118 protein-coding genes and 2 pseudogenes (2 of these 120 running past the window's edge) are annotated in these 115,343 nt (G+C 39.3%); 39 read left to right on the top strand and 81 right to left on the bottom strand.

The features are described 5' to 3' along the window. The 7 genes from priA to J2S11_RS07795 form a co-directional block, all read right to left on the bottom strand. Positions 1-1,246 carry the 5' end (the start) of a primosomal protein N' gene (gene priA, locus J2S11_RS07825; RefSeq protein ID WP_307393088.1) on the bottom strand. 1,247 nt of this gene lie to the left of the window's left edge, so only the first 1,246 of its 2,493 coding nucleotides appear in the window; the start codon lies at positions 1,244-1,246; its stop codon lies beyond the left edge, outside the window. Beyond that, complete coding sequence (gene coaBC, locus J2S11_RS07820) at positions 1,239-2,588, bottom strand: bifunctional phosphopantothenoylcysteine decarboxylase/phosphopantothenate--cysteine ligase CoaBC (RefSeq protein ID WP_307393085.1); 1,350 nt, start codon at positions 2,586-2,588, stop codon at positions 1,239-1,241. The genes priA and coaBC overlap by 8 nt, the downstream gene beginning before the upstream one ends. 386 nt (positions 2,589-2,974) lie before the next feature. Next, positions 2,975-3,196, bottom strand: a complete 222-nt coding sequence (rpoZ, locus tag J2S11_RS07815; protein ID WP_307393083.1) for a DNA-directed RNA polymerase subunit omega — start codon at positions 3,194-3,196, stop codon at positions 2,975-2,977. Between the two features lie 127 nt (positions 3,197-3,323). Then, positions 3,324-3,578, bottom strand: a complete 255-nt coding sequence (gene remA / locus J2S11_RS07810) for an extracellular matrix/biofilm regulator RemA (RefSeq protein WP_307393081.1) — start codon at positions 3,576-3,578, stop codon at positions 3,324-3,326. Between the two features lie 38 nt (positions 3,579-3,616). Beyond that, positions 3,617-4,510, bottom strand: coding sequence for a YicC/YloC family endoribonuclease (locus tag J2S11_RS07805; RefSeq protein WP_307393079.1), 894 nt, complete (start codon positions 4,508-4,510; stop codon positions 3,617-3,619). A 42-nt stretch (positions 4,511-4,552) separates the two neighbouring features. Next, positions 4,553-5,800: a GNAT family N-acetyltransferase gene (locus tag J2S11_RS07800; protein WP_307393077.1), complete on the bottom strand. Its 1,248-nt coding sequence runs from the start codon at positions 5,798-5,800 to the stop codon at positions 4,553-4,555. Between the two features lie 617 nt (positions 5,801-6,417). Beyond that, a complete protein-coding gene (locus J2S11_RS07795) occupies positions 6,418-9,135 on the bottom strand; it encodes a calcium-transporting P-type ATPase, PMR1-type (protein WP_307393074.1) in 2,718 nt (905 codons plus the stop codon). A 159-nt stretch (positions 9,136-9,294) separates the two neighbouring features. Between J2S11_RS07795 and J2S11_RS07790 the strand changes: the two genes are divergently transcribed. Next, positions 9,295-11,001: an Rqc2 family fibronectin-binding protein gene (locus J2S11_RS07790; protein ID WP_307393071.1), complete on the top strand. Its 1,707-nt coding sequence runs from the start codon at positions 9,295-9,297 to the stop codon at positions 10,999-11,001. Positions 11,002-11,036: 35 nt separating this feature from the next. Then, positions 11,037-12,287, top strand: a complete 1,251-nt coding sequence (locus J2S11_RS07785) for an MFS transporter (protein ID WP_307393069.1) — start codon at positions 11,037-11,039, stop codon at positions 12,285-12,287. Between the two features lie 38 nt (positions 12,288-12,325). Here the strand turns inward: J2S11_RS07785 and J2S11_RS07780 are convergent. The 5 genes and pseudogenes from J2S11_RS07780 to J2S11_RS07760 all read right to left on the bottom strand — a co-directional run. Then, positions 12,326-12,523, bottom strand: a pseudogene (locus tag J2S11_RS07780) (VOC family protein); the annotation flags it as partial. Further along, positions 12,523-13,911, bottom strand: a complete 1,389-nt coding sequence (locus J2S11_RS07775; protein ID WP_307393067.1) for an MFS transporter — start codon at positions 13,909-13,911, stop codon at positions 12,523-12,525. The gene J2S11_RS07775 and the pseudogene J2S11_RS07780, both read right to left, overlap by 1 nt. A 1-nt stretch (position 13,912) precedes the next feature. Next, positions 13,913-14,356: a MarR family winged helix-turn-helix transcriptional regulator gene (locus J2S11_RS07770; RefSeq protein ID WP_307393064.1), complete on the bottom strand. Its 444-nt coding sequence runs from the start codon at positions 14,354-14,356 to the stop codon at positions 13,913-13,915. Positions 14,357-14,659: 303 nt separating this feature from the next. Next, positions 14,660-15,379 carry an SDR family NAD(P)-dependent oxidoreductase gene (locus J2S11_RS07765; RefSeq protein ID WP_307393062.1) on the bottom strand — a complete coding sequence of 240 codons (720 nt, stop codon included), beginning with the start codon at positions 15,377-15,379 and terminating at the stop codon, positions 14,660-14,662. 59 nt (positions 15,380-15,438) lie between these two features. Then, positions 15,439-16,755, bottom strand: a complete 1,317-nt coding sequence (locus tag J2S11_RS07760) for an MFS transporter (protein WP_307393059.1) — start codon at positions 16,753-16,755, stop codon at positions 15,439-15,441. Between the two features lie 249 nt (positions 16,756-17,004). On the opposite strand from J2S11_RS07760, the gene ku reads away from it, so the two are divergent. Beyond that, a complete protein-coding gene (gene ku / locus J2S11_RS07755; protein WP_307393056.1) occupies positions 17,005-17,817 on the top strand; it encodes a non-homologous end joining protein Ku in 813 nt (270 codons plus the stop codon). A 122-nt stretch (positions 17,818-17,939) separates the two neighbouring features. Further along, a complete protein-coding gene (locus J2S11_RS07750; RefSeq protein WP_307393054.1) occupies positions 17,940-18,782 on the top strand; it encodes a class I SAM-dependent methyltransferase in 843 nt (280 codons plus the stop codon). 76 nt (positions 18,783-18,858) lie between these two features. Here the strand turns inward: J2S11_RS07750 and J2S11_RS07745 are convergent, their stop codons facing one another. The 7 genes from J2S11_RS07745 to J2S11_RS07715 all read right to left on the bottom strand — a co-directional run bounded on the left by J2S11_RS07745 (position 18,859) and on the right by J2S11_RS07715 (position 26,055). Further along, complete coding sequence (locus J2S11_RS07745) at positions 18,859-19,290, bottom strand: GNAT family N-acetyltransferase (protein WP_307393051.1); 432 nt, start codon at positions 19,288-19,290, stop codon at positions 18,859-18,861. A gap of 128 nt (positions 19,291-19,418) precedes the next feature. After that, the gene (gene paiA, locus J2S11_RS07740; protein ID WP_307393048.1) at positions 19,419-19,937 is read right to left on the bottom strand and encodes a spermidine/spermine N(1)-acetyltransferase; all 519 of its coding nucleotides are present in this window, start codon (positions 19,935-19,937) and stop codon (positions 19,419-19,421) included. A gap of 26 nt (positions 19,938-19,963) precedes the next feature. After that, positions 19,964-20,416 (bottom strand): MarR family winged helix-turn-helix transcriptional regulator, encoded by a 453-nt coding sequence (locus tag J2S11_RS07735; RefSeq protein WP_307393046.1) that lies wholly within the window; start codon positions 20,414-20,416, stop codon positions 19,964-19,966. A gap of 270 nt (positions 20,417-20,686) precedes the next feature. Next, positions 20,687-22,969 carry an ATP-binding cassette domain-containing protein gene (locus J2S11_RS07730; RefSeq protein ID WP_307393043.1) on the bottom strand — a complete coding sequence of 761 codons (2,283 nt, stop codon included), beginning with the start codon at positions 22,967-22,969 and terminating at the stop codon, positions 20,687-20,689. Positions 22,970-23,140: 171 nt separating this feature from the next. Beyond that, positions 23,141-23,698, bottom strand: coding sequence for a dihydrofolate reductase family protein (locus tag J2S11_RS07725; protein WP_472924661.1), 558 nt, complete (start codon positions 23,696-23,698; stop codon positions 23,141-23,143). A 264-nt stretch (positions 23,699-23,962) separates the two neighbouring features. Continuing rightward, positions 23,963-24,916: an ATP-dependent DNA ligase gene (locus J2S11_RS07720; RefSeq protein WP_307393038.1), complete on the bottom strand. Its 954-nt coding sequence runs from the start codon at positions 24,914-24,916 to the stop codon at positions 23,963-23,965. A 173-nt stretch (positions 24,917-25,089) separates the two neighbouring features. Next, positions 25,090-26,055 carry an arsenic resistance protein gene (locus J2S11_RS07715; protein ID WP_307393037.1) on the bottom strand — a complete coding sequence of 322 codons (966 nt, stop codon included), beginning with the start codon at positions 26,053-26,055 and terminating at the stop codon, positions 25,090-25,092. A gap of 234 nt (positions 26,056-26,289) precedes the next feature. On the opposite strand from J2S11_RS07715, the gene J2S11_RS07710 reads away from it, so the two are divergent. The 5 genes from J2S11_RS07710 (at position 26,290) to J2S11_RS07690 (ending at position 30,300) form a co-directional block, all read left to right on the top strand. Continuing rightward, positions 26,290-26,619, top strand: coding sequence for an ArsR/SmtB family transcription factor (locus J2S11_RS07710; protein ID WP_307393280.1), 330 nt, complete (start codon positions 26,290-26,292; stop codon positions 26,617-26,619). A 17-nt stretch (positions 26,620-26,636) separates the two neighbouring features. Next, positions 26,637-27,935: an arsenic transporter gene (locus tag J2S11_RS07705; protein WP_307393035.1), complete on the top strand. Its 1,299-nt coding sequence runs from the start codon at positions 26,637-26,639 to the stop codon at positions 27,933-27,935. 33 nt (positions 27,936-27,968) lie between these two features. Continuing rightward, positions 27,969-28,388 carry an arsenate reductase (thioredoxin) gene (arsC, locus tag J2S11_RS07700; protein WP_307393032.1) on the top strand — a complete coding sequence of 140 codons (420 nt, stop codon included), beginning with the start codon at positions 27,969-27,971 and terminating at the stop codon, positions 28,386-28,388. 152 nt (positions 28,389-28,540) lie between these two features. After that, on the top strand, positions 28,541-28,858 hold the full coding sequence (locus tag J2S11_RS07695; protein WP_370875480.1) for an ArsR/SmtB family transcription factor: 318 nt from the start codon (positions 28,541-28,543) through the stop codon (positions 28,856-28,858). Positions 28,859-28,917: 59 nt separating this feature from the next. After that, entirely contained in the window at positions 28,918-30,300 is a 1,383-nt protein-coding gene (locus J2S11_RS07690) for an NAD(P)-binding domain-containing protein (RefSeq protein WP_307393029.1), read from the top strand. 123 nt (positions 30,301-30,423) lie between these two features. Here the strand turns inward: J2S11_RS07690 and J2S11_RS07685 are convergent, their stop codons facing one another. After that, positions 30,424-31,272 (bottom strand): patatin-like phospholipase family protein, encoded by an 849-nt coding sequence (locus J2S11_RS07685; protein ID WP_307393026.1) that lies wholly within the window; start codon positions 31,270-31,272, stop codon positions 30,424-30,426. A gap of 267 nt (positions 31,273-31,539) precedes the next feature. Between J2S11_RS07685 and ligD the strand changes: the two are divergent. Further along, a pseudogene (ligD, locus tag J2S11_RS07680) lies at positions 31,540-32,409 on the top strand (non-homologous end-joining DNA ligase); the annotation flags it as partial. Here the strand turns inward: ligD and J2S11_RS07675 are convergent. After that, complete coding sequence (locus J2S11_RS07675; protein ID WP_307393022.1) at positions 32,406-33,425, bottom strand: methyltransferase domain-containing protein; 1,020 nt, start codon at positions 33,423-33,425, stop codon at positions 32,406-32,408. The pseudogene ligD and the gene J2S11_RS07675 sit on opposite strands and share 4 nt — an antisense overlap. Positions 33,426-33,427: 2 nt before the next feature. Beyond that, positions 33,428-33,901 carry an NUDIX hydrolase gene (locus J2S11_RS07670; protein ID WP_307393020.1) on the bottom strand — a complete coding sequence of 158 codons (474 nt, stop codon included), beginning with the start codon at positions 33,899-33,901 and terminating at the stop codon, positions 33,428-33,430. 167 nt (positions 33,902-34,068) lie between these two features. On the opposite strand from J2S11_RS07670, the gene J2S11_RS07665 reads away from it, so the two are divergent. Further along, positions 34,069-34,626, top strand: a complete 558-nt coding sequence (locus tag J2S11_RS07665) for an HD domain-containing protein (RefSeq protein ID WP_307393017.1) — start codon at positions 34,069-34,071, stop codon at positions 34,624-34,626. 522 nt (positions 34,627-35,148) lie between these two features. On the opposite strand, the gene J2S11_RS07660 is transcribed toward J2S11_RS07665, so the two are convergent. Continuing rightward, a complete protein-coding gene (locus J2S11_RS07660; protein WP_307393014.1) occupies positions 35,149-36,603 on the bottom strand; it encodes a nicotinate phosphoribosyltransferase in 1,455 nt (484 codons plus the stop codon). A gap of 165 nt (positions 36,604-36,768) precedes the next feature. Between J2S11_RS07660 and J2S11_RS07655 the strand changes: the two genes are divergently transcribed. Continuing rightward, a complete protein-coding gene (locus tag J2S11_RS07655; RefSeq protein WP_307393012.1) occupies positions 36,769-38,307 on the top strand; it encodes a carboxypeptidase M32 in 1,539 nt (512 codons plus the stop codon). Positions 38,308-38,483: 176 nt separating this feature from the next. On the opposite strand, the gene J2S11_RS07650 is transcribed toward J2S11_RS07655, so the two are convergent. From J2S11_RS07650 to J2S11_RS07635, 4 genes are all read right to left on the bottom strand, one after another. Next, the gene (locus tag J2S11_RS07650; RefSeq protein ID WP_307393008.1) at positions 38,484-39,665 is read right to left on the bottom strand and encodes a putative bifunctional diguanylate cyclase/phosphodiesterase; all 1,182 of its coding nucleotides are present in this window, start codon (positions 39,663-39,665) and stop codon (positions 38,484-38,486) included. Positions 39,666-39,872: 207 nt separating this feature from the next. Then, the gene (locus tag J2S11_RS07645; protein WP_307393005.1) at positions 39,873-40,136 is read right to left on the bottom strand and encodes an alpha/beta fold hydrolase; all 264 of its coding nucleotides are present in this window, start codon (positions 40,134-40,136) and stop codon (positions 39,873-39,875) included. 5 nt (positions 40,137-40,141) lie between these two features. Then, positions 40,142-40,615: an alpha/beta fold hydrolase gene (locus J2S11_RS07640; RefSeq protein WP_307393002.1), complete on the bottom strand. Its 474-nt coding sequence runs from the start codon at positions 40,613-40,615 to the stop codon at positions 40,142-40,144. Positions 40,616-40,649: 34 nt separating this feature from the next. Further along, positions 40,650-41,369: a DUF1361 domain-containing protein gene (locus J2S11_RS07635; RefSeq protein ID WP_307392999.1), complete on the bottom strand. Its 720-nt coding sequence runs from the start codon at positions 41,367-41,369 to the stop codon at positions 40,650-40,652. A 229-nt stretch (positions 41,370-41,598) separates the two neighbouring features. On the opposite strand from J2S11_RS07635, the gene J2S11_RS07630 reads away from it, so the two are divergent. From J2S11_RS07630 to J2S11_RS07605, 6 genes are all read left to right on the top strand, one after another. Further along, the gene (locus J2S11_RS07630) at positions 41,599-42,273 is read left to right on the top strand and encodes an N-acetylmuramoyl-L-alanine amidase family protein (RefSeq protein ID WP_307392996.1); all 675 of its coding nucleotides are present in this window, start codon (positions 41,599-41,601) and stop codon (positions 42,271-42,273) included. A 78-nt stretch (positions 42,274-42,351) separates the two neighbouring features. After that, on the top strand, positions 42,352-42,474 hold the full coding sequence (locus J2S11_RS07625) for a hypothetical protein (protein WP_307392992.1): 123 nt from the start codon (positions 42,352-42,354) through the stop codon (positions 42,472-42,474). Between the two features lie 369 nt (positions 42,475-42,843). Next, positions 42,844-43,518, top strand: coding sequence for an N-acetylmuramoyl-L-alanine amidase family protein (locus J2S11_RS07620; protein ID WP_307392991.1), 675 nt, complete (start codon positions 42,844-42,846; stop codon positions 43,516-43,518). 42 nt (positions 43,519-43,560) lie between these two features. Next, entirely contained in the window at positions 43,561-43,683 is a 123-nt protein-coding gene (locus J2S11_RS07615; protein ID WP_307392988.1) for a hypothetical protein, read from the top strand. A gap of 106 nt (positions 43,684-43,789) precedes the next feature. Next, a complete protein-coding gene (locus J2S11_RS07610) occupies positions 43,790-44,401 on the top strand; it encodes a sigma-70 family RNA polymerase sigma factor (RefSeq protein ID WP_307392986.1) in 612 nt (203 codons plus the stop codon). Positions 44,402-44,426: 25 nt separating this feature from the next. Then, positions 44,427-44,666, top strand: a complete 240-nt coding sequence (locus J2S11_RS07605; protein ID WP_307392983.1) for a helix-turn-helix domain-containing protein — start codon at positions 44,427-44,429, stop codon at positions 44,664-44,666. 155 nt (positions 44,667-44,821) lie between these two features. On the opposite strand, the gene J2S11_RS07600 is transcribed toward J2S11_RS07605, so the two are convergent. From J2S11_RS07600 to J2S11_RS07565, 8 genes are all read right to left on the bottom strand, one after another. Beyond that, positions 44,822-46,912 (bottom strand): endonuclease MutS2, encoded by a 2,091-nt coding sequence (locus J2S11_RS07600; RefSeq protein WP_307392980.1) that lies wholly within the window; start codon positions 46,910-46,912, stop codon positions 44,822-44,824. A gap of 646 nt (positions 46,913-47,558) precedes the next feature. Then, complete coding sequence (mnhG, locus tag J2S11_RS07595; protein ID WP_307392977.1) at positions 47,559-47,948, bottom strand: monovalent cation/H(+) antiporter subunit G; 390 nt, start codon at positions 47,946-47,948, stop codon at positions 47,559-47,561. Next, the gene (locus J2S11_RS07590; protein ID WP_307392974.1) at positions 47,920-48,201 is read right to left on the bottom strand and encodes a Na(+)/H(+) antiporter subunit F1; all 282 of its coding nucleotides are present in this window, start codon (positions 48,199-48,201) and stop codon (positions 47,920-47,922) included. The genes mnhG and J2S11_RS07590 overlap by 29 nt, the downstream gene beginning before the upstream one ends. Further along, positions 48,201-48,677, bottom strand: a complete 477-nt coding sequence (locus J2S11_RS07585; RefSeq protein WP_307392971.1) for a Na+/H+ antiporter subunit E — start codon at positions 48,675-48,677, stop codon at positions 48,201-48,203. The genes J2S11_RS07590 and J2S11_RS07585 overlap by 1 nt, the downstream gene beginning before the upstream one ends. Further along, positions 48,674-50,176 (bottom strand): Na+/H+ antiporter subunit D, encoded by a 1,503-nt coding sequence (locus J2S11_RS07580; RefSeq protein ID WP_307392968.1) that lies wholly within the window; start codon positions 50,174-50,176, stop codon positions 48,674-48,676. Before J2S11_RS07580 ends, J2S11_RS07585 begins: the two co-directional genes overlap by 4 nt. Then, positions 50,169-50,507: a Na(+)/H(+) antiporter subunit C gene (locus J2S11_RS07575; protein ID WP_307392965.1), complete on the bottom strand. Its 339-nt coding sequence runs from the start codon at positions 50,505-50,507 to the stop codon at positions 50,169-50,171. Before J2S11_RS07575 ends, J2S11_RS07580 begins: the two co-directional genes overlap by 8 nt. Position 50,508: 1 nt before the next feature. Then, positions 50,509-50,928 (bottom strand): Na(+)/H(+) antiporter subunit B, encoded by a 420-nt coding sequence (locus J2S11_RS07570; RefSeq protein ID WP_307392964.1) that lies wholly within the window; start codon positions 50,926-50,928, stop codon positions 50,509-50,511. Next, positions 50,928-53,342, bottom strand: coding sequence for a Na+/H+ antiporter subunit A (locus J2S11_RS07565; RefSeq protein ID WP_307392961.1), 2,415 nt, complete (start codon positions 53,340-53,342; stop codon positions 50,928-50,930). The genes J2S11_RS07570 and J2S11_RS07565 overlap by 1 nt, the downstream gene beginning before the upstream one ends. A 438-nt stretch (positions 53,343-53,780) precedes the next feature. Between J2S11_RS07565 and J2S11_RS07560 the strand changes: the two genes are divergently transcribed. Together J2S11_RS07560 and J2S11_RS07555 are read left to right on the top strand one after the other, a co-directional pair. Further along, a complete protein-coding gene (locus J2S11_RS07560; protein ID WP_307392958.1) occupies positions 53,781-54,446 on the top strand; it encodes a potassium channel family protein in 666 nt (221 codons plus the stop codon). 46 nt (positions 54,447-54,492) lie between these two features. After that, the gene (locus J2S11_RS07555; protein WP_307393275.1) at positions 54,493-55,830 is read left to right on the top strand and encodes a TrkH family potassium uptake protein; all 1,338 of its coding nucleotides are present in this window, start codon (positions 54,493-54,495) and stop codon (positions 55,828-55,830) included. A 165-nt stretch (positions 55,831-55,995) separates the two neighbouring features. Here the strand turns inward: J2S11_RS07555 and J2S11_RS07550 are convergent, their stop codons facing one another. From J2S11_RS07550 to J2S11_RS07510, 9 genes are all read right to left on the bottom strand, one after another. Then, positions 55,996-58,137: a serine hydrolase domain-containing protein gene (locus J2S11_RS07550; RefSeq protein WP_307392955.1), complete on the bottom strand. Its 2,142-nt coding sequence runs from the start codon at positions 58,135-58,137 to the stop codon at positions 55,996-55,998. A gap of 121 nt (positions 58,138-58,258) precedes the next feature. Continuing rightward, positions 58,259-58,867 carry a DUF3169 family protein gene (locus tag J2S11_RS07545; protein WP_307392952.1) on the bottom strand — a complete coding sequence of 203 codons (609 nt, stop codon included), beginning with the start codon at positions 58,865-58,867 and terminating at the stop codon, positions 58,259-58,261. A gap of 163 nt (positions 58,868-59,030) precedes the next feature. After that, a complete protein-coding gene (locus J2S11_RS07540) occupies positions 59,031-59,237 on the bottom strand; it encodes a helix-turn-helix transcriptional regulator (protein ID WP_307392949.1) in 207 nt (68 codons plus the stop codon). Between the two features lie 246 nt (positions 59,238-59,483). Then, the gene (locus tag J2S11_RS07535) at positions 59,484-60,071 is read right to left on the bottom strand and encodes a TetR/AcrR family transcriptional regulator (protein WP_307392945.1); all 588 of its coding nucleotides are present in this window, start codon (positions 60,069-60,071) and stop codon (positions 59,484-59,486) included. Between the two features lie 80 nt (positions 60,072-60,151). Continuing rightward, positions 60,152-60,943: a DNA alkylation repair protein gene (locus J2S11_RS07530; RefSeq protein WP_307392942.1), complete on the bottom strand. Its 792-nt coding sequence runs from the start codon at positions 60,941-60,943 to the stop codon at positions 60,152-60,154. A gap of 1 nt (position 60,944) precedes the next feature. After that, positions 60,945-61,379 carry a VOC family protein gene (locus J2S11_RS07525; RefSeq protein ID WP_307393274.1) on the bottom strand — a complete coding sequence of 145 codons (435 nt, stop codon included), beginning with the start codon at positions 61,377-61,379 and terminating at the stop codon, positions 60,945-60,947. Positions 61,380-61,529: 150 nt separating this feature from the next. Next, positions 61,530-61,988, bottom strand: a complete 459-nt coding sequence (locus J2S11_RS07520) for an NUDIX domain-containing protein (RefSeq protein ID WP_307392939.1) — start codon at positions 61,986-61,988, stop codon at positions 61,530-61,532. A 53-nt stretch (positions 61,989-62,041) separates the two neighbouring features. Further along, complete coding sequence (locus J2S11_RS07515) at positions 62,042-62,503, bottom strand: hypothetical protein (RefSeq protein ID WP_307392936.1); 462 nt, start codon at positions 62,501-62,503, stop codon at positions 62,042-62,044. Between the two features lie 48 nt (positions 62,504-62,551). Continuing rightward, positions 62,552-63,088, bottom strand: coding sequence for a helix-turn-helix domain-containing protein (locus tag J2S11_RS07510; RefSeq protein ID WP_307392935.1), 537 nt, complete (start codon positions 63,086-63,088; stop codon positions 62,552-62,554). Between the two features lie 332 nt (positions 63,089-63,420). Between J2S11_RS07510 and J2S11_RS07505 the strand changes: the two genes are divergently transcribed. Further along, positions 63,421-65,991: a TPM domain-containing protein gene (locus tag J2S11_RS07505; protein WP_307392932.1), complete on the top strand. Its 2,571-nt coding sequence runs from the start codon at positions 63,421-63,423 to the stop codon at positions 65,989-65,991. A 116-nt stretch (positions 65,992-66,107) separates the two neighbouring features. Here the strand turns inward: J2S11_RS07505 and J2S11_RS07500 are convergent, their stop codons facing one another. The 3 genes from J2S11_RS07500 to J2S11_RS07490 all read right to left on the bottom strand — a co-directional run bounded on the left by J2S11_RS07500 (position 66,108) and on the right by J2S11_RS07490 (position 67,845). After that, positions 66,108-66,785 carry a PspA/IM30 family protein gene (locus J2S11_RS07500; RefSeq protein WP_307392929.1) on the bottom strand — a complete coding sequence of 226 codons (678 nt, stop codon included), beginning with the start codon at positions 66,783-66,785 and terminating at the stop codon, positions 66,108-66,110. A 191-nt stretch (positions 66,786-66,976) separates the two neighbouring features. Beyond that, a complete protein-coding gene (locus J2S11_RS07495) occupies positions 66,977-67,174 on the bottom strand; it encodes a hypothetical protein (protein ID WP_307392927.1) in 198 nt (65 codons plus the stop codon). Between the two features lie 14 nt (positions 67,175-67,188). Next, positions 67,189-67,845: an alpha/beta family hydrolase gene (locus J2S11_RS07490; RefSeq protein ID WP_307392925.1), complete on the bottom strand. Its 657-nt coding sequence runs from the start codon at positions 67,843-67,845 to the stop codon at positions 67,189-67,191. 226 nt (positions 67,846-68,071) lie between these two features. Here J2S11_RS07490 and J2S11_RS07485 point away from each other — a divergent pair, with 226 nt between their 5' ends. The 4 genes from J2S11_RS07485 to J2S11_RS07470 all read left to right on the top strand — a co-directional run bounded on the left by J2S11_RS07485 (position 68,072) and on the right by J2S11_RS07470 (position 71,869). Then, positions 68,072-68,446, top strand: a complete 375-nt coding sequence (locus tag J2S11_RS07485) for a hypothetical protein (RefSeq protein WP_307392923.1) — start codon at positions 68,072-68,074, stop codon at positions 68,444-68,446. A 282-nt stretch (positions 68,447-68,728) separates the two neighbouring features. Beyond that, entirely contained in the window at positions 68,729-69,757 is a 1,029-nt protein-coding gene (locus tag J2S11_RS07480) for a Gfo/Idh/MocA family protein (protein WP_307392920.1), read from the top strand. A gap of 10 nt (positions 69,758-69,767) precedes the next feature. Beyond that, entirely contained in the window at positions 69,768-70,841 is a 1,074-nt protein-coding gene (locus J2S11_RS07475; protein WP_307392917.1) for a Gfo/Idh/MocA family protein, read from the top strand. Positions 70,842-70,900: 59 nt separating this feature from the next. After that, the gene (locus J2S11_RS07470) at positions 70,901-71,869 is read left to right on the top strand and encodes a sugar phosphate isomerase/epimerase family protein (RefSeq protein ID WP_307392914.1); all 969 of its coding nucleotides are present in this window, start codon (positions 70,901-70,903) and stop codon (positions 71,867-71,869) included. A gap of 128 nt (positions 71,870-71,997) precedes the next feature. Here the strand turns inward: J2S11_RS07470 and J2S11_RS07465 are convergent, their stop codons facing one another. From J2S11_RS07465 to J2S11_RS07400, 14 genes are all read right to left on the bottom strand, one after another. Continuing rightward, positions 71,998-72,474, bottom strand: coding sequence for a GNAT family N-acetyltransferase (locus J2S11_RS07465; protein ID WP_307392912.1), 477 nt, complete (start codon positions 72,472-72,474; stop codon positions 71,998-72,000). Between the two features lie 125 nt (positions 72,475-72,599). Then, complete coding sequence (locus J2S11_RS07460; RefSeq protein ID WP_307392911.1) at positions 72,600-73,607, bottom strand: sucrase ferredoxin; 1,008 nt, start codon at positions 73,605-73,607, stop codon at positions 72,600-72,602. 32 nt (positions 73,608-73,639) lie between these two features. Beyond that, on the bottom strand, positions 73,640-74,572 hold the full coding sequence (locus J2S11_RS07455; protein WP_307392909.1) for an ABC transporter substrate-binding protein: 933 nt from the start codon (positions 74,570-74,572) through the stop codon (positions 73,640-73,642). Continuing rightward, positions 74,508-76,103 carry an AraC family transcriptional regulator gene (locus J2S11_RS07450; protein WP_307392905.1) on the bottom strand — a complete coding sequence of 532 codons (1,596 nt, stop codon included), beginning with the start codon at positions 76,101-76,103 and terminating at the stop codon, positions 74,508-74,510. The genes J2S11_RS07455 and J2S11_RS07450 overlap by 65 nt, the downstream gene beginning before the upstream one ends. A 34-nt stretch (positions 76,104-76,137) precedes the next feature. After that, positions 76,138-76,641 carry a YcxB family protein gene (locus tag J2S11_RS07445; protein WP_307392903.1) on the bottom strand — a complete coding sequence of 168 codons (504 nt, stop codon included), beginning with the start codon at positions 76,639-76,641 and terminating at the stop codon, positions 76,138-76,140. Between the two features lie 181 nt (positions 76,642-76,822). Next, positions 76,823-77,311, bottom strand: coding sequence for a DinB family protein (locus J2S11_RS07440; protein WP_307392899.1), 489 nt, complete (start codon positions 77,309-77,311; stop codon positions 76,823-76,825). A 119-nt stretch (positions 77,312-77,430) separates the two neighbouring features. Beyond that, entirely contained in the window at positions 77,431-78,288 is an 858-nt protein-coding gene (locus J2S11_RS07435; RefSeq protein ID WP_307392896.1) for an aminoglycoside phosphotransferase family protein, read from the bottom strand. A gap of 35 nt (positions 78,289-78,323) precedes the next feature. Continuing rightward, positions 78,324-79,109 (bottom strand): hypothetical protein, encoded by a 786-nt coding sequence (locus J2S11_RS07430; RefSeq protein ID WP_307392894.1) that lies wholly within the window; start codon positions 79,107-79,109, stop codon positions 78,324-78,326. Further along, the gene (locus J2S11_RS07425; RefSeq protein ID WP_307392892.1) at positions 79,106-80,011 is read right to left on the bottom strand and encodes an ABC transporter ATP-binding protein; all 906 of its coding nucleotides are present in this window, start codon (positions 80,009-80,011) and stop codon (positions 79,106-79,108) included. The genes J2S11_RS07430 and J2S11_RS07425 overlap by 4 nt, the downstream gene beginning before the upstream one ends. Then, positions 80,008-80,232 (bottom strand): PLD nuclease N-terminal domain-containing protein, encoded by a 225-nt coding sequence (locus tag J2S11_RS07420; protein ID WP_307392890.1) that lies wholly within the window; start codon positions 80,230-80,232, stop codon positions 80,008-80,010. The genes J2S11_RS07425 and J2S11_RS07420 overlap by 4 nt, the downstream gene beginning before the upstream one ends. A gap of 121 nt (positions 80,233-80,353) precedes the next feature. After that, positions 80,354-81,574 carry a toxic anion resistance protein gene (locus J2S11_RS07415; RefSeq protein WP_307392888.1) on the bottom strand — a complete coding sequence of 407 codons (1,221 nt, stop codon included), beginning with the start codon at positions 81,572-81,574 and terminating at the stop codon, positions 80,354-80,356. Continuing rightward, positions 81,558-82,217, bottom strand: a complete 660-nt coding sequence (locus J2S11_RS07410; protein WP_307392886.1) for a 5-bromo-4-chloroindolyl phosphate hydrolysis family protein — start codon at positions 82,215-82,217, stop codon at positions 81,558-81,560. Before J2S11_RS07410 ends, J2S11_RS07415 begins: the two co-directional genes overlap by 17 nt. 286 nt (positions 82,218-82,503) lie before the next feature. Continuing rightward, positions 82,504-83,436, bottom strand: coding sequence for a manganese-dependent inorganic pyrophosphatase (locus J2S11_RS07405; RefSeq protein WP_307392885.1), 933 nt, complete (start codon positions 83,434-83,436; stop codon positions 82,504-82,506). A 160-nt stretch (positions 83,437-83,596) separates the two neighbouring features. After that, on the bottom strand, positions 83,597-84,211 hold the full coding sequence (locus J2S11_RS07400; RefSeq protein ID WP_307392883.1) for an NUDIX hydrolase: 615 nt from the start codon (positions 84,209-84,211) through the stop codon (positions 83,597-83,599). Between the two features lie 223 nt (positions 84,212-84,434). Here J2S11_RS07400 and J2S11_RS07395 point away from each other — a divergent pair, with 223 nt between their 5' ends. After that, positions 84,435-85,685 (top strand): sensor histidine kinase, encoded by a 1,251-nt coding sequence (locus J2S11_RS07395; protein WP_307392880.1) that lies wholly within the window; start codon positions 84,435-84,437, stop codon positions 85,683-85,685. Between the two features lie 14 nt (positions 85,686-85,699). Here the strand turns inward: J2S11_RS07395 and J2S11_RS07390 are convergent, their stop codons facing one another. From J2S11_RS07390 to J2S11_RS07370, 5 genes are all read right to left on the bottom strand, one after another. Further along, positions 85,700-86,308: an FMN-binding negative transcriptional regulator gene (locus tag J2S11_RS07390; RefSeq protein ID WP_307392879.1), complete on the bottom strand. Its 609-nt coding sequence runs from the start codon at positions 86,306-86,308 to the stop codon at positions 85,700-85,702. A gap of 255 nt (positions 86,309-86,563) precedes the next feature. Then, positions 86,564-87,589 carry an NAD(P)/FAD-dependent oxidoreductase gene (locus J2S11_RS07385; RefSeq protein ID WP_307392877.1) on the bottom strand — a complete coding sequence of 342 codons (1,026 nt, stop codon included), beginning with the start codon at positions 87,587-87,589 and terminating at the stop codon, positions 86,564-86,566. A gap of 174 nt (positions 87,590-87,763) precedes the next feature. Continuing rightward, on the bottom strand, positions 87,764-88,339 hold the full coding sequence (locus tag J2S11_RS07380) for a hypothetical protein (protein ID WP_307392875.1): 576 nt from the start codon (positions 88,337-88,339) through the stop codon (positions 87,764-87,766). Between the two features lie 138 nt (positions 88,340-88,477). After that, positions 88,478-89,077, bottom strand: coding sequence for a TetR/AcrR family transcriptional regulator (locus tag J2S11_RS07375; protein WP_307392873.1), 600 nt, complete (start codon positions 89,075-89,077; stop codon positions 88,478-88,480). A 205-nt stretch (positions 89,078-89,282) separates the two neighbouring features. Continuing rightward, positions 89,283-89,654, bottom strand: coding sequence for an ArsR/SmtB family transcription factor (locus J2S11_RS07370; RefSeq protein WP_307392871.1), 372 nt, complete (start codon positions 89,652-89,654; stop codon positions 89,283-89,285). A 212-nt stretch (positions 89,655-89,866) separates the two neighbouring features. Between J2S11_RS07370 and J2S11_RS07365 the strand changes: the two genes are divergently transcribed. Beyond that, on the top strand, positions 89,867-92,041 hold the full coding sequence (locus J2S11_RS07365; protein ID WP_307392869.1) for a heavy metal translocating P-type ATPase: 2,175 nt from the start codon (positions 89,867-89,869) through the stop codon (positions 92,039-92,041). 749 nt (positions 92,042-92,790) lie between these two features. On the opposite strand, the gene J2S11_RS07360 is transcribed toward J2S11_RS07365, so the two are convergent. From J2S11_RS07360 to J2S11_RS07335, 6 genes are all read right to left on the bottom strand, one after another. Continuing rightward, positions 92,791-93,192 carry a hypothetical protein gene (locus tag J2S11_RS07360; RefSeq protein ID WP_307392867.1) on the bottom strand — a complete coding sequence of 134 codons (402 nt, stop codon included), beginning with the start codon at positions 93,190-93,192 and terminating at the stop codon, positions 92,791-92,793. 125 nt (positions 93,193-93,317) lie between these two features. Continuing rightward, the gene (locus J2S11_RS07355; RefSeq protein ID WP_307392865.1) at positions 93,318-94,040 is read right to left on the bottom strand and encodes an AAA family ATPase; all 723 of its coding nucleotides are present in this window, start codon (positions 94,038-94,040) and stop codon (positions 93,318-93,320) included. Between the two features lie 67 nt (positions 94,041-94,107). Continuing rightward, positions 94,108-95,283, bottom strand: coding sequence for a PstS family phosphate ABC transporter substrate-binding protein (locus tag J2S11_RS07350; protein WP_307392863.1), 1,176 nt, complete (start codon positions 95,281-95,283; stop codon positions 94,108-94,110). A gap of 300 nt (positions 95,284-95,583) precedes the next feature. Continuing rightward, the gene (locus J2S11_RS07345) at positions 95,584-97,176 is read right to left on the bottom strand and encodes an FAD-dependent oxidoreductase (RefSeq protein ID WP_307392861.1); all 1,593 of its coding nucleotides are present in this window, start codon (positions 97,174-97,176) and stop codon (positions 95,584-95,586) included. A 306-nt stretch (positions 97,177-97,482) separates the two neighbouring features. Beyond that, on the bottom strand, positions 97,483-97,953 hold the full coding sequence (locus J2S11_RS07340; protein ID WP_307392860.1) for a hypothetical protein: 471 nt from the start codon (positions 97,951-97,953) through the stop codon (positions 97,483-97,485). Positions 97,954-98,007: 54 nt separating this feature from the next. After that, entirely contained in the window at positions 98,008-98,517 is a 510-nt protein-coding gene (locus J2S11_RS07335) for a GNAT family N-acetyltransferase (RefSeq protein ID WP_307392858.1), read from the bottom strand. Between the two features lie 200 nt (positions 98,518-98,717). Between J2S11_RS07335 and J2S11_RS07330 the strand changes: the two genes are divergently transcribed. Further along, positions 98,718-99,392 carry an oxidoreductase gene (locus tag J2S11_RS07330; protein WP_307392856.1) on the top strand — a complete coding sequence of 225 codons (675 nt, stop codon included), beginning with the start codon at positions 98,718-98,720 and terminating at the stop codon, positions 99,390-99,392. A 112-nt stretch (positions 99,393-99,504) separates the two neighbouring features. Continuing rightward, a complete protein-coding gene (locus J2S11_RS07325) occupies positions 99,505-100,047 on the top strand; it encodes a GNAT family N-acetyltransferase (RefSeq protein ID WP_307392854.1) in 543 nt (180 codons plus the stop codon). A gap of 130 nt (positions 100,048-100,177) precedes the next feature. Here the strand turns inward: J2S11_RS07325 and J2S11_RS07320 are convergent, their stop codons facing one another. The 3 genes from J2S11_RS07320 to htpG all read right to left on the bottom strand — a co-directional run bounded on the left by J2S11_RS07320 (position 100,178) and on the right by htpG (position 103,846). Beyond that, positions 100,178-100,990 (bottom strand): SDR family NAD(P)-dependent oxidoreductase, encoded by an 813-nt coding sequence (locus J2S11_RS07320; protein WP_307392852.1) that lies wholly within the window; start codon positions 100,988-100,990, stop codon positions 100,178-100,180. A gap of 103 nt (positions 100,991-101,093) precedes the next feature. Then, on the bottom strand, positions 101,094-101,468 hold the full coding sequence (locus J2S11_RS07315; RefSeq protein ID WP_307392850.1) for an ArsR/SmtB family transcription factor: 375 nt from the start codon (positions 101,466-101,468) through the stop codon (positions 101,094-101,096). Positions 101,469-101,962: 494 nt separating this feature from the next. After that, on the bottom strand, positions 101,963-103,846 hold the full coding sequence (gene htpG / locus J2S11_RS07310) for a molecular chaperone HtpG (RefSeq protein WP_307392848.1): 1,884 nt from the start codon (positions 103,844-103,846) through the stop codon (positions 101,963-101,965). Positions 103,847-104,121: 275 nt separating this feature from the next. Here htpG and J2S11_RS07305 point away from each other — a divergent pair, with 275 nt between their 5' ends. Beyond that, positions 104,122-104,874 (top strand): alpha/beta hydrolase, encoded by a 753-nt coding sequence (locus J2S11_RS07305; protein ID WP_307392846.1) that lies wholly within the window; start codon positions 104,122-104,124, stop codon positions 104,872-104,874. Positions 104,875-104,877: 3 nt separating this feature from the next. Here J2S11_RS07305 and J2S11_RS07300 read toward each other — a convergent pair whose 3' ends face one another. Further along, entirely contained in the window at positions 104,878-105,468 is a 591-nt protein-coding gene (locus J2S11_RS07300) for an NAD(P)H oxidoreductase (protein WP_307392844.1), read from the bottom strand. Between the two features lie 158 nt (positions 105,469-105,626). Here J2S11_RS07300 and J2S11_RS07295 point away from each other — a divergent pair, with 158 nt between their 5' ends. Both J2S11_RS07295 and J2S11_RS07290 read left to right on the top strand, forming a co-directional pair. Next, positions 105,627-106,658, top strand: a complete 1,032-nt coding sequence (locus J2S11_RS07295) for a zinc-binding alcohol dehydrogenase family protein (RefSeq protein WP_307392842.1) — start codon at positions 105,627-105,629, stop codon at positions 106,656-106,658. Between the two features lie 184 nt (positions 106,659-106,842). Further along, positions 106,843-107,682, top strand: coding sequence for an MBL fold metallo-hydrolase (locus tag J2S11_RS07290; RefSeq protein ID WP_307392840.1), 840 nt, complete (start codon positions 106,843-106,845; stop codon positions 107,680-107,682). Positions 107,683-107,746: 64 nt separating this feature from the next. Here the strand turns inward: J2S11_RS07290 and J2S11_RS07285 are convergent, their stop codons facing one another. The 4 genes from J2S11_RS07285 to J2S11_RS07270 form a co-directional block, all read right to left on the bottom strand. Continuing rightward, positions 107,747-108,121 (bottom strand): VOC family protein, encoded by a 375-nt coding sequence (locus J2S11_RS07285; protein ID WP_307392838.1) that lies wholly within the window; start codon positions 108,119-108,121, stop codon positions 107,747-107,749. 137 nt (positions 108,122-108,258) lie between these two features. After that, the gene (locus tag J2S11_RS07280; protein ID WP_307392836.1) at positions 108,259-108,909 is read right to left on the bottom strand and encodes a DJ-1/PfpI family protein; all 651 of its coding nucleotides are present in this window, start codon (positions 108,907-108,909) and stop codon (positions 108,259-108,261) included. Between the two features lie 47 nt (positions 108,910-108,956). Next, the gene (locus tag J2S11_RS07275) at positions 108,957-109,550 is read right to left on the bottom strand and encodes a TetR/AcrR family transcriptional regulator (protein WP_307392835.1); all 594 of its coding nucleotides are present in this window, start codon (positions 109,548-109,550) and stop codon (positions 108,957-108,959) included. 81 nt (positions 109,551-109,631) lie between these two features. Beyond that, on the bottom strand, positions 109,632-110,006 hold the full coding sequence (locus J2S11_RS07270; protein WP_307392832.1) for a MerR family transcriptional regulator: 375 nt from the start codon (positions 110,004-110,006) through the stop codon (positions 109,632-109,634). 228 nt (positions 110,007-110,234) lie between these two features. On the opposite strand from J2S11_RS07270, the gene J2S11_RS07265 reads away from it, so the two are divergent. Beyond that, positions 110,235-110,501, top strand: a complete 267-nt coding sequence (locus tag J2S11_RS07265; RefSeq protein ID WP_307392830.1) for an NAD(P)-binding domain-containing protein — start codon at positions 110,235-110,237, stop codon at positions 110,499-110,501. Next, entirely contained in the window at positions 110,498-111,178 is a 681-nt protein-coding gene (locus tag J2S11_RS07260; protein WP_307392827.1) for an imine reductase family protein, read from the top strand. The genes J2S11_RS07265 and J2S11_RS07260 overlap by 4 nt, the downstream gene beginning before the upstream one ends. A gap of 59 nt (positions 111,179-111,237) precedes the next feature. Here the strand turns inward: J2S11_RS07260 and J2S11_RS07255 are convergent, their stop codons facing one another. Next, on the bottom strand, positions 111,238-111,801 hold the full coding sequence (locus tag J2S11_RS07255; RefSeq protein ID WP_307392826.1) for a cupin domain-containing protein: 564 nt from the start codon (positions 111,799-111,801) through the stop codon (positions 111,238-111,240). Between the two features lie 329 nt (positions 111,802-112,130). Between J2S11_RS07255 and J2S11_RS07250 the strand changes: the two genes are divergently transcribed. From J2S11_RS07250 to J2S11_RS07230, 5 genes are all read left to right on the top strand, one after another. Beyond that, entirely contained in the window at positions 112,131-112,955 is an 825-nt protein-coding gene (locus J2S11_RS07250; RefSeq protein ID WP_307392823.1) for an aldo/keto reductase, read from the top strand. Positions 112,956-113,201: 246 nt separating this feature from the next. Beyond that, positions 113,202-113,696, top strand: coding sequence for an immunoglobulin-like domain-containing protein (locus J2S11_RS07245; RefSeq protein ID WP_307392821.1), 495 nt, complete (start codon positions 113,202-113,204; stop codon positions 113,694-113,696). Positions 113,697-113,872: 176 nt separating this feature from the next. Further along, complete coding sequence (locus J2S11_RS07240) at positions 113,873-114,199, top strand: ArsR/SmtB family transcription factor (protein WP_307392819.1); 327 nt, start codon at positions 113,873-113,875, stop codon at positions 114,197-114,199. A gap of 19 nt (positions 114,200-114,218) precedes the next feature. Then, positions 114,219-114,941, top strand: a complete 723-nt coding sequence (locus J2S11_RS07235) for an SRPBCC domain-containing protein (RefSeq protein ID WP_307392818.1) — start codon at positions 114,219-114,221, stop codon at positions 114,939-114,941. 148 nt (positions 114,942-115,089) lie between these two features. Then, positions 115,090-115,343: the start of an SDR family oxidoreductase gene (locus J2S11_RS07230; RefSeq protein WP_307392817.1), read on the top strand. 661 nt of this gene lie beyond the right edge of the window; only the first 254 of its 915 coding nucleotides appear in the window; the start codon lies at positions 115,090-115,092; the stop codon falls past the right edge of the window.

The following is a 115,343-nucleotide window of genomic DNA, read 5'->3' as shown; positions in this document are numbered from 1 at the left end:
CAATAATAATTAGACCTAGGTTACGAAACGGAGCAAATAAAGCCGATCTTGCTCCAATCGCTACCTTTACCTTACCATCCCTAATTTTACGCCACTCGTCATATCTTTCTCCTTTAGAGAGACGACTGTGTAGCACAGCTACCTGATCTCCAAATCTCCCTTTGAAGCGATCTACCATTTGAGGAGTTAGAGAAATTTCAGGTACAAGGACAATAGCTTCCTTATCGTTCTTTAGTACGTAAGAGATGGATTGAAGGTAAATCTCAGTTTTCCCACTTCCCGTTACCCCATGCAGGAGAAATGGACGAAACTCCTGCTCATCCACAGAGGTCGTAATCTTACCTAGAACACTTTGCTGCATTTCTGTTAGGGTTAATGGCTGCGTCCGTTCAAAAACTCGGTGCTGATACGGATCTCGCTGAAGCTCCTGCTTGCTTATCCTCACAATCCCTGCTTGTTCTAGGGCTTTTATCGTAGAACGTGTTGTCTGACACTCCTCCACAACACGCTGTACCTGCAAGATTTCTCTATGCTTTTCTAACTCCGTACGATCTCTTTTATTATCAGGCATACTAGCTTTGCTTAATTCAGAACGATCTTCAATACTAATTTCAGCACTAGCCCCTGAGCTTACCTCATCCCTAGCAGCGCTCTCCTCATCCAAGGACTGACTTGTGTTACCACCAAAATTTATGCTTGCAATATACCTTGCTACCTCTCTTTGCTTCACAGCCTTTGCATGAAGCTCACTCAGCTTATTCTCTAGCTCCTCCTGAGTAACCGCAAGCTCGACCACCTGAACCTCCTTGATGGTCACCTTGTCCTCAACCTCGTACACAACCTGCTGCTTACCATCATTCGTTACCGTTCTCTTCGTAGTTGTCGATTTCAGTACAGCAGGAAGCATAGCCTGTAGCGCTTGAATCGTTAAACAAGTATACTCTTCACTCATCCATTGACCTAGCTGAATCAGCTCAGGGCTCAGTGGAGGTACTTCATCTAGAACCTGCTCAACTTCCTTAAGCTTCTGCTCACTCTGCTCCGTCTGAAGCTTTAACCCTAAAACATAGCCCTGAGTCTTCCTTGGACCAAACGGAACAATGACTCTTGAACCGATCTGTACACCCTGCTCCAAAGCAGGTGGTACCTCATAGTCAAACGTTCGATCGACAAGGCGTGCAGGTACTTCAACGATAACCTCGGCGATAACCCTCTTGTGCTGATCAAGCATTGGCTGATCACTCATAATAGGTAGCCACCAGCTCTAGTAGCTTACGTGCTACGTCAGACTTGGACATTTTCTGAAGCTCCTGCTTCTCCCCTGAGCGATGGTAGATCGTCACAATATTTGTATCTGTACCGAAGCCTGCGCCTTCTTCAGTTACGTCATTAGCTACAACAAAGTCTAGATTCTTCTTCTTCAGCTTCTGCCTGGCATGCTCCTCCACCTGATTTGTCTCAGCAGCAAAGCCAACAAGAATTTGGTGCTTCTTCTGCTCTCCCAATGTTTGCAGGATATCCTGTGTTTTCTTAAGCTCTAGCAGCAGACTTTCTCCTGCTTTTTTAATTTTCTTCTCAGCTACATGTATTGGTGTATAATCGGCTACCGCTGCTGATTTAATGACTACATCTGTCTCCTCATAGCGACTAAGCACCTGCTGAAGCATGTCCTCTGTTGAAACAACATTCACACGCTCAACCTGAGCAGGAGTAGCCAATTCAACCGGACCAGAAATCAGGGTCACCTGTGCCCCTAGGCTTGCCGCCATTTCAGCAATGGCAAAGCCCATTTTTCCAGAGGAGTAGTTCGATAGATAACGCACAGGATCAATTTCTTCCCTCGTAGGTCCAGCTGTGACAAGGAGCTTCTTTCCCTTCCACCAGCTTGCCGTTGACGGATCATCATTAAGAGTATTCGAGATATTTGCGTTAGATGATACAGAACCAAAATCAGAAGCTACGGAAGTAGATTGATTAAAAGCTGTTTGATTGGGATTTGATAGATTAGTATCAATTTCAGCTGATTTTTGTTGATTAGAAAGCTGAAGAAAATAAGAGACAACATGTCCAATGATTTCCTCAGGGTCAGGAAGCCTCCCTTTACCGACATATCCACAGGCTAGCTGTCCTTCACCAGGCTGAAGTAGACCAACTCCTCTACTCTTCAGCGTCGTGATGTTCTGTTGCACCGCTGGATGCTCAAGCATGTGTCCGTTCATCGCTGGTGCCATCCAAATTGGTGCTTCTGTAGCAAGTAAAGTCGTTGAAAGCATATCATCAGCTAAGCCATTTGCTAGCTTTCCAATGATATTTGCTGTAGCAGGAGCAATGAGAAATAAGTCTGCATGATCAGCTAAATCGATATGAGAAACGACAGAAGCATCCGCCTCCTGAAATGTATCCACATACACATGGTTTCTAGATAACGTTTGGAATGTTAAAGGCTGTATAAATTTTGTGGCAGACTCTGTCATAATGACACGGACATCTGCCCCCCTTTGAGTGAGCTGACTGCAAATCGTTGCTGCCTTATACGCAGCGATTCCACCGCTTACGCCTAATACGATCATTTTTCCTTTTACGCTCATATTCATCCTCCTTTTTACAGCACACCTAGTATAAGAAAAGCTTCTATCGAAGCCCTCTCGAAGAAGTCGTCTAGTCCATCATTAGAGGAAGCTTTTCATGCAGCCAGAATTTATAAAACTTGAAGAAATCATTGTATCAAATTTTATAAATTCTTAGACTGTAAGAAAAGCTTCTATCGAAGCCCTCTCGAAGAAGTCGGCTAGTCCATCATTAGAGGAAGCTTTCACACAAAGTGCGCAAGTGACGCTAAGCAACTAAAGTTGTAAGTCGTCCTATGTCCTGCCGTCAGAAAGTATAAAATTTGATAGAAAACATGGTATCAAATTTTATACTTTCTTAAACGTTGAAAAAAATAACAACCTTGATTAGGTTGTTATCCATTTCATTACTCTTTGTCTTTGTTCGGTCTTAGAATCGCTGATTCGAAGGAAACCTTATCCGTTACGATCTCCTCTAATGCCTTTCCTACATACTTTGCGGACCTAGGCTTCTCAATTAACAAGTTGTTCTTCTCACGTAGCTGTCTAGCACGACGAGAAGCAACGGAAACAAGAGTATACTTAGAATCAAGCTTTTCCAAAAGAACATCAATAGATGGGTATAGCATAGATATGACCTCCACTTTTTTATCTTTCTAGTTACTATTTAGTTTATCTATCTAGTTATACATTTTATTAGTTTATACTTATTTTAGCCTAACTTTCTTTTGTCAGACTTACTTTCTAAAATGAAAACTATTCATCAGACAGATCATCCTTAGAGCTTAAGCGCTGTGCTACCGTTTCAGGCTGAACCGCAGATAAAATAACATGGTCACTATCTGTGATAATCACCGCTCTCGTTCTTCTTCCGTACGTAGCGTCAATAAGCATGTTACGGTCTCTTGCCGTCTGAACCACTCTCTTAATCGGAGAAGACTCAGGGCTGACTATTGAAATAATTCGATTTGCTGAAACGATATTACCGAAGCCAATGTTAATAAGTTTCACTTTTTTCCATACCCTCCTATAACCTGTACGTCATCCTATTACTCTAAATTTTGAACCTGTTCCTTTATTTTTTCAAGCTCATTTTTCAATTCAATGACTTTTTGCCTAATGGAAATATCATTAGCCTTTGAACCGATCGTGTTAACCTCTCTGTTCATTTCCTGAACTAAAAAATCAAGCTTTCGTCCTATCGCCTCATCCTTGATCCCAAGAAATTGTTCGAATTGCACCGTATGACTTGCTAAGCGAGTTAATTCCTCATCGATATCAACCTTCTCAGCGAAAACCCCAATTTCCGTAAGAAATCGCGATTCATCGATCTCCACACGCTGCTCTAGAAACTGTTTAAGCCTTACCTCAAGCTTTTCGGCGTAAATCTCCTTCATTTGAGGGGCTAGCTTTTTAATGATATCGGTATGTTCGTTCACCGTTCTTAGCTTCGTATGTAAATCTTCAGCTAAACGCTGGCCTTCCTGTTCGCGCATATCCTTTAATTGAAGGCTAGCTTGGGTTACGGCTTCGAGAAGAGTATGGCTAAACGCCTCATCCATCTCTTGGACATCCTCCTCGATTCGGAAAAGCTCCTCCCTTTGAAGCAAATCCTGAATCGTGAGCTTCCCTTCGAGCCCCAGCTTATTCTGTAGCTCAAGTGCCGCTTGAAGCATAGCTTCCGCCAGCTCCCAGTCTACCTGAAGCTTTTTATCTACCAGTGTGTTCGTGTCACAGGTCACATATACCTCAACTCTTCCACGCTTAAGATGTGCTTGAACCTTCCGCTTTATCGCTTCTTCAAAAAGCATGAGCTGCTTAGGAGAACGAATTATGATTTCGCAAAACCGATGATTCACCGATTTCATCTCTACCGTTATCTTCATGTCCTGCCAAACAGTTTCATACCTTCCGTATCCAGTCATACTAGATACCACGTTCACCACATCCCTTCTATTTTAATCAATTTTCGTACAGGAAACAAGTTAAAAGAAATCCATCAGGTTTGTTGAGCGTTCCTTAGGAAGCAAATCCTCCCACTTTTTAATTTCCTTCTGTTCTCCATGTAATCTTTCAATTTTAGCAAGCTCAGTAGGCCGTTTATAATTAATTAGAAGCATACTCAACGTTTGGATATCACAGCTCAACCCTTTTTTAGGAACAGTTGTACAGCTTACTTCCTCAGACTTTCTCGGGAAAAAGCTAACTCGATTGACAGCACGATCACTTTCAGGCTCAGACTTATCTCCCTCAGATTTTGCCCCTTCAGGATTAGGCTGTATCAAAAATGTCCCATCATTCCACGGTGCATACTGATCACGAACATGGATAAAGGTCTGTTCCCCCTCTACACCTTTCCATTGAAGCGGATATTCTTCTAAAAAGGCTGCAACATCTACAATCCTTGCCATAAAGTAAGGGGACGTTTTTTGCTCGAAGTTCGGATCATCCACTAGCTGCATCAGTGGATCACCTGGATGGGCAATGAAACTCGCCTCTTCAATCATAGAATCATGCTGAGCAATAAATTCCCACAAGCCTTTATAACTATCCTGATCGAGATAGACCATTTCACGAATCGTTAGCTTCCTATCCTTCACCTGATAATATAGGTATCCTTTCGATTCACCCTCTGCGTTACGATACACGGCAACCAAACCCTTTTTCGAAGGATTGAATACCCTTGTTTCCCACCAAAGTTCAGAGCGCTTCAGCGCACCGTTAAACTTCTGAGCGAACGTATCATAGATCTCGCCTATCACAGTCGAGTCTCTGCCCACACGCTCCATATGCCCTTGCCCTTTTAGCTTAGGGAATTGCTTTGTTTTAATCTTTACCTCAGTTTCCTCACCATGCATTTCCCAGCCATATCTCCTATAGAACGGGTAGCTAAACGGAGCTAAGAAGGAAATCGTTTGTCCGTTGTCCTTCATTACCTCTAAAGCCTTTGTTAAAAGCTTTGCCACCAGACCTTGCCGTCTATACTCCGGCCACGTAGCTACAGCAGCAATCCCGCCCATCGCATACGCTTTTCCGTGTATATATGTTTCTAAAGGTAATAACGCTAGCTTTGAAGCTAGCTTTCCGTCTATAAAAGCTCCCCATATCTCATCAGGTCTTACTCGCTTTATCGCTACTTCTCTATCTTCCTTAGAAAGCTCATATTGAAAAGCAAATTCAGATAGTTGAATATGTAATTCTACTTCGCTTGCTGTTAGCTGTCTAATTTCCATACCATTTTCCTCACTTTCTACACTTCACGTTAACTGTCATTGTCGCTTGAACTGTCTTTGCTTGATGTAACCGTCAACTGTCCTTGATACTTTCACATTCACTTTTATCTAATGTGGATTATATGATGAGCCACTGACTTTACTCTAGTTAGCTGTACACTCTCTATGCCAGCTTTCCTAAATCTTTCAGATCACCTGAACTTTAATTAATTCATTCTATTAATAGAACAATCCTTACAGATATTCTATCATTAATAAAGAAGGTATGGGCTGTTTGTAGCCCATACCTCTAAATTTTATTTACCCCGCTGTTATACTCAATATTTTCTTATAGCATTCTTATCACTTCTAGTGATCGTGTCGAATCCAGAAGTTCTAACGGACATGAGCGCACCTTAGAAGTGTTTTTCCATCCATCACAAATTCTAACGGACATCAGAGCACCTTAGAAGTAAAATTCAAACCAAATTCATGTGATTTAGCTTCTAAGGGTCTAATATGTCCGTTACAGCACAAAACCCGCACAATACTTGCTCTAAGGGTTCGATATGACCGTTAGAGCAACGGTCTTCCAGTCATGCTCCATTACCACTTACCTTCTCACATAAGGGACTTTTTTATCTTCTTCTTTTAAACAAATAAGTAAAGCTCAATGCTACGGAAGGCAGGGCAGCAAAGAAGAGCACAAACAACCATTCCTTCACATCTAAAGCAACTGTTCTAAAGATAGGCTGCAAGGCTTCAATGTACATTACTCCGATCATCATCAAGAGTGACGCTAACACAGCGAGGACTAACCATCTGTTTTCAAAAGGATTTCTACTAAAGATGGATGTATCACTACGACAATCAAACACATGAATCAATTGAGCCATGACAAGGGTGGCAAACGCTATCGTTTGAGCGCGAACCAAATCGTCAGGGTTTTCCTGTAGAGTTAGCCAGAATGCCGCTAGAGTAGCCAAACCAATTAAGAGTCCCCTAGAGATAATCTTCCACCCTAAGCCTCTAGCAAATATATTTTCCCTCCGACTTCGAGGGGGCTGGCTCATCACATTTTTCTCCGATTGATCCACCCCTAACGCCATAGCCGGTAGACCATCAGTCACTAAATTGACCCATAAAATTTGTATAGGTACCAAGGGAAGTGGTAAGCCCGCTAGCGTAGCAAAAAACATCACTAGGATCTCTCCGACATTGGAGGCAAGCATATATCGAATAAACTTGCGGATATTTTCATAAATGTTACGCCCTTCCTCAATAGCCGCTTTGATTGTACTGAAATTATCATCGCTTAATATTAAAGAGGAGGCTTCCTTAGCTACATCCGTTCCTGTTATCCCCATCGCGATCCCAATATCAGCTGCTTTAATCGCCGGAGCATCGTTGACCCCATCTCCTGTCATAGCCACCACATGACCTTTTTTCTGTAGCGCTTTAACGATTCTAAGCTTATGCTCAGGAGACACCCTTGCATAAACAGAGACATCCTCGACCATCGATTCAAACTCCTCATCACTTAAAGCCTGTAGCTGATTTCCGTTCAGTGATTGCCCTCTTTCTCTTAGGATTCCTAGCTCATAAGCAATCGCTTCAGCCGTTTTCTGATGATCCCCTGTGATCATGACTGTTCTGATCCCTGCCTGACTACATTCCTTTATAGCCTGCTTCACTTCAGCTCTAGGAGGGTCAATCATGCCAAACAGCCCGAGGAAAACCAGCTCTCGTTCAGCCTTTGCCTCGTTCATGAGCGAACCGTCACCCTTGATTTCTCTGTAGGCAATGGCTAGGTTACGCAAAGCTTTTTCCGCTAGCTGATCATTAGCCCGAAGAATTTCTCTGCGTATATCATCTGTTAGTGCTGTCACCTTCCCTCTCCAAAACGCGTGCGTACAATGCTGGAGCAGAACATCTGGTGCTCCCTTGGTTATCACCTTTTTCTGTCCTCCAGATGTTTGAACAAACACACTCATCATTTTTCTCTCGGAGTCGAATGGAAACTCTTCAAGCCGCTGATATCCTCGCTCAATCTGCTCCTTCCAAACACCAGCCTTAGCTCCAGCTACAACAATAGCTCCTTCGGTCGGGTCTCCGGTAATATCCCAATATGTCCTTTTGCGCTTCAATAGCTTTCCTTCTGTTTCCGTTTCTTCCTTCAAAGTAGCGTTGTTACATAGAACGCCATATTCAAGAATTTTTTTAACATAAGGCTTCTGAACAAATGAAACAGCATGCCCCGGCGCTAAAGTAAATTCGCCATTCGGATCATAGCCCACTCCCGAAACCTCAATCGTATCATTGTTAACATACAGATGAGTGACCGTCATCTTATTTTGTGTCAGTGTCCCCGTTTTATCTGAACAGATCACCGAAGCACAGCCTAGTGTCTCCACAGAAGGTAGCTTACGCACAATCGCTTTACGACGAATCATCCGCTGAACTCCTAAAGCAAGCGCTATCGTCACCACAGCAGGAAGGCCTTCAGGAATCGCCGCAACCGCTAAGCTAACCCCTGCCAAGAACATCTTATAAGCATCCTGTCCATACAAAATTCCCGTCACTACAACGACCGCCGTTAGGATAATCGCTACTGTAATCAGTACTTTTCCTAGCTGTTCTAACCGGTGCTGTAAAGGTGTTTGCATCTCCTCTGTCGTTTGAATAAGCTCTGCAATTTGACCCATTTGTGTCGCCATACCTGTAGCTACAACAACGCCTTGCCCAGAGCCTCTTGTCACTAGAGTCCCCATAAAGGCCATATTTGCCTGATCACCCAAGCTCATTTCCTCAGCATCATTCATCGCATGTTCATATTTTTGCACAGGTAAGGATTCCCCTGTTAGAGCGGATTCCTCTATGTACGCCCCCTTCACTTCAAACAGTCGTAAATCCGCCGGTATGCGATCTCCCGCTTCAAAATACACAATATCCCCCGGCACAAGCTCAGCCGCAGGAATCTCTTGTAGCTCCCCATCACGAATAACATGAGCCGTCGGGGCCGTCAGCTCCTTTAAAGCGTGTAGAGACTGCTCAGCCCTGTACTCCTGTACAAAGCCCAGTATCGCATTTAAGACAATGATGGCGATAATCGTAATAGCGTCCATATATTCGCCAAGCAAGCCAGAAATTAATGTAGCAATTAGCAGGATTAAAACCATAAAATCCTTAAATTGATTTAACAGCAAAGCAAACGCCGAAACAGTCGACTGATCCTGAATCTGATTAGGTCCGACCTTCTCTAGACGTTTACTTGCTTCCTTCCAGGCTATTCCCTGTTCCTTATTCGTTAGCAAGGTTGACTCTACCGTTGTGATATCCTTTGAATACCATCTCACCTTTGTTTCACCCCAATGCTTGTTTTCTTTGTCCTATCTCCACCATATTCATGAAAAGGGACAAACATGAGTGAAACTTTTCGTATGTGCCGTATCCGCTTGCCAGTCTATGGCTGCGGTGTTACGATTAGAATACTGAAAAATTAGAGGTGAACAGCTATGGCGTTTGATGGAATGATGGTCTACGGGATTGTAGATGAGCTTCAACAATTAGAGCACGGCAGAATATCTAAAATCTATCAGCCCTATGACAGGGATTTGGTTTTTCATATACGAGCAAACGGAAGGAATGTAAGACTCCTTCTTTCAGCTAATCCATCCTATCCGAGAATACATCTTACAGAGCAAAGCTTTGAGAATCCAATGGAGGCTCCTATGTTTTGTATGCTTCTCAGAAAGCATCTAGAGGGTGGTATAATCCAACGAGTTGAGCAGATTAATATGGAGCGTATTATCCATATTGATGTGCGTAGTCGTGATGAGCTCGGAGAAACAACGTATAAAAGGCTTATTATTGAAATCATGGGTAGACACAGCAATATTATTTTAATTGACGTAGAAAGAAATATGATTCTAGACAGTATTCACCATGTAACAGGAGCGATTAGCCAGCATCGAGTGGTGTTACCCGGTCGAACTTATGTTTCACCTCCAGACCAATTCAAGCAGCATCCCTTTGAAGCGACAGCAGATGATGTGGTGAAGAAGCTAAACTTTAATGCCGGTAAGCTAGATCAGCAGCTCGTACAGCAATTTAGTGGAATTAGTCCATTATTGGCTAAGGAAGTCCTCTTTCGTGCAGGACTACCAAATAGGGAGAGTGTGACACAGAGCTTTTTAGACTTAATGAATTCAATCAAAAAGAAGGAGTTTTCCCCTTCTCTTATTAATAGCTCAGATAAAGTCCATTTCTACCTTATAGAGCTAAAGCATATTAAAGGTGGAGTTGTTCCATTTCCAACGATCAGTAAGCTACTTGAAGCGTTTTATCATGGTAAAGCTGAACGTGATCAGGTTAAGCAGCGAGCTAACGATTTTGCCAAGTTCATAAGCAATGAAATGAAGAAAAACGAAAAAAAGCTAACAAAGCTACAGCAAACGCTAGACAATAGCTTAAAGGCTGACACATATAAGCTTCATGGAGAGCTACTCACAGCCTACATGCACCAAGCCAAACGTGGGGATACCTCCATTCAAGTCATCAATTATTACGATGAAAAAGGTGAAACCTTGGACATCCCTCTAAATCCGGAGCTCACGCCAAACGAGAATGCGCAGCAATTTTTCAAGCTGTATCAAAAGGCTAAGAATTCTAAGGAAGCGGTTATCCAGCAAATAGAATTGACTAATCAAGAGCTACGGTACTTTGAAGAGTTAATCCAACAGCTAGAGCATGCTTCACCGCGCGATGTAGAGGAAATAAGGGAAGAGCTGATTGAGGGTGGGTACATCCGAGATCGTCGTAAGCAAAAGAAGAAGAAAAAGAAGGATGAAAAGCCTCAGCTTGATCAATATCAGTCCTCTGAGGGTGTAGAAATTCTTGTGGGCAAAAACAATAAGCAAAATGAATATCTTACAAACAGGCTAGCTCGTCCAAACGAAACCTGGCTGCATACAAAGGATATCCCAGGATCTCATGTTGTAATAAGAAGCGAGCAAATTACTGACCAAACTCTTCTTGAAGCGGCTCAGCTAGCAGCTTATTACAGTAAAGCACGAAGCTCTAGTCAGGTCCCTGTAGACTATACCTTAATTAGACATGTGAAAAAGCCTAATGGCTCTAAGCCGGGATATGTCATTTATGATAATCAACAAACAGTCTACGTAACACCCGTTGAAGAGCAAGTTAATGCGTTGAAAAAATAGACTTTCTTTATCATTCGTAGAAGGTGTTAGTTGTTATGTTTATCAATAAAAACTTTACTTCAATGTGGTTTTTTAACTTTTTTTCTATATTAAATGATAGATTTAGAGAGCTTGTAATCCCTTTAATCACTTTAGCCTTCACAAGCTCTCCTTTAATAACTGCTCTTGTTGCTCTTTCCCAACAACTTGGAGCAATATTATTTGCCATTCCTTTAGGGACTTGGCTAGAAACAAAAAATAAAGTACGTGTTTCAACTGTCTGCAATCTAATCTATGCGTTTTGCTTGTTCATTCTATCTTTTCTAATAACTTTAGATCACTTTAACTCTACCATAATGGCTATTGTATTATTCGTAATGGGAATACTAGCTCTATTAAGTAGAACAGCTTTTTCTGCAATGGTTCCACTGATTGCAGGTAGAGAAAAATTACTAAAAGCTCATACAAGCTTAGAGGCAGCAGATGCCCTGTGTACGATTATTGGACCTGCCCTTGGTGGATATTTACTTGGGAAATTAGGCTCAAGCCCAACATTAATGATCTGTGGCGTACTATCTATTACAGCCATGGCTTTAATATCTCTTGTAAAAAACAAACATATATCAGCTTCCATTTCACATGATGTACCTCCAACTCCTACGATTAAGCTAATGAATTTTATCAAAAACTCAAATAAAGGCCTAAAGTTATTAATTGCTAATTCTCCACAATTGATCAGTTTAGTGGTACTATGTGTACTTAGCTTTTCTACCGTTTTTATACCACTGACCATTATTTTTCATACAGATATCACCTTAAACCTTTCTGCAGGAGAAATAGGAATAATACTTAGCTCTGCTGGTATCGGTAATTTAATAGGTGTCCTGATCATGAGATGGTTTAAATCGATCAATTGGTTAACTTTCTTAAGCTCATTACTAATAATCTCTTCATTAGGAGTATTCATTTTATTTTTAAATGATAGCTTTTATTTAATGTGCCTAGGCATGATCATATTTGATGGTGCTCTATCTATGGCTTTTGTCTCCCAAATTACTGTGCATCAAGGCATTACACCAGATCAATATCTTTCTAGAATAAGAAGTGTGACATTTGTAGTAAGTGGAATATTTGCTATGTTAGGTACGTTCTTAGCAGGCTTCATTCCAGAAATAATCTCTTCCTTCTTTTCTTTATTTCTAGGTTTCATACTTCTAGTTATTCCTGGGGTATTTATACTCAAATTTAAAGCGATTAGCTGTAAAATGAATGAGCTACAACCGATCCATGTAGAAGAAAAAGAATAACACTGTAACTTCCTTTCTATCAGCTCTATCTAATGTTCTCACCTGTTCTTTCTTTTAATAACTTCAACCAAAAATCCTCCTGGAGACTTAACGTAAAAGCTATAACCATGATTATCAACTGGCGGGGCAACCTTGTAACCGTCATTTTTCAAGCGCATATTAATTTCATCCACTTGTTCTTTGCTTTCTTGCGGGAAGCCAATGTGAAAGCCTTTGGGGTACCGAACATCTTTGCCTACTTTTTCGTTCCAAAGGAAACACGATAAAATAAAAGAACAATCACATGCATCAGCGCTAGAACAAGATAGATATTGTTAAACATTCCTGTCTCACTTGTTGTGAGGAAAGAATTCCAACCTCGTACATCCCATTCTGCTAAACGACTGTAAATACCGATTGTCATCCCCATTGTGATAAAATTCATCATAGAGAAAAATCCCATCCCTACACCAACCTGCTCCTTTGAAAGCGTCATTGAGACTGTATTAGCTACAGAAACCTGCATAAAAGTTTGACCAACATTACCGAAAATGAAAAGGAGGGGAATGAGCCAAACTGACACTACATCAACAAGAACAGCTAATAAAATGAAGCAAGTAGTTAAAAGTCCAGCAGCCACCGTATACAAAGTCGTGTTCCCTTTACTATCTGCTAGAATTCCTCCCCTTCTACCCAACAGTGCAGAAGCAATGGCTGCAGGAATTAACGCATACCCAATCCATTGAGAGTTAATGCTGTATACATCTGCAAGCATGACAGGAGATAAGTAGAACAACCCATTAGCCATTGTCGCAATCAGGATGGTCAAGATAATCCCCGTCCTATAGCTAGTATTCTGAAACAAGCCAGGATGAATAAAAGGATTTTTAGCTACACGAATCCACACATAAAAAACGGGTAATAGAAGAGTCCCAAGTAGGATAAGCAGCCACAATCCATACGTTATCCCTAAGAGCAATAAGGCCATTGCTCCTAATAGAAGGACTGCTCCTAGCCAATCAAACTTCCCTTGTACACCAGTAGCAGGTAAAAGCAAATATTTACGATAATAAGGGAGTAGCAATAGCAAAAGCATCGGCGGAACAAACAACCAGCGCCAGTCAGCTACACTTAGAATCAATGCGGATACAGCAGGAGCAAGGACACTTCCGAGCGCAAGACCAATGGCTGTCATGCTCATCGCTGATCCTCTACGCTCCTGTGAAAAATAACGAACAGGAATAATCATAGCTAACGCCGGAACCACTGAAGCTCCTGCAGCCTGCATGAGCCTTCCTACTAGCGCTCCCCAAAAAGAAGAAGAAAAAAGACCAACTAACGAACCAAAGGCAAAAAGAAGTAAGCCCAAGGTTAGAACATTCCTCAATTGAAACCGATCAGCCAGCTTCCCATAAGTAACCGTTCCGAAGGCATAAATAAGAATGTAACCGGAGGATAACCAACTCACCTGAGTAAGGGATAGTCCTAGATCAACGCTTATTTCTGGGATAACAATGTTAAACATCATGACGCTCATGGAGGATAAAGCTACTGTCATTAGCATAAAGCGCATTAGCTTCATGCCGTCTTTTTCTTGCTTCACCATACTATCTGTATTACCTGTACTCATACTATCTACACTCATGCTATAGCTCCCCTTTCGTTTCATTCAGAGCATTCAAAGACATTCGCTTAATATTCTTGAGCATTTCCTGATGCTCAGCATCCGTAAGCTCACAAGTGAGTGTTTTAGTCCAATAACCCAATTTTTCCTTGATCACATTCTGCACATCTCTTCCCTTTTCAGTTAGCGTTACCACATACGCTCTTTTATCTTTCTCATCTCTTCTTCTACTTACGTACTCAAGCTTCTCTAAGCGTTGTATAGCTCGTGCAGTTGCAGCTTTATCTATATATAAGCTCTCAGATAACTTTTCCTGAGACACTCCATCCCTCTCATATAAATTAACTAGAAAAATATATTCTGAGGACTGGATATCGTACTCCTTTAATTCTCTATTTAAATAGACCTGAAATTGACGATGCAAAACGGATATCCATTTAGCGATACTTTCTCTCCCTTTTTTCATCTGACGAACAACTCCTAACCCAAAATATTAGAACCAACAATTAGTTGATTAGTCAACTATATAAGCAAATGGTTGATTAGTCAACCACTTTACACCTGAAAAACCTTTTCATAAAACACTTTCTCATCTTTTGAAATTGTCCCTCCAAATACACTCAACAGCTAAATCATTTCATAATATGTATATATCCTTCATACATAAAAGCTTTTAAAAAAACTTTAACCCACACACTCAGTGAGAATTAAAGCTCTTACGAACAGTATGCAGTCGGAATATGCTGCTAATGCGTGTAGCCTACAGGCATCATGCATTCAAATCTGTTATAGCAGGAATATTAATCTCTTTGACACAGGATACTTTTGACAAGCTAACAATACACTTTGCAATCGAAACAATATCCTGGACCGGAATACGAGTGCCCTCATACATTTCAATAGCTTTTTCTGCTCCCTCTTCAAACGAAATTTCGGCAGCCAGCTCTCCTGGATTGATACAGGTCACAGCAATCCCATCCTTCCTAACGTGTTCACGTAAAGCGTTCGTGATTCCTCTTAGGCCAAATTTTGATGCTACAAAGGATACCTGTGAGTTATTTGTATTACTTAATCCTGCCGTAGAGCCAATCAAAATGATCTTCCCATTCTCGGCAGCTCTTAAGCTAGGTAGCAAGGATTGGATAAATGTAATGGTTGAAGTTAGGTTAACATGAATGATATTGGCAATCTCTTCTGGATCATCTTTTTCAAAGTCATAATGCTCCTCAAAGCCTTCCTTCTCCCATATTCCAACATTGTAGATGAGTACGTCGATTTTTTTGCCTTGTAGAGCACCTATCATGCTCTTTTTATGGTCTTTATTAGACAAATCCACTTCCAACCAATGCCTCTGAATCCCGTCTGCTACATCAAGACTTCTTGGTTTAGTTCTAGAGACAATCCAAACCTGATCCCCTGCTTGAGGTAAACCTTTTGAAAAAGCATCCCCTAAACCCTTGCTAGCTCCAAAAATAATATAGTTTTTCATACTAATGAATCTCCTTTCTCACTTCAATTTTATTTATTTCTAATGCTTCCCCCCTGTATCTAATCCAAAAGAGAAACTTCATCCACCACATACTTATATTCCAATAGCTTCTTTTGAAAAATAGCCACAATAAACGTAAGTCCATATAGAGCCCCACCTAAGATGAAAACCCACTGTATTCCTATTTTCTCTCCGATAAATCCCATGATTAAAAACGTTAAGCTGGACCATGGTGTTAGCAAGGCGCTCCTTGCTGCCATCACATTGGCTCTTTCTTTTTCCTCTAATACATCCTGCATAATCGTTTCCTGACAAATCTCTCTTGCCTGATAAACCGGTCCCATTAATACACATACAATCAAGGCGAGCCATGGTATAGGGATAAGGGCGAATAGTAGCGTCATCAGACACATAACCAAAGAGCTTATGGCAATCACAGTGCCTAGCCTTTTTTCCAATATAGAAGTTATACTTAAGATCGTTACGCTCCCAATAATCGCTCCCACCCAATAAGAGGCATTAATAAAGCCCCACCATTCTGTTCCTTTACCTAAAATCTCAGTTGTAAAGATAAGTAGAAAGGCACTCGCCCAAATTACATTGGCTAAATTCTCAAAAAAGTCCATGATCGTTACCGTACGAATAATCGGGTATGTAAACACCTTTCTCCATGCAGGGAAGGGTTTGTTTGTCTGTTTCCTAGCTTCACCTGTGTTTGCAGCACCCTCTATTTCAGCCCTTTCCATTTCAACGCTTTTAACTATTAGATCACTTTCAATATCTACCCTCTTAGCTATTTTAATCATACCAATAGCTATTCCAGAAAAAGCAAAAAGAAAAGACACTAAACCAATCATCCAGCTAAGTGGAAGCCAAACCACTAGCACACCACCTAGTGCCCACCCAGCAGTCATAAACATTTGATGAATCATCGCTAGAGTTCCATTAGCCTTCATGTATTGTGCCTTTGAAACCACCCTTGGTAATAAGGAAAAGCGGGCAGGCTGATACCACGAACCTGCCAAAGCCTGTAAAAATAATAAAGTTAATAATACTACCAATGCTGTTGAATCACTAAAAAGCACAAACCCAAGCGCAACCACAATAGCTGCTCTTAATAGACCAATTGACTGTAGTAAACGTACTTCCGAGAAATGCTGCATATAGTACGAACCCAAAACTCCTCCTATAAATAAACCAAACGCATTTATAGCGGGAACTAGCGAGGATCCAAAAACCGATCCCGTTTGAGCATATATCTCAACCATCACCACTACCTGTAGCAAAATAAACGCCATCGATTGACTAACCTGTGAGCTAAATAAAAAGAAAAAATTAGACTGCTTCCATAAAGCTTTTCTTTTTTGTACTTTCATTTCGTAAGCCTCTAGCTTTCCTAATAATAATGGATTCGTAGTTATAATGGATATGTACTATTTACTTTAATCTCAGATATATACATTTATAAAAAATATTTAATAAACATTTATATATATAAAGTATATTTTATTAGGCGATTTTTGTCTATACAAAAAGAGGTTATTTTTTTGCGCAAACATGAGCAAACTATGAACAGTTGTATCACTATGTAGGATTTGATTAAATTTTGAAAGGATGTGTTACCTATGCATACAATGTTTAAAGGCTCGATCAGCTTTGGACTTGTCCATATTCCTATTAAACTTTTTACAGCTACTGAGGAAAAAGACATTAAAATGAGGTATCTACATAACGAATGTCATAATCCCATCAAATATGAAAAAACCTGCGCTGTATGTGAGAAGGAAGTAAAGCAAGAAAATATCGTCAAAGGCTATGAGTACGAGCAAGGGAAATTCGTCATTCTAGATAAAGATGAACTGGATGAGTTAGCTGCTAACAAAACCAGAAACATTGAAATCATTGATTTCATTAACCTAGATGAAATTGACCCCATTTATTTTAACCGCTCCTATTTTGTTGGTCCTAATGAAAATGGAGAAAAAGCGTATTCCTTACTACAGCAAGCGATGAAGGATTCAGGAAAAATTGCTTTAGCAAAGTTTACCCTACGCTCCAAGCAGCACTTAGCTGTCATTCGTGTGTATGATCGAGGCTTGGTGCTAGAAACGATCTATTATCCAGATGAAGTTAGAAACGTAGAGCATGTACCTGGACTTCCTGAAGCAATCGATTTAAATGAAAAAGAATTGAACATGGCCATCCAGCTGATTGAACAGCTAACGGCAGAGTTTGAGCCTGAAAAGTATACGGACGAATACCGAAAATCCTTACATGAACTCATTGAAAGTAAAATTACAGGACAGGAAATTAAAATTGCCAAAGAGGTTCCGCAAACGGATATTATCAACCTCATGGACGCCCTGCAGGCTAGCATTAACGAAACAAAACCACAGAAAAAGAAACGCACGACAAGAAAAAAGGATGAAACAGGCTAGTCATTTGACTGCCCTTCATCCTTTTTATTTTTTGTTTCATTCCTTCTAACCCCTACACCCTTTTCCTTGCAAGTGAATAACTTAGGATACAGGATTTTCGGAAGGGAGACAAAAAGCAAACAATGGATTGTCCTTTATGTAAATCATCAGATAACATTAACCTTTTTCACACATATCCTAGCTTTAAGCTACTTGAATGCAAAGCCTGTGAACTGCTTTTCCAAACAGAGGCTGAACATATTAATGAGCAAGACATGGTCCAAGCAATCTATAATGAAAGCTGGATTAAAATGCGTGAACAATACGCTCATCTTACCTTTCAAGACCACGCCACCTTTAATACTCTACAGCTAGAGATGTTTGCTCCTCAAAAAGGAAGGCTTTTAGAGATTGGCTCAGGAACAGGCGAATTTCTGCATATGGCAAAGCATGCAGGATGGGATGTCACCGGATTAGAACCATCCTCTCTTTCCTGTAGGTATGCTATGCAGCATTATCAGCTAGAGTTGATTCCAACCATATTAACTGATGAATTGGCCAATCGTTTGGAGCCATTTGAGGCCATTGCTATTTGGCATGTCCTTGAGCATGTACCAAAGCCTGTCGCTTTTTTAAATCAGGTAGCTGATCTTCTCAAGGATGATGGTGTTTTATTTTTCAGCGTGCCAAATCTAAAGTCCTTCATGAATACGTCCTATGGAGCACACTCCCCTATATTCACTGAGGTTGATCATCTCTACCATTATTCAGAGAAAAGCATTCCTCTGCTTTTAGAGCACACTCCTTTTTCCATTGAAGCTCTTTTCACTCGGCAGCTTGCCAATCAGTTAGAGCAGATATATAGGAAGAAGTTTGGGGCAAGCTCCCTAAAGCTTGAAGCCAAGATGGCTTTAATGAGTAATCTACAGGGTCAAGGAAAAGGACACGAAATATGCTGTGTAGCTAGAAAAAGAAATAATAAATGAGGCTGTCCCAAGTAAAAAGTAGTTTTTTTTGGACAGGTTTCTACTTACCTTAATCTCTAACGGACATATGAAACTCTTAAAGGTTCTTTGTCATTAACACATGGGGGATACCGTCCTCCATAAACACATCAGAAGCTGTCTGGTAGCCAAGCTTAATATAAAACGCCTCTGCCTGAGTTTGACCATGAAGCTTAGCAGAAGTAGCTCCTTTATCTAGACCAATATGTTCTAACGTTTCAACAATCACTTTGCCCAAGCCGTATTTACGATGTGTAGCAAGGACACAAATGCGTTCAAGCTTAGCCACTCCCTCTACCATTCTGAGTCTGCCTGTGCCTACAGGCTTTCCTTCATAAAGGACAAGAATATGCTCCGCTTCATCATCTCTTTCATCAAACTCCTCCTCTAAAGGAGTGTTTTGCTCGTCAACAAAGACGACCTCTCTTATATGAAAAGCTGCATCTAAATCTGTTTGCTCTGTAATGATTCTAACTTCTACTTTGTCCAACACATTCACCCTTTCTCGTATTAACCTTTAACATATGCTATTTTCTTGTAAGAAATTTTAACATCAGCTACTTTCTTGTATGAAATTTTTTAGCAATTTAGATATATATTAATCTAGCTTTCAGAAAGTTAACTAAGTGTTTTGGTCATTATATAGTCTGTTTGTTCTTCATCACCCATATAAAAAGAGTGGGTTCCAGTCTGAACAAACCCCATTTTCTCATAAAAATCTATGGCATTTTCATTCTCTTCCCATACCCCTAGCCAAATTTTCTTTTTATTATCTTCTAATGCCATTTCTAAAGCCTTATTTAGAAGATATTTTCCAAGTCCATGCTTTTGAAATTTCCTCTTTATATATACTCTTTCAATCTCAAGTGATTCCTCACCCATCTCTTCAGACTGTGCGTCACCGGTGTTCACCTTTAAATATCCAGCAAGTTCATCATTGCAATAGACAAAAAAGAATTGGGAGGAAGTATGGTTTATCTCTTTTTCTAGTTGCTTAACATTAAATGCCTTTTCTAAGTATGCAGCCATATTTTCTGCCGAATTTTGCTGCTTGAAGGTTTCGTTGAACGTTTCTATACTAATTTTTTGCAGGATTAGCATATCTTCAATGGTGCATCGTTTTAAATTTACAGTCATCTGCATGGTCTCCCCTATCCCCGTAATCAATACGTTCTCTTGTTTCCTTTCTTAACAGCTTCCCAGTCTTTTTCAATATTTCTTCGCACTCTCTGAAGAAGGCTATAGATAGCTTCTATTTCTTCTTCAGAAAACCCCTCTAAGGCAACGGTATTGGAATACTCATGCTCTCTTTGTAGAAAAGGAAAAACATTCTTCCCTCTGCCTGTTGGAAAGAGTTTTTTAATTTTTTTGTTTTGCTTATCCTCTCTTTTTTCAATAAAGCCGTTCAGTTCCAGCTTCTTTATAGCTCGAGCTGCTGTTGTTCGGTCTACTTTTAGTCTTTCAGCTACCTTCTCTTGAATGATTCCTGGACTTTCACATATACGCACAAGGTACAAATACTGCCCCTTGGTAAGCTCATATTCTTTAAATTCTATATTGCTTATAGAATCTAATGCCCTCGCTATCATGCCAACTTCACGAAGAACCTCCTTCATTATTACCTCCTTAGCCCATATTTTCGCTGCAAATGCAATAAAATTAAACTGCATATAATGTACTCTATTTTTGTTGCGTTTGCAACAAAATATTATTAATTATGGGAGGTCGAATGGAATCCAAATTTTGAGATTAAAGAATAGCTCACCTAAATTTCTGTTAATACGATACGAAGTGTTCTAAAAAAAGCTTGTGTGAGGAAGATATGGTAAGCATATTCCTCACTCAAGCTTAAATTCTATTAATGACAGAATAACTTTTTTGTAAGTTTAGATCAGCGAAGACTCACCTTGGTCGGTATCTGCCTTGCTCAAATACGCCCCCGTTATCGAATGCTCGGCATCAGCAAGCTGGGCAGGAGTGCCTTCGAATACAATTCGGCCACCCCGGTGTCCGCCCTCAGGGCCCATGTCAATGATCCAGTCTGCGCTCTTGATCACATCTAGGTTGTGCTCGATGACCACCACCGTGTTGCCCCCGTCGACTAGGCGGTTCATAATGTCCATCAGACGAGAGATATCGGACATATGCAGTCCGGTTGTCGGCTCGTCCATTACATAGAGACTGCCTTCCTTGTGAAGCTCCCCGGCCAATTTGATGCGTTGGCATTCCCCGCCCGACAAGGTGCTCAAAGGCTGACCCAGAGTCACGTATCCGAGTCCCACATCCTCCAACGTCTTCAATTGACGGAGCAGCTCCTTCCTGCTGAAGAACCCCGAAGCTTCCCGTACCGTCATGGCGAGGACGTCGCTGATGGATTTTCCGTTCAGCTTATACTCTAGCACTTCATCGTTGAACCGCCTGCCCGCGCAAACTTCACAAGTCGTCCTTATTGGCTCGAGAAAGGCTAAATCCGTGTAGATCATCCCGAGACCCTGACAGTTGGAACAGGCTCCCTTGGAGTTAAAGCTGAACAACGATGCGCTCACCTTGTTGGCGGCCGCAAACAGCTTCCGTATCTCGTCCATCATCCCCGTATAAGTGGCCGGATTGGAGCGGTTGGATGTGCCCACAGCCGATTGGTCGATGACAATCGCTTCCGGATGCGATGGCAGGAATGCTCCGTTAATCAACGTACTTTTGCCTGAGCCGGCTACACCCGTTACCACGGTCAGCACACCGACGGGGATATCGACGGTCACATCCTTCAGATTGTGCAGGCTAGCGCCAGCTACGGGCATCCGACCCTTGGGAACCCTAGTTGAAGTTTTCAAGGGCAGACTATGCTTCAAGTACCGTCCTGTCAAGGTATCCGCTCGGAGCAAGCCCGCAAAGTCGCCTTCGTAGACGATTTCTCCGCCACGGGTTCCCGCATGAGGTCCGACATCGATGATGTAATCGGCGATCTCCATTACTTCGCGGTCATGTTCTACAACAAGTACAGTATTCCCTTTGTCTCGGAGCTGGCGCAGCATACCGTTCAGACGATGGACATCTCGCGGATGCAGCCCGACGCTCGGCTCGTCGAAAATGTAGATCATGTCGGTAAGACTGCTATTCAGATGACGGACCATCTTGATGCGCTGCGACTCCCCGCCCGACAAAGTTGCGGTCTGTCGGTCCAGACTCAGATACTCCAGCCCTATGGAGACCAGATGGTTCAGCCGGGTCAGAATTCCATCAATCACCGGGCCAGCAACGGGATCCCGAATGGCTTCAATCATACGAATAAGCTCTCCAATCTCCATTGACGCGCATTGGGCTATGTTGTAACCGTTAATCCGGCAGTTTAAGGCCTCTTGATTAAGCCGGCTTCCCTTGCACAAGCTGCATTCGCTGTAGGACAAGAACCAGTCAACCGATTCGCGTTTGGCTTCGGACATCTCGCTGCTGTCCCGCTTCAGATACAGGCGGGTGAATTTGGGCAGCAGACCTTCGTAATCCGATTCGATGGCGCCGTATTTGGAGTTGTATACGATCTTGCTTTCTTTGCCGTGCAGGAGGACATCCCACTCTTCCGGTGTGTAATCAGCGAGCCGCTTGTCGTTGTCGAACAGTCCGGATAGGGCATACGTATTCCATAACCAGCCCCCTACTTTAAATGCGGGAAACAGGATCGCGCCTTCATTCAGCGACTTGGACCTGTCGAGCAGCTTGTCTACATCGAACTGCACCACCTGTCCGACTCCGGAGCATTCCGGGCACATACCCGCCGGGTCGTTAAACGAGAAAACATGTGAATTGCCGGCAAAAGGTTTGCCGATTCTGGAGAACAGCAACCGGAGCATCGCATAAATATCCGTGATCGTGCCGACCGTTGAACGGGAGTTGCCACCGAGCCTTTTCTGATCGATCACAACCGCCGTAGATAAGTTCTCGATGAGATCGGTATCCGGCTGACTAAACCGGGGCAGCCGATTGCGGATGAATGCGGAAAACGTCTCGTTAAGCTGCCGCTGAGCTTCGGCGCTGATGGTGTCGAAGACCAGGGAGGATTTGCCCGAGCCCGAGACACCAGTAAAGACCGTGATTTTTCGCTTCGGGATGCAGACATTCACGTTTTTTAGGTTATTCTCACGTGCTCCTTTAATTACGATATCATAGACGTTCATAGACTCCACCTCGAGTTTTTATTTTCTAGCTTTCACAGTATAACTGACGTATTACGACACCTGCTGTCATGATTAGAAATGAAAAAGCGGCGGTCGAAGACCAGAAAATAAAGTCTTAGACCTGCCGCTGTTAATATGAAACTAACGATTTTATCATTGGAATGTGTAAAATTATTCATTCCCATCAAGATGATATATTAGTTGTACAACACCTGAAGAAAACGTTCTTGCATTAACCAATTTTAAATTCAGCCTCTGTTTTATATCCTCAAACAGCGGTTTCCCTTCTCCTAAAACAACAGGGTGAACAGATAATCTAAATTCATCAACAAGTCCTAAATCGATAAAAGTTGTAATTAGACTTGCTCCACCATATAGCCAGATGTCTTTGCCAGGCTTATTCTTTAATTTATTTACTTCTTCAAGAATACGATCATTTATAAATATTGCTTTATGATCAGTATCCTTTTGCGTCCTAGAAAACACATATTTCTCTTTACTATGATACAATGCCCATAATTCTTTATCCGCATCCGTAGCTTCAATATCAGGCGTAAATTGTCCCCATAAATCATAGCTTTTTCTTCCATAAAAGATTGTATCAATTTGATTTAAAAAATCATTAAACCCCAGCTCAGGATCCATAATACACCAATCAACTTCCCCATTTTTCCCTTCAATAAAACCATCTAAAGTAACCGCTAAATCTAAAATTATTCGTTTCATGATTTGTTACTCCTTTCGTTAATCTACCACCCATTATAGACCTCATATACGACACCTTATGTCATATTAATAAAAGAGAGGATATCTTTTTAATAATGCTTTCCGTCAGGGCGATTCCATAAAGACCATACAATCATTTCTTAAAAGTGTTGTTGAAGTGTTCTAAATAAAAAACTTGTGTAAGAAAGATACTGTAATCATTTTTCTCACACAAGCTTTAATTATATTAATGACCGAATAACTCTGTATGTTTAGAGCAGCTTTACTTTATCTGTGCATATCTTCCTCCCACACGCATTCCTCGGGGGAAACATTAACAAATGCCTGTATACTTGGCTGCCTTAGAGAACGACCCTCTGTCCACTCAATATATTGAATTTTAACTGTTATTTTAGGTTTTATCCACACTGCATCCTTATCCCGTTCAGGTTTATTTATAAAAGGACGTTGATCGAGCACCAATGGTTGAATAATTTTTGTTAGCTGTCTCCAATCAGAGTGTTTTAACTTTCCTGTTCCTGCATGACCTATGTACGACAATTGGCCAGCCCTATCGTAAAGACCAAGGATTAAGGCATTAACCACTCCGTTACGAAGTGTTACTCCACCTACGACTGCAATGAGGTCTTTGTAGTGCTTCTTCTTTTGCCAATTGTTATTTTTATGATTAATTAAGTACAAGCTATTAAGATCTTTGCAGACAATCCCTTCTAAATTAAAATTCTCGACTGTCTTCCAAAGTTGTATTGCATTTTCGTAGCTTGGTACAAGCTGGACATGTTTATTAAGTAGAATAATACGTTCCAATAAAGACTGCCTGTATTCTAAGCTTTTGTTAGTTACCCATTCCCCATCACAATAAAGGATATCGAATATCATATAAGAAATAGGAACCTCTGTCCTTACACGCTCAATTTTCTTCATATCCTTTAAATGATCACGCTTCATCACGGCATGAAATGATGGTTTTCCATTTTCTAAAGCGATAATCTCTCCATCAAGAATAACAGATGAGGCAGTACAATATGAGGATAAGTCTGTTAACTCAGGGTATTGCATTGTTTTTTCGTTTAGTCGTCTATTATATAGTCTTGTATGCACTCCGTCGTAATAAGTAAGTACACGTGTACCATCCCACTTAACTTGATAGACCCAGTTTTCCCCTTCAGGAATTACATCTGTACTTATTGGTTCAAATGGTGTAATTGGTCGTATATCCATCAAAATACCTCGACAACTTATATTAAACGAATTGAAATTAGATTCTTATTTTATTATCGCCTATTAAGATAAAATTATAAAATTCTCTTCAAGTACTGTCATTGATCCTGCAACGCCGGTCTTTTGCCGGCTCGATGATTGGTGGCATTCGTGAAACACAGGAAATGCTTGAGCTATAATAGTTCCTTGTTTTTTCCTTTATTAAGCTTCAATAAGACTTGAGCTACTACTGCTAATATGGGCAACTCAATTAATGGTCCAATAATTAGAGCTAGTGCTATTAATGGTTGATCTGGAAAGGCGGTTAATACAATAGCCAAGGCAACAGGTGAATTTCTTGCCACAATGGTCATGTTTAAGCTAACGATATCCTCATAACTAAAACTCAATACCTTCCCTGCCGTTTGAGCTACAATAAAATTTATAATGAAGTACAGTAATAAGGGAACTAACATAAGTAAAATGACTTCAAGGTTGTTTAGTAAATACGAGCCTTGTGATGCAAACATGGCCACAATAGCTAAACATAGAAATATGACTTGAGAAGAAGCAAAGAAAGGGATAATCTTATTCTTTAAAATTTCTTGTTTTTTCTTAAAGCCATATCGTGTAGCACTTGCTAGAATAAATGGAACGAATAAAACTAACACTACACTCTCTATAATTGTTGATAATCCAACGGTTTCCATTGTCCCAGCAAAGATTAATAAGTAGATTGGTAATAAGATGAGCTGTAATATTAAATTAACAGGTAAAACAGAGGTTGAAAGAGACATATTTCCTTTTGCAATGGAAGTAAAAATCAAATACCAATCTGTGCAAGGAGTTACTAATAATAATATAAATCCAAGCCATATCATAGGGTGTTCTGATAAAAATATAGCGCCTAACCCCCATGCCAATAAAGGAGTCCATAAAAAATTTAGGATAACATTCGCACTTAAAAATTTTGTATTGCTGAAAGCTTTCCTTAACCCCGCCAATGGAACCGTTAAGAAGAGTCCATATAGCATGAATAATAGAAATGGAATGATAAGAACTTCTGCATGCTGTTCAAATAAAGTGATTTGTCCTAATAAAAGTCCAATACCAATAGCAATTAAAATAATGACCGTTTGAAATCTCTCTATGATATTCATTCTAAATTTTTCCCCTTAGACTTATTAAATGTGGATGCGCGTAACATACCTTTAGTTATAAATTTACATTAAAATTATGGTACTTGCACTTTGACTTAAAATCCTGACATTTTAGAAATTATACTTTAATAGTCTTCGAGTAAATGTAGCAGGTCTATTTTTTATTGACTTCTATAAATAAGCATTTTATTATATAAGCAAATGCTTATTCGTTAGGTGGTGAAAACAGTGAACATGACATTGGAAAACCAAGCGGCTGTTCTAAAGCTTCTTGGGGACAAAACTAGACTTTCCATGATTGGCCTCCTTGAACATCAAGAGTGTTGTGTTTGTGAATTTGTTGAGATTTTTAGCATGTCTCAGCCTGCTATTAGTCAGCATTTAAGAAAATTAAAGGATGCTGGATTAGTTAATGAAAGTCGAAAAGGACAGTGGATTTATTATTCATTAAACCGAGATAGTGCATACTTCCCCATGGTCGATGATGTCTTAAAACACATTCCTAGCCAGCAAGAAAAACTCAAATGGCTAGAGGAACAGGGATTAAAAATTTCATGTGATTAATTGGGGGATTGATTCGATTGTTACAAACCGTTTTGGCTTCACTTATCTTTTTAGTTACCCTTATTTTTGTGATATGGCAGCCTAAACATTTATCTATTGGATGGTCTGCTTGTGGGGGTGCTCTCTTAGCCTTATTAGTAGGAGTCGTTAGTCTGCAAGATGTATGGGATGTTACGCAGATCGTTTGGAACGCTACTCTTGCCTTTATCGCTATCATTATTATTTCACTCATCTTGGATGAGATCGGCTTTTTTGAATGGTCCGCTTTGCATATGGCACGGGCAGCCAAAGGGAATGGTCTCTTAATGTTTGTCTATGTATCCTTCCTTGGAGCCCTGGTTGCTGCCTTCTTTGCTAATGATGGAGCTGCTCTCATTTTAACTCCCATTGTTTTAGCCATGGTACGCAATTTAAACTTCAAGGAAAAAATGGTCTTTCCGTTCATCATAGCAAGTGGCTTTATAGCCGATACGACTTCTCTTCCGCTAGTCGTCAGTAATTTGGTTAATATCGTGTCAGCCGACTTTTTTGGAATAGGATTTGTAGAGTTTGCTTCGAGAATGATCGTACCTAACTTTTTTGCTTTAGCCGCTAGTATTCTCGTTCTTTATCTATATTTTCGTAAAAGTATCCCTAAGAAATATGAGCTTTCTCAATTAAAAGAACCTGTCCTTGCCATTCGAGATCCAAGGCTGTTTAAGCTGTCCTGGATAGTCTTAGGAGTTCTGCTTGTTGGCTACTTTGCTAGTGAGTTTATCGGATTACCCGTTTCAATCATAGCAGGCATTGTGGCTATTTCCTTTCTGTTATTGACTCGAAGGAGCCCTGTTGTTCAGACTCAAAAAGTTCTAAAAGGAGCCCCTTGGGCGATCGTCTTCTTTTCCATTGGGATGTACGTTGTCGTTTATGGACTCAGAAATGTTGGGTTAACATCACTCCTAGCTGATGTTATACAGTGGGCTGCTGATCAAGGCCTTTTTGTAGCCACGATTGGTATGGGATTTATTGCAGCCATTCTATCTTCCATAATGAATAATATGCCTACAGTTATGATTGATGCCCTTGCAATTGCAGAAACAGATACGAGCGGTGTCATTCGGGAAGCTCTCATCTACGCCAATGTGATTGGATCCGATTTAGGTCCAAAAATTACGCCTATTGGTTCACTAGCCACGTTACTGTGGCTCCATGTTTTATCTAAAAAAGGAGTTAAGATCTCTTGGGGGACGTATTTTAAAATTGGTATCATCTTAACGATTCCAACCCTGTTTATTACCTTAGTGGGACTGTATCTTTGGTTAGTGATCATTCATTAAGCACAATAATAGTCATGTAAAGGAGCTAAAACTATGTCTAAGAAAACCATTTACTTTTTATGTACGGGGAATTCTTGTAGAAGCCAGATGGCTGAGGGATGGGCCAAACAGCATTTGGGCGACGAATGGAACGTGTACAGTGCTGGAATTGAAGCACATGGGCTTAATCCAAACGCTGTGAAAGCGATGAATGAAATTGGCATTGATATCTCTAAGCAAACATCAGACATCATTGATCCTATCATCCTAAACAAGGCAGAACTTGTTGTGACCCTATGTGGAGATGCTGCTGATAAATGTCCTCTTACCCCTCCTAATGTAAAAAGAGTTCATTGGGGATTCGATGATCCCGCAAAAGCTGAAGGAACGGAAGAAGAGAAGTGGGCTTTCTTTCAACGTGTTCGTGATGAGGTAGGGACTAGAATTAAGCAATTTGCTGAAACGGGAGAATAACCAAAAGATTTCTTTTGGTTTCTTCCATACAGCCTAGATATTAACCAGTTATTTTCCCCTAAATCAAAATAAATTGATTAAATGGTTGTCATTGAATAAAAAGAATGTATATAATAGCTATATCAAAAAAAATTGATTAAGGAAGATGTCTAATGAATACTCAAACCATGCCCCCTTTAAAACATTATGAGAAGATCTTTAAAGCTCTAGGAGACGAAAAAAGACTTGAGATTATGTATCAGCTCTGCCAGCGAGGTAAAACATGCGTATGTGACTTAACGGATGTTTTTGGAATATCTCAGTCTAAGCTTTCTTACCATTTGAAAATTTTGTTAGAAGCTAACTTAATTACCAAAGAGACGATCGGGACTTGGAGCTTTTATGATTTAAACGAGGCTCAAGTCAACCATGTTTTATCTGAGGAGCTTTGTTGTGTCTTTAGAAAAGAAAGCAAAATAAGCTGTTCATAAATTTTTTAATCCTTAAATCAATTTTTTTTGATTAAATATAAATCAAAAGGAGAATCTTTATGAATTCCATGAACATACCTTTAGAAAACCAAAGTTGCTGTACATCTCAACCCCAACAGATCCAAGATCAAAATCAAATTAATCAAACTGATTTGTTACCCGTTGCGATTATTGGGGCTGGACCTGTAGGTCTAGCAGCGGCAGCACACTTGGCCCATAAAAAACAACCCTTTTTTCTTTTAGAAGCAGGCTCGCAGGTAGGAGCCAATATTCTTACATGGGAGCATGTTCGCCTTTTTTCCCCGTGGCGTTATAACATGGATAAAGTAGCGACACGTCTATTAAGCGAACAAAATTGGACTTCACCAAAATTAGACTTACTGCCGACTGGAAAAGAACTTGTAGAGCAATACCTTCAACCCTTAGCTAATATTCCTGAGATTAAACCTTACGTACATGTGAATACAAAAGTCCTGTCTATTAGTCGAAAAAATATAGATAAAATGAAGACCACTAATCGCGAGAACGTTCCTTTTGTGCTTTATACAGAGCAGAATGGAGCTTTCAAAACATTTGAAGCAAGAGCTGTTATGGACGCAACCGGAACGTGGGGAAATCCTAATCCAGCAAACTCTAGTGGTGCGTGGTTCAATAAAGAAAAAGAGAGCAATGAACACATATTTTACGGAATTCCAAACGTGTTGGGGAATAAAAAAAGTCAGTATGCGAACAAAAAAGTGGCGGTTGTTGGAAGTGGGCATTCTGCTATAAACACCTTGATTGATTTAACAAAACTAAAAGAAGAGCATCCAAAGACTGAAATTCTATGGATCATAAGACGAGATAACGTCGAAGAAGCGTACGGTGGTGAAGAAAAAGATGCCCTTGAAGCCAGAGGAGCTCTTGGCAGCCACATCCATCAGCTCGTAGATTCTGGAAAGCTTGAGGTTATAAAATCATTTCGTATTCAATATGTTGAACGAGCCAATGATGAGATAAGCATAGTAGGAGATAAAAGAGGAGAAGCCGTAACTTTAGCAGGGATAGACCAAATGATTGTGAATACGGGGAATAGACCGAATTTTAATATACTTAGCGAAATACGAACGTCAATCGATACAATAACAGAGAGTGTTGAAGCATTAGCCCCGCTTATTGATCCAAATATTCATAGCTGTGGTACTGTTCGACCTCACGGTGAAAAGGAGCTCAGACAACCTGAAAAAGGTTTTTATATCGTCGGATCTAAAAGCTATGGCAGAGCTCCAACGTTCCTCATGGCAACTGGCTATGAGCAGGTACGTTCAATTGTGGCTCATTTAACAGGCGATTTTGAGGCAGCCCAAAAAGTTGAATTAGAACTTCCTGAAACAGGAGTTTGTAGTGTTAACCTCTCTAGCACAAATAGCTCTAATACCCACCCAACAACCTGCTGTGGGTAGAAAACACACATACGTTAAAGAGCTTCCAGGGTCTGTTTCCTTGGAAGCTTTTCGAACCTCCATACCTATTCCTCCACCTTCTAATCATTTTAATATTATAACTCAAGTGTGATACCGTCATATCTAAGAAAGAAACTCCTTTAGAGCAGGACCCATCTTAGCTGCATCTTCATATCCTCTTTCATATAAATCCGTTAATTTTTCTTTGCTTCTTTCTACACGTCCAACCTTTAATTTTTCAGTCGGGCTGATGACAAAGATGTTCCCTTTTGCCTCCTCATCCCTAATATATTGTAACGTTTCATTATAGACGATATGTCTTCTCTCGGAAGCCTGAATTAAACCAGGATAGTCACGATATTTTTTTCGTAAATACCAGCCAAACGACTGAGGCTTTTTCACATACTCACGATTTTGCGTTAAGATAATTACATTTTTGGATTGACCATCTTTAACTGCTTGCTTAATCGGGATCGGATCAGAGATACCTCCATCCATAAGCATTTTATTTTCAAAAGAAACGATAGGAGCAACGAATGGTAATGAGCTCGAAGCACGTAATAACGTTAAGATGTCTTTCATATATTCCGATTTTTTATAATAAATAGGGTCCCCTGTCATACAATCAGTTACCCCCACCACAAATTCTTCCTTCCCTTGCTCATAGGCTTTAAAATCAAATGGCACCAACTCGTTAGGCAATCGATCAAACAAAAAGTCCATACCAAATAGCTGTCTTTTCTTTATAAAGTTTGTCAAGGATAAATACTCTGGATTATCAAGAAAATCAATACTCACGGTACGGTTGCGGTCCATTTGTCTAGAAATATAAGAAGATCCATTACATGCTCCAGCAGATACACCGATTACATAAGGCAAATAGATGTCCTGTTCCATCAAATATTGAATAACCCCTCCAGTAAAAATCCCTCTACTTCCTCCACCTTCAAGGACTAATCCAGTTTTATTCATTTATAAACACCTCTTTATTTCTAAATGAGCATATATACTTTAATTTTATTTTACAGCAAGATGACAGGCAGTGTCATATCAGATGCCTTTGCTATTCAAACTAAACTAAGACATCAAACTCAACTTTAAGACATCCAAGTATACAAACCTTTACAGAAGTTCATCCTAGTTGATGTAGAATTGTAGATTTGAAGTCATATGTTGGAGGAGATAGTGATGGCCGATTATATACAAGAAAAAAGGGATGTAAGAATCGGTACTCATACCGTAAGCCTTACAAGTCTCTCCAAGCCCCTATGGCCTCAAAAGAACATAACCAAAGCCCGTTTTTTACAATATCTTCAGGATATTTCACCCTATTTTCTGCCCTTTTTACAGTATCGTTTATTAACGTCTATTCGCTATCCACATGGCGTAGGTGATGATTTTTTTTACCAGAAAAATTGTCCTGACTATGCTCCCTCATATATTCAAAGACACAAAGATAAGGATATAACCTATATAGTTTGTTCTGATCTCACCTCGCTGATTTGGCTAGGAAATCAATTAACTCTTGAATTTCACATCCCTTTTCAAACGATTCATACATCTGGTCCTTCTGAAATCGTGTTTGATCTTGATCCACCTTCACGTCAGGAGTTTTCATTAGCGATTGAAGCCGCTTTAGCTATTAAAGAAGTGCTTGATCGGCTAAATCTGTATTCTTTCATCAAAACATCTGGAAATAAAGGACTACAGCTCTACATCCCTCTTCCTGATCACCAGTTTTCCTATGATGACACAAGAAGATTCACACAGTTTATCGCCCATTATTTGGTGAATAAAGAGCCTAATTGGTTTACTGTTGAAAGATTAAAGGCGAAGCGTGGGAAGAAGCTTTATGTGGATTACGTCCAGCACGCTGCTGGAAAAACGATTATTGCCCCCTATTCCCCAAGGGGAAATAAAGATGCTCTTGTTGCCACCCCACTTTTTTGGAAGGAGGTTAATAGCTCACTTTCTCCAGATCCATTTTCTCTAGAAAATATTGTCCAACGAGTTAAATCAGAAGGCTGTCCCTTTGAGCATTTTTTCGCACAAAAAACAAAACAGCCCTTCCAGCCAGTTCTGAGATGGCTGAAAGAGCAAAATGTTTAAGATTTATGACCTATGGTAATATGAGCTAATCCATCTAAGACATCCACGATTTCAATTTGAGTAAATGCCGGCTGGAGCATACTTTTAAGCTCTTCCTTTGCGTAACGATGCTTTCTGGTTGAAACGTTTGACCATTTCCAAAGATACTCCCATTCCTCCTGTGGAATTCCCTGCTCCTTTGCTACAGCATAGGCCTGTTCAGGATTCATCAATGGTGAAGGATTTAGCATCAAAAGTGTTCCCTGTTTTTTCAAAACTCTATGTAGCTCTTCAATCCCTTTTTCAGGTTCTGGAAGTAAGAACATCATACAGGTAGAAATAGCCACATCCACACTCTCGTTTTTCAAAGGAAGCTCATACGCATCCCCAACACGGAACTCAAACCGATCCGTTAGTTGTAGCAGGTCAGCCTGCCTATTCGCTTCTCTAATCATTTCTGGGGAAAGATCGATACCAATTCCTTCTGCTATTTGATGCTGGATTCGCTGAAGGAAACGTCCCGTTCCACAGCCTACATCAAGAGCAATAATACCGTTCTGCTGCGGGACATATGTAGCTAGTTCGGCATGTATTGAGCTCAGCCAGCTAGTTTGAGCCATCTGATCAAAAAAAGTAACCATTTGATCAAAATCTTCATTTGTTAGCTTTTTCACTCTCATCACTTCCCTCTCTAACCGAATTAATCTCCTACTATTACTTTTCCTGCAAGCAAAAGGCTTTAGCATCTCATATACCTCATCAACCGATTTAAAGGCATAAATCTTCTTTTGTACCTGAGCTCCTTGAATGAAAGCTAAACATGGAACACTTTCTATTTTCCAGCGTTCAGCAACTTCAGTCACAGCGTTCAAGTTACACGAGTATAACTTAAGCTCTGGCAATGCTGCTTCTACAATTTCTAGCATCTTCGTTGTCACCTTACACGTTCCACATAGTGGTGTGTAAATATATACGGGTATCGTTTGCTGGTTAAAACGAAGCAGTCCGTCCATCTCCTTTTTGCCTAGCTCAAACATGTTTACATCCTCCAATGATCTGGTAAATCTACTACCTTATATCCGACTAACTCTTCCTGTTCATACGTAAAAGCATGCTCCTTAGCACTGAGTTTATCATTTAGCATATCGGGTAAAAACAAAGGAATATTAGAAACAACTTGAGGACTTTCTAACACCCATTCTAAAGGCTTCCAAGCTAAATAGCCTTCATCTGTTTGTACAAATGAATCGTTGTAGGCGTTAGCCAAATACACATGAGTACCGCCCTCTTCGTTCCAAGTCACTAAGCCACGATACTCTAAATTCTCTACGTCGAGCCCTGTTTCTTCTAGGATTTCTCTCTGAATAGCCTGTTTTGGTGTTTCACCATGCTCTATTTTGCCACCTACACCGTTCCATTGCTTAGCATTTGGCGGATGGTTTCGATAAAGCATTAGAATTTCTGTCCCTTTTCTTATAAAGCAAAGGGTATAAATCACCTGATCTTCCTTCATTGTTTCCTCCTAAATACTGAATAGACCGAAGCAAAGATACTGGATAATCCTAGACTAACAGAGATCGCCAATATTCATCTATTGCTTTCATCTTACAAGTATGATAAAGTAGAAAAAATTTACCCTAAATACTAGACCCATAATACCATAAAAAGGAGGTGTTTTTCATGCGTAACGTTACTATATATGATATTTACCAGCATCCTATCGCCCAAAAGTACATTCGTCGATCCGGTATGGCACACGCCATCTCAGTAGCCTATCATGCTTTTTCATTAGCCTGTGAAAAGGGAATTAACCCTGACTTGGCCGCTAAAGCAGGTCTCCTACATGATATCGGACATTATACCTGGTACAAAGATGGTGAGTGGGATTACAACGCCTACAAAAAAAATGACATTCACCCGATTAAAGGAGCTGAGCGAGCCCACAAGCTGCTTATTCGACTTGGTGAAAATCCAAAGGCTGCGAAGGAGATATCCCTAGCCGTTCTGCTACACACGGATTCCCTGTTACCAGAAGGTCAGATTCAGTTAAGCAGATTACAGGAAATTGTTCATATTGCAGATGAAATGGATAAACAGCCTAATCATCAGCATCATTATCGTCAGCTGGATCAAAGTAAGGAGAAACTACTGATTAAGCAACTAGATAAGAAAATTGAAGCAGCTCCTCAGTCCTGCTCTTCACCATCTATTCGTACCATTTCACTCCTATCCAACTAATGCCTACTTACCGTTAAGCTTTGGTCCCTAAGAAAATAACGATTTATTAATTTAGAATTACGGATATTTCTGCATCTATGTCGACTTCTTGGGGCTCCGAAACTTCTAACGGCCATATTTGCACCTTAGAAGCGATTTTTGACCCTCAATAATCTCTAACGGTCAAATATGCTCCTTACAAGTGTTTCTTGAACTAAAATCGGCGGATTTTCCATCTAAGTGTCGAATATGACCTAGAGACTAGAGCCTATGAATTTGGGTCTCTAAGAGTTAAATATGACCGTTACAGATGAAAGACAAAGAAAAGAAGCTGAACACACGTAGAAAGTTCTACTTGTGAACAACCCCTTATCTCACAAAGAATAATACTTCATTTTCACTATTAAAAACTCTTCATCTCACCGTTGATTACTCTTTGCGATAACAACTGACTATTCTTCTTTTCACCACTAATTATTCATTGTGACCATAATTAGCTATTCTTCTTTTCACCACTAATTACTCCTTAATATCATAACTACTTTACTCTTCGAATTCAGAATGTCTAGCCTCCGCTAGCAGCGTGTTTTTCAGCTCCCATAACGCTGGAGATAAGTCAACATGATACGTATGTGGGTTTGTCAGCCTTAGAATTTCTGCTGAGAATGTGTGCTTTTCCTGCTTAGCATATTCTTGAATCTCCTTTAAGCTAGGCGATTCATAAACAAGCTTTCCTTCAATAAATATAGGGAGCAAAAGCTCTTTAGTGCTGTAGTTTTTGATCTTCTTCTTTTTCCACGTATTCACCGGATCAAAGGCAACAAATTCCTCAGTCGGAATCTCTTCATGCTCGAGCATGATAAGATCAACCAGCGCTTTGTGCTGCTTACGATCATAGAATCGTACAACCTTCTTAAAGTCAGGGGTGGTGATTTTTTCCGGGTTTTCACTCACCTTTATTTTGGGCTTAAGTACTCCCTGCTCCTCTTCTGCTACAAGCTTGTACACTCCACCAAGCGCAGGACAATCCCTAGAGGTAATCAGATTTGTTCCCACTCCCCATGAATTAATTTTAGCCCCCTGTCCCTTTAGATCACGAATTAAATACTCATCTAGGTCACTTGAAGCTACGATAATCGCTTCAGGAAAACCTGCTTCATCTAATAGCGTTCTAGCTGCCTTCGATAAATAAGCTAAATCTCCGCTGTCTAGACGAATGCCATAATTGACAAATGCCTCTCCTAGCTCCTCCTTCATCTTTCTGAAAACTCGAATCGCATTAGGCACACCTGATGCCAGCGTATCATACGTATCCACTAGTAAAATACAGTTCGTTAGAAACGTACGAGCAAATGCCTCGAAAGCCTCTGTTTCAGTTGGGTAGCTTTGGACAAAGGAATGGGAATGTGTTCCTCTAATTGGAATCTGAAACTCTCTGCCTGCCAACACGTTTGATGTGGCATGAACTCCCCCAATAAAAGCCGCTCGTGAACCGTATAGCCCTGCATCAGGTCCCTGTGCTCTTCTAAGACCAAATTCCATGACTGTATCCTGCTCAGCAGCCTCTACAATTCGAGACGCTTTTGTAGCAATTAATGTCTGATGGTTAATGATATTTAATAAAGCCGTTTCAATGAGCTGAGCTTCAAAAACCTTGGCTTTAACTCGAACTAAAGGCTCCTGTGGAAACACCACACTTCCTTCGGGTACAGCATATATCTCACCAGTAAATGAAAAGGAACGCAACTGATCTAGAAACCCCTGGTTATATTGCGAAGACTGTTTCAAATACTCAATATCCTCATCAGTAAAAGATAACTCCTGAATATACTCAATAGCCTGCTCTAGACCCGCAGCAATAGCGTAGCCACTTTTACAAGGCGTTTTTCTAAAAAACAAATCGAATACAACTTCTTGATCCATTTTATTGTTCATATAATATGAATACATCATATTTAGCTGGTAGTAATCGGTCAATAACGTTAAATTCCTACTCATGGTACACCTACTTTATATTATGTAGCTCCTCCTTAAAGGAGCGTATCATTTGTGTTCCGTTCTAGTGTACAATAATTTTTAGTGAAAGACCACCATTACTCTGATATACTATACTATTGATGGAATACGTATACTTTTCATTACATATTAAGGAAGGGGTAAGATATGTCTGAAAATCAAACATTATTACCGGACGTAGCTAGCGCACTAGAATCCTTTACACACTTAGAGCAAAAAATCATGCACTATCAACAATTATTGGGCCTTGTTCAGTGGGATTTACAATCAGGAGGAACACCAAGAAAAGGGCAAGCATCCAGAGCCGAAGCCATAGGAGCCTTAACGGCAGATACTTTTGAGCTTTTTGTCTCAGAGGAAATGGGTGCATGCTTAGACGTCCTAACAAAGCCAGAGAATAATCAGCAGCTTGACGCAGAATCAAGGGCTAGAGTAAGAGTAGCCAAAAAGGAATATGATAAAACAAAAAATATTCCTTCTAGCATGAATCGAGAGTTTTCTGTTCTTACAGCTAAGGCTCATCATATTTGGGAGGAGGCTCGAAGCAAGAATCAATTCTCCCTTTATGAAGAGTCGTTAACAAAGATTGTAGACTTCCAACGTCAATTTGCTGAGTACTACGGGTATGAGGGACATCCATACAACGCCCTGTTAAATAATTATGAGCCAGGGCTTAATGTAGAAAAGCTAGACTTATTATTTAGTGATTTAAGACAAAAAACTATTCAGCTATTAGATCGTATCCAAGCTTCTCCGCACAAGCCACAGAAGGAGATCTTTGAGCAGAAGATTAATATTGAGCAACAAAAAGAATTTAATAAGTTTATTCTGCCAAAGCTTAATTTTGATCTGGATGCTGGACGTTTAGATGAATCGGTTCACCCCTTTGCAATTGGATTAAGTACGGGTGATGTCCGTATGACAACACGTTACCTTGAAGAGGATGTACGCAGTGCTATATTTAGTACAATGCATGAGTGTGGACATGGTCTTTATGAGCAAGGGGTTCATGCTGATTATAATGGTACGTTTATTCAAGGTGGGGCATCTATGGGGATCCATGAGTCACAATCCCGCTTTCTAGAAAATATTGTGGGACGTAGCCTTGAATTCTGGACTTATTTTTATGAGGATCTAAAGGCTCATTTTCCACAGCATTTTGATCAGGTCTCTCTTGAAGAATTCACAAGAGCTATTAATTTGTCTGAGCCTTCCCTTATTCGTGTGGAGGCAGACGAACTGACATACAATCTGCATATCATGATTCGATACGAGATTGAAAAGGGTCTGATTGGTGGTCAATATGAGGTTAAAGACTTACCACAGATTTGGAACGAAAAAATGCAGGATTATCTAGGTATTACTCCATCCACAGACTCCGAGGGCGTCCTTCAGGATGTGCACTGGTCCTTTGGAGGATTTGGTTATTTTCCTTCGTATTGTCTTGGAAATTTGTATGCTGCCCAAATCGCACATACGATTAAGCAGCAAATCCCTGATTTTGATCAGGTCATTGCCAATGGAGAATTCGATAAGATTCGCGGCTGGTTATTAGAGAATATTCATCAGTACGGAAAGCTTTACACGCCTGGAGATCTTATTGTAAAAGTAACAGGTGAAGAGCTTAATGCCAAATATCTAGTTGAATATCTAGAGCAAAAATATACAGAAGTCTATAAACTATAAAAGTATCATAGGTTTATAGAAAAAAAGCTTGTAGCTCCTGTTAAATGTCCTTTACAAAGGGTACACTTTACTGAGGGCTACAAGCTATTTTAAAAAGGAACTGTCCCTAATAGATATTTTAAATACGGGTATAACTCCTTTTTATCAGTATTCTATTAAGCTATTTCTACAATGTCCTAGGCTAGTAGTTTAACAAAATCCGCAGCAAGCACCGGACGACTGAACAGATAGCCTTGGATTCCGTTGCAGGATTTAGATTTTAGGAACTCTAGCTGCTCCACCGTTTCTACTCCTTCAGCTACAACATTCATATTCAGATGATGCGCGAGGTTAATAATGGTTGTTGATATGTACCGATCGTAGCGATTCTGAGAAAGCTCCTTCACAAATTCGCGATCAATTTTCAACGTATCAATAGATAAATGCTTTAAATAATGCAAAGAGGAATAGCCCTTACCGAAATCATCTAGAGCCACACGTACTCCCATTGCCCGAAGCTGATTCAATTTATCTGTCGCTTCCCCTACATTCTGAATAAAAAAGCTCTCTGTCAGCTCTAGCTCTAGGAAACGAGGATCAAGCTGAGTCTGATCTAATACTCTCTGTACACACTCAATAAAGTGATCATTCTGTAGAAACACAGTAGATATATTTACTGCTACCTTGAGCTCCTGATACCCATCCTCTTGGAATTGTTTGTTCTGTCTACACGCCTGCTCTAGTACCCATTCTGATAAAGCATGAATATGACCCGTTTCCTCAGCTAACGGAATAAATTGAGTTGGAGATATAACCCCTAATGTTGGCTGATTCCACCTTAACAAAGCTTCCATACCAACGATTTCTCCTGATGCTAGATCAATTTGTGGTTGATAATGTATGACAAATTCTTTTTCAATATTGGCCTGCTCTAGGTATTTTCTATATTTGTTCTGTAGCGTAAGCTTTGGAGTGCTATGAAAAGGTTCTTTTCTCAGGAGCTTAATTCTCTCTGATCCCATCAAACCCTTATTTTTCTGATAGGTGAACATTGCCATTACGGTTCTATGCATAGACTGCTTTCTTAGAAATTTAAAAGATACCTTCAAATAACTCGACTGAAAAGTAGCTACTTGAACGGAAGGGAGTGAAGAGATTCTTGTGTTGTCTGTAGAATTAGAGACAAGCTCATCTGCTGAATGAACAAATTCTTTAAAAATACTGTAGCACTCTACAGGAACATGTTCACTAATATTTGCCCCAACAACTTGATCATAAGGAAGGTTAAAGCATTCGATCATTTCATCTGTACATGCTGTAATCCGTCCATTTTGGTCTACTTCTACGTATCCTGTTTCATAACTGCCATCCTCTTGCATACTTTCCCTCCCCAGTAAAGAATATTATGTATACTTCATACTTATTCGACAGCAAATGAGAAATTTCCTCTTTTTAAATTTCGACAAACCCTAAAGCAAAAAGAGACAATAGACGACATGCTTTGCGTAATCTGAACAGAAAAAAACCTTACTCAATTACACTGTTCTTATCAGATAACGAAGTAAGGATCATTTTATAATATTTAGCTATACTTTCTTTAGGAAGCTTTTAACCGCCTGTAGGAGTTCATTCGGTTCATCATCAAAGATGTTATGGTTCGAGTTCTTTAACGTTAAACAAGCTGAATCTGCTAGCTTTTCCACATACATATTTGCATGCTCCTCGCTTAGCAGCGCTCCCTTTTGTGCCCCTCTTATAATGAGTACTGGAACAGCTAGACGAGATAGCTGCTCCCAGAAAACCAACTCTTTTGAATCCCTTTGAATGCCTTCAAACACATGTCTTTGCATTCTTTCTAGACTCCCTTTCCCCTCCAAGGAGGACTTTGAATCATAAAATCTACCCATTTCTCGGATAACTTTGTATGTATGGCCGGATAATCTCCTATGATTAGTCCCGCTAAGCGGTCAGGGTGCTGCATCGCATAGCCGAGTGTATAGGCAACTCCTCTCGAAAAGGCAAAAAGGACTACTTTTTCAGTTTTTAATGCGCCAACAACCGTCTCTATATCCTGAATATGATCCTCAAGAGTATATCCATTAACAGGCGAATCACTCTGCCCTCTCCCTCTAAGAGACAGCGCGACACTTTTTCGATTTGTAATGCCCTCCATTAGCTCTTTATAATCCTCAGCTCCCTCCGTTAAACCAGGTACAAATACAATGGGCGGTAGCTCCTCTTTCCCCATATTCTCATGAATGTGCTCAATATAATGTAGTGAAACATCTTTATTTTTTATAAAATGCTCTGAAAACTGTCTTGATGACATCCCAATCTCTCCTTTTAACTGAATAATCCTATATTCATATACTTGATTTGTGCCACTGAAGCAGCGTATGTAACGCGATGTATAATAGAGTTAGAAACCCACCAAAGAGCAGGGTAAACATCACAGCCTGTGCATGAATATTTTCCACAACACTTACTAATAAACTTAAAGGATTCATAACAATATCCCACGTATTCCATCTAATGAATCTACCTAGATAAATACCAAAGCTACTTAAAAATAAAACCCCTACAACAAAAATATATCCCATTAATGCCCCCTTTTTTTGAGCTACTAATGCTTGAACTAGAAATAAAGAAATGTAACCAATAATAACCCCAATAAAAATAAAGAGTGAGATCATCGCTAAATCATACCACGCTAGAAGATCGGGGTTGTAGCCTACAAATTTTCCATCGCTCATCTTGTAAAAGTCTACGATCCCTAAATGAATGTAGTCTGTAATCATATATGGTGCATTAGGAAAGAAGAACAACCATACAGCTCCAATGAGTAACAGTAGAAAGCTTTTAGTTGACTTGGCTATGTTTTTTTTATCTACACTCAACAGTAAAAGAGCCAGCAAAAAAGGAAGCCAGGCCAAGAACAAGTTCCATATCAAATAAAGATGTGAGACATACTCTGTTTTAACGATACGAAACAACACCATAGCACAGCCTACAATTGAGAGAAACGCATATACACTGAACAACCTTACTAAACGACTAGACTGAAATAAATGACGTGAATCCATTAGATCGTACCCCTTATCCATTCCTAAATCTATCTTCCATATTATTCGTCTAAATTCCTGCCTTTAAAGGGTAAGTGGAAATATGAAAAATTAATAGATTCGTCTAACAGCTTTAAGAGCTTGACTACATACACTATCATGTGGATCAAGGTTCATCATATTGATCTGCAAGTAACACATAGGAGATTATAAATCTTCTATCTATCACGTATTACAGGAGGTTCTGCAGATGAAAATCATGATTGATCCTGGACATGGCGGACATGATCCAGGGGCTGTTGGTAATGGCTTGCAGGAGAAAACATTAAATTTAACTATTGCTAGGCATATTCGGGACATTCTAGTCGCAGAGTACCAAGGTGTTGAAGTGCGAATGACAAGGGATTCTGACGTATTTATCGGACTATCTCAAAGAGCGGCATTAGCCAACTCATGGGGTGCTAATTATTTCATGTCTATTCATATTAACGCTGGTGGTGGTACAGGCTTCGAATCTTACATCTATAATACTAGACCTGCTAGCTCTGTTCGTGCCCAGGATCTTATTCACCCTCAAATTGTACAAGCCATGGGCGTGACAGATCGTGGGAAAAAATCAGCGAACTTTGCCGTTCTTAGAGAAACCAATATGCCTGCTATTCTTACAGAGAACTTGTTTATTGACCGTGCGGCAGATGCTACAAGGCTTGCTAACGCTACTTTCCTTAGAACAATTGCTAGAGGACATGTCAATGGATTAGAAAGAGCCTTTAACCTCCGCAAAGGTAGCGGCGGTGGTGGGAATGTATATCGAGTCATTGTTGATGGTACACAGGTTGGTGCCTATGGAGACCATCAAAACATCTTGAACGAAATCCGCCGTAATGTGGGAACAGCAAGAAATATTCTTGTTCAAAGAACGTAAATATGAGTTTATTTATCTGTCCCTTTCTAGCTTCTATCCCTTTATAACATTTGTGAATGATTAAAGGAGTGATTATTGATGATTTACCGCGTGATTGTCAATGGTGTGCAGGTTGGAGCCTATTCACAGGTTGATAATTTACTAGCTGAGGTTAGTCGCCACCTTGGCACAGCAAATGAAATCCTAATTCAACGAGTCTAAACTATTCAATTCTAGCGGACATTTTCTTATTCTATCTACCTCTGAATTTATAATTTCTGATAGTAGAACAACTCATTAATTGATTCCTTGAGCTGCACCTTGGTATGACTGCTAAGGTGCAGCAATGTCCGTTAGAGATTTTTTACTTAAAATTTTCTCTAAAACAGAGTTCCACGACTTTTTCTACAGAATAGCCCTACATATCTCATTGTTTTTACTAGATCAATAGCCCCTATAATGATAGTGTCACAACTTTTGTTGAAAACTAGATTTGATAGAAAAAAGTGTGGCAACCTTGTATTTTTGATCATGATTCTCCTCTTTATAGATAGAAGCGCTTCTTCTATTTCAAAAAAAGGGGGAACACAGATGAAAATTATGCTTGATCCAGGACATGGTGGAAATGATCCAGGTGCTGTTGGTAACGGCTTACAGGAAAAAACATTGAACCTGACCATTGCTAGACACATTAGGGATATGCTTAACAGTGAGTATCAGGGTGTTGAAGTACGAATGACCAGGGATTCTGACGTATTTGTTGGATTATCTCAAAGAGCCGCGTTGGCTAATCAATGGGGCGCTAATTATTTCATGTCTATTCATATCAACGCTGGAGGAGGTACTGGCTTTGAATCATTTATCTATAATACTCGTCCAGCCAGCTCCGTACGTGCCCAGGATCTTATTCACCCACAAATTGTACAAGCTATGGGCGTAACAGATCGAGGAAAAAAATCAGCTAACTTTGCCGTCTTAAGAGAAACGAATATGCCTTCCATCCTTACAGAGAACTTGTTTATTGATCGAGCAGCTGATGCTGAAAGACTAAAAAATGCAACGTTTTTACGGACAATCGCTCGAGGTCATGTGAATGGGCTAGAAAGAGCGTTTAATCTTCAAAGAAGAGGTAGCGGCGGCGGTAATCTTTATCGTGTTGTTGTCGATGGTACACAGGTTGGAGCCTTCTCAGAGCATCAGAACATCTTAAATGCGATTGAGCAAAGAATTGGGTCCGCTTCAAATATTTTAGCTCAAAAAGTATAAGCAGATTCATTTCTACAACTCTTGATGATGGGAGGTGTTCGAATGGTTTATCGTGTGATTGTAGACGGTGTACAGGTTGGTGCCTATTCACAGGTTGCAAATATTTTAGCAGAAGTAGGTCGTCATTTAGGAACGGCCAGCAACATTCTAATTCAACGAGTCTAATGATCGAGAAATTAAAATTAAACACGCTTATAATCCCGAGTCACTTTTAAGTGGCTTGGGATTTTTTATGCACCCATTTCACAAAAAATAAGGAGGTGACACAAGCATGAATTCAAAAAAGAAAGCAAATGCTCTGTACTCATTTTTATTGGATCAACTAAATCAACCACTCAAGAACTCCATTTTATCCGACCGAATTGTAGCTTCTTTTTTAAATAACGAGGAGTATAAAAAGCTGCTGCTTTCTGCCCTTACTAATCCAAGTCCACAGCATATTAAGGAAGTTGATTTGGCCTTTAAAAAACACTACACCGAAGTAAGATTTATAAAATATGTTTCCATGATTATCTATTATGAAGCCATGCATTTCAATCGGAAGCAGGATAAAAGAAACGAGAAAGTTACGTTACATGATCCAGCAATAGACCTATCACTTGAAGCATCCCCTGATACCTTTTTAAGAACAATAACAGATTTTGAAGCCCAGAATGAGTTATCTCAGCAAATTGCCAGTAAAGACGTTTATGAAGCGTTTATGTCCTTAACCCAACGCCAGCAAACTATTCTTAGATACTCCTATCAGGAGCAACTCACTGATAAGGAAATTGCTCAGAAGCTAAGCGTGTCACAGCAGGCAATTTCCCAGTCACATCAAGGAGCATTGAAAAAGCTAAAAAGCCTTTTAAAGACTCACGAAATTAGATCTATTATCAACTAAATCTATTTGAAAGGAGAAGATACTCGTGTATTCTCTGTACAATTTTATTTTACAAGCGATTGAAAAGGATATTGATGCCTCCATGCACCTGATCAAACAATTCGAACCTAAGGTTAATCAGTCCTTACGTAAAACACCCTATCAGGAGAGAGATGACTTAAGGCAGGAGCTTCAGCTTAAGCTTTTAGAAGCGATTTATCAATTTAAAATCCAGGATGTACCCGGATTCTTTGATTATGTTAAACAGCGAATAGATCTCCAATGAGTATCAAAACATTTGTTGTTTTAAACTACTTAATGGTACAAAAAAGCCAAGGAGGGAATCAATTGATCAACCTTCTTGGCTACATAACGTTAGATAGCTTCAATTTTAACTAGGAATTTAAAAGCTAATTTGCCTATGGCAACCTTTCACCTTATTTATTTCTTTTCTGAACCATCCTCATTATATTCAATGGTTACATTTTCTACGTGTCTCTTGCCTAGAAGCTTACTTTTCTTTCTTGCTTCCTTAGATTTTAAGACAATAGATAGATCATAATTCTCTGGATAGAGATCCTGTGCTTTTCCTTGAAGCTTGAGTCTTTTCTTATTTATCGTGACCTTTTTGTGCTTGATCAAAACGCCTACCTCACCACGATGATTCTCTGTCTCACATACAATTCCGTACGTTTTTAAGCTATTTACGTAGACACGGTCTCCTAGCTGTAACGGTTCATTTTCCTGTTGTTGATTCTCTTCTAATAATGTTGAATTTGCTGTATGCTCCACCATTTGCTTTTCCGTTTCTTTTTCCATTTGTGTTGCCGTTTCTGTAGGCTTTTTTGTTATATTAGTAACTCTCTCGTTACTTTCTTTATTTTTGTTTATTGCTGTATGACTACGACTTTCCTCCTTCATTTCTCCTCGTTCATCCTCTTTCGTCTTCCTTAATTGTTTCTTATAATCAGGAATAGTTTCTATTCCTTCAGTCCTCCCATAATCCTTTATCTCCTGATGCGTAAGCTCATGGGCTCTTTCTAGAACCTTACGATCCATACCCAGTTTTAATGCGATTGAAAAAGCTTGGCTTTCTCCTGCTCTGCCAATCGTTAAACGATATAAAGGCTGCAAACTCTCTATATCAAACTCCATAGATCCATTTTCAAAATAGCTATGCCTTTGGGCGAACTCTTTCATTTCACTATAGTGAGTTGTCGCTAATAGTGTAGCTTCCTGCTCAGCTAGCTTCTCTAGGATAGCAAGGGCCAGCCCTTTTCCTTCAGCAGGATCTGTTCCCGCTCCAAGCTCATCTAAAATGACTAAGGTGTTTGAATGAGCTTGCTTAAGAATTTGAATGATATTGGTCAGATGAGCAGAAAACGTACTCAATGACTGTTCAATACTTTGACCGTCTCCGATATCAACTAAAATATCTTCGAAAATCGCCATCTCACTTCCTTCTGCAACTGGTACATGCATACCTGACTGAACCATTAAAGTTAGCAAACCGATTGTTTTAATCGCAACAGTCTTCCCACCCGTATTGGGACCCGTTATGACCAATGCTCTGTACTCATTACCTATCCGAAAATCTAAAGGAGTAGCATTTTTAATAAGTGGATGTCTCGCCTTTACGATATTTATAATCTGATTCGTATTCACTTCTACAGCTTGACCTCCTATGGTTTGACTGTACTTAGCTTTAGCGAAGATAAAGTCATAATGAGCAAACGTCTCAATGTTAATAGAGAGCTCATGTTCATGCGTCTCAACCATCCCTGTTAAGGTACTCAATATCCGCTGTACTTCCACATCCTCTGCCACTTTTTCCATATGCACTTCATTTTGTAATTTACGTACATCCGCTGGCTCGACGTATACGGTTGAACCGCTAGAGGATTGATCTAAAATCTGTCCATCAATGTTTTTCTTATACTCGCTTTTTACTGGAATAACATAGCGTCCATCTCTTACACTAATGATGTGATCCTGAAAGTATTGGTTTGATGCCCGTACCATCTTCTCTAGTTTTTCTTTAATACGTATTTCTAGCATATTCATCCTTTTTCTGATCTTAGCTAACGCCTTACTTGCGGCATCATCTACCCTTCCGTTTCGAATACAACGCTCAATTTCATCAGCTAAATGTGGAAGCGGAGCAATGGATTGTGCATAGGTGCTCACCTGAGGAGCTATCGTTTCTTTATCCTTCATAAATCGAATCATTTTCTTACCGTGATCTAGCAGAGTCCAAACCTGCATAAGTTGTTCTGGATTAAGGAACACACCCTTCCCAATCCCACTCATTAGTCGCTCCATTCCGCTCAGGCTTTGCAGTGGGACGCTGGAGCTTTTTTGAAGAATAGCTTTTGCTTCTGTTGTTTCCTTTATTTGATTCGTAATGATCTTAGCTGAAGTGGATGGTTGTAAATTTCGAATCATCGCTTTCGCTTGCTCTGATACAGCAAAATCCATCATGATTTCCTTCAACCTATTAAATTCTAACGCTTCACTAGTCCGTTGTTGCATGCTTAAAGCCTCCTAAAATTTAATTTTGAATCTAAAGAAGAACTGCCTGGTACCAAGCTCAATTCATTTTGAATGCATTAGAAAACTTGGCTTATCGTCAATTTCTGGAGAAATCCTTAGTTTTTCTTATACTATCTACCTCTAAAACTTATAAATTCTAATAGTATAAAAAAAGCCTACAATATGAACACAATGTCCATGCTGTAGACTTATCTATGCTTAGAAGAGTATAGCTTCCAGGCCTCTTACTTCAGAAAATAGTAAATAAACTCCCTCACACCCATTCGACCAAGCTTATCCAAAGCTAAAAATAGGCGCAAAAAAACCGCGCTACACAAAAGCACGGGTATCTACTAAAGTAAGGAATAGATATTCATGTACGTGTGTGTTCTTAACTAAATGAATCACAAAATCTGGCATGACTAAAAAAGCCTTCCCCTTGCCCATTAATCCCACTTGGATCATGCACACTATAAGCATACACAGCCTGAGCAAGCTACCGATTTTACAATTCAATATAAAATTAGTTAGTTAAGAACGACCTCAAACATGAACATTTCTCCTTTACATCCAACTACAGCAAGTATAGATGATTCATCAGAAAAAAACAAGAGACTCCATTTCCAGAGTCTCTCCATTCATCCACTTAAGTTTGTTCTTCTTGTTCATTTTGTACCTTCTGCTCTTTTCTCTTTTTCTCAATGTCTACTCTTAAATCATCCATCATATTACTTTTTGCTAATGGAGCTCCAGTATGGTAAGCAGACCTTGAAACAACGAACTCAGTCACTGGAGCTGTTAAGAAAACAAAAACTATTGTCAAGAGGATTTTACCACTAAACATGCCTTGATCAAGCCAAAAATAGAGGAATGCAGCTAGACTGACACTGATGATCCCAAAAGTTGCCCCTTTTGTTAACGCACTGATACGACTATAGACATCAGGTAGACGTAATAAGCCAAGTGTTGCTAAGACCATAAATAAACCACCTAATAGAACAAATAAGCTAGTGATGATCTCGATCAATGACAACACCCCGTTCTATAAATTTTGAAAGACCAATTGATCCGATAAAAGATAGAATCCCTATAATCAAAATAACATCTGCATAAGCTAAAGTGTCCTGCACAATCATCACTAGGGCAATGACACCAATCATGTTAATTCCGATAGCATCCAAAGCAATGACACGGTCTGGCAATGTTGGCCCAACGATTACTCTATAAAAGCAAAAGAGTAAGGATAATGACAGTACAATTAAGACGATCCAAATTGAAATCTGCAGCATTATTTGGTCACCTCCATGATCGCCTTCTCAAAGGTTTCTTGAATTTGCCCTACAATCTCATCCTTTTCCTTCATATTAATACAGTGAACATAGATTATTTTTCCGTCATCCGAAAAGGCTATAGGCATTGTTCCAGGGGTTAGTGATATTAATGAAGCAATTAACGTCTTCTCAAGATCTGTTTTAAGCTCTGTAGGATAGGCAATAATCCCTGGCGTAGTCTTAATTTTAGGCCTAGTTACGATCTTTAATACATCGATATTGGCATAGTATAGCTCTCGCGCAAAAATCCATGTAAGCTTCAACAAAGCAATTACCTTTGGAAAATAAAGCTTAAACGGAAGGATTTTTTGCAGGGCTATCAGCAGTAATGCACCCAGGAGGTAGCCAACAACAAAATCAACGACGGTTAGGTTAGCTCTCAAAAGCATCCACGTTACTGCTAGCCCAATGTTAAACACAAGTTGTAAGATCATTGTGCAACCTCCCCAAGTACAGCCTTAATGTATTGAGACGGATCAAGGAGCTGCTCAGCTATTCCCATTGAATATTGAAAGATCGATTCCGCTCCAATACCTAGTACGACGGTTAATAGAATTAAAGGAAGGATTGGGAGGAGTAATCCCCACGTTTGTTTTTCTTGAAGCAGGTCCTCCGACTTCATCTTCTGCTTCCCCCAGAACACATAGATAAAAATTTTCATCATAGAGAAAAGGGTCAGTAATCCTACAATTAAGCTCACTACCACAATGATGTAGCGTTGCTCTTGAAAACCAGCAAGGATTAACGCAAACTTACTAAAGAACCCACTAAACGGAGGAATTCCAGCTAAGGACAAGGCTGCGGTTAAGAATAGCCAGCCTAGCCATGGATGTGTCCTCAATAGTCCTCCCATTTTGTATAAATCTGTTGTCCCTGTGACCTTCTGTGTAGCCCCAGCAAATAAGAATAGAGCCGCCTTCACAATAATATGGTGCACAATGTAATAGATAGCTCCTGCAACGGCAAGAGGTGTATAGATACCTAATCCCATAGCCATATAGCCTACCTGACTAATAATATGAAAGGACAATATCCTCTTGAAATCAAATTGGGCTACTGCCCCTAAAACCCCAAAGAACATCGTAAATCCTGCAAGAGCTAGAATTAGATTATGGGTAAAGCCTGGATCGTGAATAAACACTAGTGTAAACATACGGATAATAGCATATATCCCAACCTTAGTTAACAAAGCACCAAACAACGCTGCAATAGCTGCTGGCGGTCCATAATACGATTTAGGCAGCCAAAAGTAAAGAGGAAATAGAGCTCCTTTCATGGCAAAAACAATGAGTAACAGAACAGCAATCGCTTGTAAAATACCATCCTGACCTATTTCCGAAATGCGCACCGCCAAATCTGCCAAGTTAAGTGTTCCAGTGACTGAATAAAGATACGCTATAGCTATGACAAATAAAATGGAAGCAAAGACATTGATCACAACATACTTAAAGGACTCTCTTAATTGATATTTCGTTCCCCCAAGCACAATAAGAACATAGGAGGAGATTAGCATAACCTCAAAGAAAACAAATAAGTTGAACAAATCTCCCGTTAAAAAGGCACCATTTACGCCTGTTAGCAAAAAGAAATAGAAGGTGTAGAAGTATACTTTTTCACGCGCATTATGAATGGTTTTAAAGGCAAAGAAAAGACATACTAAGCCAACCAAACAGGACAGCATCACCATCAAGGTAGCAAACATATCTGCTACTAGAACAATACCAAAAGGAGCCGGCCAATTCCCTAGCTCAAGAACTAAGCTTTGCTCAGGATGACGAAACACCTCTACAGCTAAGTAGATCGACGAAGCTAATAATCCAAAAGCTGCGATTCCTCCAATGATGCGTTGAATCCTTTGTTGTTTAGCAAAAAAGATTAGGATACATCCCACGAACATAGGGACAAGAATTGGTAACATTAATAGATTACTCATCAGAACTTCCCCTTAATTGATTTAGATCATCTGTGCCATGCTCCTTGTACGTGCGATAGGCCAAAACTAGCATAAAGGCCGTAACACCGAAGCTAATTACAATCGCTGTTAGGATTAACGCCTGTGGAAGTGGATCGGCATATTGAGCTGCATTTTCACCCTGCAAGGGAGGTGCTCCTCGAGACAAACCCGGCAATGTAAGTAAAAGAAAGTGAGCGGCATGTGAAAGCAAAACAGTCCCAATCACTACTCGTAAAATGCTTTTCGTTAGCAATAAATACGTTCCTACCGTAACCAGTACACCTGATACCAAAATCATGACAATTTCCATTCTATTCATCCTCCGCAATCGTCAGTGTACTCAGTAACGTGATGCCAATGACCACTAAATAAATGCCAAGGTCAAAAGGTAAAGCTGTTGTTAGCTCAACCTCACCAATAAAAGGAAGTGTAAAGTAATCAAAAAAGTGCTTTAAATAGGAGTAACCAAACAAAACTCCAATACCACCAGTGAGTATGGTTAGCAATAAACCTATAGCAATTAAATGAGCATAATTGATTTTAATAATGCTTTTAATTGAATTCAGATCAAAGCTTAAATAAAGCAGAAGCACCCCACTAGCGGTCATCAATCCGCCTATAAATCCACCACCAGGATTATGATGTCCAGTAAAAAAGAGATAGATGGAAAACACTAGTACGATAAAAGCAGCCACTCTAGAAATCATATGAAGAGATAAATTATTATGCATCAGACATCCTCCTTCCCTTGCATCCTCAGCTTAATTAAAGTCACCAAGCCAAGAGCTGCGATTCCCAAAACCAACACCTCTAGCATCGTGTCAAGGGCCCTAAAATCAACTAAGATCACATTAACCATGTTATTTCCACCGGCCAGCTTATAGGAATTATCAATAAAATACTCTGAAATACGGGCCAGTGGATTGGAGGTGCTCATTGCATAAGCACTCAAACCAATTAAAGTAACGATCGCGCCCATTCCAACAGCAATTATTAAATTGGTTATTCTAAACACGGGCTTGAAGGTTTCCTTGCGTAGTTCTGGTAAATGATAGAAGCACAAAAGGAAAAGAGTTGTCATCACCATTTCAACCAATAGCTGTGTGAGAGCTAAATCAGGAGCCCTAAAAATAACAAAGAATAAGGCCAATAGGAAACCAATACCTCCCGTTGCAATGACAGCAACAATCCGATTAGAGATAAATGGAATATAAATGGTAACAGCTATGAGAACAGCTATTAAAATCCACATGTACGTATCAATTCCTGATACAGTTGCGATGTCAAAGCTGATTGCATTATAGCGATACAAGGCGTACCCCAAGATCGCAACTATAAATACCCCCATATAGGCAAAGTAATCACGTAATAAACCAGTCATTTGAATATTGGTGACCTTCGTCGATCCTGCAATAAGCCAGTGTAGCAACTTGTCATAAACGTAGTCAAAGGGATCCCTTTTGTTTAAACGCAGAAAATCATAAATACCTCTCCACTTAGCAAAGGTCAGGTACAGTAATATCCCTATAAGAACCACAGCTATTGTCATCCATAGCTCAGTGTTCCAGCCATGCCAAGGTGTTATATGGATATCTAAACGCTGATCAGGGCTTAAAGCGTTAGGGTAAATGGATTGAACAGCGGGCTCTATAAGCGTATAAGACAATAAGTTCGGGAAAAAGCCGAAAACAATGACTAAACCAGCTAGAATAACTGGTGAAGCGAGAAGACCTAACGGTGCTTCATGTGGAGTTCGATCCAGCTTTTCAGGCTGATATTTACCCCTAAACGTTTTAAAAACAATAATCATACAATAAATAAACGTAAACACGCTCGCTATCCAAGCAACAATTGGGAAAAGAATGCCTAGCATAGGCATATTAAATTGACCGATCTTTAGTGCCTCAAGCAAGCTAGTAAAGAACATTTCTTTACTTAAAAACCCATTAAATGGATAGATACCTGCCATGGAGAAGGAACCAATGATGGCTATCGTAAACGTAATTGGGAGTAAGGTCATTAGCCCCCCAAGCTTACGAATATCTCTTGTCCCCGTCTCATGATCCACAATCCCTACTACCATAAACAAGCTCCCTTTAAACGTAGCATGGTTAATTAAGTGGAAGATAGCTGCTACAGAAGCTAACATGTACCCTTCTTGATATCCGTAATGAACAGCCGCCGAACCTAGCCCCAGCATGCTCATAATCATTCCAAGCTGACTGATCGTAGAGAAAGCTAATATGGCTTTAAGATCAGTCTGTCTAACAGCATTAAAAGATCCCCACAATAAAGTAAATATTCCGAAGCCAGAGATGATCCAAAACCATTCCGCTGCTCCCGCAAAAACAGGACTTAATCGAGCAACTAAATAAATCCCCGCCTTAACCATAGTCGCTGAATGAAGATAAGCACTAACAGGTGTAGGAGCCTCCATTGCGTCAGGAAGCCAAATATGAAATGGGAATTGAGCCGATTTTGTAAAAGCACCTAATAGAATTAGAAGCATCGCTGGTAGAAATAGACTACTTGCCGTTACAACATCAACTAATCCAATAATCTCTCTAATACTAAACGAACCTGTAATCACATAAAGCAATGTGAAGCCAGCCAGCATACTAAAACCACCAGTAACGGTAATAAGCATTGACTTTTGTGCTCCATATACGGACTTCTCACGGCCGTACCAATAAGCTATGAGCAGGGAAGAAGCTAAGCTTGTAAGCTCCCAAAACACGTAGAGTACAATTAAATTATCAGAGAAAACAATTCCCAGCATGGCTCCCATGAACATCAACAAGTACACATAAAAGTTATGTAGAGCTTCTTCTTTACGCTGTAGATAAAAAATAGAATACAGGACTACAAGTGCACCAATTCCTGTGATTAACAAACCAAACAAAAGTCCCAATCCATCAATATAAACGTGAAAATATATGCCTAATGAAGGAACCCAAGCGAGGGACTCACTAACCACTTCACCAGCTGAGATGGACGGGATGAATTGAAACAGATAGATAAACAATAATGTTGGTAAAATAAGAACAATCCACCCCGTGTGTACCTTATGTAGGTATTTATAAAAAAAGGGAATAAAGATAGCTAAAAGAAATGGGGCTAAAATCATTAAGTGCATCAATGTCATTGGAGAACCTCCTCTATTATGTATAAGCCGTGTATTTTTCTCCTAGTTGCGTAAGTAAACGTTATGTTATGTTATGTTATGTTTTGTTTTGTTTCATATAGCTGACCTACCTATTTCATTATGCCTTTTTTTTCGAAGTGAGAAACATCAATTTCTGAATCCCTAAGCTAAAAAAACACAAAAAAAGCCTGCTGGTGGCAGACTCCTCCTGAACTCTCCGATATTTAATTATTGCTAAGCTAACTAAAAAAATAAGTCATTAAAACGTCAAACTGAATATCATTTATTCACTATAAGGCTTTTTAGTTATTTTGTAAAGCAACAAATTTTATTTTGACATCCTTATACAAATCGCATAAGATACTTCTCAAATAAAAACATTAATAAAATGGTCTCAGGAATGACGATTCAATTCTTTAGGAACGGAAGTGTGTAAGGATGAAAAAGCAATTTATGGTGATTGGACTCGGTCGCTTTGGATCAAGCCTAACAAAAACATTAATCGCAAATGGTCACGAGGTTTTAGCCGTAGACAAGGACGAGCACGCTGTCCAAGAAATGGCAGCTGTTGCGACTCACGCCCTGCAAGCAGACTGCACGGATGAGGCAGTCCTAAGAGAGCTTGGAGCAAGCAATTTTACTCATGCGATTGTTTCCATTGGGGAGGATTTGCAGTCAAGTATTCTAACCACATTGTTATTAAAAGAGCTGAACATTCCTACGGTTATAGCGAAAGCAAAAAATGATATGCATGGACGCGTACTAAAGAAGGTAGGAGCCGACCAAATCGTTTATCCAGAACGTGATATGGGTACACGCTTAGCGAATCAAATTAGCTCTAACAATCTGATTGATTATATTGAGCTTTCACCAGAACATAACCTTGTTGAGCTTAAAGCCCCTCCTTCAATGGATGGATTATCCTTAAAGAAATTAAATATTCGTGCTAACTATGGCTGTACGATCATGGCTATAAAAAAAGAGCAGGATATCAACGTGTCACCGAAGGCGGAGGATGAGATACATACTGGAGACATCTTGCTCATTATCGGTAGTAATGATGAAATAAGACACTTGGAGAAGGACTATGAGCGCAAACGATAAGGATGAAGTCTATACGAAGAGCACACATGAACCTCTAAACAAGGTGATGAAACGGATAAGATCAGACATTAGTCCTCCACAATTTATCCTAATCGTTTTTATGATCTTAATATTTGTTGGAGGAGGATTACTAGCTCTTCCCATCTCTGCTAGCTCTGGTCAGAGCGTGGGTATACTTGACGCTTTCTTCACGGCTGTTTCAGCCGTTTGTGTAAATGGCTTAGTTGTCCTTGATACAGGAAGTACTTTTTCAACATTCGGTCAGGTCGTCATTATGATCTTAATTCAAATTGGTGGACTAGGTTTTATGACATTTGGGGTCATGGTCGCCATTCTACTTGGGCAAAGAATAGGACTCAGGCAGCGCTTGATTCTACAGCAGACTACTCAGTCTACTTCTACTCAAGGGATGGTAAAGCTATCTTTGCACATGGCTCTGATCGCCTTTGTATTCGAAGCAATTGCGACCGCTATTCTTACTTTAAGATGGCAGGCTGATCTAGGTTTAGGGCAGGCTATTTACTATGCCCTATTTCATTCAATTTCAGCTTTTAACAACGCTGGTTTTGCTCTTTGGGAGGATAGTTTAAGTCAATATGTAGGTGATCCAATTGTGAATCTTACAATTATCACCTTATTCATCATTGGAGGACTTGGCTATATCGTTGTAGTTGATGTTATCCGTAAACGATCCTGGAGAAAGCTATCCCTACACTCAAAGGTCGTTCTGCTCGCATCAGCAATATTATCGATTGCTGGCTTTTTGGTCATCTTTCTCCTTGAAAGCTGGAATCCAGCTACTTTCAGTACACTCAGTCTAGGCGAGCAATCAGCAAGTGCTTTTTTTCAAAGTGTCACCCCGCGTAGTGCAGGCTTTAACACATTGGATATTAGCCAAATGCTCACTGCCTCTCAATTTTTCATCATCATTCTGATGTTTATTGGAGCTGCTTCTGGAGGAACTGGTGGGGGGATTAAAGTCAATACGTTTGTGGTTTTAATTCTAGCCACGTTAAATACATTTAGAGGTGGAGGTCAAATTCACGCATTTGAACGTAAGATTGCTCAAGACACAGTCATGCGTGCCTTGGCGGTGGTCATTAGTTCTATAGCGTGTGTCTTGATAGTCGCTTTACTTTTAACCGTCACAGAAAACTTGCTTGAAGAGCATTTCTTAGATATCTTATTTGAAGCTACGTCTGCCTTTAGTACTACAGGTCTTTCAATGGGATTAACAAATGAATTAAGTCCTATAGGTAAAATCATCGTGATGATTACCATGTTTGTAGGTCGCTTAGGACCACTAACATTAGCCTTTGCCCTGTCACAGAAGAAGAGAGCTTCGAGGATTGGATATCCAGAGGATCATTTATTAATTGGGTAGTTGCTAAATATTATTTAAGAGCATCAACCTTTAGTTGCGTAGAAGCTTTGTAGAAATTGATTCAAAGGCTTATGATGATAGAAAGAAGGCTGTATTCTTGGCTAAAATGAATCTGCCTAGATACAGCCTTCTTAAACTATATTTTAGTTAATTCTTTAAATGCTACTACGCTGCATCTTCTTCTAATGCTTCTACTTCTTCCTCATCTACTCCATCTACTGCAGGTGAGGTAACTAACTGTTCAGCAATTAGGTACGTTGGCTGTGTAAACATCATAAATAGAATCGCAGCGTCCTCCTGCTTAGTTAATTCCTTTTTAGCTAGAAAATCTATTGATCCGTCTTCCTTCGCCTCTACCTCTGGCCCATGTAATCCAAGACCAAGCATCATTTGCACCGCAGGAATAGCCCACTCACTTACTTCTCCCGCTAATTGAATTTCATCAAAAGCACCTGGTGGGTATTGGGAATGAAGAAGTCTCCAATTCATCGTTGCTGCTTCTTGACGAGTTATTACTCGATCTGGACCAAAGTTCCCCTTCTCGTCTCCTGTAATCATTCCTAATTCATAGGCCATTTGGATGTAACTAGCTTTAGGATGTCCAACAACATCAGGGAAAGCGATCTGTTCCGTCTGACTACCGGGAATACCGCTTACAGTCAGCAACTGTTCAACGTATTCTCCTCTAGTTAATACATGCTCTGGATTAAAGGCTAGATTTGAGTCATTTGGGTAATACCCTAACGATTGTAACGGTAGAATATACGGAGCATATAGATGTTGTTCGTTTACATCACTAAAGCCCTTGGCTTCTTCACCCTTTTGTGCGTATCCATAAGGATTAAGGTTAGGCTCCCTCAAATATTCTGCCTTTCCGTTTTGGTCAACCTGGAAAGCTACAAATTGGTTAGAAATAGGGTCTACAAATAGATTCTCATCCACCTGCTGTAATGCCCTCGGTCCCAGAAATCCGTCAGAGATTGATAAAGCTCCATCTTCTCCAACCTGGATCGTTGTTACTAAGCTACGAAGACGTAAGTCTGCATAATACCCCGTCAATCTTTCCAATTGTTCAGGAGATTGGGGCTGAAATGGAGCTAAATCTACAGGCTCACTATACTGTGGGAAAAATGTAGAAATAAACTCCGAATAAAAAAAGTTGCGTAGAACTCCAGACTGATTATAAGTAAGAAATACACCTGTATTCTCCTCAGGTATCATAAATAAGTAAGAGCTAAACCCAGGCAGATCCCCACCCTTTGTCAATATCTCACTAGAGCTTCCTGCCAAAGGAAATTGGAATGATGCTTCAAAGCCATTTGTTGTGTCTGGCCATAGAGGGTGAATTTCTGAACGATACTCCTGCATCAGTTCGATTGATTCTGCACTGAGCTGAAGCTCTTCACTGTCTCCTTCATTAAGAAAAGCGATCATAAACTTCCCTAAGTCTTCTGCTGTAGAAATCATGCCACCGTGAGGCATAACAGTCGGAGTGACCGTATATACTTCCATGGCTTGTCCCGCTGCATCATAACCAGTAGCTAACTGCTCCAGCAAGCTTCCCTCTAAAAGAAATCCACTGTTGTTCATCCCAAGTGGTTGAAATACATGTTCATCCATATAATCCTGATAAGGTACTCCACTTACTTCCTCTACAAGTAGACCAGCAAGTAAGGACGCAAAGTTATCGTACATATAGGAGCTACCTGGTTCACGAACAACTGGAGGCATATGCTTATGTACATATTCCTCTATCCCAACAACTCGCTCAAGATCCCCATGAATATCCTCTGGCTTAGGATCACGGATTTCAAAGCCGGTTGTATGAGCAAGTAAATGCTCTACTGTGACTGGTTTTGAGTAAGGATTATCGAAGGTCAAGCTTGGTAAATACACTCGAATATCCTCCTGCAAATCAATGTTGCCTTGTTCAACTAACTGCATTACAGCTATAGCATTAATAGATTTGGAAACAGAAGCCACCCGAAACGTTGTTTCCTGAGGATTCACTTCTAATTGTGCCGCTGTATCAGCATAGCCATAGCCCTTTTCAGCCAAAACCTGACCATCCTTAACTATGACAACTGAAGCCCCAATGTACTGTGGTTCAATATGGGCAGCTGAGAAAAACTCCTCTAAAAATTCCTCTGCACTGCTAGTTGTTAATGCCTTAGGCTGTTCAGTCCCCGTATTGGCACTGGCAATATTCTGAGCCATCGGAGAAAACGCTAAAGCTAATGCTAGTAGAGCTACAACAACAGTCTTAGACCAAATCATAGAGATGTGCTTCGTGCTAGATTGATTCATGTCTTTTCCTCCCCATTTGCTAGTTTATAGAACTCAATTCATACTATACGTGCTAGTTTTCTCATAGTTTCATAGGTTTGCTTGTTATAGGCAACTTTACAGACCTATCACTGATCCTCTCTTAGCGTGTGAACTTCCCATAAAATTTATATGTTTCTACAAAATAGATAATTTTCACACCCAGCCAGATTAGAGTCAGGACAAGAGTTGGTAGTGGTGTAAATTGGACGAGCATAGAGTAGCCCAGCAAGACAATGATTCCAATCACAAACAAGATATCTAAGGATTGAAAGGCCTTAAATGCCGCCTTATAAACCATCCACTTTTCACCTTCATCCAGCTTTTCGAAATAAGCCCTATCCCCATTTTTTTCGTCTAGATTGATTGGCTTATTTGGATACAATAAATTGAACTGGTGCATAATTTTCTTAAACTGCATACTCGTTATCAATATTAGAAGGAACGATAGCACAATGTTTACCAAATGATATGCAACGGGATCAGTATTCCCCTGAGAGGCTAAACCTACAGCTAACGTTGCCCATACAAAGGTCAGAATTGTATTTAAAGAGGTCAGAATGAGTAGCTTGCTAACCATCCATTCCTTTTCACTGATTTGCTTGCTAAGATCATCATCATGCTCTGTCGTTTGCTCTGACAGTTGGAAAACTAGACTAGAGGAGGGACATATGATGGCAGGAAAGATAACGAGTAAATTTATGAATGGCATATATTTTATTTTAGCTGCTGTTCTTGGTTTTTTTGTTACTTATGCTTTTTTAACATTTGGCCGTGGTTTAAGCTTTAAGCTAAGTGTAATCTATGAATATGACATTTTGTTTGCTTTATTAGCTATTCTTACTCTGGGTATCGTTATTTGGAGTTCTGTACGACTAGTAACCTTGCCAAATAAACACTGACTCTACCTGTTCCTTGAAAACGTCAGCTATTTTTAATGCGATCACAACAGATGGCGAATAGTCTCCCTTTTCAATCATTGCAATTGTTTGCCTAGATACGCCTATCACCTCGGCTAATTGCCCCTGCGAGAGCCGATCTCTTGCCCGCAGCTCTCGAACTCTATTTTTCAGCTCGCCCATCGCGCCACCTCCTTGAATTCATTGTAAATGATCTTTTTCCAAATGTAAATTATAACTTACAAAATATCTATAATTATTTACATTAAGAATGGAATTATATACATAAATTTCGAAGCTGAAAATTTATTTTTTAATTTAAATTTGAAATTAAAAAACTATCAAAAAAGATGTCACCAAGTTTTGAAAACCAACCTTGGCGACACCTCTATAACCTCGTATCCTTACGAAGCAAAATAGCTTTGTTTTTTAACTTTTAAACCCTTTTAACAAATGATTTAAAATGGTCAATGCTTCTTCTAAACCTCTCTCATAATCCGGTAGTTGGGCTAACCAGAGAGACATTTCATTCAGTGCACCAGATAATGCATGTGTCATAGCCACCAAAGGCACCTCTTTAAGATATCCTTTCTGCTGCATTTCCTCAAGCTGCCCACGCAATAGACGCATGGAATTACGCTCATCCATTTTGCGCCACTCCTCCCAGCCTAGTACAGCCGGCCCATCAATAAGTAGAATTCTCCTATTACGTGGTTCAACAGCCGTTGTAATAAAGGCACGACAGCCCGATAGAAGCTGCTCCCACATATCTTCACCACTTTGGGCAGCCTGTACTTCCACTTGCTCTGCAACCTCGCTTTGGATATGTTCTATAACCACTTGAAAGAGACCTTTTTTACTGCCAAAATGATGATATAACGCTCCACGAGTCATGGCAGCCTCTTGGACAATTTCCTCTAGTGAAGCAGTGGCAAAGCCCTTTTCTGTAAAATGGGTTCTCCCTATCTCTATAAGCTTCCGAATCGTTTCTTGTGCTTCCTCTTTTTTTCGTCGCATTACGCTACTCCTAACACTTGTTGCTTTTTAAATCATAATCCATTTATAGTATATTCTCACACCTGTGTCTAGACCTATGTCTAGAAGCGTCCGATAAGCTCTAATGCCGTTTCATTGCCTGATTTCACTAAAGACCTCAAGGAATGGCGTACAATCCAAGACATATGCTTCTCTTCGCTTTGCATTTGTTTTTCTAGCCAAGCTATTGTTTCCTCTTGGTAATCCTTGATCAAGTCATGGATGTGATTAGCCACAGATTTTCTTACGTAAAAAGAAGAGTCAGCTAATAAGGACTCTAAAAGGGATAGGTTGATAGCTGGATCTTCTTTAATAGCTCTCATCCGTTTGGCCCATGGTAAACGAGGACGACTGCCTTCACTGACAAGGCGGCGTACATGTGCATTTTCATCCTTAGACCACTCTCGGAGTATAGCCAAGGTATGATCAGGATAGATTTGCAAAAATGGACGTATTGAGTATTCTGATGTATGCCGCTTTGTGATTTCATAAAGGGCAGGCATGGATATCTCATAATGCTCTAATCCATACTTTTCTACAAAGAACGCAACAGGCATTAGAAAATATCCATTCGTAAACATACCTTCCTCAGTCTTGTTTTCAGGTCCAAGTATTTTCATAAGAATTCCCAAGGCTTCTGTGTAGTCTTGAGGAAGAGATGTCCTGAGTTCAGCAGCAATTAAAGCCACTCTTTGTTTCAACTCAAGCTGATCGACCTGTTTTGAGATAGATGTGATAAACTCCTCTGCTGGAAAAGCATTATAGTGAGGTTGAATAAGTGATTGGAGACGATTAGCTAGCTCGCTCCCAAAGTAATTCTTTAATGGGATGCTTTTACTTCCACCTTGCTCCACCTTAATCTTCAGACCATACCTTCTCTACATATTTGTCACTTTCCTCCTCTGAGGGTGGAATGATTTTAATCAGGTCTATCAACACTCCGTTTGGATCAGAAATAATAAAGTGACGCTGCCCAAACTCCTCATCACGTATATCTAATTCTAATGGGAGTCTCTCCTCTACAACAAGACGTTGATATTCGGTATCCACATCATCAACCTCAAAGTTTAAGATTAAGCCCTGCACCCTTCTCTGGTATGCTTCAGGAATAGTAGTATGTTTCGAGTTCAGAATAGCTAACTCATAATCGTGCTTATCCTGTGTTAGCTTCAAGCTTACATACCAATCTGCTTCATAAACCTTTTCAAAGTTAAAATACTTCGAATAGAAATCAGCGCTTTCAGCTACTTTATCTGTTAGAATGACGGGGTAGAAACTATTTGTTTGCATTTGCATAATTCGTATCTCCTTTTTATAAAAGTAATTCTATTTCAATTTAACATACATACAGTATGTATGTAAATAAAGAAAAAATTTTTATAATGTATAGTCCATAAAAATCTGTTGAATTAATCAACGAAAGATTTAGAGCAATAGCAACTAGGTTCTTAGAATTGTAGTTATGTTTTGTTTTATATCTTGTATGAGTAGCTTCTGCACAGAGCTAATCGTCGAAAGATCGATATTTTGCACATCCATAAACTGTAGTTTAATTGATTCACGGGCTTTATCTTCAAACAACAAGGTTTGACCATCTTCAGCAAGCTTACCCTCTAAGTTAGCTTGTACATCAAAGATAAACATGACAAAGACAACTTTATTTCCATCTGGATACACATACTCCATTCTTGAACCACTGTAAACGGTGTTTAACGCATATTCATCAACTACAAGTCCTGTCTCCTGCAATACCTCACGTTTCATCGTTTCCTCAATTGATTCACCTGGCTCCATCGCTCCTCCTGGGAGTCCCCAATCTCCGTAGTCAGATCTTTGTTGCAGCAATATTCTTCCTAGTGAATCTCTAATTATGGCACCACCAGTAACTATAATTCTCATTTTGTACATTCCTTTCATACACTAAAAGCTAATGGAGAATGGGTATGAATGTCTCACACCCAAGTCATAAACCTTTTATGGCTAATTTTAATATCTTGCTGAGAAGCCCACTGCTTTATTTCTTTAACTCCTTCATCTTTATTTTCTACAAACTTAAAAGCTAGATTACCAGGAACCAGCTTTCTTCCTACAGGCTTGATACCAATGTTTTTTTGAAAATATCCATACATGACAATTTCCTTTATCTGATCTTTTCTTAACTCTCTCTCACCAATCTTAATCTGGTCATGCTCAATATGTAATGAACGGGGGCTACTGACCCTACCATAAATGGTTAAAGCTATTAGAATAACCGCTAGGATTAATGAAGCTACACTTAAGTTAAATAACAAAGTATTATCTGTAGTAAATATATGCCTGGCTTGCATGAGAGGAATTAATACCACCAACAAATTTCTTCTCAAACCAAATTTTATAATCCTATAATCTTGGATAAAAACCTCTCCCTTATTCAATTTTTCCTTTCAATTCTTTCTAACAAGCTATTTCTAGCAACCTATTTCTCAAGAATCTTTTTGAGGAATAAACATGCCTGAGAACAGCCTTGACTTAGTTCCAGGTCCTGCTTCATGTCCTTCAAAGTCTTGAAGGAGCTCCTTAAATCTTACAGAGAACTGTTGATACTGATCTTCCGTCAAGTGCAAAGGAATCTGCCAAAAACCAAAACCATCCTTTTCATAATTCTCTGCTGGAGTATGCATAATATAATCTTCTGCTTGCTGTAACAAACTAGTATGGAATGCTGTTAAGTAACGTAATGTATCCTCTTGGGAAGCAGCACGCATTTCCGCTTCGGGTATACTTAGATTTTCTTTGGCCACAGAGAAATAGCGTTCTACTGTACCCTGTACTCTTTTTGTATCTGTAACTTCAATCATCTGAGCCTCTAATAACAGGTTTATATGTCTGTATATGGTAGCTTGAGGAACATTACCTAATTTTATCACGAGCTGAGCAACAGTCAATGCGTTCTCTAGAAGTAAAGCTTGAATAATACGCATACGGATGGGATGCAAGAGCATGTCTGCTTTTTTTGCCATATCTATCTACTCCTTCGTATGTAACATTTGATACAATTATTAACATTGATCATTCTCAATTATTGTAATGATAGTATCATGGGGAGAAGTTCGTTGCAACTCAGTCTGAAACTTATTTTTCTTTGATACGTAAATTAATACAGCACAAAGCATACGATTTCCATTATACTTATCTTAGAAATTATTTACTTTTACTATTACAATTACAATTACAATTACAATTACAATCATGTTTATTAAAGCCTTGATATGATGTAGTATCCACCCCTTTATATGTCACTTTTCACATATAGTACAATATTTTTTTACTTCTAAAACAAGGAAGTGTTGTTATGGTAAAAAAGCTTAAGCTACTGAGCAGTTTAGTATTACTTCTACTCTGTATGTCTGTATTTATGTCTAGTTATCCCGTACACGCCAATATTCCTGACCCTCAGGGCTTTATCAACGACTATGCTGAAATGCTCAGTGATGGAGAGCAGCAAGAGGTTGAGCAGGAAATTGAGCGTTCAACAGTAAACCTATACGTATTTACAATGGAGAGCTTAAATGGTGAGCAAATCTCTAGCTTATCTGCGGATACTTTTGAACAGTGGGGTATACAACCTACTGAAGTCCTTCTGGTCATTGCTCAACGTGAAGGAGAGGTATATCTTCAAGTGGCTACTGGTAGCTCTCTGGATCAAGCTATTTCACAGAACTTTGGAGGAGGTTCAGGTACAAACGATATAACTAACTTTCTCGACAGGCACTTTATTCCACATGCAGTAAACGGAGACTTTAAGCAAGGAATGATTGAGGTTATCCAGGAGCTGGATACTCTTCAGTCAAGCACACCTCCTGCTCCAAGTCCTAGCCCGAATGCCAATCAGCCTACTGTACCTCCTGTAACAGACTCTGGTGCGAATAATGGATCAGGTTTCTCCCTACTGATTGTCCTTGGAATCGTGCTTCTACTTGCAATTGTCATCTATTTCTTTCTACACCTTTCCAATAGGAAGCGTTTGATGACGGAGCAAAAAAGTTTAAAGGAGCAACATCAAGCTGCTCTTGTTGCTATCCACCAAATTGAACAGGAGCTCAAGCCACTCTTTCAATTTTCAAGAGGCCAGTCTGCTGAGTATCTAAAGGAGACTAAGCAGACCTTTTATGATGTGCTGCAAAATGCCACTCAGCTTAGTAGTAAGGTCAACCAGCTGACCATTCCGTTCTGGTACAGCAAAAAGAAAGTGGATGACGAGCTTGGAAAAATAGATAATCAGGTGACGGGCTTTAACCGCAAGATTCATAAGATCAATGAGAAAATCACAGCCTACAAAAAGATGGAGGAAGAAGTCATTCCTGTAATGGACCAGTGTCAGCAGGAATTAGCGGAGGTTGAGTCGTTTTTACAGCAACAGACTGAATCATCCTTCTCATTAAAGCGGCTTATAGCAGAAAAGGAAAGCATCAAGAAGGTTATCGAAACAGCTTCAAAAAATATTCAATTTGATCCCTTGCATGTGAAGGAGCTATTGAAAGAGCTCCCTGAAAAACTAAAGAAACTCAAAGAAGATAGCCGAAAAATGAAGGAGCATATTCAGCAGTTTACAAAGCTCCCTGAGTATAAAGAAAATATTCAGCAGCAAATGGATCATCTTGTTAAAACAGAAAATCTCATTCTAACCGAAATTCAGCCTTATTCTGTCTTTGATCGAGTAAAGAAGGAATTGCCACGGCTGGAAGATGCGCTTCATGAAGGCGATGTGAAGAATTCTGTGGACATTTTGAATAGAGTACAAGATTGGCTCGATCATGCCGTAGAACAGGTTAGAGAAAGTATAACGGCTAGAGATTGGATATTGGAAAAAGTTCAATACGTCGAGGAGGAAATTCCTTCCTACTCCGAACCGTTAATTGGTCGGCTAAAAGACGCTATTGAGCTAGTGAAAAAGGATTATGAAAAAGTTCATTGGGAAGCTCAATTGTCTAGTATTCCGCTTATTCCACAGAACAAAGCTATAATAGAACAACTGCTTCCAGAGATTAGACAATGTGTTTTGGAAAGCAATCAGCTATATTTTCAAGGCAAAAAGCTTCTCACTCAAGTGCTTGAACATCTTGATGAGAATATGAAGATAAAGGAGTCTATCCTTCAACTGAGAAAACAGCTAGATGATAAGTATATGGCTTTAGAGAAGGAAAATCATCAGCTAGCTCATCGATTTACACAGGCTTTAAACCTTATTAAGCAAAACCATTTACAAAGATATGCCAGTATTCAGCAGTTTGATCAGCAGATTAGGGGTCTAGGGCAACAAATTGAAAGCACGACACTGCAAAGCTTAAGACATGTAGATAGGTATGAAGAGCTTATTCAACAAATGAAAGGTACCATTGGGCAATTCGAAGCACTCATTACATCTACAATTGATCAGAAAAAACAAGCCGAGCAAGAGCTGCAAGTCATGAATTCCACGTTCTCAGCTGCCCTTAAAAAATGTGGCTCTAAAATAAGTGTCACTCAATATCGCACTTATTTTAACGATTTACTAAGTCGAGCAGAGGTAGCACTAGCGCAAGGAGAATTTGAAATTATTGCTTCTGTTCGCTCTGACATGCAGAGTATCCTTAAGGAAATGGAAGAAGCATATCGCAAGCAGATCGAGCATGAGCGCAGGCTAGCAAGACAGCGCCAACGACAGCTCCAGAGGATGAGTCATCATCATTGGGGAAGCGGTTCTGGCTCTGGATGGGGCGGCGGTTCATCACGAGGCGGTGGCTCGAGTTGGGGTGGTTCCTCTAGGGGAGGCGGTTCGAGCTGGGGAGGATCTTCTAGAGGAGGCGGCTCTGGCTTTGGCGGCTCTCGTGGTGGTGGTTCTGGCTTTAGAGGAGGATCACGAGGCGGCGGTTCAAGATTTTAAGCTAACAATTATATATTCACTTACATGCACTTTCACTTATAAAAGATGCCATCCCTATCAAGAGGGATGGCATCTTTTAAAATGCTATGGTATTTTTTAGCGGTCCTGAGATATTTCTATTCTTTGTTTAATTCAGCCTTAAGCGCAGCTAGCTCATCGTCAATATCCTTTGAAGCTGTGCTTTTAACCATTTCTTCGAATTTGTCATCAAAAGATTTCCCTTCGTTCGCAAGCTCCTGAGCAGCCTGTGCTTCATCGTGCATTTGCTGAACCTTTTCCTCCATACGAGCAAAGCTGTTTGTGAGGCTATCTGTGTTTGCTCCACTCATCGTTTGATTAATTTTCTTCGTTGCTTTTGCTGCTTCAGCTTGAGCGATTAATGTACTCTTCTGCGCCTTCATATCCTGAACCTTAGATTTCATTTCGGATAGCTGCTGACGAAGCCTTTCAGAGTTTGCTTTAGCACTCTCATAGCTTGCTCTTGCTTTATCTCGTTTCTCCACATGACGGTTCTTATCTACCAAGGCTTCACGAGCAAGCTCCTCTTCTCCATTAGCCAGCGCTTGCCTTGCCTGCTGATCTCGTCTTTCTACCAAAGCCTCAGCATCCTTTAGCTCACGCTCAAAGCGCTTCTCCACGGCCATTTGAGTTGTGACAGCAGCCGTAACCTTAGCTACGTCATCCTCAAGCTCTCGTAGAATTTGCTCTATCATTTTGACCGGATCCTCCATTTTATCTAACGCGGAGTTTACATTCGCTTTCCCAATTCTAAACATTCTTCTAAAAATACTCATTCTCATTCCTCCTTAATTCCAAATAAATGTTCTTAATTTCATTGGTTGATATCGTATCGTGTTAACGATACCTTTTCACAGATGATAACCTCTTGTTTGATGTCTACATCAATTGTATGCTAATCTCTTTGCTTCTACCATACCTATACGTTACTTAATATGAACGGTTTCAACTTTTAAAGCAAAAAATATTACTTCAATCCTTCTTGATCCATCAATCTTTTAATGTTTTCCTTTGGTTCCCAGCAGTTAAATTGATAGCTCGGCTTCGTTTCGTAGCCCAAGCGGGAGCAAAGATACACCATATCGTTCTCGTCATTTCTTTGACTCACAAAATTCTTACAGGTAGCACAGCAATGAAACCTACTTTTAGAGGCTTCCTCCTGCATGCTATCCCCCCCCCTTATATTCCTTTATAAAATTGATCTATTTTGTTTATTACTTCGCCGATTATACGGATGGATTGAGAAGTATCCCCTCTCAGCTCCAGCGAATGATCTGCATCTGGAACCAACATCACATTAAAGTTTGAGACTTCACTTAATCTTTTAACATTTTCTTTTACATAACAAGGATCGTTTGTTCCAATCACAATAAGGGATTTTTGCGTAAGTTGTTGTAAAGCTTGAACAATGATCTCCTCTTGAGTTAATGGGGTAAGCCAGATGATTTGCGAATGCTTTAGAGCTTCTAAAGTAGCTAGCGCTTCAAGACCAGCGATAGTTCCAATCGATTTACATACAAGCACAACATGCTTGTATTCTTTTCTATTTAGAGCATCTTTAACGGCACCTACTACGTCAGCTCTTATCCATTCACTTTTTTCCTCTAAGGAAGCATCCCTAAAGGCCTTACTATCTTTATAGTTATAGTTCACATTTAATATATCAAAGCCTTTCGACTCAAAATATTTAGCCGCATAGTACTGAAGAGGCATGTCATTATTGTAGCCCATACCCGGAAGCATAATGGCTAAGCTATCCTCATTAGTATCGTTGCTTATAAGTAAACTCGATACCAACTGCTTATATCCCACCGTTTCAATTTTTACAAAAGCCATCCAATCTCCCCCATTCATTTTATCTAATTGAACCATCTTAGCTTAATAAAGGCAATATTTTCTCCAATTCTCCTCATATTCCAGCAGCAAAGAAATTGACGTATAAAATCTTTATATTATGCAGGGTTCTTACTCGTACTCTCGTCTATTAAATAGTGATAACATTTAAGTTTTAGGGGAAACCGAAACTTATATTATAAGATTTTAAAAATAGGAGTGGTTAAGTATGTTGATTAGACTAGGAAAGTATTTAGGTTGTTTTTTTGCACTCTTGCTTCTAACGTCATGTGCTTCTTACCTTAATGCAGAGCCAGAGCAAAAACTATTTAAGTTTGATGGAAAAACATTAAATGTCGTTCAAAATGATATTCCTACAGACCTCTTTGTAGAGGATCGTCCTGATGTAAAAGTTGTGCGTCGAATTGACGTCAAAAATGGAACCCTAGACGCTGATTGGACATTAGAAAATGGTACTTTAAATCTTCAAGCTACTTGTTATGGATTGGCCAATTGTGACGCACGTTTTGAGGTTTATGTCCCCCATGGTGTTAAAGTTTTTCGTAATGGGAATCCAACACAGATTAATGGAGATGCAAGTTAGTCTTCTTTTAATTCATGCATTTATCGTTTTTGACAGCACGCTTAACAAGGTCTATAAGCTTTGAAAGAAAGCATACAAACAATTCTTTTATCGCGGGATGCCCAACATAGAAGATTTCATATTTCTTAAGTTAAAAGCGAGTAAGGCTGGACTATGACTTAGAAACAGCTTGTTTCCAATCCTCCAAAGAATGCCCCATGTGAATTTTTTATTTGCATTACAGAGCTAAACACATAATAATGGAAGAGTAACGATTTTTCTATAGAAAAAGGGAGGAAGAGAATGACTAAGCTAAAGGTTGCTGTAATTGGAGCTGGAAGTATTGCAAAGTATCGTCATCTGCCCGAGTATAAAGCTAATCCTCAAACAGAAATCGTCGCTATTTGTGACATAAACGAAGCTCGAGCCAAAGAAATGGCTGCTCATTATGAAATTAAACATGTTTTTACGGATTACAAAGAATTGTTAAAGGAAGATCTGGATATTGTAAGCGTTTGTTTACCCAATTATTTACATGCGCCTGTATCCATCGCAGCCTCAGAAGCTGGCTGTCACGTATTAGTTGAAAAACCTATGGCCACTAGCTCTGAGGAAGCGGAAGCCATGATTGCAGCTGCTAAACAAGCAGGAAAACTTTTAATGGTCGGACATAACCAACGATTTGTTCCCTCTCATCAAAAAGCAAAAGAGCTTCTTGCGTCAGGGGAACTAGGAAAAGTACACACCTTCAGAACAGCATTTGGTCACGGTGGACCAGAAGGCTGGAGTGCTGACGGCAAGGATAGCTGGTTTTTCCGTAAAGAAGAAGCATTTATTGGGGCCATGGGTGACCTTGGTGTGCATAAGGCAGACCTCATCCGCCATATTCTCGGCGAGGAAGTTGTTGAGGTTGGAGCCATGGTCGAGCAGACAGCCAAAGAAAATTCTGATGTGGATGATAATGCTATCTGTATCTTAAAAACGGAAAGCGGAATCATTGGTACATTAACGGCAAGCTGGTCCTATAAAGGGCAAGAAGACAACTCTACGATTATTTATGCGGAAAAAGGAAGCATTCGCCTTGAGGATGATCCTGAGTATTCCGTTATCATCAATTATCTTGATGGAACAAAGGATAAGCAGGCTTTAGGTAAAATTCAAACTAATGAGGATGGCGGACAGAATAACTCAGGGGTTATAGACCATTTCGTGACTTCTATTCTGAATGGAACTGAGCCTTTAATCACGGGTGAGGAAGGTAAGAAGTCCTTAGAGGTTATTTTAGGAGCACTTAAGTCTAGCGAATCTAAACAAATTATTCGTTTAAGGTAGGCGACGAAAAATGGAAAAATTGAGAATGGGGCTCATCGGTGTAGGAGGTATTGCTTTAGATCGACATCTTCCTGCCTATCAGGCATTAAAAGATCGTGTTGCGGTAACCGCACTTTGCGATCTTATATTGCCCAGAGTGCAAACGATTGCACGTGATTACTCTATTCCTAATGCTGTTATGAACTACGAAGAATTGTTTCCTTATGTGGATGCAGTGACCATCAGCACACCTAATAAATTTCATGCTGAGATGGCTATTGCCTCACTAAAAGCAGGGAAGCATGTTCTTTGTGAAAAACCCATGGCGATGACAACAAACGAATGTCTTGATATGTTAAGGGCGGCAAAAGAGTCTGGGAAAACCCTATCCATTGCTTATCATTACAGACATACCAAAGAAGCCATTGCAGCCAAAAGACTAATAAGCTCTGGGGAAATTGGCAAGGCCCTGGTAATAAGAGTACAAGCATTGCGTAGGAGAAAGGTCCCTGGCTGGGGAGTATTTACAAACAAAGAATTACAGGGCGGCGGAAGTCTCATTGATTTTGGCTGTCATTTTCTTGATTTAGCTTTATGGCTAATGGATTTCCCTCAAATTACTGAGGTTTCAGGAGCCACCTATAACGAGCTAAGTCGTCAGGAAAATCAGGTGAATCAATGGGGAGCTTTTGATCACCAAAGCTTTGAAGTGGATGATCATGCTACCGCATATATTAGATTCTCTAACGGGGCTACCCTTCTTTTTGAAACATCATGGGCGGCCAATATTGCTGAGGACAAAGAGCAGGTCAGCATTTCTGGAACAGAGGGTGGACTCGATGTGTTTCCACTTACTCTCTATCAAGCCAAAGACGGCATGTTGCTCGATAACTCGGTGAAATGGATACAAGGTGAAGAAAGCCCTGGCATCGCTCAAGCCACTAATTTTATTGACAGCTGTCTAGGCTTAGCAGAGCCTGTTGTTAAACCAGAAGAAGCTTTAATGGTTTCTCAGGTCATAGAGGCTATTTATGAAAGCAGTCAGTCTGGGCAAACGATTCGCTTAAGTGATAATAAACCTGGATCTGCACAGCCTAATGCCTAGGCACTGAACCTTATTCACTATTGATAAATTGATATAGGATTACAATTGGAGGGATTAAAATGAAACTAGGTGTATTTACCGTCTTATTCGCAGAAAAATCTTTTGAAGATATGCTAGACCATGTTAAAGCGGCCGGCTTAGACGCGGTTGAAATTGGCACAGGATGTTACCCTGGTGGAGCACATTGCCCACTTGATGAGCTTTTAGAAAGTAAAGAGAAACGTGATGCATACCTTGAAGCTGTTACTTCAAGAGGATTAATCATTAGTGCTTTTAGCTGTCATGGGAATCCAATCAGTCCAGATAAAAAGTTTGCTCAGGAAAGCGATGACGTGTTACGCAAAACGATCCTGCTAGCAAGCTTGCTTGATGTGCCTGTAGTGAACGCCTTTTCAGGAACAGCTGGCTCTGACGAAAATGCTACGTATCCAAATTGGCCAGTGGCACCTTGGCCAAATGAATATGGCGACATTCTAAAGTGGCAGTGGGAAGAGAAGCTAATACCGTATTGGAAAGGCATTAGTGAAGTGGCAAAAGAGTATGACGTAAAAATTGCCTTAGAGCTGCATGGCGGCTTCCTCGTTCATACTCCTTACACTCTGCTTAAGCTACGTGAGGCTACAAATGAATACATTGGAGCAAACCTTGATCCAAGCCATCTTTGGTGGCAAGGGATTGATCCTGTCGCTGCAATAAAGATTTTAGGGAAGGAAAATGCCATTCATCACTTCCATGCTAAGGACACGTATATTGATCAAGATAATGTAAACATGTACGGTTTAACTGACATGCAGCCGTATGGTAACATACAGACTCGAGCTTGGAATTTCCGTTCTGTAGGCTGTGGACATTCTCTTCAAGAATGGTCAAATATGATTAGTGCTCTTCAAACGTTCGGCTATGATTATGTCATCAGTATTGAGCATGAAGATCCAATTATGAGTATTGACGAGGGCTTCTCACGTGCCGTGACTAATCTAAACAGTGTTCTAATTAAGGAACAACCAGCCAATCTTTGGTGGACATAAGAAATAAAGTTCTGGAAACACAGAAAAGACGCTTCCGAAGCCACGTAGAATATGGGTATGGAGGCGTCTTTATAAGTTTATTTATTCATCCATTATTGCTATAATCTGTTGTTTACATCTATTTGTTACTACATTACTTTTATGTTCTTCTTGAACTCTTTTAAGGTGAGCCGATTATTAATCTCAATCTCTCCTATTTCTTTAAAACCTAGCTTCTCATAGAGCTGAATAGCAGGCTTATTTTTTGCTCCTGTAGAAACGATAAGGCTAGAAGTATTTCTGCTCAATACTGCAAGATGATTGATGAGAATACTGGCTATGCCCTTTCTAAAATGTCCAGGATGAACAACAAGCTTACATATCGTGATGGAAACGGTGTTATCCTGTAGAAGTTCTGTTTCGTAAGCTAGCACACCTATGAGCTCTTCCTCTTCGTACAGTCCGATATACTCTTCCTCAGAATGTTTAAGCTCATTAATCGTTTCCATTAGCGGAGGGATTTGGTCAAACCCAATAAGGTCTGCTTCAATCCTATACGCTTGTTTCTGTATATCTAGAACCTGCTCCGCTATTTTTTGCTCATTTATACATAATCGTTTTATCATTGAATACTCACCAAAATTCCTTCTCTATCTTCTTAATAGCTGCTATTTAATTCACTCTATTTAATTCATTCTACTTACTTTATTTACTCTATAGGTGCATACATTAATCTAATCGAAATTGATGCTTATACTTTCACTAAGCTTTTAACAACGAACTGCCTTGCCTCAAAGCTTTCTAAACCACAGCCTCCTACAGTAACCGTATCACCAATCTGAATCTCAGCTTCATACGCTCCTGAAGTCGCCTGGTCTGTAGTAGAATAATCTATTCTTATCGTCGCCTTCATTTCATCAGCTTCAAGAATAGTAGACTGTTTTTGATAGCCAATCCAAGACCAGCCTTCTTTCATAAATATCTCACGCTCTGCCACTTGCTCAAAAGCCGTTATAGCTCCCCACCCACGATAGTGTCTAGCAAGCTGGGTAGCCTCACCCTTCCTTTCAATTAAAGCGGGTAACAAATCTGGCCTCAGCTGTGCCCAATAACGTCCTTCAGGGAGATCAATAATGGTCGGTGCATGTCTATGTCCACCGAAATGACTTGTTCTCCACGCTCTTAAGCTTAAACTAGGATTAGAGGCATATTTCTCATCAATTTCCTGATACATAGGATAGCCGAATTTTCCACAGCACCGATCATGGCTTCCATGTGTACAGATAAATAAATCTCGATATTCTTCAGTCACTTGATTTGCCTCAAACTGATGCAGCTTCTCGTTATTTTGATTGAGTAAGCTAAGGATCAATTCAATGACCTGCTCTTCTAGAACAAGATATTCCCGCTTTTCAAAATAAGCTAAGGGAAAGGTTGTCCGTGAATAATAGATGATCCTCCTAAAACCAGCTGGTGCCTGAATACGATCCGATGTTATCGAGAGTAATCTTGGAGGCTTTTGACCTGTTCCCTCCTTCTTCACAGCAGAACTCCAAGCCTCTACTAGACCCTGAGGATAATGCTTTGATTCTTCAACCTTATACTCCCACGGTGTTGGAACCTCTACAAACACATACCGTTCATGTGAAGAAGCTGATCCTATCGGGTCTTCATTACTTTGTCTGGAGATGAGGGAGCAATAATTTTTCTCCACCTCACCACTAATCTGATCATATTGTTCGTTTCGTGTATCTGCCATCTGTATCACTCCCTTTTTTCTGGTTACTACGTTTAGTTGTTTTCAATCAATTTTTCATAGATATCCTGGAGGGTTAACTCATTTGCGATTGGACCAAAGCCTTGGAACCACAAATCGTAATCAACTCGATAAACCTGATTATTTTGTACGGCATTAAGCTGCTTCCAAATGCTTAATTCTTGAATAGAAGAATGTGCTTCTTCATGTTCTACCAAAAGAAATATGTGGTCTGGGTTTACTTCTGGAAGCATTTCTATAGATAGAACTTCAAAAGAGGAAGAAGTGTCAGGAAAATGCGATGGCGGAGTCATCCCTAAATCCTCATATAGTACTTCAAAAAGAGAAGGACCGTAATAGCGAAGCTCCTTTTCCATCAAGCGTAAAAACATGACACTTTCATCTCCAATTACCTGTGAAACCTGCTGCTCCAGCTCTACTACTTGGTTATTATACTTTTCGATCAAAGCTTCAGCTTCCTGCTCCTTATCTAGCATTCTAGCAAGAGTTTGAAACGTATCTCTCATTCGTCGAATTCCATCTTCATCAACTACTGGAGCAATTGAAACTGTTGGAGCAATTTGAGTTAATTGGTCATATACGGTTTCTTGATTTTGGCTGGCGATAATAAGATCAGGATCTGACTCAAGTATTAGCTCAAGGTTAGCCTCTGGTATTTGCCATCCTAAGTTCATTGTACCCTGCATATGATCATCTAAATACCATGAAAATTGATCATTATTTGGACCAGCGCTAACAGCAGCACTCGGTACGATACCTAATGAAAGCAAATAATCTGCAATCCACGGATGGAGAACGGCGATTCTTTCTGGCTCTCCTATCACAACAGTTTCCCCAAATAAATGACTTACAGTTCTTTCATTCACTGTTCCTTCTGTTCTTTCAGCTTCTTCTGTTCCTTCGGCGCCCTCGGGGGGCATGCCCGTTGATCCAGCTCTGTTGCTCATAGACCGAATCATTCCGAACAGCTTTTAAGCTAATCCATTCCCTACTATTTTTTAGAACCTTTAATCGATCCAAAACAAAGCTCGAATTGTTCGATGAGACAAATAAATGATCAGGATCATAATGCAACAGATCAGCAAGCTCCACCACTCTGTAATGCTCATCTAGCCCAATACCCTTAGGAGGAGATAATCCAAGCTCTCTATAAAGAACTTCTCCGAATTGACGGCGCCCCCCATAGATTCTTAATTCATCATCTGTTACAACTAGGCTCATGATCGTTTCTCTTTGGCGGTTTGATTTTAAGAGAATTCTGCGTGCTTGCTGTACTTTTGTATGAAAATGGTCTAACCAGGTATTAGCATACTTAGTACGGCCTAGCAGATCAGCTAAATCTGTAAGAACGGCTCTCCAATTATCTTCTAGAATGATATTTAAATTTTGAGGGAGCTGTTCAATCCCTTTGAACGTTTTCATACTTTCGTTTGCTCCTAAAACTAAATCTGGCTGCTCTTTGGCTGATTGAAGCTCCATCATCAGCTGATAGTCAGCAATGATTTTTGTTTCTCTTAATTTATGAGCTAAATAAGGAAGACGACCCATAACTTGATCATTCCCCATATAAGGCACGGTCGCAAATGGAGCTAATCCTAATGCTAACAGATAGTCATTCATATGATGGAAAGTGGTCATAATCCTTTTACTCCGTCTACATTTCATAAATAGGGTTGGAGGAACACCCACGTGCTTCTTAAAGGAACGACTAAAATAAAAGGGATCCTTATAGCCCACCTTACGCGCAAGGCTGTCTAAAGCCTCGTCACTAGATAGCAATTCCTTAGCCCGCTGCATCCGGAGATCTGTTAAATAGTGATTCGGAGGAACACCTACATATCGTTTAAAAATTGTAGAGAAGTTTGTTGTGCTTATTCCAAATCTACTAGCTATTAACTTCATAGAAGTAGGCTCCATGTGGTATTGATCCAGATATGATTTTACAGCCTCTATCACTTCCTTCATCCCACTATGCTCTGTATTAATATGAGTTTCTGTAGCAATCCTATAAAGTAAGTCCTGGAAGTGAATATTTCTTCTCCAAAGGCTCAGAAAATGAGAACTACTGTGTTCCTTCATCATTTGATCGATTAAACGCTTGACCTCAATTGTGTTGTATAGCGGTATCCATTTATTAGTTTGAATGATGGAAGGAGAACCTTGTTTTTCTCCATAAGCTGCTACGTCCTGAGGTACAGTAACACTAAAAGACATCATGTAAAAAGACAATGGGTGACCTGGATCTGCTTTAATGCTAATGTGTGAAAACGGTGGTAAGAAAATCACATGATTTTCATCCACTTGCATGTTAGTCTTCTCCTCCACCATCATGTCGCCCTTTCCAGAATGAAAGAAAAGGAGGGTGAACTCAGCTTTACTCTGATAAAAATAATTTCTTTCAAAGGCATCAATTTGAAGAATATCATGAAGGACAAATTGGGCATTCTGCAAATCTTTTAATCGATCGGGGATTATCATTGTATGTACCACCTCATAGTGAAAACAGGATTATCTAATGAGTAGAAGCTGCACGACGATAATCCTTCATTTTTTGAAAGAATTGTTTGCCTTCTTCTTTTGTAGAAAATGATTTCTTTGGGATAATATGTACTTGGACCTTGCCAATAAAAAGATAAATATTATGCTTATCCTGCTCTATGCTTGAAACCCCATCCCACGAATATTCTGATTGGTTAACCTCTGTGCTTTCCTTAAATCCCGTTTCATTAATTTCAAATGTATGCTCCCCTAATAGTCCTTTACTGCCTTCTACTAGGCTCATAATTCTGTGTTTAATAAAGTAGATTAATATACCGTCCACGACAGCACCTAAAACAATTGAAGCACCAATTCTATACAATAAGGGAATTCCTATAAAAGACAATACAACAAAAATAATGACAGGGAATCCATGAAGGCTTAAAAGCATTGTTGTTCTAGCCTTTGGAATATGAAACATAGTAAATTTATTAAAATTCCAATAATCTTCCTTGGTAATTGTAGCTGCAATCCTCATAATTTTTAACTTCCTCCTACTTAAATAATCCAATAAATAGAAACTATCCATCATGGCTGATCAGGCTATACATACTGAATAGTTACCAACCATGATGGACTTTTTATTACTCAAAGATCCCTTAAATAGTTATCTAGTTTACAAATGAATAATCATCTGTGATATCGCTTAACCTCAAAGATTAATACAAATCAAACATATTAATATCGTGCTTGAGAAATTTCATATACGTAAATACCTGAGAACGATGATGCTGCGCATGTGTCACAATTTCGATCAGCCACTTTAACTGTGTTGAAGCATGGTCTGAGTAGAACGGTTTTGTTGCTTTAGTCAAGAAATCATCATCACTGAGACTAATCATATACTCTTTAAGATCCTTTGTCCCTTGCTCCATAATATTGATCAGCTTTTCAGCGTCTGAAACAGTCTCAATCTCTTTGGCCATCTGAGTAACTTCCGCTTCATTCTTCTCTTGAAGAATAGCTAAGTCCTGTGAAGGAATTAGGACCAAATGCTGCACTAGCTCCTGTAGGCTTCTCATTGTCTCCACCAGACGAAAGCTCCACTCTTCCTCATTGATCTTTTTAATTAATCCAGATGTAGTTCGAACAATCAGGTCTAACTCATCAAACAAGTCCTGCTTCATGATTTTAACCTTATCACTCATCATTTTACCTCCAATTTATGATTATTTTTACTACTGGTTGTCCTTCGTTCCTAATCATAGCATGCCCCAATGACAGTGTTATGTCATCATTAGAATAAGAAGATGAGAAAATACATATTTTATATTAAGGCTCTCATGCGCTCTAGTAAATCACTTATTTGAGCATCTGAGTACAATTCAGATACTAGAACTTCGGCAGGGAGCTCCCATTGCTTCAATTGATCCTCAACATTGTTCTCTCCAACTCGATCCATGTATTCCTTTAGGTATGTATCATTAAAAGATAGCCTAGATTCAGCTTGCTGTAGCCATTGCGGGGCTCCATGAGGGGCAGGAGAAAAGCGCATTAAGCAGGATGTTTTCATTACATCTAGGTACTTATGACCAACCAAAAAATTCGTAAAATCAATGACAACTGGACCTTTTGCAGAAATCATAATATTATCTGGATGAAAATCAAGATGACAAATATATGGATCGTCTGGAAGGTGATCGATCAACTCACGTACTTTGTTTGCTTCATCTCCCGAAAGCTCAGTAAATTCATTTAATCGTTTAAGAATAAATGGCTTCACATTAGTTTGAAGTTCTTCTGCCTCCCTCTCGTGCAGGGCTGCATGTATTTCTGCCAAAAGCTTGCCGTAATAAGTTAAGCTCTCTTGCGTCGCCTCCATCAGCCTTAGCATCGTCTGTCCTTCAATCTTTTCATATACAATCGCTTCTCGTCCATCATCAACCTTTATCACTGAAACCACTTCTGGAGTGCGAATAGATAACCCCATTTGATTAATAATCCTGGCATTATTAGCCTCGTACTCTGCAGCGCCTAAATGATGAAACACCTTGACGACTTCCCTTTCAGACCAATCATAAACGTCTGCTGTTCTTCCCCTTCCCACAAGCTGCCCCATCTGCATCGCAATATCCACCTTTCTTTTCATCTCCAAAGTGATCATAAAAAAAGAAGCCTTTGCCATACTCAGCTTGGCTCCTTTATTATACCATCTTGTTGCTACATTGAAGGCAGTTCTTTTTTAGAAAGATACACTTTTGTCATTAGCATGAGACCCACTATCATTAGAATAGCTACGACTAATGTACCCCAAAAATACGACAGCGTTTCTCCTGTAATCAGAACATTCCCAGCATGATTCGCCAAAAAAGCAGGATTGAAAATCTGCCACTCTTCCCTTAAAACCGTTAATAGCTTCATAATCATTAAAATTAAAATCCCTGTAACGGCTATAGCAGCAGGTCTTACGAGCATAGAACTTAGCATCATAGTTAAAGTTAATATAAACAGTAACCAGATTAGAAAGATGCCTAAAGCGCTTAGAAGATGAAGTATAGGAATACTATTATATAAAAAAGTAACATAATAATACGATACTACGTACCCTACCGTAATAGAGCCCCCAATGATAAGTGCATTTGCTAGCCATTTGCTCATTAAGTAATCCATCAGTGTTGCTGAACGAGTAAGGATAAATGTGAGCATCCCATTATTCTTGTCTGCTGCTACCATACTCATTAAGCTAATGACTAAGACCATGACTCCCAATTGGTCGAACTGATCCTTTAACGTAGAAGCCAAAACCTCCTCACCAGACAATTCAGGAAAAGTAAATGCAAACTCTGCAGGTAAGCCTCCAACCAGCTCTAATATTTGAGGCAAATAATACATGGATAAAGGCTGACTAACACCGAGTAAAATAAATACAATCGGCAGCCATATAATTTTCAGGCTTCTCATTGACTCCAATAGATCGACCTTAAATAACACACTGAAACGCTTCATGCTTCCTTCACCAGCCTTAAAAAAATGTCCTCTAGGCTCTCTTGAATGAATTCAAATTTTTGAACAGCTAGCTTATCTGAATGAATTCTGCTTACAAGCCATTCACGCCCTCGATCAATATCTTTCACTCTAATTCTTACTGACTGACTCGTTAGCTCAATAGATTCAATGATCTCATGGTTGTCTAGCTTTTGTGTCCATTCCTCAATACCAGGGGCTTGAACAACAAAAATAGGCTGCTGTTCATTTCGCAGGAGGTGCTGAATGGGATCATTGGTTAAGAGCTCTCCTTTGTGTAGAATACATATTTTATCACAGAGCTCCTCAGCGTCATGCAAAATATGAGTTGAAAATAATACGGTTGTTTTCTGTTTAATCACTTTTAGAAGGTCAAGCATATCCCTTCTACCAAGAGGGTCAAGAGCAGAAACTGGCTCATCCATGATAAGAAGCTTAGGTTCGTGGATAATAGCTTGTGCTATCCCTAAGCGTTGCTTCATCCCTCCTGAGTACGTTCCAATCCTCTTATCACCTGCCTGCTCTAAGCCAACAAGCTTCAGAAGCTCTGCAATACGAACGCGTAATACATCTTCTTCTATTCCGGACAAACCTCCCATAAAGGAAAGTAGTTCTTTTCCGGTCATCCAAGCATAAAAGGTTGGATGTTGAGGAAGATAGCCGATGTGATCCCTCATTCCTTCATGTTTCTTTCCTTCAAAAAGAATGCTACCTCCAGAAGGCTTAACCATATCAATAAGCATCTTTAGAATGGTTGTTTTGCCAGCCCCATTGGGTCCAAGGAGGGCAACACATTCTCCGGCTTGAATCGTGAAGTTTACTCCTTTGATGACCTCGGTCCGTTTATATTGTTTTCGTAGGTTTTGTATTTCTAGTATGTTCATGTATAACTTTTCCTTCCGATTATAAAATAAATAATTGGCCCCACAATAGTTACTACTAAAATAATGCCTCCCCAAAGTAATTTACTTTCAAAACCACGTTGACTCCGCATTAGATCAATAAGTGCTACAACCATCAGAATAAATTGCAGGATTACAATGGGCATAATAAGAGGTAAAAATTCTATAAACTGATCCCAGCTCAGGTTGTATCCTATATGCATATAAGCTCTCCTTTCTTTAAATTATTATCATTTTATAAAATGATAATATCAATGGTAAATGAATGTGTCAATAGCAGACAAGATACTAGGACTACTATTGACACTAGTTTTTAAGCCTTTTTTATCGAGAACCTTTTTCCTCTCTGTTCTTTAGATCCAACAGCTTATGCTTCAATTCATTTTCCAAAGCAAGGATTTCCTGCTCCGCATGCTGTCTTTTCGCCCGACCATCCTGCTGAATCGTTAACGTTTCTTCAATCGTAGAAATAAGGTTTGAATGTGTCTTTTTCAACGTTTCTAAATCAATAATACCACGTTCATTTTCCTTTGCCGCTTCAATCGTATTCGTTTTAAGCATCTCCGAGTTCTTCAACAGTAGCTCGTTCGTTGTATCAGAGACCTGCTTCTGAGCTTCAAGAGCTTGTCTTTGCCTGAACAATGTAAGAGCAATAGCAATTTGATTTTTCCATAATGGAATAGCTGTCATAATGGAAGATTGTATTTTCTCTGTTAAAGCCTGATTTGTATTTTGAATTAAGCGAATTTGTGGAGCACTCTGTATCGTGATCTGACGGCTTAATTCTAAATCGTGAATCCGTTTTTCTAATCGATTTGCAAACTGAGTTAAGTCATTCACGTCTTGATACGCCATCTGATCATCGGATATCTCAGCTCTTTTGCGCATGGCTGGAAGATCCTTTTGATATAGCTCATCTAGCTTAACCTGAGCAGCTGCAATGTACACATTTAATGCATGGAAATAATCTTTATTTTGATCGTATAACTTTTCCAGCATATTGATATCCTCAATCAACGTTTGCTTGGAATGATTAAGCTTGACACTAATTCGATCAACCTGAGCACCTATCTTTTGATACTTTGATAATGTTTCATTAATAGATCGAGAGATTCTACCGAACAAGCGAGAAATGAAATTTCCACGGTCTGCCTGTAGCTCATCTGGATTCGTTTGCTGTAGTCTTTTCATTAAATCATTAAGAATGTCTCCAATAGCCCCTACATCCTTTTTCTGCACATGATCCAGCATTGCATGAGAGAAATTCAACAGCTTTGACTGTGCCTCTGTTCCATAGGACATAATCGCTTGGTGATTCGTAGGATCGATTTGAGCTGAGATTTCCAACGCTCTTTTTCTGCTCTCCTCAGGAAGCTTATGAATAAGACGATTCGTCTGCTCTGGCTGATCCTCTTTCTTTTTTTCTATCGATCTTTCTCCATTTAGGTCAAGCTCTTCAGTTGTCCCAAATGGGTTCGCTAGTAAATCCTCTAACTCATTTCCTGATTCTCTTTTCCACGTTTCCTGCTTATTTTGCTCCTTCATTCTCGGATCTCCTTTCCTTCTGTGGAGGTGCCCATGTTGATAGTGAGTGTTTGGCTACATCTATCTCAAATTTCAAATGATCTATATCCTTGGAAAGGACATTGTACAAATCCTTTTCAACCGTTTTAATCAATTGATCAATCATGCTTCTTGTTTCTTTTAATGAATTTCTTATCTTGCTATTGTCCACCGCTTGTGCCGCTAAAAAAGAATGCTTTTCCGTTAATTCAACCATCGAGTCTAGATGGTAAAAAAAGAAACGCTCTGCCTGATAAAATCTCTTTGGCTCTCTTTTAACAATCACATAAATCTTCCTGACTAATTTATTTACAGCTAACGTTTGACGAAAGGATCTAAAGCTACGCACCTGGAAAAATGTTCGCTGAATACGCTTTATCTTCCCTTTTGCTTCACGTAAATTCTGTTTAATATACGTATACTCTGTTCTTGTTAGGCCATTTCGCTTTAAGAAAATGACGTGAGCTATGAGCTGTAATAGGAGAAAAACTCCAAGTCCTCCCAATGCTGCATAGCCAACCGACACCCAAAATGGAAATCCCATTCCGAAAAACAAGACCATCCAAGTGACAGAACTGATTGAGCCTGCTATAGCTATTCGTAACAGTACATAAAGATACTTCATAGTGGATCGACTCCTACCTGATCGATTTCCTTATTCATACGATCATTTATAAAAATGGTTCCAAACTTTCTGTTCTCCTTTTATTATAAAGAAAATATTAGATCTTTCATAGGTCTAGAGACTGATTATAGCTCAGACAAATGATGCAGTTTCCTCTATTTCCACTTATTCCACCTAAAATCTAAGTACATATCACGTCTTTCCTTTATATCAAATTAACACATAATAGCTAAAGATTAGAATAAAAAAAGCAACCAACCCTGAAGTTGGAAGCTTATATGATCTTTTATAGCTTGTCAAAAACATCTGTCAATATTGGAATAATTTGCGACTTCCTAGATACTACACCTTTTAACAACGCTATGTTATTTTCAAGCTTAACATCGTACCCTTGCTCTACAGCATGAGCCTTATCTCCTAATGCAAGAGCAATGGAATCATTGTTCAAAATGTCAGTAATTACAAAAAGAAATAAATCTAGTCCTTTTTTACTAATCACGTCTTTTAACTCTGCTTCAATATCGGCCTGTAAAGAAAGAATATCCGCCGTATCTACCGCATTCACCTGAGCAACCTCAAGCTTATAGCCTCCCAATTGAAACTCTTTAGAGTCAATAGTAATTAGGTCAGCAGCTGTTTTCCCACTTAAATCGGCACCAGCTTTAAGCATGTCTAACCCGTATTTCTCTGCGTCAACTCCCGCTATTTCGGCCAGTTCTTTAGCGGCTGCTACATCCTCCTCTGTACAGGTAGGTGACTTAAATAATAAGGAGTCAGAAATAATAGCAGATAGCATTAATCCAGCAATATCCTTTGGTATGGCGACACCTTTTTCCTTGTATAGCTTCTTAAGGATTGTTGCGGTACACCCCACAGGTTCAGCTCTGTAATATAACGGAGAGCTCGTTTCAAAGTTTGCAATTCTATGGTGATCAATAACCTCTATAACTTGTACCTGATCTACATCAGCAACACTTTGCTGACGTTCATTATGGTCGACTAAAATAACCTGCTCTACCTCATTAGCGACCGTTTCAACCAATCTAGGTGCTTCTATATTGAAGAAATCTAAAGCGTATTGTGTTTCACCACTAACAGCGCCTAAACGAACCGGTTCAGCGTCCCACCCTAAGCTTTTTTTCAAATCTGCATACGCAATTGCTGAGCAGATCGTATCCGTGTCTGGATTCTTATGTCCGAAAATTAACGTTTTTTTCATCTCTCATTACCTCGTTACTTCAGATTTGGAGAGGCTGATTAATCATCATAGGCTTCTGGATACCATTATATCATCCAACATATCCTTTATAAGTGGATAGCTTGTCCTCTCATCTAAGATTATAACTTGAATTTCCTATCATTCACAGTCCTTTTCTCAATTAAATGTCATTCGTTAATTGATCCTTTATTCTTTCGATAGCTTCTTGATGATACTTTAGATTTTGAACAAAATCCTCATATGTAAGGCTCTGACTTTTCGCAATGGAGCCATCTACAATTTCATAACCCGTAACATTCTCCCTTTCCTCTTCTATTAACTCTCTGAAATGTTCAAGCTCAAGGGCATACATGCCTGAAACCTCTTCAAGCTGAAAGGTGAATTTAGGAAAATGCTGATCCATATACAAATACACGTAACAAAATTCTCGATCTATGTGTTTACCTTTTGTGAGATCCCAACGAATAATTCCTAAAGAAACCATTTGTTCAATGCTTAAGCTTAAACCGATTTCTTCCTCCACTTCTCTTATCCCGTCTTCTATCTCCTCATTGTCAAGAATATGACCGGCTGCTGTTATATCTAGTAAATTGGGTGAATCCTTTTTTACAGCAGCTCTTTTTTGAAAAAGAAGATACGTCTTACCCTCTTGTTGAACGACAATCCAGCAATGAAACGTGTGATGCCATAAGCCTTGTCGGTGAATCTCCTCTCTACTTTCAACTCCTATGTATTCCATGTTTTCATTAAAAAATTTGAGCTTTTCCGTTTCCATATGGTTCATCTCCTATTCATAAAACTAGATTTATGCTGAAATAATTTTTGTTGGTCTCACAATAGTTTACCTACTTTGTCTATTGTACCATCATACAGAACTGGATGATCTAGATAAAAATACGAAAATTATACTTCCCTCTCTTTAAATATAGTATGATTTTGATATATATTAACCTTGCACCATGTCTTTACAAGAAACTCAGCATGAAAGGAAGTTCTACGTGATTGATACGTTACTCTTAAATTTTCTCTTTCTTCATTTTCCAGTATTACTTTTTCTGATCTTTTTTGAGAATAGATCTTTTTCGTATAATAAATATATTTTTGTTTTCTTAGCGTCTATTCCTATGGTATTATGCATGGCCTTTCCAATCGATATGATTAATGGCTTTATTTTCGATTTTCGTTATGTACCTTTTGTCATTGTAGCTCTTTATGGTGGTTATAAGTTTGCCTTTCCGCTGTACATTGTACTAAACATCTATCGTTTGATCATAGGTGGTGAAGGAGTATTGCCATCTTTTTTGTTTTCTACAACTATTTTTGCTATTCTCCCGTACTTCAGCCAGTACTTTATCAAACTGACATCTAAAAAAAGAATTATCTGTGCTACCATCGCATCCTTTTTAACCATATTATTTTATCTAGCAACCCTTACTTCATTTTTCCAAGAATTTAATCAGGAATTTTGGGCTATCTCCTTGTATGCTCTAGTAACCTACGTTATCGTGAGCACTATTATTATGGTCCTTATTGAGAAAATTATATATAACAGCAAAGCACGGGAGGCCTTACTCCGTGCTGAAAGAATAGATGATATCAGTGAGTTATCAGCTAGTGTTTCTCATGAAATCAAGAATCCATTAACGGTAACGAGCGGCTTTCTCCAGCTATTAAATCAGTCAGAGACAATCACAGCGGATGAAAAAAGATATATCCAGTTTTCCCTCTTAGAGTTAAAAAGAGCTGAGAAGATTGTAAACGACTTTATTGCCTTTGCTAAGCCGCAGTCGGAAAATATGGTGTACTCTAACTTTAAGGAAGAAACGGAGTATGTAAAAAACATTATTACTCCCTATGCGAATATGCATCGTGTTGATATTGAGTTTTATTTTGATAACGATCTCAAAACGTATTATGACAAGAATCAGGTTCAGCAGTGCTTAATAAATCTCTATAAAAACGGGGTTGAATCAATGAAGCAAAGCGGCGGAACTCTTTATGTTTCCGTTACCGAACAGAGGAAAACAATAGTATTTGAGGTTAGTGATCAAGGGGACGGGATGACTCAGGAAGAAATCATGACATTAGGAAGACCTTATTACTCTACAAAAAAAGAAGGAACAGGACTAGGAATGCTAATGATTTATAGTACCGTCAATAAGCTAAAAGGGAAGATTGAAGTAAGCAGCGAAAAAGGAAAAGGAACCACATTTATGATTGCTATTCCTGTCCAGAAGCCTACTTTGTAATCCCTAATCTTTGCTTAGCTCTCAGTTAGACTTTGCTTCATAAGCTTCGCAATTTCTATATCCTGCTGGTTGCTACTTTTGGAAAGCTGTTCAATGACTCTCTTTTGACGCTCAGTTGAATGATTTTGACTGAGCTTCCATTTCCCCTCCCATTTCGTAACCTGTATCTGAAAAGCTACAATACCCTGTAGCAAGCCGGCCATACTTTTCTCTGACACTGTTTTCTTTAGATCCAAATCCGGGTCATAAAACGCAACCGTCTTATCCATGGTCTCTACTATTTTTTCCGCCTCTTGAATCACTTCAAGCTTTCCATACACATGTACAGCCGTATAATTCCATGTTGGAACCGTGTTATCCTCCTCGTACCAGCTAGAAGAAATATAGCTATGGGGACCATGAAAAATTGCTAATACCTCTACTCCATTAGCATGCTGCCATTGTTGATTAGCTCTCGCTACATGACCGATAAGCTGATTAGTTTCAGCATCGTAAAGTAAGGGAAGATGTGTCCCCTCTATCTTCTTTTCATCTAAGCTAAGAAGGACCCCAAAACTATTTTGAGCAATAAAATCTTGAAGTACGTCTTGATCAGTTACCTGAAACGCCTTTGGAGTATACACAGTCATTGCTCCTCTCAACATGATCTAAAAAATTAGCTATTAAAAATCATTTTACTCTAGCTTTCATATAAATCATACTCTTTTCTGAGCTTAAAATTTGAAGATAACACGGTATCAAATTTAATACTTTCTTTTACGTTAAAAAAGACATTTCTAGCTGCAATTATAGTACTTACTGCGTCATAGTACCTACTGCTAAAAATGTCTTTAATATTCTCTAGCTTATGTTTTAAGTTCAACTTTCCTTTGCCTTATTTATACCTCTACCCCAAGCTTTTTGTTCTTCTCTTTAAACCGCTCATTATGTGAAGATACATAGGCAACCTTCTCAGCCTCAGGATCAATATAAAGCTTGGCACTATTTAATGCATTCACTCCGTCTACAAACGTTCCAGCAATGAGTCTTACTTTACTTGCATGTGTCACTAAATCCCCAGCACCGAACACTCCCGGAATATTCGTTTCCATCTTCTCATTGACGGCCAGCAAACCATCCTGCAGCTCTAAGCCCCACTTCATAAGCGGACTTAAATCCCCACGCATTCCGTGGTTGACAATAACAGCATCCACTTTTAAGCGCTCCTGTTTTCCGCTTTCCATCTCCGTGATCGTTACTTCCTCAATGCTCGAACCGTTTCCATGTAGCTCACTCAATGCGAATGGAGTCCGAACATCCACACTCGCCTTCATTCTCTCTACATTTTTTTCATGACCTCCAAAAAGATCACGTCGATGAACAACTGTCACATCAGCAATTGGAGCTAGCTCATTGGCCCAATCAACCGCAGAGTTTCCGCCACCTGAGATAACAACCTTTTTACCACGGAATATCTCCAGCTCCTGTACCGTATAATGCAAATTGGTCACCTCGTAACGATCGGCCCCTTCAATTTCAAGCTTTGCCATCTTAGGAATCCCATGCCCCATCGCCAGAATAACCGTTTTCGTAAGATGTCTTTCTCCAGTGTTTGCTGTAAGAATAATATGACCGTTCTCAGCCCTTTCAAGATCTACCACTTGCTGCCCTAATACAATTGTTGGCTCAAAGGTTTTAGTCTGCTGCTCAAGCTGAGCAACAAGGTTTTCGCCCATTGTCGGGGTTAGGCCTCCCACATCCCAAATCATCTTCTCTGGATAAAGTAAAATTTTCCCTCCGAGCCTCGGGTTGAACTCGATAACCTTTGTTTTTAAATCACGCATGCCACTATAAAAAGCGGTATACATCCCTGCCGGACCTCCGCCTATAATCGTTACATCAAACAGCTCTAAATCATTAGACATCTTTATTCCTCCACTCTATCTCAGACTCTCACATCTATATAAACCGTTTTTATGAGAATGATTATCATTACGAGTTAATTGTAAACTAAAAAAACCGTCTTTTCAACGGCTTTTCAGGTGAATAGATAGGATTTTTTGCAATTTTTTATTTCGTTCATGAAATCGCCTATATTTCTACGAGTTACTTTCCTTGTTCAAATCGTGATTGACGGCAAAACTAAAGCTAACCTTAACCAGATACAATAGTAAAAAGATAGTTAGCCATATGGGAAGGGCTTCGCTAAACATAAGGAGAAGGACAACACCAAACATGGATATCGCCCCTGCTATTAGGCGGTGACTTGTATAGACGGATAAGAAGTTAATGATCAATGCTGCCACAATCGTGTAACCCCATACGACCAAACAAAGAAGAAAGTAATCGTTAATCAGCCATGAAAGAATAAGTGGCTGAATGTGAAGCCCAATAAAAACCAGCCTTGCTTTTGAGCTTCCTAGATAATAGCTATTTGTAGAGGATGAAAAGTTAGCGACTACTCCTCCAGTAATATCAATAAAGACAAAAATTATAAGTACATTTCTCCATCCTGCTAGGGTATTCCATTCAAAATCAGTAAATAGTAAAAGTAAAATAGTGCTAAACATGCTGAATATAAGAGTAGTATAAAGCTCTATATATGAAATTTTTTTCCCAAAAAGCTCCTGTAGGGATGAGGGTACTAACCAATATCTATTCCTAGACTCCTGCATTTTTCCGCTCTCCTTTAACTATTTTCTCTAATAACTCACCAGTAAAAACAAACCAATCAATCGGTCAGTTTTATTGCAATACTACCTTACATCTTATCTTCCCATTACTGTACTGATCTAAATTACATCTCATCAGCGTCACTTACTCAATAAAGTAATTATACTGTTGGTATATTGACTCCAAGCTTTCTCAAACCGTTCGCTATCTTCATAGAGTAAAGAATGCAATCCCAATCCATCTAACAACGGTAAAAGAAGTACTGCTACAGAATGTATTGTTTCCTTACTAGCTTCAGGAGAATATTTCGTAAGCTGTGCAACAAAAAAAGCTAATGTTTGATCCGAATATGTCAGCATTTTCTTCTTAATACTTGGTTGAAACAGCCCTTCATGTAAAAAACAAAAGAATGCTCTAAATACGACGGATTGCGATTTAGAAGCACCGAAAAGAGAATCTCCTAGCATAGATAGAAACTGCTCTACATTTTGATGCTCCTGTAAATCAAAGCTTTTATACAGCTCCTCAAACAATAGATCCAATGTGGCTAACAGGATATCATCTGTTGTCTTAAAATGGTGAAAAATTGTACTCTTACTTATACTACTTCTATCGGCTATTTTTGCCGTAGATACTTCCTTTAAGCCTTGAAGAGCAATCAGCTGGATCGTTTCATTTAGAATCTTGTTCTTTGTTTGCTCCCCTTTAACCTTACGCTGATCTGGACCTAGTGCACTCATTCTGATCTCTCCTCTTATAACAAATATCTTCGCACCTTGCGCGGTCCCCAGTGCACTGTGTTACACTACATGATGGCGGTCGGATGACCACATGTTAATGTTCAGTTACAGTCTACATTATAATAGTAACCGACCAATCGGTCAATATTCTTTAAAAAGAAAAGTCGCTTTCCACTAAGCAACCTCTCCTTCTATACCAGTCCGTTCAGACATGCTTAAGATGCTGCAGAGTCTGGATAAATATTTCCTCCACATGGCTGTCATCTAACGAGTAATAAACCGTTTTTCCAACCTTTCTTCTTTTCACAATCCTAAGGTTTCGCAGTAAGCGTAGCTGATGAGATACGGCAGATTGACCCATTCCTAACACTTCACTTATGTCATGAACACATAGCTCGCTTTGAAGCAAGGCATGAATCATTTTAACTCGAGTTGGGTCACCAAGGGCCTTAAAGATATTTGCTAATTCAGTAACAGCAGCATCATCTAGAAGCTTTTGTCCGATCGATTGAACATCCACCTTTGTCCCTTTACAAGTTTCCTCACATGCGTCCTGCTCTCGAAGTGTCTCCTTCATTTTCCCACCACCAAACATATCAAAATCAGAATGATTCCATATTACATTATAGGAATCGACTCCTCTTATTATACCATATGACTATTTTTTAGGAAGAACATTGACTTTTTGATTTTTCAATGCATATAATGAACTTATCATATGAATAAGTGCTCATATATTATCAAGATATCAATACAATAGTTTCTCTGAAGTAAAAGGAGTGATACGAGATGGAGAAGAGCGTAGAGAAAGTAAAGGAGAGCTTCTTTCTAGAGGGTCTTGACTGTGCAAACTGTGCACTAAAGATTGAGGATGGAGTCAAAAAAATTGAGGGAATTACAGCTAGCTCTGTCAACTTCGTAACAAAAACCCTCACTGTTGAAGCGGATGAACCTGTAAACCCTTCTTGGGTATCAGATATTAAGAAAAAGGTGAAAATGATAGAGTCACACGTTACTGTAGTGGAACAAAATAACAGCACATTCTCAGGAGGACAGCGCGTGGACTCAACTGACCAATCATCTGAGATAAAAAATCAAAAGCTTCAACGTTTAGATTCAAAAACCAAAACATTACTACTTAGAATCATTAGTAGTATTGCCTTATTAGCATTTGGCCTTATTGCTCCACTTACAGGGCTCGTTGAATTTGGCGTATTTACTGTTGCTTACATCATTATAGGAGGCGACATCGTAGCCAAAGCCGCACGTAATATCGTTAGAGGAAGGGTGTTCGACGAGAACTTCCTAATGTCTATTGCCACAATAGGGGCTTTCATTATCCAGCAATACCCTGAAGGAGTAGCCGTTATGCTCTTCTATCAGGTTGGAGAGATGTTTCAAGGGATCGCGGTCAATCGCTCCCGCAAATCAATCACTGCCTTATTAGATATTCGACCAGACTATGCTAACCTTCAGGTTGGAAATGAAATAAAAGTGGTTTCACCAGAAAATGTTCGCATCGGTGATACTATTATAGTTAAACCCGGAGAAAAGGTTCCTCTAGATGGAAAGGTCTTAAAAGGCACGTCCTCTGTTGACACATCTGCTTTAACAGGAGAATCAATCCCACGTGATGTAGAGCCAGGAGCAGACATCTTGAGTGGCTTTATCAACAAAAATGGTGTGCTGACCATTGAGGTTGTGAAGGGCTTTGGAGAATCAACCGTTTCGAAAATTTTAGACTTAGTTCAGAACGCTAGTAGTAAAAAAGCTCCAACGGAAAACTTTATAACCCGTTTTGCTCGATACTACACACCTGTTGTTGTCGCACTTGCTCTTCTTCTCGCCGTATTACCTCCACTATTAATTAGCGGAGCAACTTTCTCGGAGTGGACATACAGAGCATTAGTATTCCTTGTAATCTCCTGCCCATGTGCACTAGTTGTATCCATTCCTCTAGGCTTCTTCGGTGGGATTGGAGCTGCATCGAAAAACGGTATTTTAGTAAAAGGCAGTAATTATCTTGAAGCCTTAAATCATGTCAAGTACGTTGTATTTGATAAAACCGGAACTTTAACAAAAGGTGTTTTTACGGTCACAGGGATTCATCCAACCACTTCTATTACTAAAGATGATTTACTTAAGTATGCTGCTCATGCAGAAGCACATTCGAATCACCCGATTGCTGAATCTCTTCGCTCTACATTCGGCAAAGAAATTCAAACTGAAGCGATTCAAGATTACAACGAAATATCTGGTCATGGCATTCAGGCGGTCATAGAAGGGAAGGAAGTTCTTGCAGGAAATGCGAAGCTCATGCTCAAAGAGAACATCCCCTTCACCCAGCCTGATGAAGTAGGAACGATTGTGCATATCGCTATTGATAGGGAGTATGTTGGTTACATCGTCATCTCTGATGAAGTTAAGAATGATGCTACCTCAGCGATTCGTTCTTTAAAGTCACTAGGGATCAAACAAACTATGATGCTTACTGGAGACTCTAAAAAGGTCGGTGAAACGGTAGGAGCTACACTTGGTATAGATACCGTACACGCTGAGCTTTTACCACAGCACAAAGTAGAACAAATTGAAGCACTTGATCAGCAAAAATTAGCAAAAGAAAAAATCGCCTTCGTTGGCGACGGAATTAACGATACACCTGTACTAGCACGATCTGATGTGGGTATTGCAATGGGTGGTCTAGGTTCAGATGCTGCGATCGAAGCAGCTGACATCGTCATAATGAACGATGAACCTTCTAGGCTCGCCTCTGCTATCACCATAGCCAAAGGCACTAGAAGAATCGTATGGCAGAACATTATTCTAGCATTATGGGTAAAAGCCGTTTTTCTAGTGTTAGGAGCATTCGGTATTGCTACAATGTGGGAAGCCGTCTTCTCAGACGTAGGCGTTACATTGATTGCCGTCTTAAACGCAATGCGTGTACTTAAAATTAATGCGTAGAAGCATATGCTAATACACGATCATTAGCCTTGAAAAATGTCATACGCAGATTCTAGGCGCAACGTAATACGACAGCTAACGCACGTTAAATATAAGTTAAAAGGAAGGGATTTATGCCCCCTTCCTTTCCTATGTATGTATATTTTATGAATGTCTAAAATCCACAGGATCGCCTCTTTCTAGTCTATCCACTGGGAAAACACACCTTTTATATATTAATACCACTCAAAATTTTTTTATTATGCTCCTTATTTTAGAAAAGTCACTTATTCTGGACTAATATCTTTATCAATAAAAATTAAAAAGGCATGCTAGGTATACATGAATTTTGCATTAATTTTATGTTAACTTAACCATTACCTACTACTATAATAAAATCATGACCAGTATTCCAGACGCATTATAGACTTTTACAGGTACAGTAGCAGAGAAAAAGGTACGAACAACACCAGTAGAAGAAATAGTTATCCATGTGCTATCATAGACATACCTAAAACCAGGTTGATAAGGAAGTTGGTAACCATTAAAGAATGTAGGTAGTGTAATTAACTGGGGTTGTTTTGCTTCTACTTATGAAGCGCTAAAAATTCCTTCTCCCCTCCAGAAAATTGTAAACCAATACATAATGTAATTACTAAGATGGAAGAAATCAATGTTTTTCTAAACATAATTAGTCCTCCTTTCCTAGTTTTCAATTTACTTCTAAATCATTATAACCTTTTTCTTCCACCCTTTCAACCAAAATTCCTTTACACTTCTTCACTTTGTTTACTACTTTTAGAGTTTGAAAGTTGATTCATTTGCAGTGGTAAACCTGCTCCAGTTTCAAGATGTAGTAAATTTAATATCTCATTTGTGTTCTCTGATAGACCATCTAAGTTATTTTTTGGAATAGGTCTTTGATAGTTTTCCGTCCTAGAAGACTCTACCTCATCATGTGCCTTTACCTCACTTAATAAAATTTTATCTCCCTTAGGGCTTACTATATACTGACGAACATAGCCCCCTTCTCTAGTCGTAACCAGTTTCCCTTTACTACTTTCTTCTTTTTCTTGCTTTTCTAAGAGAGTTGACTTAAAAAGCTCTTTATTCTTCACAGATGTTGTTTGTAGCCCGAGAAATTTGTTATTGACAGAAAGATTAATTTTCATAAAACCCTTCCTTTCAATATAGATATATTCTTATTTATTATATCGGTAATTTTCTTACATAATTTCAACATATTTTCTAAAAATAAAGAAAAGTGTATTAGGTTCTTAATCATTTATCCACTTTTTTAATTAAGGAGTTCGTTAAGATAAATCGACCTATTTTCCAAAAATCTTCTTGTAATCTGATAATGGTCTGTCTCTTCATATTGGACTAATCGTATAGCTTGATCATCAAAGCTATAAATATCAGCATTAGGATAGCCCAATAAAATAGGGGAATGAGTAGCAATAATGAACTGTGCCTGTTTTTGTAGCTCATGAATAATGCTTAGAAATGTCAGCTGCCTAGCTGGAGATAATGCTGCCTCAGGCTCATCTAGCAAATAGATTCCTTTACGACCAAAGCGATTCATAAACAAAGATAGAAATGCTTCACCGTGAGATTGCTCATGTAAAGAGCTTCCTCCATATGAGTCATACACACTTGGATACTCCTTTGCAATATCATCAATATGATTAGCAAACTGATAAAAGGACTCTGCTCGTAGGAAAAAGCCCTGATTGATCTTAGGTAGCCAGGATAGCCTAATGTAATCTCCTAAATCAGACTCTGAAGAAGCCAGATCATAGACGTTTGACCTGCCTCCCCCAGCAGTATTAAATTGACACTGATACGCTATAGCTTCAAGCAACGTTGATTTTCCAGAACCATTCTCCCCTACAAAAAACGTCACATTACTTTTAATTTCTAATCTACTTAGATTGTTAATAGATGGGATATTAAAAGGATACCGATTCTCTCTCCCCTCAAATTTCTCTTCTAACTTAACGATCTCTTTTAAAGCCACACTGTGCCACCTCCACATTGTTGCGCAAACCGAATCCCCAAAAATATAACGAAAAAGCACGAATTAATTAGTCAAAAGTACGAATCGGAATATACCCCGTCTGCTCCACTAAATACTGCCCCTGAGGAGATAAGATCCAATTAATGAACTCATCTACATGAGGTTTCTTATTATCCTTAACAGTAACAGCATAAAACTCAGCTGCTAAAGGATACTCATCGCTTTTAATCGTCTCCTCGCTTGGAGCCACTCCCTCGATCTTGAGTAAACGCACATCCTCATTTTGTACCATTTCAATAGTAAAGAATCGGAAGGAGTAGCCCAAAGCGTTTCTATAGTTACGGAAGCTTGCCGTCTGCTGAATAATTCCACCCATCCCTGCAATGACATCCTCCTTAGGTGGATTCATAAGCTCTTTACCTTCCATTAACCTCTGTAATGCTGTTTGACTACCGCTATTTTCTGGCCGCTGGAAAGCCCTAATTCTTGCATTCCTTCCCCCAAGCTCACTCCAATTTGTTATTTCTCCCGAGTATATATCTTGGATCTGTTCAATTGTTATATTTTCAACAGGATTTCTTTCGTTGACAAAAAAAACAAATGCCTCTCTTCCTATCGGAGTAAATTCTAGCTCAGCTCTAAACCCTTTGGCATAGTCCAATTGCTCCTTTGAAGGCCCTGCAACAAATATAATATCTGCCTTACCAAGCACCAAATTTCGATACGCCTCTACCGTATTACTACTCATCACCTTACTCTGATACACGTCATATTCCCCTTCAGGATATGTAGCTTGAGCGAATGCGGCATACAGCGGATACAACGCTGTAGCTCCATCAAGTACAGGTAAATTCTGCTCTACACTCCATGTGGCTGGTTCATCAAGCTTAACCGCCTTCGTGCCTTCACTAAAAGGAGCATATTCGTACAAATCTACTCCTTGATCATTTAAGCTAGCTAAACTATTTTGATATCCTTTTACTAGCTCATAGCCCGTTACGGCTAAGGCACAAAGGACAAGAAAGGTAGTCAGAATCATCGTTAGTTTTTTTGGATGAACTAGATTAAATATCCATAAAATAATATACACCACTAACATAAGAGTTACCGCAACAACTAATGGTGTGTAGAACCTTGTTCCTCCTAGTAATTCTGTAAAAATAAAAGCTATAAAACCAATCGTTAAAATAGCTGCTGAAAGAATAATACTTACAATTAGCTTTGTCCATATATTTGCCTTCACCTTTTATAGCCCCACTTTCATTAACTTCACTATCCATCTTATCACTTTTTTACTTCCTTTTTCAGTAACCATTTATGAAAGGGCTCTTAAGCGTTCGTAAGCAAACAAAAAGGAGCTGTTCTAAAGTCATTTAAATGACTTTAGAACAGCTCCCCACTCATGAAATATGGACGATTTTTGGTGTATTGATTTATTTTTGATTGATCTATTTGATCGGCTATTTCACAAGTTTATTTCACAGGTCTACTTGATGATTTATTTGATCAAACTAATTGATAAGTGATCAATTTATTTCATATCTTAAGATAAAATCTCATTATCAACATTATCTATGTTATTTGTGTTAGTCTGTAAGCGAGCTAAAGACTTCTTAGCAGGCCCTTCCATAACATCTCCTGTGTAGGAGAACCTAGAACCATGACAAGGGCAATCCCAGCTTCGCTCTCCTTCATTCCACTCTACTTCACAGCCCATATGTGTGCATGTAGTATCTACAACATAAAGTTCTCCCTCTTCATCACGATAAGCCCCTGCCCTTTTTCCATTAACAGAAACAACCCCACCCTGGCCATGCGCTAGGTTTTCTGCTTTCTCTCGGACGATTTCAAGCTTTCCAGCGATAAGATGCTTGGCTACATCTGCATTCTGAACAGCTAGATTTTTTCCATCGGTAGCCAGATCAAATCTCGTTGGAGAGTACAATTTTTCATATTGATTCTCTCTTTTTAAAATAATGTCCCGTAACAATAAAGCAGATAAAGTACCCTGACTCATTCCCCATTTTCTAAACCCTGTAGCAACATAAATGTGCTCAGATCCACCAGATAACTTACCTATATATGGAATTTTATCTGTAGTGATTAAATCCTGAGCAGACCAGCGATAAGAAATATTACGCAATCCAAACTTTTTCTCCGCAAACTCCTGTAAAGCTTCATAATACTCAATTGTACAAATTCCTTGTCCTGTTTTATGACTTCCTCCACCTATAATAACAAGCTTTTGACCATCTGCTAATGGAGTAGTACGAACGGAGCGCTGAGGGGTATCTACACTAAGATACATGCCTTCTGGAAAATCATTATCTGTTTTGTACGCTAATACGTAGGAACGTTCTGCGTACATCCTAGCAAAATAGAAGCCTAATCCATCATGGAATGGAAAGTGTGAGCAGGAAACCACATGGCTGCAAACGATTTCGTGTTGATCTGCAGTAGTCACCTTTTTATCCACCACGTTCACTTTCTCTACATCCTCAGCCGTTGTGTGCTCATAAATGCTACCGCCATGCTCCAAGATATACTTTACTAGGGTAGCAAGATACTGTAACGGATGGAACTTAGCCTGATTTTTCATCACAAGGCTTCCTTTAAGAGGTACATCTAGAGGCATTTTTTCTACCTCTTCCCCCTGAATTCCAAGTTTCTTATACGCCTCAGCTTCTTTCTTTAATTTGGTTAACCCTTCCTCGGAATTGGTGTAAAGGTAGGCGTCCTGCTCAGAGTAGCCACAATCAATGGAATGATCCTGAATCGTTTGTTTAATGAAATGTATGGCATCCATATTTGCCTGATAATACAGCCTAGCGTTTTCCAAACCAACTTTATTGATCAATTCATCATAGATTACATCATGCTGAGCTGTTATTTTTGCAGTAGTATGTCCAGTTGTCCCATTCAAAATTGTACTTGCCTCAAGCAATATGACACTTAGTCCCTCTTTGACGAGTAAATACGCTGTGGTAATTCCAGCGATTCCTCCACCAACTATAACTGCGTCAGCCTTTTTATTCTCGTTAAGCCTCGGAAAAATTGGAAGCTCTACAGAGTCTCTCCAGTAGGATTCAGGGTATTGAGGTAAAGAGTCATGAGTATGATTCGTTTCTTTATTCATCAGCTTTCCTCCATTTGACGTTTCTGCTAAATAATCTATTCCTATCTCTTAAACTTTCCTATTTCTCCCCATAAAATGTATCTGATCTTTAAGGAATAAAAATTAATCACGAAAAAAACCACGTGCTTGGAGGAGCACGAAGTGTTGAAGTTCGAGTAAATTTGTTGTAACTATCAAATGAGTTAAACTAAGTCCTTATTGGGCTACTTGATAAAGGCTGTAAAAATATTCTTATTGTGTGATCAAATCATCATATGTAAATTTATTCTTTAATATTTTAAGTTTTTTTATAGAAACCCCTAATATTTATTTGTTATTTCTATTCCTCTTTGTATTAGCTGCAAGGATACCACGATAAAATCCAAAGCAAAAGATGAGTAATATCAAAAGGTAGGCTAATACGATCATTGTATAAGGATTTATATTATAAGGATAAATAAATACATATATTCCCTCAACTACTCTTTCAAACAACATGGGATACAAGATGGAAAGGGTTGCTAAAAAGCTATTACTATTCATATCCTTTGGAATAACAATCATCCATATGTACATGGCAAACATCAAGGACCAAATCCAACTTCCCAAAATAAATGCCTTTAACTTACCTATGTTAACCTGGGCAGTTTCATATCCTACCCAAAACCAAAACACGATAAACCCAGAAATAAATAACCATTCCAACGCTTCAACAAATCTTAAGAAAAACGGAAAAAATAAGCAAAGTGTAAAAGCCAAAGGCACTAATGCAAAAAGTTTTACTTTATCGTTTTCCATCTAAGGCTCCTCCATTGTTAAAGTCATCAAAATTAAAATTGTCGAATTGTTTCATTATTCATATCTAAATCTGTACTGTATAAGCTGATTCTCTTTCCCCTTATACATTTCAAAACCAATTCTGCTTATCTCTTGGAAACCTATTTTTTCTAACAATTTTTGCGAACGTATATTTTCTTCATGTGTTTCAGCAGTAAGTATTGTAATTCCTAGATTTTCTGTTGCATAATCCATCATACACCTCGCAGCTGCTGATCCAAATCCACTACCCCAAAGACCTCTCTCACCTATTGCAATGCCTAGTTCGGCTGTGTGATTATTAATTAGTGCTAAGTCTGCGTAGCCTATCAACCTTTCCTTGTATTCAACACCCATTCTCCTAAAATCTTTTGGTTGTCTTTCTACACACTGAATCCACCATTTATGTAGTTCTTCTGAGCTTCTATTTATCTCCCAACCGTTTGCCACACAGAAAACGTCATCTTTACTCCAAGCTAATACCATCTCATAATCTTTAATTTGAAGTGGTCTTATTTTAATAGGATGCTTATCTCCTGAGTCCATTTATCTTCCTCCAAAGAATCGCTGACATCAAATCACCTTTTAATACTACCAAATTCAGGTGCTTTTAACTAGACAAATCTCCTCTGTGTGGACCCCTCTATTTGTTTGAAAATCAATACAAAAGAGACTATGATTAAACTATACTCAACAATCAACATTGACTTGGACTTGTAAAAATACATTTTCAAAGGAGGATACATGTGCATAAGAAATCTGCATTATTACTTGGGGCTAGTGGATTAGTTGGCGAACAACTACTCCAATTATTTCTCAATCATGACAAATATGATCGAGTAGTCATCCTAGTAAGACGAGCTATAGAATACTCACATCCAAAGCTTGAAGAGGTTGTGGTGGATTTTGACCGCCTAGCTGACTATAAGCCTTTATTTGCTGTCGATGATATCTTCTGCTGTTTGGGTACAACCATCAAAGTAGCTGGATCAAGAGAAGCCATGTATCAAATTGATGTTGGATATCCTTTACAGGCAGCCAGGTTAGCTTATGAAATGGGTGCTTCGCAATACCTTATTGTTAGCTCAATTGGGGCAAACGCAAATTCACGCACTTGGTATCTACGGATGAAAGGCGAGCTAGAGGAAGCCTTGAAACAGGTTGGCTTCTCAGCGCTGCATATCTTTCAGCCATCCCTTCTACTAGGAGATAGAAAAGAGCATCGACCTGGAGAAAGCTTTGCTACGAAGCTATATACTCTCTTCTCCTTTTTACTAATCGGTAGGCTGAGTAAATATAAAGGAATTGAAGCGAAGACTGTGGCAAAGGCAATGTATGATCGAGCTCAACAGTCTAGCTCAGGAGAGTATACTTATCAGTCTGATCAAATTCAACAAATTACAGATACAAGCTTAATATAAAATAACATATAGCAGATACTCTATTGATTGCTATTTCCTTGAATGCATTTGAATAATTAATCTACTAGCATAAAAGCTAGATGTTTATCTGCTCAAACGATTGGAGTCCAGCATGATTATAAAAGCACAAGAATACCATGTTAAAGGGATTACGTATACTATCCGTTCAGCCGTATTAGCGGATGCACAAGAATTATCTGACCTGAGGCTACAGATTGATGGTGAAACCGAACACCTAGATAGAGAAAAAGGAGAAGCGTTTATAGATAAAGAAGGCTTCGAACAAATCATTAAAACAGACTCTGAGCTCCCTAGAAACCTATTCCTAGTAGCTGTTGTGAATCAACAGATTGTTGCTTTTTCAAGATGTGAGGGTACGTATCTAAAAAGATTTGTACACAAAACTGAATTTGGCGTAGGAGTTTTACAGGACTTTTGGGGATATGGCATTGGAAAAGAGCTTTTAAACACATCCATCGCATGGGCAGACACAAATGGTATAAAGAAAATGACGTTACAGGTGCTTGAACAAAATGAAAAGGCTCTCTCTTTGTACAAAAAGTTAGGGTTTGAGATTGAAGGTGTTTTGAAGAAGGATAAGCTTCTTTCAGATAATCACTTCTACAACACTGTTATAATGGGAAGGTTTAGATAGATAGTAAGCTTTTAAAGCCTCTAATCCCTAAGAAAAAGGGTCAGAGGCTCTTTCATTTTCGTCTGTTTACCCCATTCTGCTCTCCTTGCTCAACTGTTTCCCTTATTTAAATCCATTTCTTATTGCAGCTCTATTGATCAGCTGATATTTGCTTATTCTCTAAAGCGGGTTGGAATATATTTTTAGTAACATTGATAATTACACGCCTAGGTAAAAAACGTGAAAGCAGCGCCATTACATTGTTATTTATACCCACTATCCTACTGCTCCTATCCTTCTCTACAGCATCAAACGCTGCATTGACAACTTCTATAGGCTCCATTCGCTTACTGTTCAAGCATTCTGTACCCGATACGGCATGGAAGGAGCTTTTAGTCTCCCCCGGACACAATGCTACAATCCGGACCCCACTCTCTCTATATTCTGCCCATAATGCCTCAGTAAAGGATAGTATATAAGCTTTTGTTGCCCCATAGACAGCCATAAAAGGAGTAGGCTGGAACGCTGTCATTGAAGCTACACTAACGATGACACCATCCTTTCGCTCACACATACCGCCAATAAAGAGATGAGTTAATTCTGTTAAGCTACCTATATTCAACTGAATTTCTTGTATCAACCGAGACTGAGGGATATCATTAAATCTTCCTAGAGTACCAAAGCCCGCATTATTAATTAGTATATCTACAGATAATCCAAGATTGGAAACCTCCTGAGCTATTCTTCCGGCAGCATCAAAACGCCCTAAATCCATAGGAATAACTACGGCATTAATAGTGTACATTTCCTCTAGCACCCTTGCCAATTGCTCAAGTCTCTCCTGAGTCCGAGCCACAAGAATTAGGTTACATCCTTTTTTGGCAAGCTCATGAGCAAAAACCTCACCTATCCCAGATGACGCACCCGTTACTAAAGCTGTTTTTTTACGATAATTCCATTTCATTGATACCACTCCTAACATTTAAATTATTAAATGATTAAACATTTAACTATTAAATCCAAAAAGAAAACCTTCCTTCACTAAATGCTCCGGAAAGCCTTACGTTCTACTCTAATGTTTTAGCAGGATCATCCATTAATTCTTCAGCCACTTGAACAATTTTCTTTAATTGTTTAATTACAGAATCCCCCATACTTAACGTATAAAAGACCTCTGTTTTTTCTTTTGTAGAGCTCAATAAACCCGCTTGCTTAAGAATCTTTAAATGATGAGAGATAGCAGGTCTAGATAAAGGTGATTGCTCCACAACCTCCGCGACGTTCATCCGTTTTGCCACCATAAACATCATTAGAATATCCTGTCTCACAGGATCTGCCATCGCTTTGAAAATATCTGTGGAGAGACGTATTTCCCTTATTAGGGCTTCCTTTTTCGCTAATAGATCATTCTCTGAAGCATGGTCCATTTGAAAATCCTTCACTTTCAATCATTCCTTTCGATTAAATAATCAAATATTTAATCATTTAATTTATAATATCATATTTAAATAATAAATCAAGTGAGGTCATGAAAATACCTCTATAATGACCTTATGCAACTTTAGAAGCTTGTTCTTCTTTCTAAAATTTGGTATTTTTTGTAGAGTACAGCTTTATATTTCACCCCTCATCTGTAACGGACAAATTTGACTCTTAGACATCAAAATTTACATGTCCTGATTTCTAACGGTCAAATTCGGCACTTAGAATGCTTCATCCGCTGATTTTGGTTGAATTTAGCGTCTAAGGTGGAATTATGACCATTAGAGTTTTTAAGACCAAAAAGACGCCTCTAGCACCACAACATTCATATGACGATGCACAAAAAAGACGTCCGTCTACCTCAATTTACGGTAAAAGGGACGTCCTTTTATGCCTTCATCACTTGACCCACATTAGTTCAGTGATATCTTGAGTTGGCATCACTTGATCTTGATCAGCTCATCACCTTACAAATATCATTAGAGAACTCAACAGGGTCTTGAATTGGCAAGCCTTCAATCAGTAGGGCTTGATTATATAACAAGCCTGTATACAGATTGATCTTCTCTTTATCATCAGCCTCATGCGCCGCTTTAAGCGCCTGGAAGACATTGTGATTCACATTAATTTCTAGAATTTTATCTGCTTTTACGTCTTGGTTATTTGGCATCGCATTTAAGATCTTTTCCATCTCAATCGTCAGTTCACCTTCACTCGTTAGGCAAACAGGGTGAGTTTTTAGCCTTTTAGAGGCCTTAACCTCTTTAACCTTATTCTCTAGGACAGTCTTCATATATTCGAAAAGCTCCTTGTTATCCTGCTCTTGAGACTCTGTTTGCTTTTCATTTTCATCCGGCTCAATACCTAGATCTCCACTAGATACAGACTTGAATTCCTTCTCTCTGTAGTTCATGATCATCTTAATCGCAAACTCGTCAACCTCTTCAGTAAAGAATAGAATATCATAGCCTTTATCTGCAACAAGCTCCGTTTGAGGAAGCTTTTCCAATCTCTCGTTGGACTCCCCTGATGCGTAATAGATATACTTTTGATCTTCAGGCATATTGGTCACGTAGTCATCTAAAGTAATCAGCTTTTTCTCTTTTGAAGAGTAGAACATCAATAGGTCTTGAAGATCCTCTTTATTCGCACCGTAGTCACTATACACGCCAAATTTAAGCTGTCTACCGAAAGACTCATAGAATTTTTCGTACTTCTCTCTCTCATCCTTTAACAGGCTCTGTAATTGGCTTTTAATTTTGCTTTTAATATTTTTAGCGATCAGCTTTAGCTGTCTGTCATGCTGTAGCATTTCACGAGAGATGTTAAGGGATAGATCCTCAGAATCTACCATCCCTTTCACAAAGCTAAAGTAATCCGGGAGTAAGTCTGAACACTTGTCCATAATAAGAACACCATTAGAATAAAGCTCTAAACCTTTTTCATACTCCTTCGTATAATAATCAAATGGAGTGTTTTCTGGAATAAATAAAATAGCCTTATACACTGCAGCTCCATCCACACTGATATGCATATGAGAAAGAGGTTTATCGAAGCCATAACGCTTTTCCGTGTAGAAGTTTTCGTAATCCTCATCTGTCAGCTCATTTTTGTTTTTACGCCAGATAGGAACCATACTGTTAACAGTTTGTTCTTCCTGATATTCCTCAAATTCGTTCTCTTCCCCTTCCTTAGGCTTTTGAAGAGTCACATCCATTTTGATTGGGTAGCGAATGAAATCTGAGTATTTTTTAATGATCGCTTTAAGGCGATACTCATCAAGATATTCATCATACGTTTCATCTTCTGTGTTCTCTTTTATCTTCAGTTGAATAACCGTTCCAACTGTATCCTTTTCCGTTTCCTTCACCGTGTAGCCATCGGCACCCTTAGATTCCCATTTAAACGCTTCATCACTATCTAACGCCTTACTCACCACAGTGACCACATCTGCCACCATAAAGGCAGAGTAGAAGCCTACTCCAAATTGACCGATAATATTATGGCCATCTTTTGCTTCATTCTCGTTTTTAAAGGCAAAAGAACCACTTTTAGCAATTACGCCTAAGTTATTCTCTAGCTCCTCCTTGGTCATTCCGATTCCTGTATCTTCGATCGTTAATAACCGATTGGTTTTGTCTACCGATATTTTTATGTAATAATCTTCTTTATTAAACACGATCTGTTCATCAGATAGCGCTCTATAATAAATCTTATCAATGGCATCACTAGAGTTCGAGATTAGCTCCCTTAAAAAAATCTCCTTTTGTGTATAGATCGAGTTAATCATCATTTCTAGCAATCGTTTGGATTCAGCCTTAAATTGCTTTTTGGCCATTCGTTAATCTCCTTTCAACATAGAAAATTTGGTTTCACCCCTGCAATAGTGGTGACCTTGTTAAGTTTGTTTCTTTAGGTTATTCTTTCCTCAATTTTAGCACTCTTTAGGTTAGAGTGCTAAACAATTCATCCTTTTTATAACATATACTGAAATTGACTGTCAATATCTAAATCCTTTTAAACTGATTACCTGTGAGCTATAATGTAAGTCTTATACGATTAGCTCAATGAAGTATTTTTTACCCACAATGTTCATTAAAGGAGTTACAGTGCATGAATAAAACATTCAGATTCAAGTGGTGGTATATTCTCATTGTTGTTTGTTTACTAATCGGGATAGCCACCGGTTTATTTTTAAAGCCATATCAAGCAGATTCATTTGCCAATGAACACATGAATAGTCAGGGATCAGTAAATGTGCAGGATAAAGCAAAATGGATTCAGTTTGAACCAGAGAATGCTCAGGAGGAAACAATAATATTTTATCCGGGAGGCCTAGTCGAACCCAAAAGTTACGCTCCACTAGCTATGGGGCTAGCTCAGGAAGGGTATCGCACATACATTGTGAAGATGCCTCTCAACCTAGCCGTGCTTGACGCTGATCGAGCATTAGAAATTATTGAAGAAAATCCAAACAACTCTTACGTGATCGGTGGTCATTCTTTGGGTGGAGTAATGGCCTCAAGATTTACTGTAGATCATCCAGGGGTAATTAGAGGAGCTTTCTTTTTGGCTTCATATCCAGACGCCAATGGGAGTATAAGCAACTTAGACTTACCACTCTCAGCTCTATCCATTACTGGTTCAAAGGACGAAGTTCTGAATCAAGAGGCCTATGAGGAAGCACAGCCCAACTTCCACCCTGCTACGTTGTTTTATGATATTAAAGGGGGAAACCATGCCCAGTTTGGTAGCTATGGTGAACAAAAAGGAGACGGGATAGCCACTATTTCTACTGAAGAGCAGACCGAACTTACTATTCAAAAATTACTAGAGTGGTTAAGAGCTGAACCAGTACAAGAATAATTTTTATATCGAAGCTTTTTTAATTTCGTAATTCAGGCCAAGATCATAAGCCTGATCTAATAGGTCTTCCATATACTCCGTGCTTTTATCTTTAATCGTCTCGAATAAGAATTCAACTTTCGAGTGCTTAATTCCACAATAATCTGCGATTCCAACGTTAAAGTAATGCTGGATCATTTGATCATATTTTCTCTTTTCCAGCTTCTCCTTTGGAGCTCCTACTAGGCTAAGCCACAGTACCTGCTGATGGCTTAGCTTTTTTGGACCATAGGCCACACCGTAATTCCAGACCCGATCAATGTAACCCTTTAACATGGCTGGCATATTCCACCACCATAATGGGAAAATAAATGCTAACGCATCGTGCTTCTCCATCCTCTTAATTTCGTCATCGACCTCAGAAGAAAATTGCTGAATGCTAGCAGACCAATCTGGCTCATCTAGCTCATGAAGTGCTGGGTTGAACCCACTACGATATAAATCTAAAACCTCTACCTCGTGTCCAGCATCTAGCAGGCCTTGTTCAAAACGTTTAGCCACAGCAAACGTAAGAGAATCCCTTCTCGGATGAGTGACCACAGTTAATACTTTCATTAGTTTACAAACCTCATTTCAATAAAATTTTACATGTGTATCCTTTCTTGAATCGGGCTTAATTCTAGGATAATATAAAAATATAGTACAGTAAAATAGATGTTACTGATCATTCGATTCAGAAATACTGCTACATTCACAGTGAAAGGAAGATATCTATGTCAATAGAAACGATGAAAGCCGTTGGACTTTACCGTTACCTACCGATCACGGAAAGTGAAAGCTTAATCGATTTGGAAGTAGATAGGCCCACTGCAACAGGAAGAGACCTCCTTGTTCAGGTAAAAGCAATTTCCGTTAATCCAGTGGATACTAAGGTTCGTGCTCCGAAGGATAGGGTCGAAGAATCACCAAAGATTCTTGGTTGGGATGTAGCAGGAATTGTGAAGGAGACAGGAGCTGATTGTACACTCTTTCAGCCTGGTGATGAGGTCTATTATGCAGGAAGCATTACTCGTCAAGGGGGAAACAGTGATTTTCACCTTGTGGATGAACGCATTGTCGGTAAGAAACCAAAAAGTGTTGATTTTGCCGAGGCAGCAGCTCTTCCTCTAACAGCCATTACAGCGTGGGAAGGAATATATGATCGCCTAGGTGTAGCTAAGGATCCAGAGGCAAATCGGAACAAGACGATCCTTCATATAGGAGCAGCCGGTGGTGTAGGCTCCATCGCTACTCAGCTTAGTAAACTAGCAGGCTTAACCGTTATTGGAACGGCCTCACGATCAGAGACCGTCGATTGGGTCAAACAACAGGGTGCTGATTATACAATCAACCATCATGAAGAGTTTCTCCCTCAGCTACAAAAGCTTGGCTTTGAAACGGTTGATTACATCTTCTGCTTAAACAACACAGATCAGCACTGGGAAAACATGGCTACTACCATTGCACCACAGGGTACTATCTGTTCTATTGTAGAGACAGCTAACCCTGTTAACCTAGGTCTTTTGAAAAATAAGAGTGCATCATTTGTTTGGGAGTTCATGTTTACTAGAGCCATGTACGAAACAGAGGATATGATTGAACAGCATCATCTACTAAATGAGCTTGCAATTTTAGTAGACTCTAATAAAATCAAAAGCACTTTGACGGAGACTATGTCTCCTATCCATGCCGAGAATCTACGTTTGGCTCATGAAAAATTAGAGTCTGGTAAGATGATCGGTAAACTCGTTTTAACAAACAATTAAATTCGAATTCACAACGAAAGCCAGGGGCTTATATCTAAGGATTAAGCTTATCTGGCTTCTTTCATTTATAGAGAATTAAAGCATCGGTAAACGCCCTTGCTTTTAACCGATTATTTTTTGTATGATCTTCTGCCGATTCGGAGAAACTAATTTCAACTAGAGCTAAGGAGGCTTGTACCTTATCATGGACACTTCACTATCCTACGGAAAAGACTATCATTTTTTGCCCATCACCTCTGTCCAAAGTGGAAAAGGTCATGAGGTTTCATCTGACCTGTATTGCTACACCATTCAAATTGTAAATATTGTTTTTATTGGTACAAAGGATAATTGGGTCCTAGTAGATGCTGGTATGCCAAAATCTGCTCCAGACATTATTTCTACTGCTGAAAAACGCTTTGGTAATAGCAAGCCGAAATGTATCATTCTAACTCATGGACATTTTGATCATGTTGGAGCTATCATTGAACTTATTAAGCATTGGGACATTCCAGTCTATGCTCATGAGTTAGAACTACCTTATCTGACTGGAAAACAGAGCTACCCTAATCCAGACCCTTCCGTTGAAGGTGGGCTCTTAGCAAAAACGTCCTTTCTTTATCCCATTGAACCCATCACATTGGGAAGCTACGTACACCCTCTTCCAGCCAATGGAACCATTCCTTTATTAACTGATTGGCGCTGGATCCACACACCAGGACATACCCGGGGTCACATCTCCTTGTTCCGCGAAAAGGATCACGCCTTGATCGCTGGAGATGCATTCATCAATGTTAAACAAGATTCTCTTTATAAAGTTCTTACTCAAACTGAGGAGATCAGCGGACCTCCAAGATATCTAACCACAGATTGGAAAAAAGCTAAACAATCCGTTCTCATGCTTCAATCCTTACAGCCGCACATTGCCATAACTGGTCATGGTCTTCCCTTATCAGGTGTAGACTTATCCGGGCAACTTGATAATCTTGTTGCTCATTTCGATGAACATGCTATTCCTGACTATGGAAAATATTTAGAGCATTAGGCCACAGACTTCACCTTTAGTGCTATTTAGCTTCACCTATAGGCCCCCTCAATAGCAGTAACTACTATCTAACATCACATTGAACGTTAAATATATTTCCATTTAGGTCATAAAAGTTAAGAAATTTATTTCCTCCTCCATCATTCTCTATATCCTCTACCTGAACACCTTTTCGCACTAAATCATTATGTAGCTGTTCAATATTTTCTGTCTGAAAGCCAATTACATTATGTGGCTTTCCTTGCACTGTAAAATTTGCATTTGTCTCATCAGTCGTTTCAACTAAGAAAAGCATTTGACCTGATTGAAGATTAAATTGTGCTAGGTTCTCCTCTTTACTGTAAAAAATAAATTCTAAGCCTAGTATTTCTTTATACCATTCAATCGACTTGTTCATATCCTTTACTGGTATCTCATTATAAAGTATCTTTTGAAGCAATGAGTGTCCCTCCTTCCCTATCAATTTCAAAGATACTCAGATTATACCAAATTTTAATGAAAATTGTGGATAGTAATTCGTGAATGGTAATCAGTAAAATTAATCGTAAATATGATCATACATATAGATCATTTACATTACTGTTTATAGTAAGGATACTCAATTGTAGTTGAAGTTATTTTTGCTGCTTCCTCACCTATTAATTTCCCTACGATATATAGAGACATATCGATACCAGCAGCAACACCAGCGGACGTCATAACGTTTCCGTTGTCGACAAATCGTACCCCTCTTATCACTTCAATATTCCTATATTTTTCTTCTAGGTAGTCCAAAGCAAAGGCGTTTGTCGTTGCTTTATATCCATCTAAGATTCCGCTCTCCGCTAAGAACAAAGCTCCCGTGCATACTGAAGCCACGATAACCCCTGTCTTTTGCTGACTTGCTATCCAATTCAATAGCGCTTTATTCTTCACCCCTTTTTTTATAGCCATCAATGGACCACCAGGTACAATCAATAGATCTAGCTCTACACCTAAGCTTTGAAAGCTGTAGTCCGGTAGAAGCTTCAGTCCATTATGTGTCGTTACAAGCTCTCCAGTTTCTGAAATGGTTTTTACAACAAAAGGCTTATCCTCTAGCTTGATCGTATTCATTAATAACTCACTAACCTGACTTTTTTCCCGCACGGTTAATGAAAATACTTCAAATGGCCCTGAATAATCTAATACATCCACATGATCAAAAAGTAAAATTCCCACATTCCATTGCTTTTTCATATTATCCATATAAACGCTCCTCTATGAGACCGATTGGTCTTTTTTATGCAAAAAAATTACTGCTTGATGCAGCAAGAAATATATTGTTTAAGCTGGTTAAAATATTTCATGATATACTCATCTTTTCGATAGAGCTGTCCCATCATCACACTTCCTTCGAAAGCTGAAGTAAGAAAAATGGACACTTCCTGTACATCTAAATCTGCTCTAAATTCCTTAGCTTCAGCACCTTCCTTGAGGATGGACTGAATAAAGGCTAACCAATCGTTCATAGCTTCTTGTGCTCTCTGATTCAATAGGGGATGAGTATCATCCGTATCAATGGCCGTGTTAAGTAAAGGACAGCCTCCCTCCAACGGGGGATTCTGTGTAATGTTCAAATATACCGATAAAACAGACAGTAACTTCTCTTCTGCTGTATGCTTATCCTTTATAGCGGCACGATATGTCCTGCGCAGCACCTCAACAGAGTGATTAAACGCCTCTACAGCAAGCTCATCTTTATTTTGAAAGTGACGATAGATTCCTCCCTTCTTTAATCCTGTAGCATTCATAATATCGGACATAGATGAGCCAGAGAAGCCTTGTCTATTAAAAAGCGTTGCAGATTTTTGGATAATCATGTTTCTTGTATCTACTCCTCGTCCCACCTAATCTCCTCCTATCATTAAAGACCGTTCGGTCTCTTTTTAGTATATGAATTAAGTATTGTCTCGTCAAGTCCTCAATTGCTAGCCAAGCTTCTCTTGGACTTCTTTAAATTTTGCAATCTCCTCTTCTAATCGTCTTTTCACGTGGGCTAAAGTATCCATTTGTTGATTAATTTCTTTTAGCTTTTTTTCGTATACTTCAAGCATTTCCGAGCATAGCTCATCCATTTCTAACTCCGGACAATAATCTGTACAGCTTATCATTTCTTCAATCTGGTCCGTATTTAGCCCTAATCCTAGATAAATTTGAATTGTTTTGACACGCTCGACGTCTGATTCCTGAAAAAGCCTATAACCGTTTTCTAGCCGCTTGGCAGTAAGTAAATTCTTTTTTTCATAATGTCGAATAGACCTAGCACTAACACCTGTTTTCTCTGCTAATTGACTGATCTTCAATGCGCGTTCCCCTCCCATACATTTTTTTCCGTTCTTTCTTCTAACCTATATAAATTCTATTATAAACTATGACATCAATGATAAGGTCAAGAGAAAATGAACAACCAGAATAAATGTTATAGCTAAGAATTTTTAATTGATATTTACAAATGCTATTGACCTTAACGCTAGTGTCAGGGTTTATAATCCTTTTTGAACAGACAATGATTATGAAGGAGACTAAATTCAATGGGTAAAGAAATCAAGATAAATAAAGCTGGAGATATAAATAAAAGCAGCGGTCGTACACCAGTGACTGTCATCGGTTTGGGACTTATGGGGCAAGCGCTGGCATCAGCATTGTTGAATAATAATCACCCGACAACCGTTTGGAACCGCTCGCCTGAGAAAGCAAACAACCTTGTCGAGATGGGAGCAATTCGTGCAAAAACAATCTCTGAAGCTGTGGCCGCAAACTCGGTGGTATCATCTGCCTGTCTACTTATGAAGTCATGAGTGAACTTTTGGCTCCCCTGAAAATGACTCTTAACGGCAGAGTATTTATTAATCTTACCTCTGGAACTCCAAACGACGCCCGAAAAGCCGCACAGTGGGTCGAGTCTATGGGTGCCGACTATCTCGATGGAGCGATCATGGGAGTTCCGCAAATGATTGGAATGTCCGAAGCCCTACTTTTTTATGGCGGTTCACCAAAGCTATTCGAGGCATATGAGCCTTTATTGAAGGTGTTTGGCGGCAACACAGTTTTCCTTAGTGATGATCCCGGTATCCCGCTGCTATATGACATGGCACTCCTCACTATTCTTTACGGAGCTGGGGAGGGCCTGCTGCACGCGCATGCGATGGTAAGCACGGCGAACATTCCCGCTTCTCAGTTTCAGCCCTATGTGGCGGAATGGCTCACCAACGTTATTGTCCCGTCCTATGCGTCTCTTGATGCCGTACGTGCCATAGAAACGGGTGAATATGCGACGGACGTTTCGAATACCAAAACCAATCAACTGGCTCTTGGTCATATTATAAAGGCAAGTAAGGAACTAGACATTCCTGTGGAATGGTTGAAGCCTAGTAAGGCTGTATTGGATCAATTGGTGGACGAGGGCTATAGCAACGATGATCCAATACGTGCTTTTGAGATCATCAGTCCTGTACGGAGGAAGAAGCATAAGTAATTGATGAGATATCAGTAAAGGTTGCCGATCGATTGGCAACCTTTGGTATATGTAAGCAGTTAAATACGATACCCCAAAGCCTTAGCCAGCTTAGCTAAGCTGCCTAACACCACTTTCTGTAAGAAACGAGGAGGACCAGCCATATAACCGTCGATGTACTCCCACGCTACTCCTAACCACAGAGGGTTTTTGGGAATACCTTTTGAAGTCATCTTTCCTTCACATTCCAGCTTATGTACTAGGGCGAACATTTTCCAATGTAGGCCTGGTGGGCGAATTTCATGAACAGCAATTAAAAGCTCATCACTAATATTCCAAAATTGATGAACCTGGTTAGGCTGAACCGTAATCTTTTCTCCTGCCTGTACAATCGTTTCCTTCCCATCGACCAAAAATCTCATCTTCCCCTGCTTAACCTCAAAGCTTTCCTTTAGTACTGGATGAAAATGGGGACCGTTAATAGCCCCTGGCTTAGTCATATGGTGCTCAACAGTAATATAATCGCCTTCATCGTCTTCGCCACTACCTACAAAAATAACCTTGCGGCCATCAGGATGAACGAGTTCCGTTCCAATTTTAACTTTCTTTGCTTCCTCGTTTGCTATTTTCATTTTGCTATCCATTTCTCTCCTACCTCCTCTTAACCATTTTTTCATCTGTGATAAATGTTACATATGGATTCGCTTTCATTTTATATTTTATTTGTCTGTTGATCTATAAAGAAAAGTGAATTTTATATGTCACTTTAAACATACTCTTATACATGCTGCTTTGCAACGTAGCTCTATATATTCTGCATAGTGCTAAGCAAAGCAGAACGCTTGAAATTGGATCTGTTTATGTTTAAACTAATGGGTATTAGTGTGATTTCAATACTTAAAGAAAGATGATTTGCCTATAATAGAAGTACCGCACACTTGCAAAAATCCAATTCCAAAAGGAGACATGCTACATGAATTTCGTAACTCTTAACAATGGATTAAAAATGCCTCAGCTAGGCTATGGGGTTTGGCAGGTCAAGGATGACGAAGCTACACCAGCCGTGGCAAAAGCACTAGAAGTCGGTTACACATCTATTGATACAGCAATGGTTTATCAAAATGAAGCTGGAGTTGGAAAAGCCATTAGAGAATCTGGTATTCCACGAGAAGAGCTCTTTATTACCACCAAAGTATGGAACGCTGATCAAGGCTATGAAAATACATTACGGGCATACGATGAAAGTCTTGAAAGATTAGGTCTGGATTATGTTGATCTATATCTTATTCACTGGCCAACACCTGAGTTTAACCAGTATATTGATACGTATAAAGCGATGGAAAAGCTTTATCATGACGGTCGGGTTAAAGCAATTGGTGTATGTAATTTTAATATTGATCATTTAGAGCGACTTCTAAATGAATGTGATGTAAAGCCTGTCTTAAACCAGATTGAATGTCACCCTTACTTTTCCCGCTCTGATATCAAAGCATTTTGTGCAAAGCATGATATTTTTGTAGAAGCATGGAGTCCTCTTGATCAAGGAAGTGACCTTCTACAGGATGACGTTGTAGTGAAAATTGCTGAAGAGCATGGCAAAACTGCCGCACAGGTCGTCTTAAGATGGCACCTACAGAATAATAGCATTGTGATTCCTAAATCTGTTACTCCATCTCGTATTGAAGAGAATTTTAATGTGTTTGATTTCGAATTAACTCCTGAGGAGATGACAAAGATTCACAGCTTGAACCGCAATCAGCGTAGAGGACCAGATCCAGCGGTAATGAACAGGCGTTAATCTATTGAGTTGATAAGCACAGATAGATCCGCACCCTTCATGTTAGTCGTAACTAACACTGAGGGGTGTTTTTTTGTCTACGTTAAGGCTTGCGCTGTTTCGACCTTAATGTAAATTAACATTTTAGGTAGGATTCTAAAAATGAGTTGCATCAAATACAAAGACATTGTGTAACAAGGATTTATTTATATAATTAGTCAACTTATATATTTGCTCTAACGTCTAATAACGTAAAGGGGTGATTACATGAATAAATACTTATGTTCGCTACTCTGCATGGTAGTCGGTTTAATGCTTTTTTCAGGATGCGGTAGTTTAAGCAATAGCCATCCAACCCCAACTGAGGGAACTGATTGGGAGCCTACAATTTATGAAACTGTCAACAATTTGGATGGAGTAACTATGTCTGCGAAAGAAGAAACTGTATCATCTACTGGATTGACAGTAGCATTTAAGAATAACTCCGACAAACAATGCATCTATGGTGATGATTTTCTATTAGAAAAGGAAATAGATGGAGGATGGTATCAAGTTCCTATCGCACTAGCTGATAATTACGGATTCAATGATATAGGCTATGACTTAGCTAATTCGGACGTTAGGGAATGGACAGTTGATTGGGGTTGGCTCTATGGAAAGCTGGATACTGGCGAATACCGAATAGTGAAATCTATATTGGATTTTAGAAGCGCAAGAAACTATGATAAATGCCATTTAACAGCAGAGTTTACAATTGAATAACCAAACAAAACTAACACAAATCTAAAGTTGTAAAGCAGATTACTCAACAAAGGTTATAGAATAATGCATTTAACAAACGCTCATTCTACTATAAAAAACCAGCCATTGACATTTATTTTATTGACGTTTATAATTTAATATATATCCTAAAAGTTATATGTTGGGAGAATAAGTAAATGAAAGATTTATACCGAGTCATGAATGACCCCATTAGACGCTCCATTTTAAAAATGCTTGCTGTTTCCGAGAAAACACAATCAGATCTTGTAGCGCAATTCTCCATCACACAGCCAGCATTAACCAAGCATTTAAAAATCTTAAAAGAGGAGGGCTTTATTGATGAAAAACGAATAGGCAGGCAATGCTTTTATAGTCTAAACAAAGTGAACTTTGAAGCGAGCTACCACGTTGCCCGTCAGGAGATCGAGCAAATTCTAGATCATAAGCTTCATAGTCTGAAAAGCTACGCTGAACAGGTAGAAAAACAAAAAAATAAAAAATGACAAAGGAAAGGTGATATGTATGGAAGCAAGATCAACATCTATTAGTCGAGAAATATTTATAGAGGCCAGCATAGGAACTGTTTGGTCTGCCCTAACAAAGACTGAAGAAAGAAATCGATGGGAGACACGCTCCTGCACCCTAGAATTAAAGGTTGGAGGGCGAGCTACCTTTGATTATGGTTGGGGAGTCACCTCCGAAGGAGTAATCACCGAGCTTGTCCCATACGAGAAAATGACCATTCAGTATGAACAAGATAATCTAACAATCTGGACTTTATCTGCTGAGGAAAACGGAACACGAGTCACTGTAACCTATATAGGATTATGGTTAGGAGACGAAGGTCACATGATGATGGAGAATATGGCTTTAGGCACAAAACTACTATTACTAAATTTTAAAAGCGTTCTTGAAGATAATAAGGACTTACGTAAAGCTTTTTGGAAGAACTGGCTAGCTATTAGCTCAACCTCGATCCGCCCTGATCACCATGAAAAATATAAGGTTAAGCGTGGAGTCCTAGTGTTAAAAGTAAAAGAAGGGACAGAGGTCTCCAAACAGCTTTATGCTCAGGATATCATTGTTAAAGCTAACGGAAAGGATATTCATACATATGAAGACCTTGAGCTTCTCCTGACTGAGATAGCACCACAAGGAATGCTCTCATTAACTGTAGTAAGGAATGGAATTGAGAAAGATATAAAGGTACATGTTCTTCCTTATCCTGTTCCCCATTCTGCCTAATTACTCGTATTTAAATCCTATATTAAATCCCTAAAGTAACATAGAGCTCCTATTTAAATATGACAGAGGTTGTCATAAATCAGGTGTACAATGACAAGTGTAGTTCATACTAAGTTGAAGAAAGACTCTATGTGATGGAGGGAAGAAAATGAATTCAAACACTGGGAAAAAGGTAGCACTAGTTGCAGGGGGGACACGAGGAGCAGGTCGTGGAATTGCTATAGAACTAGGTGCAGCAGGATTTATAGTCTATGTGACCGGTAGAACAACGCGGGGGCAAAAATCTGAATACAATCGACCTGAAACAATTGAAGAAACGGCAGAGCAAGTTACAGAAGCTGGGGGTCAAGGAATTGCTGTTCAGGTTGATCACCTAGTTCCTGAGCAGGTAAAAAAGCTTGT

The organism is Bacillus horti (assembly GCF_030813115.1).
In the GTDB taxonomy this organism is placed as follows: domain Bacteria; phylum Bacillota; class Bacilli; order Caldalkalibacillales; family JCM-10596; genus Bacillus_CH; species Bacillus_CH horti.
The sequence above is the reverse complement of the archived record's forward strand: the minus strand, read 5'-3'. Positions and strand labels throughout refer to the sequence as shown.

Excerpts from the sequence above, each read along its gene's own strand:
- J2S11_RS07245 (WP_307392821.1), top strand. The coding sequence starts at position 113,202 with ATGAATAAATACTTATGTTCGCTACTCTGCATGGTAGTCGGTTTAATG.
- J2S11_RS07495 (WP_307392927.1), bottom strand. The coding sequence starts at position 67,174 with ATGCAGGAGGAAGCCTCTAAAAGTAGGTTTCATTGCTGTGCTACCTGT.
- J2S11_RS07685 (WP_307393026.1), bottom strand. The coding sequence starts at position 31,272 with ATGAATAAAACTGGATTAGTCCTTGAAGGTGGAGGAAGTAGAGGGATT.
- J2S11_RS07335 (WP_307392858.1), bottom strand. The coding sequence starts at position 98,517 with ATGGACTCAGGAGATAAGCATCCTATTAAAATAAGACCACTTCAAATT.
- J2S11_RS07235 (WP_307392818.1), top strand. The coding sequence starts at position 114,219 with ATGGAAGCAAGATCAACATCTATTAGTCGAGAAATATTTATAGAGGCC.
- J2S11_RS07665 (WP_307393017.1), top strand. The coding sequence starts at position 34,069 with ATGCGTAACGTTACTATATATGATATTTACCAGCATCCTATCGCCCAA.
- J2S11_RS07365 (WP_307392869.1), top strand. The coding sequence starts at position 89,867 with ATGGAGAAGAGCGTAGAGAAAGTAAAGGAGAGCTTCTTTCTAGAGGGT.
- J2S11_RS07410 (WP_307392886.1), bottom strand. The coding sequence starts at position 82,217 with ATGAAGTATCTTTATGTACTGTTACGAATAGCTATAGCAGGCTCAATC.
- J2S11_RS07525 (WP_307393274.1), bottom strand. The coding sequence starts at position 61,379 with ATGCAAACAAATAGTTTCTACCCCGTCATTCTAACAGATAAAGTAGCT.
- J2S11_RS07735 (WP_307393046.1), bottom strand. The coding sequence starts at position 20,416 with ATGAAGGAGGTTCTTCGTGAAGTTGGCATGATAGCGAGGGCATTAGAT.
- J2S11_RS07420 (WP_307392890.1), bottom strand. The coding sequence starts at position 80,232 with ATGCATATAGGATACAACCTGAGCTGGGATCAGTTTATAGAATTTTTA.
- J2S11_RS07240 (WP_307392819.1), top strand. The coding sequence starts at position 113,873 with ATGAAAGATTTATACCGAGTCATGAATGACCCCATTAGACGCTCCATT.
- J2S11_RS07710 (WP_307393280.1), top strand. The coding sequence starts at position 26,290 with ATGACATTGGAAAACCAAGCGGCTGTTCTAAAGCTTCTTGGGGACAAA.
- J2S11_RS07560 (WP_307392958.1), top strand. The coding sequence starts at position 53,781 with ATGAAAAAGCAATTTATGGTGATTGGACTCGGTCGCTTTGGATCAAGC.
- J2S11_RS07375 (WP_307392873.1), bottom strand. The coding sequence starts at position 89,077 with ATGAGTGCACTAGGTCCAGATCAGCGTAAGGTTAAAGGGGAGCAAACA.
- J2S11_RS07720 (WP_307393038.1), bottom strand. The coding sequence starts at position 24,916 with ATGGATATACGACCAATTACACCATTTGAACCAATAAGTACAGATGTA.
- J2S11_RS07295 (WP_307392842.1), top strand. The coding sequence starts at position 105,627 with ATGTCAATAGAAACGATGAAAGCCGTTGGACTTTACCGTTACCTACCG.
- J2S11_RS07430 (WP_307392894.1), bottom strand. The coding sequence starts at position 79,109 with ATGAAGCGTTTCAGTGTGTTATTTAAGGTCGATCTATTGGAGTCAATG.
- J2S11_RS07280 (WP_307392836.1), bottom strand. The coding sequence starts at position 108,909 with ATGGATAATATGAAAAAGCAATGGAATGTGGGAATTTTACTTTTTGAT.
- J2S11_RS07620 (WP_307392991.1), top strand. The coding sequence starts at position 42,844 with ATGAAAATTATGCTTGATCCAGGACATGGTGGAAATGATCCAGGTGCT.
- J2S11_RS07625 (WP_307392992.1), top strand. The coding sequence starts at position 42,352 with ATGATTTACCGCGTGATTGTCAATGGTGTGCAGGTTGGAGCCTATTCA.
- J2S11_RS07615 (WP_307392988.1), top strand. The coding sequence starts at position 43,561 with ATGGTTTATCGTGTGATTGTAGACGGTGTACAGGTTGGTGCCTATTCA.
- J2S11_RS07690 (WP_307393029.1), top strand. The coding sequence starts at position 28,918 with ATGAATTCCATGAACATACCTTTAGAAAACCAAAGTTGCTGTACATCT.
- J2S11_RS07655 (WP_307393012.1), top strand. The coding sequence starts at position 36,769 with ATGTCTGAAAATCAAACATTATTACCGGACGTAGCTAGCGCACTAGAA.
- J2S11_RS07465 (WP_307392912.1), bottom strand. The coding sequence starts at position 72,474 with ATGATAAAACGATTATGTATAAATGAGCAAAAAATAGCGGAGCAGGTT.
- J2S11_RS07730 (WP_307393043.1), bottom strand. The coding sequence starts at position 22,969 with ATGAACGTCTATGATATCGTAATTAAAGGAGCACGTGAGAATAACCTA.
- rpoZ (WP_307393083.1), bottom strand. The coding sequence starts at position 3,196 with ATGCTATACCCATCTATTGATGTTCTTTTGGAAAAGCTTGATTCTAAG.
- J2S11_RS07260 (WP_307392827.1), top strand. The coding sequence starts at position 110,498 with ATGAGTGAACTTTTGGCTCCCCTGAAAATGACTCTTAACGGCAGAGTA.
- J2S11_RS07675 (WP_307393022.1), bottom strand. The coding sequence starts at position 33,425 with ATGTTTGAGCTAGGCAAAAAGGAGATGGACGGACTGCTTCGTTTTAAC.
- J2S11_RS07440 (WP_307392899.1), bottom strand. The coding sequence starts at position 77,311 with ATGAGTGATAAGGTTAAAATCATGAAGCAGGACTTGTTTGATGAGTTA.
- J2S11_RS07505 (WP_307392932.1), top strand. The coding sequence starts at position 63,421 with ATGGTAAAAAAGCTTAAGCTACTGAGCAGTTTAGTATTACTTCTACTC.
- J2S11_RS07765 (WP_307393062.1), bottom strand. The coding sequence starts at position 15,379 with ATGAAAAACTATATTATTTTTGGAGCTAGCAAGGGTTTAGGGGATGCT.
- J2S11_RS07385 (WP_307392877.1), bottom strand. The coding sequence starts at position 87,589 with ATGTCTAATGATTTAGAGCTGTTTGATGTAACGATTATAGGCGGAGGT.
- J2S11_RS07640 (WP_307393002.1), bottom strand. The coding sequence starts at position 40,615 with ATGTCATCAAGACAGTTTTCAGAGCATTTTATAAAAAATAAAGATGTT.
- J2S11_RS07565 (WP_307392961.1), bottom strand. The coding sequence starts at position 53,342 with ATGACATTGATGCACTTAATGATTTTAGCCCCATTTCTTTTAGCTATC.
- J2S11_RS07450 (WP_307392905.1), bottom strand. The coding sequence starts at position 76,103 with ATGATAATCCCCGATCGATTAAAAGATTTGCAGAATGCCCAATTTGTC.
- J2S11_RS07325 (WP_307392854.1), top strand. The coding sequence starts at position 99,505 with ATGATTATAAAAGCACAAGAATACCATGTTAAAGGGATTACGTATACT.
- J2S11_RS07790 (WP_307393071.1), top strand. The coding sequence starts at position 9,295 with ATGGCGTTTGATGGAATGATGGTCTACGGGATTGTAGATGAGCTTCAA.
- J2S11_RS07305 (WP_307392846.1), top strand. The coding sequence starts at position 104,122 with ATGAATAAAACATTCAGATTCAAGTGGTGGTATATTCTCATTGTTGTT.
- ku (WP_307393056.1), top strand. The coding sequence starts at position 17,005 with ATGCATACAATGTTTAAAGGCTCGATCAGCTTTGGACTTGTCCATATT.
- J2S11_RS07320 (WP_307392852.1), bottom strand. The coding sequence starts at position 100,990 with ATGAAATGGAATTATCGTAAAAAAACAGCTTTAGTAACGGGTGCGTCA.
- J2S11_RS07435 (WP_307392896.1), bottom strand. The coding sequence starts at position 78,288 with ATGGCAAAGGCTTCTTTTTTTATGATCACTTTGGAGATGAAAAGAAAG.
- J2S11_RS07250 (WP_307392823.1), top strand. The coding sequence starts at position 112,131 with ATGAATTTCGTAACTCTTAACAATGGATTAAAAATGCCTCAGCTAGGC.
- J2S11_RS07695 (WP_370875480.1), top strand. The coding sequence starts at position 28,541 with ATGAATACTCAAACCATGCCCCCTTTAAAACATTATGAGAAGATCTTT.
- J2S11_RS07300 (WP_307392844.1), bottom strand. The coding sequence starts at position 105,468 with ATGAAAGTATTAACTGTGGTCACTCATCCGAGAAGGGATTCTCTTACG.
- J2S11_RS07645 (WP_307393005.1), bottom strand. The coding sequence starts at position 40,136 with ATGCAAAGACATGTGTTTGAAGGCATTCAAAGGGATTCAAAAGAGTTG.
- J2S11_RS07500 (WP_307392929.1), bottom strand. The coding sequence starts at position 66,785 with ATGAGTATTTTTAGAAGAATGTTTAGAATTGGGAAAGCGAATGTAAAC.
- J2S11_RS07600 (WP_307392980.1), bottom strand. The coding sequence starts at position 46,912 with ATGCAACAACGGACTAGTGAAGCGTTAGAATTTAATAGGTTGAAGGAA.
- arsC (WP_307393032.1), top strand. The coding sequence starts at position 27,969 with ATGTCTAAGAAAACCATTTACTTTTTATGTACGGGGAATTCTTGTAGA.
- J2S11_RS07520 (WP_307392939.1), bottom strand. The coding sequence starts at position 61,988 with ATGAGAATTATAGTTACTGGTGGTGCCATAATTAGAGATTCACTAGGA.
- J2S11_RS07750 (WP_307393054.1), top strand. The coding sequence starts at position 17,940 with ATGGATTGTCCTTTATGTAAATCATCAGATAACATTAACCTTTTTCAC.
- J2S11_RS07770 (WP_307393064.1), bottom strand. The coding sequence starts at position 14,356 with ATGAAAAAAGGGAGAGAAAGTATCGCTAAATGGATATCCGTTTTGCAT.
- J2S11_RS07575 (WP_307392965.1), bottom strand. The coding sequence starts at position 50,507 with ATGGAAATTGTCATGATTTTGGTATCAGGTGTACTGGTTACGGTAGGA.
- J2S11_RS07345 (WP_307392861.1), bottom strand. The coding sequence starts at position 97,176 with ATGAATAAAGAAACGAATCATACTCATGACTCTTTACCTCAATACCCT.
- J2S11_RS07580 (WP_307392968.1), bottom strand. The coding sequence starts at position 50,176 with ATGAGTAATCTATTAATGTTACCAATTCTTGTCCCTATGTTCGTGGGA.
- J2S11_RS07480 (WP_307392920.1), top strand. The coding sequence starts at position 68,729 with ATGACTAAGCTAAAGGTTGCTGTAATTGGAGCTGGAAGTATTGCAAAG.
- J2S11_RS07460 (WP_307392911.1), bottom strand. The coding sequence starts at position 73,607 with ATGGCAGATACACGAAACGAACAATATGATCAGATTAGTGGTGAGGTG.
- J2S11_RS07265 (WP_307392830.1), top strand. The coding sequence starts at position 110,235 with ATGGGTAAAGAAATCAAGATAAATAAAGCTGGAGATATAAATAAAAGC.
- paiA (WP_307393048.1), bottom strand. The coding sequence starts at position 19,937 with ATGACTGTAAATTTAAAACGATGCACCATTGAAGATATGCTAATCCTG.
- J2S11_RS07570 (WP_307392964.1), bottom strand. The coding sequence starts at position 50,928 with ATGCATAATAATTTATCTCTTCATATGATTTCTAGAGTGGCTGCTTTT.
- J2S11_RS07610 (WP_307392986.1), top strand. The coding sequence starts at position 43,790 with ATGAATTCAAAAAAGAAAGCAAATGCTCTGTACTCATTTTTATTGGAT.
- J2S11_RS07475 (WP_307392917.1), top strand. The coding sequence starts at position 69,768 with ATGGAAAAATTGAGAATGGGGCTCATCGGTGTAGGAGGTATTGCTTTA.
- J2S11_RS07555 (WP_307393275.1), top strand. The coding sequence starts at position 54,493 with ATGAAACGGATAAGATCAGACATTAGTCCTCCACAATTTATCCTAATC.
- J2S11_RS07635 (WP_307392999.1), bottom strand. The coding sequence starts at position 41,369 with ATGGATTCACGTCATTTATTTCAGTCTAGTCGTTTAGTAAGGTTGTTC.
- J2S11_RS07470 (WP_307392914.1), top strand. The coding sequence starts at position 70,901 with ATGAAACTAGGTGTATTTACCGTCTTATTCGCAGAAAAATCTTTTGAA.
- J2S11_RS07775 (WP_307393067.1), bottom strand. The coding sequence starts at position 13,911 with ATGAGTGTAGATAGTATGAGTACAGGTAATACAGATAGTATGGTGAAG.
- J2S11_RS07340 (WP_307392860.1), bottom strand. The coding sequence starts at position 97,953 with ATGGAAAACGATAAAGTAAAACTTTTTGCATTAGTGCCTTTGGCTTTT.
- J2S11_RS07255 (WP_307392826.1), bottom strand. The coding sequence starts at position 111,801 with ATGGATAGCAAAATGAAAATAGCAAACGAGGAAGCAAAGAAAGTTAAA.
- J2S11_RS07370 (WP_307392871.1), bottom strand. The coding sequence starts at position 89,654 with ATGAAGGAGACACTTCGAGAGCAGGACGCATGTGAGGAAACTTGTAAA.
- J2S11_RS07540 (WP_307392949.1), bottom strand. The coding sequence starts at position 59,237 with ATGGGCGAGCTGAAAAATAGAGTTCGAGAGCTGCGGGCAAGAGATCGG.
- htpG (WP_307392848.1), bottom strand. The coding sequence starts at position 103,846 with ATGGCCAAAAAGCAATTTAAGGCTGAATCCAAACGATTGCTAGAAATG.
- J2S11_RS07405 (WP_307392885.1), bottom strand. The coding sequence starts at position 83,436 with ATGAAAAAAACGTTAATTTTCGGACATAAGAATCCAGACACGGATACG.
- J2S11_RS07760 (WP_307393059.1), bottom strand. The coding sequence starts at position 16,755 with ATGAAAGTACAAAAAAGAAAAGCTTTATGGAAGCAGTCTAATTTTTTC.
- J2S11_RS07380 (WP_307392875.1), bottom strand. The coding sequence starts at position 88,339 with ATGCAGGAGTCTAGGAATAGATATTGGTTAGTACCCTCATCCCTACAG.
- J2S11_RS07800 (WP_307393077.1), bottom strand. The coding sequence starts at position 5,800 with ATGGAAATTAGACAGCTAACAGCAAGCGAAGTAGAATTACATATTCAA.
- J2S11_RS07510 (WP_307392935.1), bottom strand. The coding sequence starts at position 63,088 with ATGGCAAAAAAAGCAGACATGCTCTTGCATCCCATCCGTATGCGTATT.
- J2S11_RS07425 (WP_307392892.1), bottom strand. The coding sequence starts at position 80,011 with ATGAACATACTAGAAATACAAAACCTACGAAAACAATATAAACGGACC.
- J2S11_RS07445 (WP_307392903.1), bottom strand. The coding sequence starts at position 76,641 with ATGAGGATTGCAGCTACAATTACCAAGGAAGATTATTGGAATTTTAAT.
- J2S11_RS07630 (WP_307392996.1), top strand. The coding sequence starts at position 41,599 with ATGAAAATCATGATTGATCCTGGACATGGCGGACATGATCCAGGGGCT.
- coaBC (WP_307393085.1), bottom strand. The coding sequence starts at position 2,588 with ATGAGCGTAAAAGGAAAAATGATCGTATTAGGCGTAAGCGGTGGAATC.
- J2S11_RS07550 (WP_307392955.1), bottom strand. The coding sequence starts at position 58,137 with ATGAATCAATCTAGCACGAAGCACATCTCTATGATTTGGTCTAAGACT.
- J2S11_RS07400 (WP_307392883.1), bottom strand. The coding sequence starts at position 84,211 with ATGGAAACGGAAAAGCTCAAATTTTTTAATGAAAACATGGAATACATA.
- J2S11_RS07650 (WP_307393008.1), bottom strand. The coding sequence starts at position 39,665 with ATGCAAGAGGATGGCAGTTATGAAACAGGATACGTAGAAGTAGACCAA.
- J2S11_RS07585 (WP_307392971.1), bottom strand. The coding sequence starts at position 48,677 with ATGATCTTACAACTTGTGTTTAACATTGGGCTAGCAGTAACGTGGATG.
- J2S11_RS07490 (WP_307392925.1), bottom strand. The coding sequence starts at position 67,845 with ATGGCTTTTGTAAAAATTGAAACGGTGGGATATAAGCAGTTGGTATCG.
- J2S11_RS07715 (WP_307393037.1), bottom strand. The coding sequence starts at position 26,055 with ATGAATATCATAGAGAGATTTCAAACGGTCATTATTTTAATTGCTATT.
- J2S11_RS07455 (WP_307392909.1), bottom strand. The coding sequence starts at position 74,572 with ATGAGCAACAGAGCTGGATCAACGGGCATGCCCCCCGAGGGCGCCGAA.
- J2S11_RS07670 (WP_307393020.1), bottom strand. The coding sequence starts at position 33,901 with ATGAAGGAAGATCAGGTGATTTATACCCTTTGCTTTATAAGAAAAGGG.
- J2S11_RS07545 (WP_307392952.1), bottom strand. The coding sequence starts at position 58,867 with ATGCCATTCATAAATTTACTCGTTATCTTTCCTGCCATCATATGTCCC.
- J2S11_RS07290 (WP_307392840.1), top strand. The coding sequence starts at position 106,843 with ATGGACACTTCACTATCCTACGGAAAAGACTATCATTTTTTGCCCATC.
- J2S11_RS07485 (WP_307392923.1), top strand. The coding sequence starts at position 68,072 with ATGTTGATTAGACTAGGAAAGTATTTAGGTTGTTTTTTTGCACTCTTG.
- J2S11_RS07590 (WP_307392974.1), bottom strand. The coding sequence starts at position 48,201 with ATGCTGCAGATTTCAATTTGGATCGTCTTAATTGTACTGTCATTATCC.
- J2S11_RS07360 (WP_307392867.1), bottom strand. The coding sequence starts at position 93,192 with ATGAAAATTAATCTTTCTGTCAATAACAAATTTCTCGGGCTACAAACA.
- J2S11_RS07785 (WP_307393069.1), top strand. The coding sequence starts at position 11,037 with ATGTTTATCAATAAAAACTTTACTTCAATGTGGTTTTTTAACTTTTTT.
- J2S11_RS07415 (WP_307392888.1), bottom strand. The coding sequence starts at position 81,574 with ATGAAGGAGCAAAATAAGCAGGAAACGTGGAAAAGAGAATCAGGAAAT.
- J2S11_RS07535 (WP_307392945.1), bottom strand. The coding sequence starts at position 60,071 with ATGCGACGAAAAAAAGAGGAAGCACAAGAAACGATTCGGAAGCTTATA.
- J2S11_RS07660 (WP_307393014.1), bottom strand. The coding sequence starts at position 36,603 with ATGAGTAGGAATTTAACGTTATTGACCGATTACTACCAGCTAAATATG.